The organism is Enterobacter sp. BIDMC 30, from assembly GCF_000534355.1.
GTDB classification, from domain to species: Bacteria; Pseudomonadota; Gammaproteobacteria; order Enterobacterales; family Enterobacteriaceae; genus Enterobacter; species Enterobacter ludwigii.
In genome coordinates this window covers 3,935,557-4,050,899 of the sequence record NZ_KI973169.1, presented here as the reverse complement: position 1 = coordinate 4,050,899, position 115,343 = coordinate 3,935,557, and the positions used below count along the sequence as shown (strand labels likewise).

Sequence of the window (115,343 nt, the reverse complement as noted above, 5' to 3'; positions counted from 1 at the left end):
ACGTGCTGGTTAGCTGGCTTATCTCATAAAAATGCGTTTTTTTTAGCTCACAGATTTCCACGTCTGTAGCAGCCTGCACGCTATATTGATGCTGGCTGGTGAAGAGTTCTTCTGCACCAAAAATTTGCCCCGGCAGCAGGATCCCCTGAAGAATCTGCTGCGTATCGTAAATTTTAGCCACGCCGCTTCTCAGGGCATAGAGCGCAGTTACCGGGGTGCCGCTTTGATAAATAAAGGCATTTTTCGATATACGTTTACCACGCGCCAGATCGTGGATAAACAGGGGTTCCTGGCGGTCAAAAAGATAGGCCTGACACACGTCAGCAAAACCGCATTCTGAGCAACTGACACACCGGGATGTTTTCTTTTTTGTCGACACAATATCTTCCATGCGATCATCAAACTATCTTTATGACTGGATAACACAATTCATCACGGGCGACAGCGTATTACCGATAGTGATAAAACTGTCGCCATGTTTTTTCATATACATGGAATGCTCGCCGCTTAAAAAGAATACTTTAATAGCCAGAGAGGACAGATTTTCGGGCGTGTTATCATGTGCCAGCTTTTCCTGCTTGAGGATCTTCACCGTATACGCATTGCTGGAGGTATTAAGGTACTTAAACTTTACGTAGCGGGAAAAGGTGTAATTTTTGCCCTGGTAATCTATGTCGCCGTATAAATTAGATTGACCTGTTTTATCCTCGGAAAATTCAAAGGCAACATTTCCTGAAAATGTAAACGGTTGGTCATTTGAACCATCTTTATAGGAGAAATTCGCAAAGCAGCGATCGTTTATATACGTTGATGGACGTACAATAATACCCCAGAGAAGCGTGCCTGTAAGTACAGTTATTATCGTCGCGAATACCAGTGCGTTTTTCATTTCATTTCCCAGTTAAATGCATAATGGTTTTCGCAATAGATCAACGTGTTGTTTTCTGAGTCCATGGGACAAAAAGCGTAAAAAATTCTCCCGCGGCTACCATAAAACACGTTCGGCTGTATATTCACCATCAGTTGAGCTGCATGCAACGCACATTTCTCTTTGAGACTGGGCTGAGCAGAAAGCAACACGTCAATCAAATGCTTTCGCATATCACCAGAAAGATGTTCAAAAGTGTTGACGCTACACTTCCCGAGATGGCCAATCATCGTGAGTTCGTCATATCGCTGATTTGGCTGTTCCTTGCGCCAGACCCAGATATTGGCTATTAGCAGCACAACAATACCGACTGTTGCCCATATATATCGCTGTGGGAATCTTTTCTTTCTGACCCGGCGAGGGCTAATATTCTCGAGTTTAGTGACACCTTCAGTGGTGTCTATAATCTGCACATCAATATCAGAAGAAAAGAAAAAGCCCACTTTGGGAACAACAATAATCGTTTCTTCAATATCTGTCAGGGAGGTCAGGGTCTTACGTAAAATACTCACATACTGATTAAGTGAGGAGCTGGAACTGGTATGTCCTGCGGACTCCCACACCTGTTCCAGCAGATACTGACGTTCAAGAACGGCTCCCGGCGTTGCAATCAGCAACGAGAGAATACGATTCGCCGTGTTTGTCAGTTTTTTGCCTTCAGGTGCCTCAGCGCCTGGAATAGTGAGTTCACCACTTTCCGTATCGTAGACAACTGTATGGGCAATCAAATATTTCATTATTTATTCTTAGGGCGTTAACACTTCGCAACGAGCGGTTTAACAGAATTAATATTATGGCCCAGCAATGTCACAATGTCCCAGTCCAGACGATAATTTGCGGCCTCTTCACGAAGAATACTCATGGCTTTATCGCTGTCCATTCCTCGTCGGTAGGGACGGTTCTCTGTCATTGCGGTAAAAACATCCGCTACGGCCAGAATTCGTGACGGAATATCCAGCGACGCGGCGCCTAGCCGGAAAGGATAACCGCTGCCATCCAGACGTTCATGATGGTTGGCTGCCCAATCCACGATGCTGCCGAGTTCGGTAATAGGGTGTAGCATGACCAGCGTTTTGTAGCTGTGCTGCTTCATACGGGCGTATTCATGATCTTCAAGCTTGCCGTGTTTTTCGAGAATAGCGAGCGGCGTAAAGAGCTTGCCGATGTCATGTAAATAACCTGCAATGCAGATTTTTTCCTGCATATCGCGGTCATAGCCATAAAGTGCAGCCAGACGGGCCGCCACATGGGCCACGCTGGCGCTGTGAGTGCGGGTGAAGCTGCTGTATTTATCGACAATTTTTGAAATCAGCTGGCACACTTCAAGAAAGTCATGATGATCGAGCATGTCGTGTTGCAGAGGGCTAATGGCATTAAGCACCTGGTCTTGTGCCGGGTTACAGAGCCTGAACCAGAAGCCATCCTGGCGACTCGATTCATACAGGGCATTCGAAAGCACATCAGGCCACTGCTCAGGCCGTGCAAAGAAGCGGGCCAGGATATCCTCGCGCTGTGCGACAAAATCGCCTTTAACCTCGCGCAGGAACAGTTCGAACGTATCGGCCATATGCACCAGATGATGTACCAGAGGGAGCGTATTGTTGTCTGATATTGACCATTCGCTGTGATGATTTTCCAGAATGGCGGTCACCGGCTGCAGAAAACGAATGCCCGCCGTCATTGACCCACCCAACTGTTCATGGCCATCCTGAAAGCCATCACTTCCCGGCATGATGTGTGCGCGATCTTTACTGAGTGCACCAATATCATGAAGCATGCCGGCCAGAAAGGCCGTCTTGATTCCGGAGTGATCAAGTCCTGCCTGATGGCTTAAATACCAGGTGATGATTGCCGTGCGTTGCAAATGATTTACCAGGTCAGCAGAGACCGGGTAAATAATTCGATGTAATAAGTTAAGCACGGTTTGAACAGATATATTCATGGAAACCCTGAGCTAAATACTAAAATAATTAATCGTAACCAAACATAATTTGTGCGGTTGCTACCACCGTTCCGGTCGAGAGCGCTGATGCGTTGTAGACTTTGTAATAGGCATGCAAATAAATATATTGTATATCCTGGATGTTATCATCTTTTGCAATGTCTAATATTTGTGTTGCATGTTCCATATTATTGCTGCTGGAGATTTTTATCTCCTCATGTTCGCCAAGGAAATAACGACTGCGAAGCGCAATGCCCACGCCGCCAGCGGTAGTCTCATCATTAACCATGACCTGGTAAGTGCTGTCGGTAGTAACCAGGTCATTACTGGATATCCAGGCCTTGATATTACGGGTGGCAGTTTTAACTCCCGCCAGATTCCCGCACTTAAACGGTATGGTAAAATCGGCACCGTTAGCTTTACCATTTATTTTTAATGTCCTCAGCGAGGCGGGGGGGAGCTTAACCGTCATGTCATGGGTCATGTTGCAGGTGGTTTCTTTCGGTTCAAACTGAATAGTAACTTTCTCGTAAGCGAGAAAATAATCGGTATTCCAGCTTTTGCGCGAGGTGTCGGTCATCATGTTGTCCCACGCGCGGTAGGCATAGGTTTTACTGGATAACAAGGGTGAATCCGCTCCGCTCCCCGTACCGCTCATTACCGCCGGTATAACGCTGAGTGCACCATTAGTGGTCGTCTTGGTGTAGGCTGCGACCCCGGTGGGTGGCGTGTTTAAAAGCTCTGCGCGCAATGTATATTGTGTTGGATAGGCGAGGGAGTGGATGCCCACAATCCCGCTGACAGTCACTTTTGTTGTGCCGGTGATTTGTGCCGTCACTTTAATCCAGTAGCTGTTTTCGCCATCAGCGCTGTTAAAATTGAGGTACACGGGGTTATTATTAAACCCGGTGAAATAATAAAGATGATCCTGTAATACACCACCAATCCCGACATTGCCATAGGTACAGGTCATGCTGCCAGACCAGCTTGTCGTATAGGTTCTTTCTACGACATTGGATGTCAGAAACTCCGATGAGAGATTCAGCGATTTATCCGCTTCTGCCACGTTTTTAAATAAAATGCCGCTATTTCTGCACGTATCGCCAGTAAGGCCTCTGGACTGGGGTTGAGCCAGCGCGGAAAATCCTGGTATAAATATCAGGGCGAATACGGCTATGATGAGATAAAAAGACTTACTCATGATCGTATTAATACTCGTTTTAAATTACCGGCAGATATTGACGGCATGTTCATTGGGCTGTGCAATGACACAGGTTTTTTTTACCTTGCCTTTGCTGATATCGATATGCAGAGAATCAGGCATCGTATCGGATTTAATAAAAATCTGGCTTCCCTGTGCTACATATCCCAATTCGTTATGACCGCTATCTGAAACAAATGCGCCAAACGGTAACTGTTCACCTTTCGTATCCTGAACTTCAAGGGTGAATAATTTCCGCGTATCCGTTTTGTATTTCAAATACGTAATGCTGCCTTCATACGGGGCGATATTCAGCAAATTACCCTGTAAATCAACGTCGCTGCTTTTTGTCCCATCCTGCTCGAGATGAAAATTATTCTGTCGGTAAGGCGTTGCGCTGGTCACCAGTGCGATACCGTGCTGGTTTGTACGGGTCGATGAATCGCCGTTGACCACGGCATTTTCCACGCCGGGTGCCTCAAGGATCACAAAGTTTCGCCCATTATTCGGGGAGGCAATGACCCCTCCACGCCACGCAAGCAGATTGCCGCTCGCACCAAGGCTGGTCTGGCGATATTCACGGGCGACGGTCAGGCCGGTGTTAAGGCTGGTCACACTGTTTTTCCAGTTGGTATAGAGATCCGCCGAACGGGAATCCCCCTCGTTATCATGGGCCAGCATCAGGCTGTAATCGACATCGTGGGAATTACCGCTCAGGCTGACGTCTGAAGACGCATATCGACCTTTCTGCATGCTGGCGTGGGTTGCGATGCTCCCACCGCTGCCGAAGAGGGACATCGGAACGGTGACGGAAAAATAGAGATTGTTCTCAGTGTTTCCACGCGTACGCAACGAAGTGACGACATCACCCTCATAATTTGTTTCATAGTCGTAGTAGGACTGCGTCACTTCGGAACGGCGCAGCGATACGGCGTAATTTACGCTGTGCCAGGCATTGCTCCACGTCAGGTTATACTGGCGGCTGGTTTTTTGCCCGCGCCAGTAGTCACGCCAGTATGCTGAAAGCGAAAGACGGCCGAAATTATCTGACAGGGGTTGAATGATATTGGCGCTGAATGCCTGTTTGCTGTTAACCGTCGAGGAGCCTGTTCCGCCATAATCCTGAATATTGGATCGGGTCAGGACAAAATCGCTGAAGGAGGCATAGTTCTGCGTTCGGTAATAATACGATGCGAGCGTCAGGTTAGTTCGTGTTGGAAAATACTTACTCCATGAAAGGGCGTATTTTTCTCCGCGGCGCCGCTCCTCTCCCGGCAGGCGATACTGTGACTCTTCAAGAGATCCAGACAACGAGCCCGCGTAGGGTAAAGATATGGCACCCCCAAGCAATACAGATTGATAGTCAGCATTCCAGATGCTCCCGGCAGTCGCGGTAACGTAATTATTAATACCGCGTGAATAGCTAAACTGGGCAAAGCGGCTATGGTCGTTGATACCGCGCATGTCCACTTCACCGATATTGAACTGATAATCACTGGTGCCCGGTCGGAGCATGTCTGGTAAAGAGGAAAATGGAACGGCAAAGCGCTCGGTACTTCCGCCATTATTTTTTACTTCCACGGTCAGATCGCCACGTGAACCGGTCGGCATTAAATCCCGAATTGCAAAGGGGCCGGCGGGCACGGATAACTGATGAATAATATGGCCGTCCTGAAACACGCTCACGACCGCGGAACTGGTGGCGATCCCGGTGATGACAGGCATATAAACACGTTCGCTGTCGGGCAACATCTGCCGGCTCTTCGTGAGCGTCAGGCCGCGGAATCTCACGGTATCAAAGTAATCAGAGGCGGTATACGCCCGCCCGACACGCATGAGCGATTCGATAGCCACAATCGGTTTTTCGACATAGCGTGTGGTATTGACCCAATAACTTTTTCCCGGATTGCTGTAACGCATCCAGGTGGAATTATCGAGTAAATGCCAGCCTGAAAAATTCAGCCCGCTGTTCAGTGAAAGATAAAAATTATCGCTATTTGTATACCCTTCACTCAGTCCATGGAAGTTGTAATAGTTAACGTTGTAATTGGTATAAAGACCGTTAATCCCCTGATCCCATTTCTGCGGTGCCACCCAGTTTTGGCTGTCAGTTTTCACAAAGGCTTGCGGAACTTCCAGATCCAGACGCAACTCTCCCGGTACCAGCTTGCTTTTACCTCCGTGGAGTAACGTATTAATGTCAATCATGTCGGAGTGAGCATTCGCGATAGCATCATCCAGTTCCTGAATAGACAGTTGCGTGGCATCTTCTTTATGAATATGTACGGTACCCCGATCGTCATTGGCGACCGTTAAGGTGAATTTTCCACGCCAGACGTTGTTGACGTAAACGTCGAGATCGTAAGTCCCTGGCGTCATGACCAACTGATTATTACTCCAGTCCATATCCGCTGAATTACCGACCAGCAGGCTACTGTTGAATGTCTCACCGTATGCACTAAACGAGCACAAGGCGAGGCTGATGGAATGAACCAGCAGGCTTTTTCGAAACAGCGATCTGTTCTTCATCAAAATTGAACCTGGCATGAGTACTGTCTGCGATCAGTGGAGGGTGCTGAATCTCTTGGCGCCGAAATCATCAAGCCAGGTGATTCGGTACTGATTACCCGCATGGATTTTGTCGGGAACCAGCGCACAACCAAACGGAGGAATAAAGGCGGTATCGTTCAGTAAATTATCTTTTCTGGCCTGTTTTAACTGCCCACCTTGCCAGGTCACGATTTGCGGAATGGTCAGGTAATAAGGGGAGTTGTTTTTAAGGCACACACGATCGCCAGAGGTGGAAAGGGTGACTTTTTCAATAACCGAGCTGTCCAGTTCTTCCAGAGACATTGGACGATAAAAAACTTTGATGCGGTTGCGAATAGCGACCTGGAGATAATTATCAGCTCCACCTTCCGGTACCGGAGGCACGTCCAGAACGTTCAGCCAGAATACGCTTTCCCGATCCGTTGGCAGTGACTGGGTATTCATTGCGGCGACCTTCAGGGTTTGCCCACTGTGCGCCTCCATTTTTACGACAGGCGGCATAAGGGAGAAGGGCACTTTGACCTTTTCAGGCGCAGCGGAAGCATCGCCCTCATCCAGCCAGGATTGCACCAGATGCGTTTTATCACTGTCATTAACCAGCTGTACGGAAACGAATTTCGCCGCTGCCGGATAAATGACGCGAGTCTGATTAATCACGACACTGGCAAAAGCCATCTGCGAGGCGACAGCCCCGATGAGAAAGATTATTAATTTTTTCATGATGTTTAAAACCGGGGATTGCTCCCCGGTGGAGGTATTAATCGTAGCTAAAAGAGTAAGTTGCGTCGGTAACGACTTTACCGGTGGTGACAGAAGCACCGCCAAAGTTGTAGTAGTTCGCATGCATGGTCAGCGTAATACCGTCGGTGCTGGAAACATCATCCGACGTGAGGCCGGTATTGAAGGCGGTATCAAACGGTACGGCAGTCTTGCCATCGGATGTCAGGGTGATACCCACACCTTCTGCGCCGCCTTCGCTGTAGTTTTTCAGGTATTTACCGTCGTCAGACAGGTTGCTGCTGGTGAAGGTGATTTTGAGGGTTTTGGTGCCTTCGTCTGCCGCTGTGCAGTTTTTCAGGCTCATGGTGAAGTCTTTTTCGTTAGCCGTCACGATGCCCGCGGTTTTCCCCATATCGGTAAGCGTAATCGGAGACAGATTGACGGTGAAATCAGAACCATTGTTGGTCGTCACATCACAGGTTGTATCTGATACTGAACCGTTAAAGGTAATTGTGCCACCTGCGACACCCGTGCTTTCTGCCGCCATTGCTGCACCAGAAAACATGATAGCCGCTGCGATTAATGTCTTATTGAACATGTTTTATATCCCGTTTTTTCATTTTCGATGTACCTGGTACTTCCAGGGTGGGGAAACAGCGTTTCGGAACACTGTTTTACCCACTCTTTTGGTCGGGATATAAAACCATTTAATGCGCATTTTGGTAAACGCAAATATCGTTTAAATTGATTTTTTAAATTTAAATGACTGCTTTTTAATTTTTATATAGATTTATGTTCTTTTGGTTGAGGGGCTGGAGGGGAGGTAGAGAAACGATTTCCTGTTTAAAGACGTGCTCAAAATCGTCATATGACGATCTTTGCAAGGATCCTGGACAGGCATAAAAACATTACTCTGCACAGTGAGTTACAATATTGAAACGAAATTAACATTACCAAAACAAGTACGGCAATGAAGCACGCTGTTTCAGGGAAGACAAAGAAGGGGAAAAGACACTGCCAGGAGGGATGACAGTCTCTTTTTTTAACTATTCAACTTCGAGCGTACTAAAACTGACGATACGAGAACGCCCTAATTCTTTCGCACGGTATAAGGCAACATCTGCCGCGCGTAACAGGTTGTCGCTTTCGGCATGCTGAGGGTAGCTGGCGATTCCGATAGAGACATCAACTGGACCGATTTCGGTCAGTCCACTGCGCACCGTTAACGCGTGAACGGCGTCAAAAATCTCGTTTGCGAAGGTAAAGGCAACCTCTTCATTTACCCCTGGCAGGAGTATCAAAAACTCCTCTCCGCCAAAGCGAAACGCCAGGCCATTCTCACGGACCGCCCGTTTCACAATGCTGGATATGCTTTTAATAACCTGATCACCCGCTTCATGGCCAAACCGGTCATTAATGCTCTTGAAGTGATCGATATCGATCATCATGCAACTCAGCGGTTCGCCGTTACGAATGGCCTGTGTCATTTGGGTATGAAGCGTATCTTCCAGATGATGGCGATTACGCAAGCCGGTCAGCGGGTCGAACAATGCTTTTTCCAGCAACGCATCGCGTAGCCGCTGGTTTGCCAGCGCCAGACCGAGCGCTTCGGCCATCAGTTCGAGATAAGCACGGGCAGGGGCATTTTCCGCGGTGATATTCTGGAATGAGAGCAGACCAATGGCCTCGCCCTGGGCAATGAGCGGCACGCACAGCGAACGATACGCCAGTGATTCCGGCAGATGATAGCAGGCGATATCCGGCTTACCGCTGAACGGGGGATGGCTCTGACCACGCCTTACTGCCCAGCATTCGTCAGGATGAAACGTCATCTCCTCTCCCGTGGGGGAGAGCCACTGGGCAACGCAGCGCATCTGCCAGGGATCGCGGTCAAGGACATAGAGCCGGCCAGGTACCCCCGGGGCGATATTGGGGGCAAACAGCTCCGCCACGTTGATAACATCGGTAAAGTTCTCACACCCTTGCAGCCGCTGCGTCATGCGGGCCAGCAGTTCGCGGACAGCCCAGTCGGCGTCGCGCTCTTTTTCCAGCCGTTGCCGGGCAAGGCCGTTTTCACGAAAAATACGGATCGCCTGCGCCATATCGCCAATCTCATCAATCTGATTAAAATTCGGCGTTTCGACGGCGTAATCCTGCGACGCCAGACGGTGTACCACGTCGCTCAGACGCACCACGGGGCGCAGCACGCGGCGTTTCAGGATAAAGCCCAGGACAAACAGAAACAGCAGGGCGGTCAGGCCAACCATCAGTTCAGAGGCCGTACGCAGCGCTTTCGATTTTTTGGTGGCATCCTGCACGGACGCAATCACCCGCTTGTCGAGGATCTGGCGAAAGTGATCAATCTGGTTTTGTGCGCGTTCCAGTGCCTGCTCATAGGGCGCACCATAAAGCAGGGCAATGGCCTGGGCATCTTCTCCCCGTTCTGTACTGGTCAGGGCCGTCTGCTGTTCATCCTGTAGCTCATCGATAATCTTGAGACCTTCCCGCAGCAGGGCCAGCTCCTCATCGGACGCGCCGTTATCGCGCAGTTTATCCAGCCTCAGCTCGACATTTTTCAGGTTGTTCTCTGACTGGCTGTATTGTCTGAGGGTTTGCGGATCTTTTTTTATTACGTACAGGCGGGCTAAATCGGACTGCGCCCAGGCGTCGGTTTCAATATCCTCTGTCAGCTCATCAAAGCGCTGCCGCTGTTCAACGGCGTGACGTTCCACGGTGTCGGCATTGGATGCCATCAGCATGATGATGCCTGAGACAAGGGTCAGGCAGACCGTGGCACCATAGGCCCAGTTAGTTATCGTTGCGATTCGCACCTGTGGATCCTTTTACGACATGAGAAGGATGGCGTTCTTTCAAATTATAGAAAACGTTTGATTTAAGGCGAAAAAAAAGGCGGCACAGTGCCGCCTGGTGTGGTCTTTATCGTCATATCATCACAAATCTGGAGGGTTTTTTCCTTCCTCGATGAAATCCGCATCCAGCTCTTCGGCGTTACCCGCGTGATCGCGACCGGAGAACAGGTTCCAGCAGGCGATGAACAGCGCGGCGATCAGCGGCCCAATCACAAAGCCATTAATGCCGTACAGCTCCATCCCGCCAAGGGTTGAGATGAGGATCAGGTAGTCCGGCATTTTGGTGTCTTTCCCCACCAGCAATGGACGCAGGATATTGTCCACCAGCCCGACAATGATGACGAAGAAGCCAACGATAAAGAGACCCTGCCAGAGCTGATGCGTGGCGAACAGGAAGATGGCGGCCGGCACCCAGACAATGGCCGAGCCGACGGCCGGAACCAGCGAAAGGAACGCCATCAGCGCGCCCCAGAGTACGCTACCGTCAATACCAGCGATGGCAAATGCAATCCCGCCGAGCGTGCCCTGAACCACCGCCACTACCGCCGTACCTTTTACCGTTGCCCGCGAGACGCCGACGAATTTGGCGAACAGATGCTGTTTGGCAAAATCAGACAGAGGAAGCGAATCAAGGATCTGGCGTACCAGATACGGGCCATCTTTTAGCAGGAAGAACAGCAGATAAAGCATGATGCCGAAGCTGATCGCAAAGCCAAACGTCCCTTTACCAATCAGAAACGCGCTGCCGGCCAGATACTGTCCGCCCTGCAGTGCTACATCGGAGAGTTTTTTCTGGATTTGCGCCGCGTTCGTCAGGTTGTGGTCCGCAAGGAAGCCGCTGGCCCAGCCTGGCAGGTGGTTAAAGATGCTCGCCACCACTTCCGGGAATTGGGTATTGTTCGCTTGCAGCTTGGTGTACACCACGTTCAGTTCAATGGCGAGCGATGAAAAGATCACCATCAACGGGATAAAGACGATGAGGCAGATAATGCCGATGGTTAACAGCGAAGCCAGTCCGTTGCGATCGCCCATCGCCGCGCGCAGCTTGTTTTTTACCGGGTTAAAGATAACGGTAAGAATGGCGGCCCATAAAATCGCGGAGAAGTAGGGGGAGAGCACGTCGAAGAAAGCCCAGGTGACAAGGGCGAGTATGAAGATAAAGAAACCTTTGGTCAGTCCGTTAAAGCGCATCAGTTGATCCTGTAACGATGAAACTGTGTCGACTATAGAACTGATTGAGGGATTTACCAAGAATTGCGCTGCTGTAAAACCCCGCGTATGAACCCGCTCGTTACGGATACCACTTTCGACTGACCGAAGAACGCCAGGGTCCGCGCCATGCTGTAAGTATCTGCTTGCGGAGGTGCTTATGGCCTGGCGTCCGTTCCTGTATGTGATCCTCACAACCCACCCCAGACTCAGCGCGCGGCGCGCTCGATTACGTCTGGTCGTCTAGCTTTTTCTTAACAATCGCGGTATAACACACCTTCTTTGGATGTTTAGATGTCCATACGTATAGAAGGTAATATGCAAACACAACAAGAAAATGGGCAGCTTAAGCGCACCATGAAAACACGCCACCTGATTATGCTCTCGCTGGGTGGGGTCATTGGGACAGGGCTATTCTTCAATACTGGTTATATCATTTCAACGACCGGGGCCGCGGGAACGCTGCTGGCGTACCTGATTGGCGCGCTGGTGGTCTGGCTGGTGATGCAGTGTCTGGGCGAACTTTCCGTTGCGATGCCGGAAACCGGCGCGTTTCACGTCTATGCCGCCCGCTATCTTGGCCCGGCTACAGGCTATACCGTGGCGTGGCTTTACTGGCTTACCTGGACGGTGGCGCTCGGGTCGAGCTTTACCGCCGCCGGGTTCTGTATGCAGTACTGGTTCCCGCAGGTGCCCGTCTGGACGTGGTGCGTGGTGTTCTGCGTGGTGATCTTCGGCCTTAACGTCATCTCCACGCGCTTCTTTGCCGAAGGCGAGTTCTGGTTCTCGCTGGTGAAAGTCATCACCATTATTGCCTTTATTATTCTTGGCGGTGCTGCGGTGTTTGGCTTTATCCCGATGCAGGACGGTTCTCCCGCGCCGGGCTTAACCAACCTTACCGCCGAAGGCTGGTTCCCGCACGGCGGCCTGCCAATCCTGATGACCATGGTCGCGGTGAACTTCGCCTTCTCCGGGACAGAGCTTATCGGTATCGCGGCGGGTGAGACGGAAAACCCGCACAAGGTGATTCCGGTTGCCATTCGTACCACCATTGCCCGGCTGATCATCTTCTTTATTGGTACCGTGTTTGTGCTGGCCGCGCTGATCCCGATGCATCAGGCGGGCGTGGAAAAAAGTCCGTTTGTACTGGTGTTCGAAAAGGTCGGTATTCCGTACGCGGCTGATATTTTTAACTTCGTGATCCTGACGGCCATCCTGTCGGCGGCGAACTCGGGCCTGTACGCTTCTGGCCGCATGCTCTGGTCACTCTCGAATGAAAAAACGCTGCCGCGTTGCTTTGCGCGCGTTAATAAAAACGGCGTACCCATGACGGCGATTTCTGTTTCAATGCTTGGCGGCGTACTGGCGCTGTTCTCAAGCGTGGTGGCACCGGACACGGTGTTTGTCGCACTGTCCGCCATCTCAGGCTTTGCTGTGGTGGCGGTCTGGATCAGCATCTGCGCGTCGCATTTTGTCTTCCGTCGTCGCCATCTTCAGTCTGGTCAGCCGCTTTCCGCTCTGCAGTATCGCGCGCCGTGGTATCCGCTGGTGCCGGTGCTTGGCTTTATCCTCTGCGTGGTGGCCTGTGTTGGTCTGGCATTTGACCCGAGTCAGCGTATTGCCCTTTATTGCGGGCTTCCGTTTGTTGCCCTGTGTTATGGTGCCTACTACCTGACCCGAAACATGACATCGCAGGAGCCTGAACATGTCGCAGAATAATCCGCTTACCGCCATCCTTGAAAAACAGCCATTTGTGGTGCTGGATGGCGCGATGGCGACGGAACTGGAAGCGCGCGGTTGTAATCTTGCAGACAGCCTGTGGTCTGCCAAAGTGCTGGTTGAAAACCCGGATCTTATCCGCGACGTTCATCTGGACTACTACCGGGCGGGGGCGCAGGTGGCGATCACCGCCAGCTATCAGGCCACGCCTGCGGGGTTTGCCGCACGAGGCCTGGATGAGGCGCAATCCCGTGCGCTGATTGGCAAAAGCGTTGAGCTGGCGCGTAAGGCGCGCGAAGCGTATCTCGCGGAAAACCCTCGTGCAGGCACGCTGCTGGTCGCGGGATCGGTTGGGCCGTATGGTGCATACCTGGCGGATGGATCTGAGTATCGCGGTGACTACGTGCGAAGCGCAGAAGCGTTTACCGATTTCCATCGCCCGCGCGTGGAAGCGCTGCTGGATGCCGGGGCAGATCTGCTGGCCTGCGAAACGCTGCCATCCTTTGCTGAAATCAAGGCGCTGGCGGCGCTTCTGGCCGAGTATCCCCGGGCCCGGGGATGGTTCTCGTTTACCCTGCGTGACAGCGAGCACCTCAGCGACGGCACGCCGCTGCGCGAGGTGATTTCTGCGCTGGAACGCTATCCGCAAATTGTGGCGCTGGGGATCAACTGTATCGCGCTGGAAAATACCACCGCGGCACTGAAACATCTTCACAGCCTCACCGCACTGCCGCTGGTGGTCTACCCGAATTCGGGGGAGCATTATGACGCCGTGACCAAAACCTGGCATCACCATGGCGAAGCCTGCGAAACGCTGGCGGGCTATTTATCCCAGTGGCTGGCGGCCGGGGCGAAGTTGATTGGAGGATGTTGCCGGACCACGCCGAAAGACATTGCAGAGCTAAAGGCGCAGCGCTGATGCCGTGTGTCGTCTGATGCATTCACCTCATCCCTCTCCCGTCGGGAGAGGGAGCCAGAATAAACCCCACAAAATTCACTATCCTTTGCCACTTTTTTTCTAAAAACGAATCGGAATTAACGATTCTTTTTTATTCCTTTATCAAAATTCCTGCGCCGGAAATACTGCCCTCATAACAACAAGGGGAGCAGTCACAATGGCAATTTCATCGCGAATTACACTTCTCGGCGCGCTGGCGCTGTGGGCATTTCAGGCACAGGCGGTAGACGTTACCGTCGCGTATCAAACCTCTGCGGAACCGGCAAAAGTTGCGCAGGCGGATAACACTTTCGCCAAAGAAAGCGGCGCGAAGGTGGACTGGCGTAAATTCGACAGCGGGGCGGCCGTCGTGCGCGCATTAGCGTCCGGCGATGTGCAGATTGGCAATATCGGTTCCAGTCCGCTGGCGGTGGCTGCCAGCCAGCAGGTGCCTGTTGAGGTTTTCCTGCTGGCGTCACAGCTCGGGAACTCTGAAGCCCTGGTCGTGAAGAAAAACATCACCCGGCCGGAAGATCTGATTGGCAAGCGCATCGCCGTGCCGTTTATCTCCACCACCCATTACAGCCTGCTGGCGGCACTCAAACACTGGGGCATCAAGCCGGGCCAGGTGCAGATCATCAACCTGCAGCCACCCGCAATTATTGCCGCCTGGCAGCGTGGGGATATCGACGGCGCTTACGTCTGGGCACCTGCCGTGAATGAGCTGGAAAAAGACGGCACCGTGCTGACCGATTCCGAACAGGTGGGGCAGTGGGGCGCGCCGACGCTTGACGTGTGGGTCGTGCGTAAAGACTTCGCGGAGAAACACCCTGACGTTGTGAAGGCGTTTGCTAAAAGCGCCATTGACGCCCAACAGCCTTATCTCAGCAACCCCGATGCGTGGCTGAAAGAGACGGGCAATCTGGAAAAACTGTCGCGCCTGAGCGGCGTTCCGGAAGCGGACGTGCCGGGGCTGGTGAAAGGCAATACCTATCTCACGCCTGCACAACAGGTCCAGCAGCTCAATGGGCCGGTCAATAAAGCGATTGTCGATACCGCTACGTTTCTGAAAGAGCAGGGCAAAGTGTCTGCGGTGGCGACAGATTACAGCCAGTACGTGACCGATCGCTTTGTGAAATAAGGGGGAAGCGATGCTGAATATTACAAATCTGTCTGCTGATTACGGCGGTAAACCCGTGCTGGAGGAGATCAACCTGACGCTGGACAGCGGTGAATTGCTGGTCGTGCTGGGGCCGTCCGGGTGCGGCAAAACCACGCTGCTGAATCTGATCGCCGGGTTTGTACCGTATCAGCATGGTTCCATCCAGCTGGAAGGGAAACGGGTCGAGGGTCCGGGTGCAGAGCGCGGCGTGGTCTTTCAGAGTGAAGGGCTGCTTCCGTGGCGCAACGTGCAGGAAAACGTCGCCTTCGGCCTGCAGCTTGCCGGGTTTCACCGTGAACAACGGCTGGCGACCGCGCGTGAGATGCTAAAAAAGGTGGGGCTGGAGGGCGCTGAAAAACGTTTTATCTGGCAGCTTTCCGGTGGCCAGCGTCAACGGGTCGGGATTGCCCGCGCGCTGGCGGCAAACCCACAGCTGTTGCTGCTGGATGAGCCGTTTGGTGCGCTGGACGCCTTTACCCGTGAGCAGATGCAAACGCTGCTTTTGCGCCTGTGGCACGAAACGGGCAAGCAGGTACTGCTGATTACCCACGATATCGAAGAGGCGGTGTTTATGGCGACCGAACTGGTGTTGCTTTCGCCGGGGCCGGGTCGTGTGCTGGAGCGGTTGCCGCTCAGCTTTGCCCGTCGCTATGTGGCCGGTGAACCGGTCCGCAGTATCAAATCCGATCCGCTGTTTATTGAACAGCGCGAATATGTTTTAAGCCGCGTATTTGAACAACGGGAGGCATTCTCATGAGCATTGTCTTCAGTGAGAAAACGCGCCGCCCTCGTCTCGCGTTACGCTGGCCGTTCTCTCGCCAGATCACGCTGAGTGCGGGCACGTTGCTGGTATTGCTCGCAGTCTGGTGGGCGGTGGCAGCGCAACAGTGGGTAAGCCCGTTGTTCCTTCCGCCACCGGGACAGGTGCTGGCGAAACTCATCACTATCGCCGGGCCGCAGGGTTTTATGGATGCCACGCTCTGGCAGCATTTAGGTGCCAGTCTGGCGCGTATTCTGGTGGCGCTGCTGGCGGCGGTAGTGATTGGCATCCCGGTGGGCATCGCGATGGGGCTGAGCCCTACGGTGCGCGGCATTCTCGACCCGCTGATTGAGCTTTACCGTCCGGTCCCACCGCTGGCCTATCTGCCGCTGATGGTGATCTGGTTTGGCATCGGGGAAACCTCGAAAATCTTGCTGATTTATCTGGCGATTTTTGCCCCGGTTGCTATGTCGGCATTGGCTGGGGTGAAGAGTGCACAGCAGGTGCGTATCCGCGCGGCGCAGTCGCTGGGTGCCAGCCGTCTTCAGGTGCTGCTGTTTGTGATTTTACCGGGCGCGCTGCCGGAGATTTTAACCGGGTTGCGCATTGGCCTCGGGGTGGGCTGGTCAACGCTGGTGGCGGCTGAGCTGATCGCCGCCACGCGCGGATTAGGGTTTATGGTGCAGTCGGCGGGAGAGTTTCTGGCGACTGACGTCGTGCTGGCAGGGATCGCGGTGATCGCCGTGATCGCCTTTGGATTAGAACTGGGGTTGCGCGCGCTACAGCGACGTCTGACGCCCTGGCATGGAGAAATACAATGAGTGAACGTCTGACCATCACCCCGCTGGGGCCATATATTGGTGCGCAGGTCTCCGGCCTGGACGTGACCCGTCCACTGAGCGATAACCAGTTCGAGCAGTTGTACCACGCGGTGCTGCGCCATCAGGTGGTGTTCCTGCGCGAACAGGCGATCACCCCGCAGCAGCAGCGTGCGCTGGCCCTGCGCTTCGGCGATCTGCATATTCACCCGGTCTATCCCCATGCGGAAGGCGTGGAGGAGATCATCGTGCTGGATACCCATAACGATAATCCGCCGGACAACGACAACTGGCACACCGACGTGACGTTTATCGAAACGCCACCTGCCGGGGCGATACTGGCGGCGAAGCTGTTGCCGGACACCGGTGGAGATACGCTGTGGGCCAGCGGTATCGCCGCCTTCGAGGCGCTGTCCGTGCCGTTCCGGACGCTGCTGAGCGGGTTGCGGGCCGAACATGACTTCAAAAAATCCTTCCAGGAGTACAAGTACCGGAAAAGCGAAGAGGAACATCTGCGCTGGCAGGACGCGGTCGCGAAACATCCGCCGCTGCTGCATCCGGTGGTGCGTACGCACCCGGTGACCGGTAAGCAGGCGTTATTTGTAAACGAAGGCTTTACGACGCGGATCGTAGACGTGACGGAAAAAGAGAGCGATGCGCTGCTAAGCTTCCTGTTTGCCCATATCACCAGGCCGGAATTTCAGGTGCGCTGGCGCTGGCAGGAGAACGATCTGGCGATCTGGGACAATCGCGTGACGCAACACTATGCGAACGCGGATTATCTGCCGCAGCGTCGGATTATGCAGCGGGCGACGATTTTAGGGGATAAACCGTTTTACCGTGCGGGCTGATGCCTTCACCTGACCCTCTCCCGACGGGAGAGGGGAAAGCAGGGTTACAAATGCGCCTCAATATAGCGCTGATAGCGGTTCGCCTTCAGATAACACAAATCCACCAGCACCAGGCCGTCAACGCAGTTGTTGAATGCCGGGTCGCTTCCGAAATCAATAAACTGTACGCCACCCGGTTCGCACAGCTCGGAATACTGCTTGTAGAGCGGCGGAATGCCGCAGCCCAGATTGCCGAGCAGGGATTTCAGCTTCGTCAGATCGTCGACATAATCCACGCCGCCAAACTGCGCCAGCACGTCCGGAAGCGATGCCGGGTAGGGCTGGCGTGACGCCGCGAGCGGATGGCTTGCCGGGAACCAGAGGCGGTAAAACGCCACCAGCAGATCCCGCGCGGCAGGCGGTAAGCCGCCGGATATCGAGACCGGACCAAACAGATAGCGGTAGTGGGGATAACGCGCCAGATAGGCACCAATGCCTGACCACAGATAGTCCAGACCTCGGCGTCCCCAGTAGCGCGGCTGAATAAAGCTGCGCCCGAGCTCAATGCCGTGCTCCAGCACATCCTGCATTTTGTCGTCGTAGTGGAACAGGCTGTAGCTGTACAGTCCTTCCGGCCCCCGACGCTCCACTTGTCTGGCGGTGGGCATAAAGCGATACGCGCCGACAATCTCCAGATCCTCATCGTCCCATAAGATCAGATGCAGATAATCATCATCGTAGCTGTCAGTGTCCCGGCGTTTACCGCTCCCTTCTTCCACCGCGCGAAAAGCAATTTCACGCAGGCGGCCCAGTTCGCGTAGCAGTGGCGCCTCTTCCTGGCCGTTACGCTGCCAGAGATAGATGGATTTTCCATCGCCGGTTTTGCCCAGACATTCAGCCTGCGCCAGCTCGCGTTTTAGCGTAGCCCGGTCTTCCGGACGGGCAATGGCGCACTGGGTTTTAAAGACGCCAGGCACTCCCTTGCCAAGACGTATCACGTGCTGTCGGCACTTTTCGGCCATCTCACGCGACGAAAGGGTGGCGCTATACCAGTCACTCCAGGCAATCTGCTGACCGATTGTAATCGGCAGCTGGCTATGGCGACGGCGGAACATCTGCTGCATCAGCAGCAGCATGGATAACGTCGGCGACACCAGCGTGCTGGCATAAAAGAGGAGGCTGTTGTGCGCCTGAATATGTACCGGCAGCAGCGGGGCGCGCAGTTTGGTGGCGAGTTTGATAAATCCCGAGTGCCATTTTTTATCGCGAATGCCTTTTCGCGTCGGCCGGGAAACTTCACCCGCCGGGAAGAAGATCAGCACGCCCGCGTTTTGCAGATGTTGTTCCATCTGTACCAGCGACGTTTTTGCCGTTCTGCCGCCCATATTATCGACCGGGATAAACAGCGAGCTTAGCGGCTCCAGGTGGGTCAGCATCCGGTTGGTCACGACTTTGACATCGCGTCGTACGCGTGAGACGGCGTACATCAGCGCCAGCCCGTCCAGAGTACCTGTCGGGTGGTTGGCAATGATAACCAGAGGGCCATGTTCGGGGATTTGTTCGAGATCGCGGGCGGAAACGGTGCAGAGAATATCAAGGTGCTCCAGAACTTGCTCCACCATATCCAGTCCTTTCAGGTGGCGGTGTGCTGCGGCAAATTGCTGGAATTCTTCTTCGTAAAACAGCCTTTTTAACAGACTTTTTTGCCAGGGTGCCGGCCTCGCCTGAGGCCAAAGGTCATCGAGAACGCTATCGAGACTAAACATGATCACTCCTCCTGCCGTCTTGCGATGACAGTAGAAGGGGGAGATGTCGGTTGTATTGCAGTTTGGTGAAGTTTCGTGAGGCAGGGAGAGCAGGCCGGGTCAGGCGAAACCGCCCCCCGGCACCGTTGCGCCTTAGCGCAGAATTTTCTTCTCAGCCAGATCCAGCGCAAAGTAGCTGAAGATCAGATCCGCACCCGCGCGTTTGATCGCACCCAGGCTTTCCAGGATCACTTTCTCTTCATCGATCGCACCCGCCATGGCGGCGAATTTGATCATCGCATACTCGCCGCTGACCTGGTACGCGCCCAGCGGCAGCGAGGTGCGTTCGCGAATATCACGCAGGATGTCGAGATAGGCTCCCGCCGGTTTCACCATCAGGGCGTCTGCGCCCTGGGCTTCATCGAGCAGGGATTCACGGATAGCTTCCCGACGGTTGAGCGGGTTCATCTGATACGTTTTACGATCGCCTTTCAGCGCCGTACCGGCTGCTTCACGGAACGGGCCGTAGAAAGAGGAGGCGAATTTGGTGGAGTAGGACATGATGGCCGTGTCGGTAAAACCGGCAGCATCCAGCGCCTGGCGGATAGCCTGCACCTGCCCGTCCATCGCAGCCGATGGCGCGATGAAATCAGCACCCGCAGCGGCAGCAACCACCGCCTGCTTACCAAGATTCAGCAGGGTAGCATCGTTATCCACACCGTGATCGCACAGCACGCCGCAGTGGCCGTGAGAGGTGTATTCGCAGAAACAGGTGTCGGACATCACGACCATTTCCGGCACGGTCTCTTTGCAAATGCGCGACATACGGGCGACCAGACCGTCCTCTTTCCAGGCATCGCTGCCGGTGGCGTCGGTATGATGGGAGATGCCGAAGGTCATCACCGAGCGGATCCCTGCATTGGCGATACGTTCAATTTCACGCGCCAGATGTTTTTCAGGAATGCGCATCACGCCAGGCATGGCTTCGATGGCCTTGTAGTCGTCAATCTCTTCTTCGACAAAAATCGGTAACACCAGATCGTTTAAGGTCAGTGTTGTCTCTTCAAACATAGCGCGTAGTGCGGGTGACTTGCGCAGGCGACGGGGACGAGCAATTAAATCGGTCATGGTATGCCTGAGGTTTGTGGAACAAAGAGGGTTAGTGTACCTCAAAGTGAAAGAAGGTGTTTTACCAAAGTGGGCATTTTGTCGAGGGGGAAATCCCGATGCCAACGCGTCACGCGATCAATAATATACGCCTTTCCACTGGCGTTAATTGTTCACGAAATATTGGTTTTATTTCTATGATGAAATAAATATATCATTGAAAATGATCTATTTATTTTTATTATATTTTTTATCTTTATAAGAGGGTGTTTTAACTGCCTGTTTTATAATGATTGTTGATGGCATTGCATCGCTACTGCATTATTTTCATGTTGTTTGTCTGAATGCGGACTTAATGGAATGATTCATTGAACCTTTTCAGATTGAAAATGCATAATTCCCTCCGCAATTAAGTATTGCAAAATCGTTAGATGGACAAACTTGCTTACGTCCCTGAGGAGGGATGACCCAATGCAAACATGGAAAAAGAAACTGGTTGTATCACAACTTGCATTAGCCTGCACCCTGGCTATCGCTTCTCAGGCCAATGCGAAGGATATTTCTGGTACGACATATAATACCTTCGGATATGATAATACGGCAGCTGCACCCTGGTATTATGGTTACGCTGACTGGGATTACTCTGATGCGACGCACGATGGTGATATTTATCCGGTGATTAATAAATCCACCGTGAATGGTGTTATATCAACCTATTATTTGGATGATGGTATCAATGGTCGGGCGAATGCGCTGAGCATTTCCAACAGCACCATTAATGGCATGATCACTTCAGAATGCATGACCGCGTCATGTGCTGATGGCGTGGATACGGACGGCACAACCCATTCTCAATACGACCGTTTTAGCCTGACCGTCGATAACTCCACGATCAATGATACTTACGAGCATTATGCGTATGACGTTGTGAACGGGGAAAATACGGAAACGCACTATCTGGACACCTATGCGCTGGGTAATGCAATTACCCTGGATGTGGAATCGGATATTGTTATTCAGAATAACTCTCACATCGCCGGCATTACCCTGACTCAGGGGTATCAGGAACGGGATAATACCCCGTATGACGGGGTGGAAGGTGTGGCGAACAGCAGCAATGTCTTTACCGACACGCTGCTGGTGAAAGACTCGGTGCTGACCTCTGGCGCATACAGTGACCTGGGCACCAGCGGGTTCTATGGTCAAACCGCGAAGCCGAGTGATTACGGTGAAACCAATGCCACTGCGGCTGACGACGCGGCGCTGATTGTTGCTGCCAGCGCGTCTGACAACGCGATGCAGACCACCGCCACGTTCGATCACTCCACGATCACCGGCGATATCCTGTTCTCCAGTACCTTCGATAACAACTTCTACCCGAACGGCGATCCGGCAACCGATACGACGGCTGACGGTATATACAACCCAACCACCAACGGCTGGGATGACACCGATAAGCTGGACGTCACGCTGACCAATGGCAGCAAATGGGTCGGCGCAGCGCAGTCCAGCGTTGAGGCCATCGGCACCGCGCAGATGTATGGCCTGGGCTACAGTGACGTTGACTGGCGCACCCTCTCTCCAGATAGCATCTGGCCGGATTCCACGTTCGACAATAGTGGACATGTCGCGGGTGAAGCGGTCTATCAGAGCGGTCTGTTCAACGTCACGCTGGATAACGGCTCTGAGTGGGATACCCGTAAGCTCTCTAACATCGACACGCTGACGGTGAATAATCATTCGCAGGTCAATGTTGAAAACTCGGGCCTGCTGGCTGATTCCATCACCCTGTCCAATGCTTCATCTCTGAACATCGGTGACAAGGGTGCCGTAGCAACTGACAGCCTCTATCTGGACAGCGACAGCCGTGCGGCCCTGACAGAGGAAACCGCGGAGCTGTATGCCAATACCATTACCGTGGACAACGGTGCGGAGCTGTCTCTCGGCCTCGGCCAGGTGGATACGCACAATATGGTGTTAACGGATGGCGGCGTGCTGAACGTGGCCAGCCGTGATTACGTGTTGAACAGCGATCTGAACAACGCCCGCTATATCACCAACGATATGAGCAAAGCCGATTACGACTACGGCGTTGTGGCACTCAACGCTGACGGCCATCTGGCCGTGAATGGTGACGTGGCAGGGAATTACGCCGTGCGTATCGACAACGCCTCCGGCGCCGGCTCTGTTGCTGACTATAAAGGCCAGGAGATTATCCGTGTTTATGACAACAACACGGAGACCCGCGCCAGCTTCACTGCGGCAAATAAAGCCGATTTAGGGGCATATACTTATCAGGCGCAGCAGAAAGGCGACACTGTTGTTCTGCAACAGCAAGCGCTGACCGATTATGCCAACATGGCGCTGAGCATCCCGTCTGCCAACACCAACATCTGGAATCTGCAGCAGGATGCAGTTAGTGCGCGTCTGACCAACAGCCGTCATGGCCTGGCGGATAACGGCGGGGCATGGGTAAGCTACGTTGGCGGCAACTTCGACGGCGATAATGGCGTTATCAGCTACGATCAGGACGTGAGCGGTATCATGGTTGGTCTGGATACCCTGATTGACGGTAATAATGCGAAGTGGATCGTCGGTGGTGCGGCAGGTTTCGCCAAAGGCGATATCAGCGATCGCACCGGTCAGGTGGATCAGGACAGCCAGACGGCAATGATGTACGCGTCCGCGAAGTTTGCGAACGATCTGTTCATCGACAGTTCCCTGAGCTACACCCGATTCAACAACGATCTCTCCGCGACCATGAGCAATGGTCAGTATGTTGACGGTAACACCACCACCGACGCCGTTGGTTTTGGGTTGAAACTGGGCTATGACTGGAAACCAAACCTCTCTGGTTATGTGACGCCATACGCGGCCGTGTCGGGTCTGTTCCAGTCCGGTGATGACTATCGCCTCAGCAACGACATGCGCATGGATAGTCAATCCTATGACAGCCTGCGTTACGAAGCGGGTGTGGATGCCGGTTACACCTTTAACTACGGCGGTGACCAGGCGCTTACGCCTTACTTCAAACTCGCTTATGTCTATGACGACGCTGGTAACGATGCCGATGTTAACGGTGACAGCATTGATAATGGCGTGAAAGGCTCCGCAGTGCGGGTTGGTCTGGGTACCCAGTTTAGCTTTACGAAGAACTTCAGTGCTTACACTGATGCCACTTATCTGGGCGGCGGTGACGTTGACCAGAACTGGGGCGCAAATCTGGGTGTGAAATATACCTGGTAATAAATAAAAGCGGGGGATAAGCCCCCGCTTTTTTATAGATGACAATAAAAAATAATAGTGAACCGACAAATACGGATGTCTTGAGGTCTGCATGAACGTTAATGCGAAACCACTTTCTGAATTAAGCCGGCTCGAAGCATGTTTGATAGCAGCCAGTACCCCGTTTAAATCTGCTCCACAGCAATTAATTACCTCGGGCAAGGGGAGTGAGCCTTGTACCTACGTATTCCAGACCGGCGTTATTGAAGTTTATCGTCATTCAGACGATCTGCTGGTTGGCATTGCGTCAGCCCCTTTTATTTTTGGCCTGTCTGCCGTAGTGATCAATCACAGTCAGGAATACAGAGTCACTGCCAAAACGGCCTGTACCGGTTTTTATTTGCCCGCGGCGACCACCCGTCAACTCATTCAACAGCATTCGCTCTGGAAAGACGCGTTTTGCTGGTTATCCTGGATAAATTACATTCTGGGCAAACGCGACAGGCAACTGGTGGGAAATAACTCCTATCACCAGATCCGCGCAATGCTGCTGAATATGGCCGAGTGGGATGAAACGCTGCGTTCAAAAATTGGTGTGATGAATCATATACAGCAAAGCACGCGTATTTCACGCTCTGTCGTTGCCGAAGTGCTCGCTGCTTTGCGACAAGGCAACTACATCAATATGAGCCGGGGCAAACTGGTCAGCATCAACCGTTTGCCCACGGAATATTAAGGCTGGATGGAGGCGGTGAGCACCTGGGCTTTATTGGCGCTCAGCTCAGCCACCAGGTTATTGATGCCATCGCTCATATTGACGAAACGCGTATTTGGAGAGCGGGTGACGACCACAAACGCGCCCACGTTGGACTGCGGGATCATCGCCATATAGGTGATGAATCCACCGCCGCCACCGGTTTTCTGAATAATGCCCGGTCGGCCATTTTTGGGTGCCATATAGACCCAGCCCATGCCCAGCGCGTCGGCTTTACCCGGTACGTCCATGCCGATCACGCGGTGCAACTGGCTACGCTGGTAAATCAGGGTCTGCATGCGATCGGCCTGGTGACTGCGCGCATAGAAATCTGATGAGAGGAACTGCTGCATCCAGCGCATCATGTCGCCTGGCGTTGAATAGACCCCGCCACTGCCGATGGCTGCCAGGGTGTTATTACACGGACTAGCGCCTTTCTCTGCCACCATCAGGCGTCGGCACTGATCCGGAGAAGGGGTAAAGGTGGTGTCCTTCATGCCGAGCGGTCGCGTTATCTGCTCTTCAAAGAGCTGCGGGTAAGGTTTGCCTGCTGCCGTCGAGAGCGCATCTGCCAGCAGGTCAAACGCCAGGTTTGAGTAAGATGCCTGGGAACCCGGGGCCGATTTCAGCGTGGCGGTGCTCAGGTAGTTCCAGCGCTGTTCGCGCGTTGGCCAGACAAACACGTCACGGTGCGCCGCGCCGCCGGGTTGTTCGCGAGGCAGCGCGCTGGTATGGGTGGCAAGGTTTACCAGCGTGATGGGCGTGCCCTGATAGGTTGGAACGCGTGCGCCTGGCGGCGCATATTTGCTGAGCGGATCGTCGAGCTTGACCACGCCCTGATCGAGTAATTTCACCAGCATTTCGCTGGTCATCAGCTTGGTTAAGGACGCAATGCGGATCACGGAATCCAGCTGCGGGTGAACGTTATTTCCCGGTCGCGTTTCGCCAAAGCTGCGAAATACGCGCTGGTTGCCGTCGATGACCACCATCGCCATCCCGGTCGCGCCACTGCCGTAATAGATAAGGTTCGCGTAGCGATCGGCAATATCTGAAGCCAAAACGGGGGCCGTCAGCGGCTGAGCTGCCTGGGCGGTGGAGAAGCTCACCGCACACAGCGCGGCAAAAGAGAGCAGACAACGTTTCAACGAAAAGCATCCATGAATTGAATGAGAAAAGTAATGGGTATTTATACTACTAAAGCGCACGGTGCAATGCCCCGAATTGCATAACGATAGCGAGAAAAACGTAACCATGGGTAAATAAGCATAATTTCCTGGCGACCAGTCTCCCATTTTGTGACATCGGCCGTATGATAGAGGCCAGTGTCACTCAATCTTGCGGAGAACGATATGTCAGTGAAGCGTGTGGTTATGGTTGTCGATATGCAGCAAGGGGTGTTTGCAACGCCGCGTTACCAGCGCGAGAAATGTGTTTCGCTTATCAATCAGCTCACGCAGGCCGCCGAACGGGTGATTTTTATTCAGCATACCGGTGAAGGCGGTCTGGAAGAGGGGAGCGAAGGGTTTGCGCTGCTGCCTGAACTCCATCAGCCCGCTGACGCGCTTTACGTCACCAAGACTGCCTGCGATGCATTTTATAACACCGCACTTGAAGCGGTGTTACGCGAGCAAGGTATTCGCGAGTTTGTCATCTGCGGCTGTGCCACCGATTACTGTGTCGATGCGACCATCAAGAACGGGGTCAGCCGTGGCTATCACATTACCGTGGCGGAAGATGCCCATACCACGGCTAATCGTCCGGCAGCCGACGCGCCCATTCTGATTAATCATTACAACGACGTCTGGCGTGACTTTATTGCGCCGGCCAATCCTCTCGCGGTGAAACGCACCGAAACAATTCTCGAAAACTGGAAAGCGAACTAATAATTAACCCTCGGGTCTGACCTTTTTGCCTGCGCCGTCTGGCTCAGGCGAGATTTTCGTGTGGTGATGTGTTGAGCACAGCAACAGCCATAACAACAAGAAGGAAGCATTATGTTTAAGTCTTTTTTCCCAAAGCCGGGGCCTTTTTTCCTGTCGGCATTTATTTGGGCACTGATCGCTGTCATTTTCTGGCAGGCTGGCGGCGGGGCGTGGCTGGCCCGCATTACGGGCGCAACGGGTGACGTCCCGATCAGCGCCGCTCGCTTCTGGTCGCTTAGCTATCTGCTGTTTTACGCCTACTACATGGTATGCGTTGGCCTGTTCGCCCTGTTCTGGTTTGTCTATGCGCCGCACCGCTGGCAATACTGGTCGATTCTGGGAACCTCGCTGATTATCTTTGTGACCTGGTTCCTGGTGGAAGTGGGGGTGGCAGTAAACGCCTGGTATGCCCCGTTCTACGACCTTATCCAGACCGCGCTGAGTTCGCCGCATAAGGTAACCATTAATCAGTTTTACCATGAGGTGGGCATTTTCCTCGGTATCGCGTTGATTGCGGTGGTGATCGGGGTGATGAACAACTTCTTCGTCAGCCACTACGTTTTCCGCTGGCGTACCGCGATGAACGAACACTATATGGCGCACTGGCAACACCTGCGTCATATTGAAGGTGCAGCACAGCGTGTGCAGGAAGACACCATGCGTTTTGCCTCCACCCTTGAAGACATGGGCGTCAGCTTTATCAACGCCATCATGACGCTGATTGCCTTCCTGCCGGTGCTGGTGACGCTCTCGGCTCACGTGCCGGATCTGCCTCTTGTCGGTCATCTGCCGTATGGGCTGGTGATTGCGGCGATTGTCTGGTCTCTGATGGGGACAGGGCTGCTGGCGGTGGTCGGGATTAAGCTGCCGGGGCTGGAGTTTAAAAATCAACGCGTGGAAGCGGCTTATCGTAAAGAGCTGGTCTACGGTGAAGATGATGCTAATCGTGCCTCGCCACCAACCGTACGTGAGCTGTTTGGTGCCGTGCGTCGCAACTACTTCCGTCTCTACTTCCACTATATGTATTTCAATATTGCGCGCATTTTGTATCTGCAGGTCGATAACGTTTTCGGTTTGTTCCTGCTGTTCCCGTCCATCGTTGCGGGTACGATTACGCTCGGTCTGATGACCCAGATAACAAACGTTTTTGGTCAGGTGCGTGGCTCATTCCAGTATCTGATCAGCTCCTGGACCACGCTGGTGGAACTGATGTCCATCTATAAACGTTTACGCAGCTTTGAGCGTGAGCTGGACGGCCAGGAACTGCAGGAAGTCACCAATACATTTAGCTAATACAGGGAGTTGCTATGACCTTTGCCGTACCGCGTGCGTTACCGTTGTCCTTACTGGCCGCTCTGGTGCTGGTAGGGTGTGCCGAAAAAGGGGCTGCCCCGCTTAAAGAAGGGGAGAAGCCTGTTGATGTGGCAAGCGTTGTGCGGCAAAAAATGCCCGCCAGCGTGAAAGATCGCAATGCATGGGCGGATGCGCTGGCAAAAACCTTTGAAAGCCAGAAGATTGCTCCTACCGAGGAGAACATCTGCTCGGTACTGGCGGTGGCGCAGCAGGAATCAATGTACCAGTCAGACCCGGTCGTGCCGGGTCTGAACAAAATAGCCTGGAAAGAGATCGACCGCCGTGCGGAATCGATGCATATCCCGGTATTTCTCGTGCATACCGCGTTTAAGATCACCTCGCCAAATGGAAAAAGCTACAGCGAACGGCTGGACACGGTAAAAACCGAGAAACAGCTCAGCGCCATCTTTGATGATTTCATCAGCATGGTGCCGATGGGGCAGACACTGTTTGGTTCACTTAACCCGGTACACACCGGCGGGCCGATGCAGGTCAGCATTGCCTTTGCGGAAAAGCATACCGACGGCTACCCGTGGAAAATCGACGGTACGGTGCGTCAGGAGGTCTTCTCCCTGCGTGGCGGCCTGTGGTTCGGCACTTATCATCTGCTGAACTATCCGGCGAATTACAGTGAGCCGCTGTACCGCTTTGCGGACTTTAACGCGGGCTGGTATGCCAGTCGTAACGCGGCATTTCAGAATGCGGTCAGCCGCGCGAGCGGCGTGAAGCTGGCACTGGATGGCGATCTTATTGCCTATGGCAGCAGCGAGGCTGGCACCACGGAGCGGGCGGTGCGGAAATTATCGAACAGACTTGGCATGAGTGACAGCGACATTCGCCATCAGCTTGAGAAAGGCGATAGTCTGGCGTTTGAGAAAACCGATCTCTACAAGAAAGTCTTTACGCTTGCAGAACAGAAAAGTGGGAAAACGTTACCGAAGGCAATCCTGCCGGGTATTCAGCTGGAAAGCCCGAAGATCACGCGTAACCTGACAACCGCCTGGTTCGCAAAACGCGTGGATGACCGCCGGGCTCGCTGTATGGGGCTTTAAAAGCGACGGCGAAAACGCAGTACTAATGCCACAACGCCTAAAATCATACACCCTGCGAGGAAAGGAATGAGGCCAAACAGGGTGCTTACGCCAAAACCAATTTCCACTCGCGGGCGTCCGTTATCCTGCACCTGCATCAGGTGTTCATAGACTCCTGGTGCATGAACCAGCATATTGAGTAGCTGCGAACCCGCCCAGAAACAGAACAAGACAAACAGGGCATAAGCGATATTACCCGCCGTGGAGGTTTTTGGTTGTTTACCGCCAAAAATCGGTTTCGACAATGTAAAGTCAGCCATCACGACCTCCCGATAAATCACGCTGTTTTATATGCGTCTTACAAGGTGAGTTTGACAGGTCATAGCATTTGTCAATATCAGAATCGTGTTAATTTACCCTAAGGAATTCTCCTGGATTGTCGAATTCTGCAGCGCATCACAATTTCTTAACTTAATTGAAACAACAGCATGTTTCAGAATTTCCGCATCAGCCACAGACCTCGTCATAAATCTGTGAGAGGATATCTTTTTTTCCTGCCGGAGTTTGTCATGAAGCTCACTTCCAAACTACGCCGTGACTGGCATTACTACGCCTTTGCTATCGGGCTGATCTTTATTCTTAACGGTGTCGTGGGGCTGTTGGGATTTGAAGCAAAAGGGTGGCAAACGTATGCCGTGGGTCTGGTGACCTGGGTTATCAGCTTCTGGCTGGCGGGGATGATTATCCGCCGTCGTCCTGAAGAGACGACAGCGGATGAGACGGAAACGGCGAAAACTCCCGATTAACCGTTTACGGAGCTTTTCACGGCGCTGTCCGCAGCATGACGCTCCAGCGCCAGTTCAATCAGGCGGGTGATGAGTGCTGAGTAGCTAAGCCCGCTGGCCTGCCACAGCTTGGGATACATGCTGATGTTGGTGAAGCCCGGCAGAGTGTTGATTTCATTAATCACCACCTCGTTTTCAGGCGTCAGGAACACATCCACGCGCGCCATGCCGCTGCAGCCGAGCGTCTGATAAGCGTTAATCGCGATCGCGCGGATCTTATCGTTGATTGCCGGATCGATATTCGCAGGCACAACAACCTGGGCGCCTTTATCATCAATGTATTTGGTGTCGTAAGAGTAGAAATCACTGTTTAACACCACTTCACCGCAGGTGCTTGCCTGTGGGAAATCGTTGCCCAGCACGGCGCACTCAATTTCGCGGCCTTTGATGCCCTGCTCAACCACCACTTTATGGTCAAACTCAAACGCCAGGCTGACCGCTTGCGTGAACTGCGCTTCGCTTGTCACCTTGCTGACCCCGACGGAAGAACCCTGGTTTGCGGGTTTCACAAACAGCGGCAGGCCCAGTTGACCGGAAATCTGAGCGAAGCTGTGTTGGTCACGGTTGGCGCGGGTGAGGGTGACAAACGGCGCAATATTCAGCCCCGCATCACGCAGCAGGCGCTTGGTGACGTCTTTATCCATGCAGGCAGCGGAACCCAGCACATCAGAACCGACAAACGGCAGGTTGGCCATGCGCAGCATCCCCTGCAGCGAACCATCTTCGCCAAGGGTGCCATGAACGATAGGGAAGACCACGTCAATCTGGGCAAGAGACTGCGCATTACCGGCGTCGATGAGTTGCCCTTGCACCACGCCGGGTACGGTCGCGACGCTGATTGCAGAAGGATTGAGGGCGATATGCGCCGGATCGTCAGCATTTAACAGATACTGGCTGGCATCGTTGACATGCCACTGCCCCTGTTTATCTATGCCCAGCAGCACCACGTCGAAACGGCTTTTATCGATTGCATCGACGATATTTTTGGCCGATTGCAATGAAACCTCGTGCTCCGCTGATTTTCCCCCAAAGACAATACCTACGCGCTGCTTTGCCATCTCACTCTCTTCCAGTCTGACGAAAAACCAATAACATACCACGATGCCCAGCGGGTTTCGCGGCCTTCTGCCATAATGTTTTGGGGAATGTTAAGGGGGGAGCGTGAAAGGAAAAACTCTGCTGACCGTTTTCATTATTGCGGCTGTCGCAACGGTGGGGTATCGCTGGTTGCCGTCTTACTACAACCCTTTCACGCCGCTACATCTCGACGACCCGCCAGGCCGCATTACCCAGTATAAGCTTCGGAACTTAACGCCCCAGGCGTGCACGAGCCTGTTATCACAGGCCAATCAACGCGCGCTTATCCGCACACAACCGGTCGCAGACAGCGGTGGGGAGTGTCCACTCCGTAACGTCGTCCGGGTACGTAACTTCGGTCCGGTCAGCCTGAACAGCAGTTTCCTTGCGAGCTGCCCGCTGGCGCTCAGTTCTGCCTTGTTTATCAGCCAGCAGGCCCGGCCACTCACCAGAAGCTATACGGGAAGTGAGCTGACGCGTATTGAGCATCTCGGCAGCTTTGCCTGCCGCAACATTTACCATCGCCCCGACGCGCGACGCAGTGAACATGCCACGGCAGAGGCACTGGATATCACGGCGTTTGGGCTGGCGAACGGTGAGAAGGTCACGGTACAAAACGGCTGGAAGGCGACCAAAACGCAGCCATGGCTGAAAGGCATGCTGGCGGCGAGCTGCAGCTATTACGGCAACAGCCTGGGGCCAGAGTATAACGCTGCCCATGCCAGCCACTTTCACCTGGGGATGCGCGGTTTTGGTCTCTGCCGCTGAAGCATAATATTCCGTCAGAAAATGGATGGTTTGTGACTTATTTCACAAATATGATGACTGGGAAGATAAAACACCAAAGTCGGCAAGGGCGCATCTCTGGTGCGACGTCATAACGCGTAACTTGCTAATCTGTCGGCGAATTCGCCTAAAAATGAAGACTATTTCTTTTATGGAATCCTGGAAAGTTAATCTCATCTCGGTCTGGTTCGGGTGCTTCTTTACCGGGCTGGCCATCAGCCAGATATTGCCCTTCCTGCCGCTGTACGTGTCGCAGCTGGGCGTTACCTCCCATGAAGCGCTCTCCATGTGGTCAGGTCTGACGTTCAGCGTCACGTTTCTGGTCTCTGCCATCGTCTCGCCGATGTGGGGCAGTCTGGCCGACCGCAAAGGGCGCAAGCTGATGCTGCTGCGCGCATCGCTGGGGATGGCGATAGCCATTCTGCTGCAGGCCTTTGCCACTAACGTATGGCAGCTCTTTTTCCTGCGAGCGGTGATGGGGCTGACGTCCGGGTATATTCCGAATGCCATGGCGCTGGTGGCGTCGCAGGTGCCCCGTGAACGCAGCGGCTGGGCGCTGAGTACGCTCTCTACTGCTCAGATAAGCGGGGTCATTGGCGGCCCGCTGCTAGGGGGCTTCCTCGCCGATCATGTGGGGTTGCGCGCGGTGTTTATCATTACGGCCATCCTGCTGGTGGTCAGTTTTCTGGTCACGCTCTTCCTCATTAAAGAGGGAGGACGCCCCGTCATCAGCAAAGCTGAACGCCTGAGCGGCAAGGCCGTCTTCGCCTCGCTGCCCTATCCGGGCCTGATGATCAGCCTGTTTGTGACCACCATGGTGATCCAGCTTTGCAACGGTTCGGTCGGCCCGATTCTGGCGCTGTTTATTAAGTCGATGGAGCCAGACAGCAATAATATTGCTTTCCTCAGCGGGATGATTGCCGCCGTCCCGGGCGTATCAGCCCTCATTTCGGCGCCACGCCTTGGAAAACTGGGCGACAGGATCGGCACGGCGCGTATCCTGATGGCCACGCTGATTTTTGCGGTGGTGCTCTTTTTCGCAATGTCGTTTGTCACTTCTCCGTTTCAGCTTGGCGTGCTGCGGTTTCTGCTGGGCTTTGCAGATGGTGCGATGTTACCCGCGGTGCAAACATTGCTGGTGAAATATTCCAGTGACCAGGTAACGGGCCGTATTTTTGGCTATAACCAGTCGTTTATGTATTTAGGTAACGTTGCCGGTCCGCTTATGGGAGCCGCTGTTTCGGCAATGGCCGGTTTCCGTTGGGTATTTGCTGCTACCGCTATTGTGGTGCTGATAAATATAATTCAACTGGCTATTGCACTGCGTCGCCGCAGACAAATGGCAGAGGCGAAGTCGGCGCGATAGTCGTTTCGTGGATGTATTATATATTCTTATGGTCGCCGCATTTTTATATAACTAAATGCGGCGTTTTTTATAGAAAAACGTTTCGCTGAAAACCGCGAGGAATCTATTTTTCCTGCCGCATCACTTTTGCATAACATAATAAATTTCTTCTCTTTGCATAATGGATTCAGAATGCTAAGTTCAGACAAAACGGATAAGGAAATAGCACCATGAAAAATCTCATTGCTGAGTTGTTGGTCAAGCTTGCACAAAAGGAAGAAGAGTCAAAAGAGTTGGTCGCCCAGGTCGAAGCGCTGGAAATTGTGGTCACCGCGCTGCTGCGACAAATGGCGAAAAACGAACAACAGACGTTGATTGAGAACGTTGAAGGCGCGCTGGAAAGCGTCAGACCCGATTCCCAGGTGCCGGTTGAGGATGCTGAAATGCTCCGCCAGTACGTAAAAAAGCTGTTAAGGCATCCTCGCAACTAAACCATAACGGAACCTGACGGCGTGTCATAGAATTGTCATGCAGGATGCCTATAGTCGCTCTGTTTTATTTTTTATGTATTTGTACATGGAGAAAATAAATTGAAACAGAGCGCACTTTTCATCGCATTACTTCCCCTGTTAATGTCACCCGCTATTTATGCCGACAATCACAATACCAGCGTGCTGGATAATCGTGCGGCCAAAGGGGATATCACCCAGACTGGCGGCGCGCGCCGGTTGACTGAAGATCAAACCGCCGCCATTCGCGCTTCGCTGAATGAGAAACCCGCTAAAAACATTATTCTGCTGATTGGCGACGGGATGGGCGATTCCGAAATAACGGCAGCACGAAATTATGCCGAAGGCGCGGGCGGCTTTTTTAAAGGTATCGACGCACTGCCTCTCACCGGACAATATACCCATTACGCGCTGGATAAAAAAACCGGTAAACCCGATTACGTGACGGATTCTGCTGCCTCTGCCACGGCGTGGTCCACCGGTGTGAAAACCTATAATGGTGCGCTGGGTGTAGATATTCACGAAAAAGATCACCAGACCATTCTGGAGATGGCTAAAGCGGCGGGACTGGCTACCGGCAACGTCTCTACGGCTGAACTTCAGGATGCAACGCCAGCGGCGCTGGTGGCGCATGTCACCTCGCGTAAATGCTACGGCCCGTCGGTGACCAGCGAAAAATGCCCGACTAACGCGCTGGAAAAGGGCGGCAAAGGCTCGATTACGGAACAACTGTTGAACGCACGTCCTGACGTGACGCTGGGCGGCGGGGCGAAAACCTTCGCGGAAACCGCCACGGCGGGCGAATGGCAAGGCAAAACGCTGCGTGAGCAGGCGCAGGCTCGCGGCTATCAGCTGGTGAGCGATGCATCTTCTCTGGCGGCGATTACCGAAGCAAGCCAGGATAAACCGCTGCTGGGTCTTTTCTCCGATGGCAATATGCCGGTGCGCTGGGAAGGGCCAAAAGCGTCCTACCACGGCAACATTGATAAGCCTGCCGTAACCTGTACGCCAAACCCAAAACGTACCGACAGCATCCCGACGCTGGCGGCGATGACCGATAAAGCGATCTCACTGCTGAGCAAGAGTGAAAAGGGCTTCTTCCTGCAGGTGGAAGGCGCGTCGATCGATAAACAGGATCATGCGGCTAACCCGTGCGGTCAGATTGGGGAGACGGTCGATCTGGACGAAGCAGTGCAGAAGGCACTTGAGTTTGCGAAGAAAGACGGCAACACCCTGGTGGTCGTTACCGCAGACCATGCGCACGCCAGCCAGATCATCCCTGCGGATACCAAAGCACCGGGCCTGACGCAGGCGCTGAACACCAAAGACGGCGCGGTGATGGTGTTGAGCTATGGCAACTCTGAAGAAGAGTCCATGGAGCATACCGGAACCCAGCTGCGCATCGCAGCATACGGTCCGCATGCGGCAAACGTGGTAGGGCTGACCGATCAAACGGATCTGTTCTACACCATGAAAGCGGCTTTGGGGCTGAAATAATAAAAGCCCGGCGGAAATCACATCTGCCGGGTGGTTTTTTTCCTGTCACGAACCAGACTTACAGTGAATGTTCACAAAAGGATGGTGCAATGAAAACAACATTACTGGTTACTCTGCTCTCGGGTCTGTTTCTGATCTCATCGGCGAACGCGGAAGAGAAAACATTAACGCCGCAGCAGCAACGCATGACCACCTGTAATCAACAGGCGACCGCGCAGAGCCTGAAGGGTGATGCCCGTAAGACCTACATGAGCGGTTGCCTCAAAAACGGTGCCGCGAAACCGGGTGAGAAAAGCCTGACGCCGCAGCAGCAAAAAATGCGCGAGTGTAATGCGAAAGCGACCGAACAGTCCCTGAAAGGCGACGATCGCAGCAAGTTCATGAGTGCCTGTCTGAAGAAAAACGTGTAGTCCTATCGGGTGAGTGGCCCCGGCGGCTCACCCGAAATTTCATACTTTCCCCGTAAGCCCCCTCTCTATAATTTGGGAAATATTTCAGAATATTCCCAAAAATGATGAATGATGAATCTTATTACAATATAAAGCGCATTCGGGAAGAGTGGAATATGACCCTTTCTCAGGATGACCCCCACCGTACCGGGATCCCGTTTGCCCGGCGAGCTCGGCTGGCGCGTGTTGTCGGACTGGCAGCGATGTTCTTCCCCCTCTCTGGCGTGCTGGTCACCTTTTCTGTATCCGGCGTCTGGTGGTTGTTCCTGGTGGGGTGGGCATTTGTCTGGCCCCATTTCGCCTGGCAGTGGTCCTGCCGTGCTGCTTCTCCTCATCAGCAGGAACGCTTTAATCTGAAGATTGATGCCATTATTGCCGGGCTTTGGATCGGCATGATGGGGATCAATGCGCTACCTACGGCAGCGCTGCTGATGATGGTGGGAATGAACATGATGGGGTCCGGCGGCTGTCGGCTGTTTTTTACCGGCATCATGTTAACCCTTCTGTCTTCCCTGGTGACGCTCCCCGTCGTGGGCCGGGTGGCTGTCTTTAACCCGGAGCCTCTGGCATGGGGCTTAACGCTTCCCGTGCTGGTGTTGTATCCGATGCTTTTTGCCTGGCTCAGCCATCGTACTGCCATCAGGCTTGCAGAGCATAAACGGCGGCTGGAGCTGATGAGTACCCGCGACGGCATGACCGGCGTCTTTAATCGCCGGCACTGGGAAGTGCTGCTGAGAAATGAATTTGAACACTGTCGCCGCAACCACTGCACCGCCACGATTTTGCTTATCGATATCGATCATTTTAAGAATATCAATGACACCTGGGGCCACGATGTGGGTGATGAAGCGATCATTGCCCTGACGCGGCAACTGCAGCTAACGGTGCGTTCCGGGGATGCGATAGGCCGTTTTGGCGGGGATGAGTTTGCGGTGATCATGTCCCGGACGGCGGCTGACAGTGCCATCGCCGTGATGTCACGCGTGCATGAGAGGCTGGAAACGCTGTCGTTACCGTGTGCGCCCAAGGAATCTCTGCGTATTAGCGTCGGTGTCGCGCCCTGGGGACCGCAGTTCGGGCACTATCGGGAGTGGTTAAAAGCGGCCGATGTGGCGCTGTATAAGGCCAAAAATGCCGGACGCGGCCGCACCGAGGTGGCCGCCTGACGTCCGGCTCAGATAATCAGGATTTACTCAGTTTCTCTGATTTTTCCATGCATTTTGTCATCGCTTCAATAACGGCCGAACGGAAGCCGCGCTCTTCCAGCACCCGCACCGCCTCAATAGTGGTTCCGCCAGGCGAGCAGACCATATCTTTCAGTTCACCCGGATGCTTACCGGTCTCCAGCACCATTTTGGCAGAGCCCATCACGGCCTGTGCAGCGAATTTATACGCCTGCGCTCGTGGCATACCGCCAAGCACCGCGGCGTCGGCCATCGCTTCTAAAAACATAAAGACATACGCAGGCGCTGAACCGCTCACTCCCACTACCGGATGGATCATGGATTCGGCAATGACTTCCGCTTCACCGAAGCAGCGGAAGATGTTCAGGACATCCGCCACGTCTTCCGACGTCACCAGCGCGTTAGGCGTGACGGAGGTCATGCCGGCGTTGACCAGTGACGGGGTATTCGGCATAGCGCGTACGATTTTACGGTCATGACCCAGCGCGCGCGCCAGCTGATCGAGCGTGACGCCCGCGGCAATCGATACGACCAGCGTCTCTTTATTCAGGCTGGTGGTGATGTCGCTCAGCACTTTGATCATGATGTTCGGCTTGACGGCGCCAAAGACAATATCGGCTACCTGAGCCACTTCCTGGGCGCTTTCGGCTGCGTTGATCCCGTACCGATCGCGTAACGCGGCGACGTTGTCCGGTGATGGGGTGTAGACCCAAATCTGACCCGGTAGCACCTGTCCGCTGGCGATCAGGCCACCCAGGATGGCTTTGCCCATGTTACCGCAGCCGATAAACCCGATTTTCTTATCCATCACGATTCTCCGTCATTATGCGTTGTTTTCTCTGATTGATAGCTTAACAACGAAATGCAGGCGACAATAGTCGGCAGAATCATTATGGGGAGACAATATGGCGATTTGGGTTGATGCGGACGCGTGTCCGAATGTGATTAAAGAGATTTTATTCCGCGCGGCCGAGCGCGTGCAGATGCCGCTTACGCTGGTGGCGAACCAGAATATTCGCGTACCGCCTTCCCGATTTATTCGCGCATTGCGGGTTCCGGCTGGTTTTGACGTGGCGGATAACGAGATTGTGCGTCTGTGTAGCCCCGAGGATCTGGTGATCACGGCGGATATCCCGCTGGCCGCGGAAGTGATTGAAAAGGGAGCGGCGGCGCTGAACCCGAGAGGGGAGCGTTATTCGCCGGCGACCATTCGTGAAAGACTCACCATGCGTGATTTTATGGATACGCTTCGCGCCAGCGGCGTGCAGACCGGCGGGCCAGACAGCCTGTCCCAGCGCGATCGCCAGCAGTTCGCCGCAGAGCTTGATAAGTGGCTGCTCGAAGTCAAGCGTCGCACTGCGTAATGATAACCATTGTCACTTTGTGGTACAGTATGGCCTCCGCAGGGTTGTCATCCCGTACCGCTTTGCAGTAAAGTAAACGCAACATCTTCTGCAATTATTTCTTTACGCTCTTCGGCCATCCGGCATCAAGGGGAACACCTGGTTATGACCCAACCCATCTTTTTAGTTGGCCCCCGCGGCTGTGGGAAAACCACCGTTGGCCTGGAACTGGCACGCGCGTGCGATCGTCAGTTTGTTGATACCGACCACTGGCTGCAAACCGAAGCCGGGAAAAGCATCGCGGAAATCGTTGAGCAAGAGGGGTGGGAGAGCTTTCGCGCCCGTGAAACGGCCGCGTTGAAGGCGGTCACCACGCCGTCTGCTGTTATCGCAACCGGTGGCGGCATTGTTCTCGCCGAGTGTAACCGTCGCTTTATGCGCGAGAAAGGGATTGTCATCTACCTTAGTGCACCCGTTTCGGCCCTGGTAGGGCGGCTGGAAGCATTTCCGGAAGAGGGACAACGTCCTGCGCTGACCTCCCGGCCGCTCAGCGAAGAGGTGAGCGAAGTGCTGGCCGAACGCGATGCGTTATACCGCGAAGCGGCACACCACGTTGTGGATGCTTCCGCTTCACCCGAGGACGTGGTAATTCAGATTATTACCGCCCTGCGTTTGGCTTGTGCCAGCTAAGCGGCGTCTATACTTATAGCTCAGACATAAAAAAAGGATGAGCTATGCCAACCAGACCTCCCTATCCACGTGAAGCACGCATCGTTACCGTTGAAAAAGGTAATGGCGATCAAACCGTCACCTGGTATCAGCTGCGTGCCGATCACCCCAAACCAGACTCTCTGATCAGTGAACATGAAACTGAACAGGAAGCGCTGGATGCCAAACGGCGCTACGAAGATCCTGATAAGTCGTGAATGAATTCCTAAAGGGCTAAATACCGTGCCTGAATCACACTTTTTACTCATCGCAAATGTTAAGCAGGGGTTAATATTTAGTTATTACAGGTAACTCCGTAACGGGCAGGCGATCTTTACATTTCGCGATGGGGATCACCTGCTACGCTTGGTGCTGTTTTGTTGAAAAAACGAACTGTGCAGCGTAGTGAGCCTGTACCTGTGTGAAAGATTTAGCGGTAATGGAAGGCGATGAAGATGAAGGCGACGTTGGCGATCCTCACTATTGGTGTGGTCCCTGTAAGCGAAGTGTTACCGCTCTTAACCGAGCATGTATCTGAACAACAGATAACGCATCTAAGCCTGCTGGGGAAGATGAGTCGGGAAGAGGTCATGGAAGACTACGCTGTAGAGGCGGGGGAGGATCCCCTGGCGACGTTATTAAGTGACGGTAAACTGGCGCATGTTTCGCGTCAGAAAATCGAGCGCTCGCTGCAGAGCGTAATAGAAGTGCTCGATAATCAAGGCTATGACGTTATTTTACTGATGAGTACTGCACCTGTTAAGGGACTCATCGCGCGTAATGCGATTTTGCTGGAGCCGATGCGGATCATTCCGCCGCTGGTGGCCTCCATTGTTGACGGGCATCAGGTGGGGGTCATTGTTCCCATTGAAGAGCTCATGGACAACCAGACGGCAAAATGGCACGTACTCGAAAAAATGCCTTTGTATGCGCTGGCCAATCCCTTCTGGGACAGCGAGGCCGCGCTGATTGAGGCAGGACGGGAACTGCTGGAGAGAGGGGCCGATGTGTTGATTCTGGACTGCCTTGGATTCCACCAGCACCACCGTGACTTACTGCAAAAGGCGCTGGATGTCCCGGTGCTGTTGTCCAATGTTCTGATGGCCCGGCTGGCCGCAGAGCTGTTGATCTAATGATTTTGCGTGACAGGTGATGATCATGGCCCCTATAGTGAATTTTTATCTAAAAATATAAGGGCCAGTTCATGCTTCAAAGTAACGAATACTTTTCCGGTAAAGTGAAATCCATTGGTTTTACCAGCAGCAGCACTGGCCGCGCCAGTGTCGGCGTTATGGCTGAAGGGGAATACACCTTTGGTACAGCCGAAGCTGAAGAGATGACGGTGATCAGCGGTGCGCTCAACGTCTTACTGCCGGGGGAAACAGAATGGAAAGTTTACTCTGCCGGACAAGCGTTCAACGTCCCTGGCCACAGCGAATTCCATCTGCAGGTTGCTGAACCGACCTCTTATCTGTGCCGCTACCTGAAATAAAACGTTTTATTCCCTCTCCCTGCCGGGAGAGGGTCACTGCAGGTATTACCGCTGCGCTTCGCCGCCGAGGCCTTCTACCAGATTCTGAATTAACGCTGCCAGCTCTCCGGTCATCAGGATAAAGTCCGCGTCAAAGCGCTGGGCGTAATCTTCACGATCGATATCTTCGTTCTGATCGCGCAGCTCATCGCAGAATTTCAGACGCTTCACCGAGCCGTCATCGCACATCACAAACTGAATACGCTGCTGCCAGTCGAGTGCCAGTTTGGTCACCACTTTGCCCGCTTCAATGTGAACGGCGATCTCGTCGCTCACCAGATCCTGCTTTTTCGCGCGGATCACGCCGCCATCTTCGAGCAGGGCTTTGAGCTCGGCTTCATCAAGGATCTGGAAGCCCTGGGCCGCTGTACCGCTGCGCACCCATTCGGTCAGGGTCAGTTCAATCGGCGTTTCCAGCGCCAGCGGAACGACCGGTAACGATCCGATGCTTTTGCGCAGCAGGGCCAGCGTATCTTCCGCTTTTTTGGCGCTGGCGCAGTCCACCATGATCAGCCCGTTAACGGTATCGATCCACATCATTGTCTGGCTGAAACGGCTAAAGGCGCGCGGCAGCAGAGAGTGAAGAACTTCGTCTTTCAGCGAATCTTTTTCGGTTTTTTTCAGCTTGCGACCCTGTTCGGCTTCAAGCTTGAAAATTTTCGCTTCGAGCGCCTGCTTGACCACCGGCGTGGGCAGAATTTTTTCTTCTTTGCGGGCGCAGACGATGATTTGACCCGTGCTGCTGGCGTGGGTCAATGCATCGCTTTGTGAACCCATTGGAGGAACCCAACCGGTTTTGGCCATATCCTGGCTACCGCAAGGGGAAAAGCTATAAGCGGCTAACTGTTTTTCCATCTCTTCTGCACGCAGCGAAACGTCGCGGCTGAGACGGTAAACCATCAAATTTTTGAACCACAGCATGATAATTTCCACGGCCTTGTCGTTAAATCAGCGGGCATGATAACGAATTGTCGCATCGCTTGCATTGCTAATCGGGAAGCGGGCTTCTACTCTGTTGATAATCAAAATAATGAGGAGTGTCTTGTGCGTATTGGGATTGATTTGGGCGGCACCAAAACAGAAGTCATCGCACTGAGCGAGCAGGGGGAGCAACTGTTCCGCCACCGTCTGCCTACGCCGCGCGATGATTATCACCAGACTATCGAGACGATTGCCCGGCTGGTCGACATGGCTGAGCAGGCGACAGGGCAGACCGGCACCGTTGGGATGGGGATCCCGGGCTCAATCTCGCCCTATACCGGGGTGGTTAAAAATGCCAACTCCACCTGGCTCAACGGTCAGCCTTTTGATAAAGATTTAAGTCAGCGCCTGAACCGGGAAGTGCGTCTGGCAAATGACGCCAACTGTCTGGCCGTCTCCGAAGCCATTGACGGTGCCGCCGCAGGGGCCCAGACCGTTTTTGCGGTCATTATCGGGACCGGCTGTGGCGCAGGCGTGGCCCTGGGCGGGCGTGCCCATATTGGCGGCAACGGTACGGCGGGCGAGTGGGGACATAACCCCCTGCCGTGGATGGATGACGATGAACTTAAATACCGCGCCGAGGTGCCGTGCTATTGCGGCAAGCAGGGCTGTATTGAGACGTTTATCTCCGGCACCGGTTTTGCCACCGATTATCACCGCCTGAGTGGCCAGCCACTCAAGGGGAACGAGATTATGCGCCGGGTCGGGGAACACGATCCGGTGGCTGAGCTGGCTCTCAGCCGCTATGAAATGCGGCTGGCGAAATCCCTGGCGCACGTGGTGAATATCCTTGACCCTGACGTGATTGTGCTCGGCGGCGGGATGAGCAACGTCGACCGTTTATATGCCACGGTGCCGAATCTGGTGAAGCAGTGGGTCTTCGGGGGTGAGTGTGAAACCCCGATCCGCAAAGCGGTGCACGGGGACTCCAGCGGCGTGCGCGGCGCCGCGTGGCTCTGGCCGCTATAGCCATTCTCCCTCTCCCTACGTGAGAGGGGCAGGATGAGGGGCCCTCATGCAGGGCACCCTCACTCCACCGCAAACACCTTATCCAGCTTGCTATACCCCAGCCCGTTAATCTTCTTCACTTTGATCTGCACCGGGATTCGCTCTTTCATCGCCTCGACGTGGCTAATCACGCCAATGGTTTTCCCGGTGGCGTTCAGCGCGTCGAGCGCATCCAGGGCGGTATCCAGCGTTTCGCTGTCGAGCGTGCCGAAGCCTTCATCCAGGAACAGCGAATCGATGCGTGTCTTGTGACTCACCAGATCGGAAAGCGCCAGCGCCAGTGCCAGGCTAACAAGGAAGCTTTCGCCGCCGGAGAGGGTACGGGTATCGCGCACCGCGTCCGCCTGCCAGGTATCCACTACTTCGAGTTCCAGCGCATCGCTGACCTTGCGCTGCAGCAAATAGCGCCCGTGCAGGCGATTTAGCTGCTGGTTGGCAAGCCAGACCAGATTATCCAGCGTGAGCCCCTGGGCAAACTTACGGAACTTGTCGCCGGTGCTGGAACCTATCAGCGAATTCAGATAGCTCCAGTCATCGGCCAGCCGCGCGGCCTCTTCAATATGCTGCATGAGCGCCAACTGGTGCTGACGGTTATCGCTGTCCTGTTTAAGCTGCTGGCGGATTTCACCCTGATGAGTGGTGTTCTCCCGAAGCTGTTGCCCGAGTTGCTGTAGCTGCAACTGCAGGGTTGGCGCGTCGAGTTCCAGCCCTTCCGGTCGCTGCGTCTGATGAGCCTGCAGCTGCTGGTTTGCCTGTGCGAACAGCGCGGTTGCCTGCTGAAGCTGGTTTTCCAGGGTCTGCTTACGGTGTTCAAGACGGCGGATAGTCTCTTCATCAAGCAGTGCAGCCAGAAAGGCCTCCCGATCGGCGAAGCAGCTTGCGGTCAGTGCGGCGGTAAAATGCGTCGTGGCGTGCTGCAGTCGCTCGCTTTCGAGGCTTTCCTGCTGTTGCAATGTAGCAAGCTGGCTCTGAAGAGAAACGCATTCGTCGTGCGTTTCGCGCCAGTTATCAGGAATGGCCGGTTCGGTTTCTGTGTCGTTTGTGGCGGGCAGGGTGTCGAGCAGCGGCATCAGAGCCGTCATGCGCTCCTGCATGACGCCATGCTGAGTCTGTTTTTCCTGCCACTGTGCGAACTCGGTTTCTCGTTCGTTCAGCCAGGCAGCCTCTGTGCCTTCTTCCGGGACGTTGAGTGACAGCGTCAGCAGGGTCGTTTCCAGCGCCTGGCGCGTGGCCGTCAGCTGCTGTTGATACTGACGCGCCTGCGCGTCCTGTTCATTCAGCTGTTGCTGCAGCGTCAGACGCTGGCTCAGCTGGTAAAGCTGACGCTCATACTGCTCTTGTTCGTTCATCCACGGGGCAATATCTTCCCGAATATTCAGAGTGATATTCAGGGACGCGCAAACCGATTGCCACTCTTTAGTGAGCGCTTGCTCCTCCTGAGAGAGCGTCTGAGCGTCGTCTGTCTCACGCTGGATCTGCCGGGTCAGGGCATTCACCTGACCGAGAACTAACAATCCTTCCTCTTTAAGTGCAGCGACCTCTTTGGCTAACTGGTCGCGACGCTGCTGGTTGGCACTGAGCTCCAGCGCCTGATAGGCAGTGACCGCCGGGTGCGAGGTTGAGCCGCACAGCGGGCAGGGCTGTCCCGCCTGCAGCTGCGCACGCTCTGCCTCCAGACTTTTAATCTTCTCTTCCTGTCTGCAGAGCGTTTCAAGATCCAGGTAATGTTGGTTTTTCTCTTTGTACTGCTGGCGACGCAGCGTCAGCGTTTCATTGAGTTTTACCTGCTCTGCCTGGGCTTTCTGCAGGCTTTCACCGTTCTGGCGCAGACGCTGTTGCAGCGGCAGATAACGGGCCTGAAGCGACATCAGCCGCTGGCGGAAAGTCCGTGACTGAGCCTGTTGCTCCATCGCCACGCTGACTTCGTCAGCCGTGAGCGTCAGGGCGTTTTCCGGCATCTCTGCCAGCTTCTGGCGTAATTCAGCAATGCGCGTGGAAAGCGTGGCGATCTGATTTTTATCGCGATTCAGCTGTGCAAAATGGGCGCGCCAGCCTGCTATCTCCTGGCCCCACTGACGATACCGCTCGTGCTCTGCCAGCCATTGTGCCAGCGCCGTAAGGTCGGTCTGCAGTTGTGCATGGCTACGCTGGGCCGTATTACGGATACGCGAGCGCAGCGCGGTTTTTGCTTGTAAGCGAGCATTTACTTCAACAATGCGTTGCTTCGTTTGCCCCAGCCGGGTGGTTTGCTCTTGCTGGCTGTCCCACAGTGGTCGCAGCTGGGCGGCGGGGTGAGCAAGCTGGAGCGTTGCCAGCTCGGGCGCAGCCTCGGTCAGTGCCTGTTGCGCCTGTTGCTGCAAGGTGGCAACGCGTTGCTGCTCACGTATAAGCTCGTCATTGCGCGTAAGCCACTGAAAATCTTTCTGTTGATTCTGCTGTTGCGCCAGCAGCGTTTTTTCTTCGTCAGTAAGTGCCTGCAAACTTTGCTGTAACTGCTGCTGTTGCTCTTCACTCAACAATACGACGCCTGCAGCCTGTGCTTCATACACCTCAAGGGCGTTACGCGCGGCTTTGTGTTTCTCAAACACCATGGCGGAAATCTGCCCGTAGATCTCGGTTCCGGTCAGTTCTTCCAGCAGTTCGGCGCGGTCGGAAGGTCTGGCATTGAGGAAGGCGGCAAATTGCCCCTGAGAGAGCAGCATTGAGCGGGTAAAACGGCCATAATCCAGCCCGGTGAGGGCGGCCGTTTGTTCCAGTTTATCCGACACTTTGTCGGCCAGAATTTTACCGTCCTCACAGCGTGCCAGCTCGACGCGTGGGGCCTGAAGATTACCGTCGGGCTGATTTCGCGCGCGGTTCTGACTCCAGAAAGCGCGATAGGCAATACCTTTGACTTCAAACTCAACTTCGGCAAGGCATTCGGCCGTGTCGCGCGTCATCAAATCGTTTTGTGCCTGGGAGACTTTCTGCAGACGCGGCGTTTCGTGATACAGCGCCAGACAAATGGCGTCGAGCAGGGTCGTTTTCCCTGCGCCGGTAGCCCCGGTAATCGCAAACAGTCCGTTGCTGGCAAACGGCTCCGCGGTAAAATCGATTTTCCACTCACCCTTCAGTGAGTTGAGATTTTTCAGACGCAGGCTGAGGATTTTCATGCGTTTTCTTCCTCATCGTTCAGGGCATGCAGGGTGTGCGTAAACAGCTCGTTCAGCCGTGCGCGTTTCGCGTCGTCAATCTCCTCGTGGGAGAGCCGGCGTTCAAAAACCTCTTCCACCCTGAGTTCGCTGAGCGTTTCGCGCTGAGCGCCGAGCAGAATTTTCTCGCGCTGCTCGCGGCTGCGGCGCACCAGCAGCACCTCTACCGGCAGGTCTTCCGTGAGTACCTGAATTTTACGCTGCACATCATGCAGGTAGTCGCCGCTGGCGATCTCAATATCCAGCCAGACCGGCGGGTTTTGTTCCACGCCGCGCCACTGTTCAAGCTGGGCGGTGATGGCGTCCAGATCGCCTTTCAGCACCGCCAGCGGTTGGGTGACGGGCACTTCCAGCGTGTCGACGGCGCTGAGCTTGCCGTCGCTAAAGCTCACCAGATGGACACTTTTGGCTTTGCCGGTCTCATCAAAACTCAGCGAGATGGGCGAGCCGCAGTAGCGAATGTGCTCGCAGCCGCCGATAACCTGCGCCCGGTGGATATGCCCGAGGGCAATATAATCCGCGGGCGGGAAGTTTTGTGCCGGGAAAGCATCCAGCGTGCCAATATAAATGTCACGCACCGCGTCGCTTTTGCTGGCCCCAACGGTGGTGAGGTGCCCGGTGGCAATCACCGGAATCGCCTGGTCACCGCGAAGGGCACAGGCCTGGGCATGCTGCTGGTGGTAATAGTCGGTGATGGCCTGCAGCAAATGCTGCTGTTTTTCTGCGCCGGAAAGCCCCGCCTGGCTTTGGACAATATCGCGCGGGCGTAAAAATGGGATCGGACACAGTACCGCACCCGGCGTCCCGTCGCGCTTTTTCAGGATCTGCGGCGCATGTCCTGCGCTGGCCACCACGGTAGTATTGAGAAACGCCAGAATATCGCGGGATTCATTTAACGTTGCGACGGAATCATGGTTGCCGGCAACAATCACCAGATGACAGCCCGTTTGCTGCAGATTGACGACAAAACGGTTATATAACTCGCGCGCATAGCTGGGGGGCGAGCCGGTATCGAAGATGTCACCCGCCACAATAATGGCGTCCACCTCATGAGAGCGGGCCGTATCCAGCAGCCAGTTCAGGAACGCTTCGTGTTCAGCCGCCCGGCTTTTGCTGTAAAAATTTTGACCCAGATGCCAGTCAGAGGTGTGTAGTATGCGCATTGCTGATCCGTGGCGAAAAAAAGAAAGCAGGATTATAAACTGTCAGGGAACAGAAAATAACCGCTGTAATAAAACAACAGTTTGCCCTTTATAGTGGTACTGTTTTTCATAAATCTGTCATAAATCTGACGCATAATGACGCCGCATTACAAACTTGTAACTTAAATAAGATAAAACAGGGCAAAGTATGGCGAGACGTATTCTGGTCGTAGAAGATGAAGCTCCGATTCGTGAAATGGTGTGCTTCGTGCTCGAGCAAAATGGCTTCCAGCCGGTTGAGGCGGAAGATTATGACAGCGCGGTGAACCAGCTGAATGAACCCTGGCCCGATCTGATTCTGCTCGACTGGATGTTGCCTGGCGGCTCCGGGCTGCAGTTTATCAAACACCTGAAACGTGAAGCGCTTACCCGCGACATACCGGTTGTGATGCTCACGGCGCGCGGTGAAGAAGAGGATCGCGTACGCGGTCTGGAAACGGGGGCGGACGATTACATTACCAAACCGTTCTCACCGAAAGAGCTGGTTGCCCGCATTAAAGCCGTGATGCGCCGCATTTCACCGATGGCGGTGGAAGAGGTGATTGAGATGCAGGGACTGAGCCTTGACCCTACCTCACACCGCGTCATGACCGGTGAAAATCCCCTCGATATGGGGCCTACCGAATTTAAACTTCTGCATTTCTTTATGACTCACCCGGAGCGCGTATACAGCCGCGAACAGTTGCTGAATAACGTCTGGGGAACTAACGTGTATGTCGAAGACCGGACGGTTGACGTACATATCCGCCGCCTGCGAAAAGCGCTGGAACTGAGCGGCCACGATCGCATGGTGCAGACGGTCCGCGGCACGGGTTATCGTTTTTCAACCCGTTTCTGAACAATGACAGGAGTGTGACGCGTGCTGGAACGTCTGTCATGGAAAAGGCTCGTCTTTGAACTGATCTTATGCTGTATTCCGGCCTTCATTCTGGGGGCCTTTCTTGGATATTTGCCGTGGTTTCTGCTGGCGTCGGTTACCGGGCTTCTGATTTGGCATTTCTGGAACCTGCTGCGCCTCTCGTGGTGGCTATGGGTTGACCGAAGTATGACGCCTCCGCCGGGAAGCGGAAGCTGGGAGCCGCTGCTGTACGGTCTGCACCAGATGCAGATGCGTAACAAAAAGCGGCGTCGGGAGCTGGGAAGCCTGATCAAACGCTTCCGTAGCGGCGCTGAGTCGCTGCCGGATGCTGTCATTCTGACGACCGAAGAAGGGACGATCTTCTGGTGTAACGGCCTCGCGCAACAGCTGCTGGGCCTGCGCTGGCCGGACGATAATGGCCAGAACATCCTCAACCTTCTGCGTTATCCCGAGTTCACGCTGTACCTGAAAAAGCGTGATTTTACCCGCCCCCACAACCTGAAGCTCAATAATGGGCGCCATCTGGAAATCCGTGTGATGCCTTACAGCGACCAGCAGTGGCTGATGGTTGCCCGTGATGTCACCCAGATGCACCAGCTGGAAGGGGCGCGACGCAACTTCTTTGCCAACGTCAGCCACGAATTACGCACTCCGCTGACGGTGCTTCAGGGGTACCTGGAGATGATGCAGGAGCAAACGCTGGAAGGCGCGCCGCGCGAGAAAGCGTTGCATACGATGCGTGAACAAACGCACCGTATGGAAGGGCTGGTGAAACAGCTGCTGACGCTCTCGAAAATTGAGGCCGCCCCCTCGCTGGCATTGAATGACACCATTGATGTGCCGATGATGCTGCGGGTGGTGGAGCGCGAAGCGCAGACGTTAAGCCATAAAATGCATCAGCTGACCTTCGAGGTCGACAACACGCTCAAGGTGCTTGGCAGCGAAGATGAGCTGCGCAGCGCCATTTCTAATCTGGTGTATAACGCGGTGAATCATACGCCAGCGGGGACGGATATCGTGGTGCGCTGGCAGCACACGCCAACGGGCGCTGAGTTCAGCGTAGAGGATAACGGGCCGGGGATCGCACCTGAACACATCCCGCGTCTGACCGAGCGCTTCTACCGGGTGGATAAAGCGCGCTCACGGCAGACCGGCGGCAGCGGTCTGGGGCTGGCTATTGTGAAACACGCGGTGAATCATCATGAAAGCCGTCTCGATATTCAAAGCACGCTGGGTAAGGGAACCCGCTTCAGTTTCGTTATCCCGGAACGATTAATTGCCAAAAAGATCGCCTGACGACAGGCGTGTCAGTTTACCTTTCCACGGGCCAGCGTTTGCTGGCCCGTTTGCTTTGCAGTCAAGCGAAACGCGGCTGAATATTATACGGCTGGCTGTTTTTTGTTCGCATGATTAGCCATGGGTTTTTCTTATAATTAGCGTATTGTGCTGGTCTGATTTTTGATGCTGGCATATTGTTCTGGTTTCACGATCCCATCTTGCCTTTAAACGTTATAAGCGTTTAAATTGCGCCCCAGATACTGTCATACCGACTGTATTTGCGTGGTAAATCGAAAAACTATTCTTCTCCACGCCAGGACGGGAGCATATCCCGCTGAAATTGAGCAAATTTTCCGCTGTATCGTCCCGTCAGGGATAGCGAAAATCTCAATGTTTTCAACACCACATCCACAGGCAGTAAGGTTTTATGACCCATCACTTAAAATCGCGTGACATCATCGCGCTGGGCTTTATGACATTTGCGCTGTTCGTTGGCGCAGGCAACATCATTTTCCCCCCAATGGTTGGCTTACAGGCGGGTGAACACGTCTGGACCGCTGCGTTTGGTTTCCTGATTACTGCTGTGGGTCTGCCGGTACTGACCGTCGTCGCGCTGGCGAAAGTCGGTGGTGGCGTTGATAGCCTCAGCACCCCGATTGGCAAAGTGGCCGGCATTCTGCTGGCGACCGTCTGCTATCTGGCCGTTGGCCCGCTGTTTGCGACCCCGCGTACCGCGACCGTATCCTTCGAAGTGGGGATTGCCCCGCTCACTGGCGATGGCGCGATGCCGCTGTTTATCTACAGCCTGATCTACTTCGCGATTGTCATTCTGGTTTCCCTTTATCCGGGCAAGCTGCTGGATACCGTGGGTAACTTCCTGGCTCCGCTGAAAATCGTGGCGCTGATTGTGCTGGCGGTTGCGGCCATCGTCTGGCCCGCAGGCCCGATTAGCGATGCGATGGACGCCTATAAAAACGCCGCGTTCTCCAACGGCTTTGTGAACGGCTACCTGACGATGGATACGCTGGGCGCAATGGTGTTTGGTATTGTTATCGTGAATGCCGCACGTTCCCGCGGCGTGACGGAAGCGCGTCTGCTGACTCGCTACACCATCTGGGCTGGCCTGATGGCCGGTGTAGGGCTGACGCTGCTGTACCTGGCGCTGTTCCGCCTGGGCTCAGATAGCGCCATACTGGTCGATCAAAATGCCAACGGCGCGGCGATCCTCCATGCTTACGTACAGCACACCTTTGGTGGTGCGGGTAGCCTGCTGCTGGCGGTACTGATTTTCCTGGCGTGCCTTGTCACCGCCGTGGGGCTGACCTGCGCCTGCGCTGAGTTCTTTGCTCAGTATCTGCCGCTCTCTTACCGCACGCTGGTCTTTATCCTGGGCATCTTCTCCATGGCGGTGTCAAACCTCGGTCTGAGCCACCTGATTCAGGTCTCTATCCCGGTGCTGACGGCCATCTATCCGCCATGTATCGTGCTGGTGGTGCTGAGCTTCACCCGCCCGTGGTGGAACAACTCGTCGCGAATTATTGCGCCAGCCATGTTTATCAGCCTGATTTTTGGTATCCTTGACGGGATTAAAGCATCCGCCTTTGCGCAAATACTGCCAGCCTGGACACAGCGTCTGCCGCTGTCCGAGCAAGGCCTGGCCTGGTTGATGCCTACCGTTGTTGCACTGGTTCTGGCCATTATCTGGGATCGTGCTGCAGGGCGTCAGGTCGCATCGAACGCCCATTAATCAACGGCAACAAACTGTTTAACCACGGGGCTTAAGGCCCCGTGGTTTTTTGTTTTTTTCGAGTTGAATGGCAAGATTTAAATGGAAAGCACTAACAAACTCAAACGTGGACTCAGCACCCGCCACATTCGCTTTATGGCGCTGGGATCCGCTATCGGTACCGGTCTTTTTTATGGCTCGGCAGATGCCATTAAAATGGCCGGTCCCAGCGTTCTGCTGGCCTACATCATCGGTGGCGTGGCCGCGTATATCATCATGCGCGCCCTCGGGGAGATGTCGGTTCACAATCCGTCTGCCAGTTCGTTCTCGCGCTATGCGCAGGAAAACTTAGGCCCGCTGGCGGGCTTCATCACCGGCTGGACCTACTGCTTCGAAATTCTGATTGTGGCTATTGCCGACGTTACCGCCTTTGGCATCTACATGGGCGTCTGGTTCCCCGCGGTTCCGCACTGGATATGGGTGCTGAGCGTGGTGCTGATCATCTGTGCCGTCAACCTGATGAGCGTGAAGGTGTTTGGTGAACTGGAGTTCTGGTTCTCCTTCTTCAAAGTTGCCACCATTATCATCATGATTATCGCGGGCTTCGGGATCATCATCTGGGGTATCGGCAACGGCGGTCAGCCAACGGGGATCCATAACCTCTGGAGCAACGGCGGCTTCTTCAGCAACGGCTGGCTCGGTATGGTGATGTCGCTGCAGATGGTCATGTTTGCCTACGGCGGGATCGAGATTATCGGCATTACCGCCGGGGAAGCGAAAGACCCGGAGAAATCCATTCCGCGCGCCATCAACTCAGTGCCAATGCGTATTCTGGTGTTCTATGTGGGGACGCTGTTCGTCATTATGTCCATCTACCCGTGGAACCAGGTGGGCACTAACGGCAGCCCGTTTGTGCTGACCTTCCAGCATATGGGCATCGCGTTTGCCGCCAGCATCCTGAACTTTGTGGTGCTGACCGCCTCGCTTTCGGCAATCAACAGTGACGTCTTTGGCGTGGGCCGCATGCTGCACGGAATGGCGGAGCAGGGCAGTGCGCCTAAGGTGTTTGCCAAAACCTCTCGTCGCGGCACGCCGTGGGTGACGGTAATGGTAATGACCGTAGCCCTGCTGCTGTCGGTCTACCTGAACTACATCATGCCGGAGAATGTGTTCCTGGTGATTGCGTCGCTGGCGACCTTCGCGACCGTGTGGGTGTGGATCATGATCCTGTTGTCGCAGATTGCGTTCCGTCGCCGTCTGTCACCGGAAGAGGCGAAAGCGCTGAAGTTCAAAGTGCCGGGTGGGGTGGTGACAACCGCTGTCGGCCTGGTCTTCCTGGTCTTTATCATCGCCCTGATTGGCTATCATCCGGATACCCGTATCTCCCTTTATGTGGGCTGCGCGTGGATCGTCCTGCTGCTGCTGGGCTGGATGTTTAAATGCCGCCGCGACCGTCAGCTGGCGCAGGCACAGTAATCGTCCCTCTCCCCGCAGAGGGACTGGAAGGAGGCATCCGCTCACGCTGATGCCTCCTCCCCCGTCCTCCTCCCTCAATAAACCTCGTCATGATGAGCTAACCTTAACCACCCTGTGGCAAGGTGACGTCACTTTCATCAAAGGGGATTCGTGATGTTAAACGCCTGGCACCTTCCGGTTGCCCCATTTGTTAAGCAAAACAAAGACAACCTTGTGATTACGCTCTGGCTGGCGGGGGAAAATCAGCCTGAACGCGTGACGCTACGCGCCGAAATTGATAACGAAGAGACCGCGCTGAAAATGCATAAGCAGCGCAGCCAGCCGCAGCCCGGGATCACGGCGTGGCGGGCAAACATCGATTTAACCCGTGGACAGCCGCGTCGTCGCTACAGTTTTAAACTGCTGTGGAATAACCGCCAGCTGTGGTTTACCCCGCAGGGGTTTAGCCGTTTTCCGCCGGCCCGGCTGGAGCAATTTGCCGTCGATTACCCGGACAATGGCCCGCAATGGGTTAACGATCAGGTGTTTTACCAGATTTTCCCGGACCGCTTTGCCCGCAGCGAAAAGCGCACTGCAGACCAGGATAAGGTTTATTACCACCACGCAGCAGGTCACGACATTATCCTCAAAGCATGGGATGAACCGCTGACCGCGCAGGCGGGTGGCTCGACGTTTTACGGCGGCGATCTCGACGGAATCAGCGAAAAACTCCCGTACCTGAAAAAACTGGGCGTGACGGCGCTGTACCTTAACCCGGTGTTTAAAGCGCCGAGCGTGCATAAATACGACACCGAAGATTATCGTCATGTTGATGAGCAGTTTGGCGGCGATGCCGCGCTGCTGCGCCTGCGACAGAACACTAAAAACGAAGGGATGCGCCTGATTCTGGACGGCGTGTTCAACCACAGCGGGGATTCGCACGCGTGGTTTGACCGTCATAACCAGTCGATGAGCGGGGCATGCCATAACCCGGATTCGCCGCAGCGTGACTGGTACAGCTTTAATGAAGAGGGCTACGCGCTGGACTGGCTGGGCTACCCAAGCCTGCCGAAGCTGGATTTCCAGTCGCCTTCTCTGGTCAACGAAATCTACGGCGGTGAAGACAGCGTTGTCCGCCACTGGCTTAAGGCACCATGGAACATGGACGGCTGGCGTCTTGACGTGGTGCATATGCTGGGTGAAGCGGGCGGAGCGCGGAATAACCTTCAGCACGTTGCAGGAATCACCCGCTCAGCGAAAGCCGCGCAGCCGGAGGCCTTTGTCTTTGGCGAGCATTTTGGCGATGCACGCCAGTGGCTGCAAGCCGATGCAGAAGATTCGGCCATGAACTACCGCGGTTTTACCTTCCCGCTATGGGGATTTCTGGCGAACACCGATATCTCCTACGATCCGCAGCATATCGACGCCGAAACCTGTATGGCATGGATGGATAACTACCGCGCCAGCCTGTCGCATCAGCAGCAGTTGCGGATGTTTAACCAGCTGGACAGCCACGATACCGCACGTTTTAAATCCCTGCTTGGCAAGGATGTGGCGCGCCTGCCGCTGGCCGTTACCTGGCTCTTCACCTGGCCTGGCGTGCCGTGCATTTACTACGGTGATGAGGTGGGGCTGGAGGGGAACAACGATCCCTTCTGCCGCAAAACCTTCCCCTGGGATCCGGCGAAGCAGGACAAGGCGCTGCTCAGCCTGTACCAGCGTCTGGCTAAGCTTCGTAAACAGAACCAGGCGCTGCGTTACGGTGGCTGTCAGGTGGTGTATGCCCACGATAACGTGGTGGTGTTTGCCCGCGTCTACAACCAGCAACGCGTGCTGGTCGCCATCAACCGCGGAGAAGCCTGTGAAGTGGTGTTGGATGACTCTCCGTTGCTGCACGTGAAGGCGTGGCAACGCAAAGAGGGTAAAGGCACGATTCAGGAAGGCATTCTCTCCTTACCGGCCATTTCCGCCTCCGTCTGGTTCGGAAATTAATCGTCATCAGCAACCGGTTTATTTCCCGGTTGCTGAAAATTCCCCTAAGTTGTTCGGTTAATTTCAACAGAGGGGACAAATATCTTTACTATCCGCTCAATCAATTCTCGCTATACTCAAATTGCTTTATCAGTCAGGGCCCTTTCTCATATAGCACACCAAAACGTTGGCTTTTAACACATTGATTAAAAGGTACTTTTATGTCTATTCGTGAACTGATTGACCCGTCCAATTCCGTACTGATTTTTATCGATCACCAACCGCAAATGTCTTTTGGCGTGGCAAATATTGACCGTCAGTTATTAAAGAATAATACGGTGGCTCTGGCAAAAGCAGGCAAAATTTTTGATGTTCCGGTTATCTACACCTCTGTCGAAACAAAAAGCTTTAGCGGATACATCTGGCCAGAATTGCTGGCGGTTCACCCGGAGGTTAAACCGATTGAACGTACCTCTATGAACTCCTGGGAAGACGATGCGTTTGTTGCGGCAGTGAAAGCAACGGGCCGCAAGAAACTTATCATCTCAGCCCTGTGGACCGAAGTTTGCCTGACCTTCCCGGCGCTGATGGCTCTGGATGAAGGGTTTGAAGTTTATGTAGTGACCGATACTTCCGGCGGTACCTCCGTAGATGCCCATGAACGTGCGATTGACCGTATGGTTCAAGCGGGCGCGGTTCCTGTGACCTGGCAGCAGGTGCTGCTTGAGTATCAGCGCGACTGGTCTCGCAAAGGCACTTACGACGCGGTCATGGACCTGGTCCGTGAGCACAGCGGTGCTTATGGCATGGGCGTTGACTATGCCTACACCCTCGTTCACGGCGCGCCAGAACGCAAAGCGTAAACCTTTCAGGGCGGGGTTCTCCCGCCCATTAATGACCAGGAAACTATTATGGCGCACACATCGCACGTCACGCTGGTGATCACCCACACCTTGCTGCCGGGTCAGGCTGAGCGATACGAACAGTGGCTGGGTAAGATCATGCCCATCGCGGCGGAATTTCCGGGGCATCTTGGCGCGAACGTCATCCGCCCGACCGACGGACAACATCTGTGGACGGTGATAATCCGTTTCGACACCCTCGAACACCTTTCTGCATGGACCCAGTCCGATACCCGTAATGCGCTGGTAAAAGAGATTGAACCGCTGCTGGCGGAAGGCGATAAAACCGAAGTGCGTACCGAGGCGGCGTTCTGGTTTACTCCACCGGAGCCTCATGTGCGTAAGCCTAAACAGTGGAAACAGTTTCTCATTACCCTGCTGGTTATCTTCCCCAGTACCAACCTGGTGCCGCTGGTGACCGGTGCGTTGCTTCCTGGCCTGAAAGGTACGTTGTTGCTGCATCTGATTAACGATGCCTGTGTGGTCGCGCTGGTGGTCTGGCTGTGGATGCCCATCGTGACCCGTCTGTTTGCCGGATGGCTCAAAAAAGCCTGATTCGGCTGAAAGGAGTACGTTATGTCTCAAACTGCCACACTGATCTTAACCAAAGGTAAGATCCATACCCTCGATCGCGAAAACCCGCTCACGGAAGCGGTGGCTATTGCTAACGGCAAGATCCTGGCGACGGGCAACCACGATCGCATTATGAGCTATGCGACGCAGGGAACGCAGATTGTCGATCTGAAGGGAAGTACGGTGATCCCCGGGCTTAACGATTCGCACCTGCACCTGATCCGCGGCGGGCTGAACTACAACCTCGAGCTGCGCTGGGAAGGCGTACCGTCGCTGGCGGATGCGCTAAGGATGTTGAAAGATCAGGCCGATCGTACACCTTCACCTCAGTGGGTTCGGGTGGTGGGCGGCTGGAGCGAGTTTCAGTTCGCCGAACGCCGGATGCCGACCATCGAAGAGCTTAACGAGGCGGCACCGGATACGCCAGTGTTTGTCCTGCACCTCTACGATCGTGCCCTGCTTAACCGCGCCGCGTTGAAAGCTGTCGGCTACACCAAAGAGACGCCAAACCCGCCGGGCGGGGAGATTGTGCGTGATAACCACGGCAACCCGACCGGGCTGCTGATCGCTAAACCTAACGCGATGATCCTCTACGCCACGCTGGCAAAAGGACCGAAACTCCCCATTGAGCAGCAGGTTAACTCCACGCGCCAGTTTATGCGTGAGCTTAACCGTCTGGGGCTGACCAGCGCCATTGATGCCGGCGGCGGCTTCCAGAACTACCCGGAAGATTACGAGGTGATTGCCGAACTGCACGCCAAAGAGCAGATGACGGTGCGTATTGCCTACAACCTCTTCACCCAGCGCCCTAAACAGGAGCTGGAGGATTTTGAGCGCTGGACCGATATGCTCAAACCGGGGCAGGGCACAGACTTTTATCGTGCGAACGGGGCAGGAGAGATGCTGGTCTTCTCGGCGGCGGATTTTGAAGATTTCCTCCAGCCGCGCCCGGATCTGCCGCAAGGGATGGAAGACGAGCTGGAACGCGTGGTGCGCCACCTGGTGGAAAACCGCTGGCCGTTCCGGCTGCATGCCACCTATGACGAATCCATCAGCCGGATGCTGGATGTCTTTGAGAAGGTGAACCGTGAGATTCCGTTTAACGGCCTGCACTGGTTCTTTGACCATGCGGAGACCATTACCGAACGTAATATCGAGCGCGTCAAAGCGTTGGGGGGCGGTATTGCGGTGCAACACCGTATGGCGTTCCAGGGCGAATATTTCGTCGACCGCTACGGCAAAGAGGCGGTGAAACACACGCCGCCGGTGGCGAAAATGCTGGAACTGGACGTGCCGGTTGGGCTAGGTACCGACGCAACCCGTGTGGCGAGCTATAACCCGTGGACGGCGCTCTACTGGCTGGTCTCCGGGCGAACCGTCGGCGGCCTGGCGATGTATGACGACAATAACCGCCTGCCGCGTGAGGTAGCGCTGGAGCTGTGGACCGCAGGCAGCGCGTGGTTTTCCAGCGAGCAGGGTAAAAAAGGCCGTCTGGTTGAAGGGCAGCTTGCGGATCTGGTGGTGCTGTCGAAAGATTACTTCAGCGTGACGGAAGAGGAGATCAAGGGCATTGAATCGGTGCTGACCGTTGTGGATGGCAAGATCGTGTATGCCGCCGGTCATTTCAGTCCGCTGTCACCGCCGCCGATCCCGGTTGTGCCGTCGTGGTCACCGGTCGTGAAAGTCCCGGGGCATTACCGCTCTGCGCCGCCAGCAGCCAGTAAAGTGGGGGCGGTGGTACAGATGCACCAGTGCATTGGTAGCTGCGGAGTGCATGGCCATGCGCACGGCATTGCGCGGCAATCGGATATCCCGGTATCTGATGACCAGGCATTCTGGGGCGTGCTGGGGTGCTCGTGCTTCGCGTTTTAACGTGTGAAAGTGAGATCGTACAAAACAAAAAGGCCCGCTAATGCGGGCCTTTTCCGTAAACCGTGCCGATTACAGGCTGGATACGTTCTCAGACAGGTATTTAGCAACGCCGTCCGGAGACGCGTTCATACCTTCTTTACCTTTTTCCCACTGAGCCGGGCACACTTCACCGTGCTCTTCGTGGAACTGCAGCGCGTCAACCATGCGCAGCATTTCGTCGATGTTACGACCCAGTGGCAGATCGTTAACAACCTGGTGACGAACGATGCCGTTTGCGTCGATCAGGAAAGAACCGCGCAGTGCAACGCCAGCGTCCGGATGTTCGATACCGTAAGCCTGCTGGATTTCGCGTTTGATGTCCGCAACCATTGCGTATTTCACCGCACCGATGCCGCCTTTGTCGACAGGGGTGTTACGCCATGCGTTGTGTACAAATTCAGAGTCGAAGGAGACGCCTACAACTTCTACGCCACGCTTCTGGAATTCTTCGTAACGTTTGTCGAATGCGATCAGCTCAGACGGGCAAACGAAAGTGAAGTCCATTGGCCAGAAGAACAGAACGGTCGCTTTACCGTTGGTGTGCTGTTTGAAGTTGAAGTTTTCAACGATTTCACCGTTGCCCAGAACTGCTGCAGCTGTAAAATCCGGAGCCGGACGAGTTACCAGAACCATGTGATTCTCCTGTAGATACTAAGGTTATTTGGAACGCAACGCCGCCCAGTATAGAGAGTGTTCATTGATAAGACAAAGAGGCGCTAACAATCGTTCAGCAAGCTTTCACCTATCAATGGCATTTCTGTTATAGCTGTTTGTTTTTCGCCTGGGTCATCATACGCGGATAGAACTGCCAGAATCGTGTCTCCAGCGCCTCGTAGTGGGCGTCCAGGTCATGCCAGGAGTCGCGCAGCGCGTCGAGTCGCGGTCGACGACTCGCCATCCCGTTTAACACATTCTGTATAAAGTCCATCTCGCGATAGCGCTCAAGCCAGCGTTCTGACCAGAGATAGTTATTCAGATTCACAAAGCGCGGCGGCGAATCCGGCAAAATAATGGACACCTGCTGGTGGGCATAGCGCACGAACGCGTTTAGGGGCATCTCAGGAGAGAGTGTTTCCCAGTGCCGCGAGAGGAAATGGTCCCACATCACATCGAGCGTGATCGGTGCGACGCGCCGCGTTTCAGGGCGGAACCACGCTTTGGCTTCCTGGACTTCCGGCAGGTTATCGGTCAGTACGTCGATACGGCGATGCATAAAAATCCCGTCGACAACCTCTGCGGAGTACGCGTCGGCGGGATTACCGCGCACGAAATCGGCCAGCAGATTGCCGGAAAGAGAGCTGTCAGCGAGATGAGCAAGATGCAGGTGAGCGAGAAAATTCATGCGTTTTATTTGTCCAGGGGCGGCTAGTTGTTGCAGCAAAAGGGTGTGAGCACTAGACTATGCCGCCTGTTTTTAAGTCACGAGTATACGTCATGCGCGTCGCCGATTTCTCCTTTGAACTACCTGAATCCCTGATTGCTCACTACCCAATGCCTGAGCGCAGTAGCTGTCGTTTGCTGTCACTGGATGGGCCGACGGGCGAGCTGACGCACGGTACTTTCACCGATTTGCTCGACAAGCTCAACCCTGGCGATCTGCTGGTCTTTAACAATACCCGCGTGATCCCGGCGCGTCTGTTTGGCCGTAAAGCCAGCGGCGGCAAGATTGAAGTGCTGGTCGAACGTATGCTTGATGATAAACGTATTCTGGCACATATTCGCGCCTCTAAAGCGCCGAAGCCGGGTGCAGAGCTGCTGCTTGGCGATGATGAGAGCATCCGTGCAACCATGACCGCGCGTCACGATGCGCTGTTTGAGGTGGCGTTCAATGACGAGCGCACGGTGCTCGACATTCTGAATGCGATCGGCCATATGCCGCTGCCCCCTTACATCGAGCGCCCGGACGAAGAGGCTGACCGCGAGCTGTACCAGACCGTCTACAGCCAGAAGCCTGGCGCGGTCGCCGCGCCGACGGCGGGCCTGCATTTTGATGAACCGCTGCTGGAAAAATTGCGCGCGAAAGGCATCGAGATGGCCTTCGTGACCCTGCATGTCGGTGCGGGTACGTTCCAGCCGGTGCGCGTGGACAGCATCGAAGACCACATCATGCACTCCGAATATGCCGAAGTGCCGCAAGAGGTGGTGGATGCCGTTCTGGCCGCCAAAGCACGCGGTAACCGCGTTGTGGCAGTGGGCACCACGTCGGTACGCTCCCTTGAGAGCGCCGCGCAGGCCGCCAAAAATGACCTGATTGAGCCTTTCTTTGGCGATACGCAGATCTTTATCTACCCGGGCTATCAGTACAACGTGATTGATGCCCTGGTAACCAACTTCCATCTGCCTGAATCAACGCTGATTATGCTGGTGTCCGCTTTTGCGGGTTATCAGCACACCATGGCGGCGTACAAGTCTGCGGTAGAACAAAAATATCGCTTTTTTAGCTACGGGGACGCGATGTTTATCACGTACAATCCGCAGGCTTTGAATGAGCGTGTCGGGGAATAAGTCCGCGGCACCGTTTTACAACGTTGGACTGTTTTTCTGACGTCGGAGAAAAAATGAAATTTGAACTCGATACCACCGATGGTCGCGCACGTCGCGGCCGCCTGGTGTTTGATCGCGGCGTGGTGGAAACCCCCGCGTTTATGCCTGTGGGCACCTACGGCACCGTAAAAGGGATGACGCCGGAAGAAGTGGAAGCCACTGGCGCACAGATTATCCTCGGCAATACCTTCCACCTGTGGCTGCGTCCTGGTCAGGAGATCATGAAGCTGCACGGCGATTTGCATGACTTCATGCAATGGAAAGGCCCGATCCTGACCGACTCCGGTGGTTTCCAGGTCTTCAGCCTGGGCGACATCCGTAAGATCACCGAGCAGGGCGTACACTTCCGTAACCCGATCAACGGCGATCCGATTTTCCTCGATCCTGAAAAGTCTATGGAGATTCAGTACGATCTCGGCTCTGATATCGTGATGATCTTCGACGAATGTACGCCATACCCGGCCGACTGGGATTACGCGAAACGCTCCATGGAGATGTCGTTGCGCTGGGCGAAGCGTAGCCGTGACCGCTTTGACTCCCTGCAGAACAAAAATGCGCTGTTCGGTATTATCCAGGGCAGCGTTTACGAAGATTTACGCGATATCTCTGTTAAAGGTCTGGTAGAGATAGGTTTTGATGGCTACGCTGTCGGCGGTTTGGCTGTGGGTGAACCGAAGGAAGACATGCATCGCATTCTGGAGCATGTCTGCCCGCAAATCCCGGCAGATAAACCCCGTTACCTGATGGGTGTGGGTAAACCTGAGGACCTGGTTGAAGGTGTGCGCCGCGGCATTGATATGTTCGACTGCGTTATGCCAACCCGCAACGCGCGTAACGGTCATCTGTTTGTGACCGATGGCGTGGTGAAAATCCGTAACGCGAAGCATAAGAGTGACACCAGCCCGCTCGATTCCGAGTGCGATTGCTACACCTGTCGCAATTATTCTCGCGCGTACCTGCATCATCTTGATCGTTGCAATGAGATTTTGGGCGCGCGTCTCAATACCATTCATAATCTTCGTTATTATCAGCGCTTAATGGCTGGTTTACGCAAGGCTATTGAAGAGGGTAAATTAGAGAGCTTCGTGACCGATTTTTACCAACGTCAGGGTCGAACCGTTCCACCTTTGAACGTTGATTAATTTTAATAATGAGGGAATTTGAATGAGCTTTTTTATTTCTGATGCGGTAGCGGCAACAGGTGCTCCGGCGCAGGGCAGCCCGATGTCTCTGATTCTGATGCTGGTTGTGTTCGGTCTGATCTTCTACTTCATGATCCTGCGCCCACAGCAGAAGCGTACCAAAGAGCACAAAAAGCTGATGGACTCCATTGCCAAAGGTGATGAAGTGCTGACCAACGGTGGTCTGGTCGGTCGCGTAACCAAAGTGGCTGAAAGTGGCTACATTGCTATTGCCCTGAACGACACCACTGAAGTGGTTATCAAACGTGACTTCGTAGCTGCCGTTCTGCCGAAAGGCACCATGAAGGCGCTGTAATCCCAACTTTTCCCAAAGGGAACTGCCGTGTTAAACCGTTATCCTTTGTGGAAGTACATCATGCTGGTCGCCGTGATTCTCGTCGGCCTGCTGTACGCGCTTCCCAACCTGTATGGTGAGGATCCGGCTGTTCAAATCACTGGCGCGCGCGGTGTCGCCGCCAGTGAGCAAACGCTGATCCAGGTCCAGAAATCGTTACAAGAAGAAAAAATTACCGCTAAGTCTGTGGCTCTGGAAGAGGGCGCAATTCTTGCTCGCTTCGACACCACCGACACGCAGCTCCGCGCTCGCGAAGTGCTGATGGGCGTGCTGGGTGATAAATACGTCGTGGCGCTTAACCTTGCTCCTGCAACCCCGCGTTGGCTGGCTGCGTTGAATGCAGAGCCAATGAAACTCGGTCTTGACCTGCGTGGCGGTGTTCACTTCCTGATGGAAGTGGATATGGATACCGCGCTCGGCAAACTGCAGGAACAAAACATCGACAGCCTGCGCAGCGATCTGCGCGAAAAAGGTATTGCTTACACTACCGTTCGTAAAGAAGATAACTACGGTATGAGCATCACGTTCCGCGACAGCGCGGCGCGCGATCAGGCTGTAGATTACCTGACTCAACGTCACCGTGACCTCGTGATCACCTCTCAGGGCAGCAACCAGCTGCGCGCGGTGATGACCGATGCTCGCCTGAAAGAAGCCCGTGAATACGCCGTTCAGCAGAACATCAATATTCTGCGTAACCGTGTAAACCAGCTGGGGGTTGCTGAGCCACTGGTACAGCGTCAGGGTGCTGACCGTATCGTGGTGGAACTCCCGGGTATTCAGGACACGGCACGTGCGAAAGAGATTCTGGGGGCAACTGCTACGCTGGAATTCCGTCTGGTTAACTCCAACGTCGATCGGTCCGCTGCCGCCGCTGGCCGTATTCCGGGCGATTCGGAAGTGAAACAGACCCGCGAAGGTCAGCCAGTTGTGCTGTACAAACGCGTGATCCTGACCGGTGACCACATCACCGACTCCACATCCAGCCAGGACGAATACAACCAGCCGCAGGTTAACATCTCGCTGGATAGCGCGGGTGGTAACATCATGTCTAACTTCACCAAGGACAACATCGGTAAACCGATGGCGACCCTGTTTGTGGAGTACAAAGACAGCGGTAAGAAAGACGCAAACGGCCGCGCAGTGCTGGTGAAAGAGGAAGAGGTGATTAACATCGCCAACATCCAGTCTCGTCTGGGTAACAGCTTCCGCATCACCGGTATCAACAACCCGAACGAAGCGCGTCAGCTTTCGCTGCTGCTGCGTGCCGGTGCGCTGATTGCACCGATTCAGATTGTTGAAGAACGTACCATTGGTCCAACTCTGGGGATGCAAAACATCAAGCAGGGTCTGGAAGCGTGTCTGGCCGGTCTTGTGGTCTCCATCCTCTTCATGATCTTCTTCTATAAGAAGTTTGGTCTGATTGCGACAAGCGCACTGGTTGCGAACCTGGTGCTGATTATCGGCATCATGTCTCTGCTGCCGGGGGCGACGCTGACCATGCCGGGGATTGCCGGTATCGTCTTAACCCTTGCGGTGGCGGTCGACGCCAACGTACTGATAAACGAACGTATCAAAGAAGAGTTAAGCAACGGTCGCTCTGTTCAGCAGGCGATTGACGAAGGCTACAAAGGGGCATTCAGCTCCATCTTCGATGCGAACGTAACAACACTGATTAAGGTTCTTATCCTGTATGCAGTGGGGACTGGCGCTATCAAAGGCTTTGCGATCACCACCGGTATCGGTGTTGCAACGTCAATGTTTACCGCTATTGTCGGCACCCGTGCCATCGTGAACCTGCTGTATGGCGGCAAGCGCGTCAAAAAGCTGTCTATCTGAGGAGTGCGTTGTGGCACAGGAATATACTGTTGAACAATTGAACCACGGCCGTAAAGTCTGGGACTTTATGCGCTGGGACTACTGGGCTTTCGGCATTTCAGGTTTACTGCTGATCCTCTCCCTTATCGTGATGGGCGTGAAAGGCTTTAACTGGGGTCTTGATTTTACCGGTGGTACGGTAATTGAGATCTCCCTGGAAAAACCGGTCGATATGGACCAGATGCGCCAGTCTCTGCAGAAAGCGGGCTTTGAAGAGCCGTTGCTGCAGAACTTCGGCAGCAGCCGTGACATCATGGTGCGTATGCCGCCGGTGCACGATGCGAACGGCAGCCAGGAGCTGGGCAGCAAGGTTGTTAACGTGGTTAACGAAACAACCAACCAGCATGCGACGGTTAAGCGTATCGAGTTCGTCGGGCCAAGCGTAGGTGCTGACCTGGCGCAAACCGGTGCGATGGCGCTGCTGGTGGCTCTGATCTCCATTCTGGTGTACGTCGGTTTCCGCTTTGAGTGGCGACTGGCGGCGGGTGTGGTTATCGCCCTGGCGCACGACGTGGTGATCACCATGGGCATACTGTCTCTGTTCCACATTGAGATTGACCTGACAATCGTGGCATCCCTGATGTCCGTTATCGGTTACTCACTGAACGACAGTATCGTGGTATCTGACCGTATTCGTGAAAACTTCCGTAAGATCCGTCGCGGTACGCCGTACGAAATCTTTAACGTGTCGTTGACCCAGACGCTGCACCGTACGTTGATCACATCCGGAACCACCTTGATGGTGATCCTGATGCTGTTCCTCTTCGGTGGCCCGGTACTGGAAGGCTTCTCGCTGACCATGCTGATCGGTGTCTCTATCGGTACGGCTTCGTCTATCTACGTCGCCTCCGCACTGGCACTGAAACTTGGCATGAAGCGCGAGCACCTGCTCCAGCAGAAAGTCGAGAAAGAAGGGGCGGATCAGCCGTCTATTCTGCCGTAAGACGACGTGTCGTTCGTTCCTTAAATCCCGGTCTGTTGACCGGGATTTTTTTTATCTACTCCTGTCAAACACTCCTGACAGTATGCTGTCAGGAGCCCTGTCGTAGACTCTTTTCGAACCCAAACAACAGGCAGGAGGATGTATGAAAAGTGTGATTAACTGGTTTGAAATTCCGGTCGCCGATATGGATCGCGCTATCAAATTTTATGAGCCCGTGATGCAGGTACAGCTGAGACGAGAGAAAATGGATGTGGCTGAGTTAGCCGTTTTCCCGCATGACGATCCGGCCACCGGCGGCGCGCTGGCAAAATTTGAGGGCATTACACCGTCCGTACAGGGCGCTATTATTTACCTGCATACTGACAACCTGGCGGCAACGCTCGATCGCATCGCGTCTGCGGGGGGCGAGTGCGTGTTTGGCCCGCTGGAATTGCCGCGTGGCATTGGCACCATAGCCTTGTTTACCGACAGCGAAGGTAATCGCGTCGGCCTCCATCAACCTGCCTGAGAGCTGAATACGATATGACCCGACGCGCTGACCGTTTGTTTCAGATTGTGCAGATCCTGAGAGGCAGGCGTCTGACAACGGCAGCGCATCTGGCGGACAGGTTGAGCGTATCGGAGCGGACCGTATACCGTGATATCCGCGACCTGTCGCTTTCCGGCGTGCCGGTGGAAGGGGAGGCGGGAAGCGGCTATCGGCTGATGTCGGGTTTTGACTTACCTCCGCTGATGCTGACGAACAAAGAATCTGAAGCGTTGATGGTCGCCATCCGTCTGCTGAAAACCTGGGGGGGCGACTCGCTCTCGCGTGAGCTTGAGTCGGCGCAGGAGAAGGTACTGGCGATCCTGCCCGAGGAGAGCCGACGTAAGGCGGAGCAGACGCGGATATATGCGCCGGATATTGCGCTTCAGCCGCATTCGCGCAGCGACTTTGATGTTATTCATCAGGCTATTTCTGCCCAGTGCGTACTGGCGCTGCATTATCGTGATGAAGCCGGGCATCTGACATGGCGTGACATTCAGCCGCTGGGGCTGTTCTTCTGGGGAGAACACTGGCTGCTGGCCGCGTGGTGTGAACGGCGTGATGACTACCGCTGCTTCCGGCTCGACAGGTGTCTGAATATTACGCTCACGCAGAGGCGTTTTAGCGAAAGCGCGGAGCGATCGCTGGCGGATTTTCTGCGTAAGGTGAAGCAATAAAAAAGCCAGCATATCAGCTGGCTTTGTCCGTTTTTGCCTTCTTTCACATCAGAAGTTGTAACCGACAACCAGGTAACCACCCCAGCCGGTAGAACGTACGCTGAAGTCGCCATTGCCGAAGTTCAGGCTTGCGTCATCGTTCCACTGACCGCCGTTATGCCAGTAACGCGCAACAACGGAGTAGTGCCAGTGATCGTAGTTCAGCGCCAGGATGTGGCTGGAGGCGATGGAGTCGTTGGTACGCGCTTTCTTACCGTTCAGGTCACGGAAGTCGTTGTCGCCCAGGTCTGAACCCCAGTCAAAGTTGGTGAAACCGATATAGCTCAGGTTACCGCCCCACAGCTGGGTAATTGGCACAAAGTATTTCACTTTGAAACGGTAGCCATCCCACTCGTTTTCGTTCGCGGCACCGTAGTTCTGCCACTGGTATTTCGCATAGACGTTCAGGGACAGGCTCATTGGCAGACCGGTATCGATGTCGGTACCCAGACCCATATACCAGGTGCTCTGACGACCGGACGCGTTACGGCCCATGTCGTAGATGTAGTTGTTCGCGAAGTACCACTCTTTGAATGGACCAAACGCCAGGCTGGTGCCCGTCAGCTTATCAATGGAGAAGCGGGGTTCGATCTCCATGAACAGGGGGGAACCGTGGTTCCAGATACCTTTCGCATCGGTGTTACCACCGAAGAAGACCGGTGCATCCATATAGCCGTAGAAATCGAACCAGTCTTTCTTGGCGAAGGCTTCGTACTCCAGGTAGGTATCGTTGCGGATCTGTGGTCCGAAACGGGTGTGATAGCTGCCGACCACGTTAACGCTCTGGTGCCACCAGTCGGAGAGGTATTGTGGTTTATCGTTTTCCGCTGCGTTAACAGTGAAAGTGGAGGAGAGTGCCAGCACGGCGCCAGCCGCGAGTAATGTTTTTTTCATAATCATGCCACTGATTGAAATTCCCTTCCGGGAGTGAAAAATGCGCGAATTGCGTTTCTAAATATTTCGTGTTTCTGCGGAGCCTATTATAGGAATCCTTGCTCACAAAAATATGTGTTGTTTCACATATCTCTCACACGCGTAATCGATTGCGTTCACGTTTGCGTACTTTAAACGGCGGGGATTGTAGCGGCAATGATTTCTGTTGCCAATCTTTGCGGATTGTAAATGTTAGCGGAGTGACATTGCACTCCGCTGAAAGGGGATTACTGCGCGGCGGGCTGGATATCGTGAATGCGGATGAAACCTAACTGATCCGGCGTAAGTCCGTTCAGCTGGATCGGAATGTCAACATCGCTCGGGGCCAGCACGCTGGCGGGTGCAGTGAACAGCTGGCTCTTCACGTTCACTTCCTGATAGTTCTCGGTGGTGCCCTGGATCTGCCCCCACTCGACGGTGCCGCTAAAGGCTGGCAGAGGATCGTTGGATTCCCCCAGAATGCGTAATGTTGCGCGAGTACCATCCGCATTGGCCGCCACGTTAACCAGCGACATTTTCAGCGTGCCAATCTGGCTGTTAAGGCGCGCCGGGGTGTTAGACCCGGGCAGCAGATAAACCCCGCTGCTGGATTTGGCATTCAGCGCGTTTTGCTGGGTGATCTTCACGGTTTCTTTGTTCAGTTTGTCCATCGCGGTATTGAGCGTATTCACGCTTTGTTTCATTTGACGGACTTCGGTTTGCTGTGCACAGGCGCTAAGGGTAAACAGACTCCCCACCAGCAATATTTTCAGGTAACGTCTTGTCATTGCGTTTATTTCCTTGAAATAACGGATCTCCGTAATGGTAGCCAGCATCGCATCAACAGGCATAGATCCTTTGTCTCAAAAAGCTCTTCCTTTGTTGTCAGGCCAGATCAGGGTAAAATGAAAATCAGTTAACCACATAACAGGGATACCGTATGCATTGCCCATTCTGCTCCGCTGTGGATACCAAAGTTATCGACTCTCGCCTTGTGGGCGAAGGGTCTTCCGTACGCCGCCGCCGGCAATGTCTGGTGTGCAACGAGCGTTTCACGACCTTTGAGGTTGCAGAGCTGGTAATGCCGCGCGTGGTAAAAAGTAACGACGTGCGTGAGCCGTTTAACGAAGAGAAACTGCGCAGCGGGATGCTCAAGGCGCTGGAAAAACGGCCTGTCAGTGCAGATGACGTCGAAATGGCGTTAAACCACATAAAATCTTACCTTCGTGGTTTGGGTGAGCGCGAGGTGCCAAGCAAGATGATTGGCAACCTGGTGATGGAGCAACTGAAAAAGCTCGATAAGGTCGCCTATATCCGCTTCGCCTCTGTGTACCGCAGTTTCGAAGATATCAAAGAGTTTGGCGAAGAGATCGCCCGCTTACAGGATTAAGCTCATGCAGGATGAGATTTACATGGCGCGAGCCATGAAGCTGGCGCAGCGCGGTCGTTTTACCACCCATCCCAACCCTAACGTCGGGTGCGTCATTGTCAACGATGGCGAGATTGTGGGCGAAGGGTTTCACTACCGTGCCGGTGAGCCCCATGCCGAAGTTCATGCCCTGCGCATGGCCGGCGAAAAGGCGCGCGGTGCAACGGCCTACGTGACGCTGGAACCCTGCAGCCACCACGGCCGTACCCCGCCGTGCTGCGAAGCACTGATTGCGGCGGGTGTCGCGCGCGTTGTCGCGGCGATGCAGGATCCCAATCCGCAGGTTGCCGGACGTGGCATGTATCGACTGCAGCAGGAAGGAGTTGATGTCAGTCACGGCCTGATGATGCAGGATGCTGAGGCGATCAACAAAGGCTTCCTGAAGCGTATGCGCACCGGGTTCCCGTACATTCAGCTTAAGCTCGGGGCCTCACTGGATGGTCGCACGGCGATGGCGAACGGCGAGAGCCAGTGGATCACCTCTGCGCAGGCAAGGCGCGATGTGCAACGTCTGCGCGCGCAAAGCCATGCTATCCTCACCAGCAGTGAAACGGTTCTGGCTGATAATCCTGCCATGACCGTGCGCTGGGATGAACTGAATGCCGATACCCAGGCGTGCTACCCGCAGGAAAACCTGCGTCAGCCGCTGCGTATTGTCATCGATAGCCAGAATCGCATCACGCCTGCGCACCGCATCGTGCAACAGCCGGGCGAAACCTGGATTGCACGCACGCAGGACGATGCGCGTGAATGGCCGCAAGGCGTACGCAGCGTCATGGTGCCAGAGCATAACGGGCACCTCGACTTAGTGGTGCTGATGATGCTGCTTGGTAAGCAACAGGTGAACAGTATCTGGGTAGAAGCGGGGCCGACGCTGGCCGGCGCGCTGCTGCAGGCCGGGCTGGTGGATGAGCTGATTGTCTACGTAGCACCTAAACTGTTGGGTAACGATGCGCGTGGTCTGTTTGTGCTGCCGGGTCTTGAAAAACTTGGCGATGCACCACAACTCAAATTTAGCGAGATTCGTCCGGTGGGCCCGGATGTCTGCCTCCATTTAACGCCAGCGTAATTGCTCCTGAAATAGGGAAGCAGTGCACAAAGTATTATGATAAAATCCGCCCCCCTGCGGGGCCAAATGAACCCGTAAAGGAAGAGTATGAACATTATTGAAGCTGCTGTAGCTACCCCGGACGCTCGCGTCGCCATCACCATTGCGCGTTTCAACAACTTCATCAACGACAGCCTGCTGGAAGGTGCCATTGACGCCCTGAAACGTATCGGCCAGGTTAAAGATGACAACATTACCGTTGTTTGGGTTCCAGGTGCTTATGAACTGCCACTGGCAGCGGGCGCGCTGGCGAAAACCGGTAAATACGACGCGGTGATTGCGCTGGGTACCGTTATTCGTGGCGGCACTGCACACTTCGAATACGTTGCAGGCGGTGCAAGCAATGGTCTGGCACACGTTGCGCAGGATGCAGAAATTCCTGTCGCGTTTGGCGTGCTGACTACCGAAAGTATTGAACAAGCCATTGAGCGCGCTGGTACCAAAGCCGGTAACAAAGGTGCAGAAGCTGCACTGACCGCGCTTGAAATGATCAATGTGTTGAAAGCCATTAAGGCCTGATTTTTTTGTAAGGGGAATTCCGTGAAACCTGCTGCTCGTCGCCGCGCCCGTGAATGTGCCGTCCAGGCACTTTACTCCTGGCAGTTGTCCCAGAACGACATCGCTGATGTTGAATACCAGTTCCTGTCAGAACAGGACGTGAAAGACGTTGACGTTCTGTACTTCCGTGAACTGCTGTCGGGAGTGGCGACTAATAGCGCGTATCTCGATGGTCTGATGAAGCCATACCTGTCCCGTCTGCTCGAAGAGCTGGGTCAGGTTGAGAAAGCAGTGTTGCGTATCGCGCTGTTTGAGTTGTCTAAACGTGATGATGTGCCGTACAAAGTGGCCATCAACGAAGCGATCGAACTGGCGAAAACCTTCGGCGCTGAAGACAGCCATAAATTTGTAAACGGCGTGCTGGATAAAGCCGCACCTGCGATCCGTCCCCACAAAAAGTGATCCGCAAACCGGAGTTTTGCATTGCCTGCCGGGCAGTGCGGCTCCGGTTTTTTTATTTAATTTGCTGAGGCATAACGTATGGCATGCGGCGAATTCTCCCTGATTGCCCGTTATTTCGACCGTGTCAGAACCTCTCGTCTTGATGTTGAAACCGGCATTGGCGATGACTGCGCACTTCTCAATATTCCCGAAAAACAGACGCTGGCAATCAGCACCGACACCTTAGTGTGCGGACGTCATTTTTTACCTGATATCGATCCCGCCGATCTGGCGTATAAAGCGCTGGCGGTCAACGTAAGCGATTTAGCGGCCATGGGCGCCGATCCCGCGTGGCTGACGCTGGCGTTGACGTTGCCCGAGGTGGACGAAGACTGGCTTGAAGCCTTTAGCGATGCGCTGTTTGATCAGCTCAACTACTACGATATGCAGCTGATTGGCGGTGACACCACTGCCGGGCCGCTGTCGATGACGCTTGCGATCCACGGCTATGTCCCGCTGGGCCGGGCGCTGAAACGCTCGGGCGCAAAGCCGGGTGACTGGATCTACGTGACCGGCACGCCGGGCGACAGCGCCGCAGGGCTGGCAATCCTCCAGGACCGCTTACGCGTCAAGGATGCCGACGATGCGGCATATCTGGTGAAACGCCATCTGCGCCCAACGCCGCGTATTTTGCACGGCCAGGCGCTGCGCGAGCGGGCAAGCTCGGCTATCGATCTCTCTGACGGGCTTATCTCCGATCTCGGCCATATTCTGAAGGCCAGCGGTGTGGGCGCGCGCGTAGATCTGGATCTGTTCCCGCTGTCAGAGCCATTGCTTCGGCATGTGGAACCCGATCAGGCTCTGCGCTGGGCGCTCTCCGGCGGCGAAGATTATGAGCTGTGCTTTACCGTACCGGAGCTGAACCGGGGAACGCTGGACGTGGCGCTAGCTCACCTTGGGGCGAAGTTTACCTGTATCGGACAGATTATGCCGGAAAGCGAAGGGCTGAAATTTGTGCGTGATGGCGCGCCGGTTACGCTTGACTGGACGGGTTACGACCACTTTGCGTGATTCGTCTGCCGGGTAGCGCTGCGCTTACCCGGCCGAGGGATTTTGTTCCCTCTCCTTTTGGGAGAGGGGCAGGGCGAGGGCTTACTTAAACCCTACCACCGGATGCTGCTGGTACGGCGTTTCCAGCTCGGCGACTTGCTCAGGCGTCAGCGTTAAATCAACGGCACTCAACAACTCATCCAGCTGTTCTTCCCGCGATGTACCGATAATCGGTGCCGCGACTCCGCGTTTGCTCAGCAACCACGCCAGCGCTACCTGCGCACGCGTGGCACCGGTATCATCGGCAATCCCCGTTAAACGCTCGGCGATCAACGCATCGCTGGCTTCTGTACCTTCGTATAAGGTTTTACCGAACGCATCCGACACCGAGCGGGCAGTTGTTTCTCCCCATGGTCGGGTGAGGCGTCCGCGTGCCAGGGGGCTCCATGGGATCACCGCTACGCCTTCCTGATAGCAGAGCGGCAGCATCTCGCGCTCTTCTTCGCGATAGATAAGGTTGTAGTGATCCTGCATGGTGACAAACCGTGCCCAGCCGTGCTGCGCCTGAAGATCAAGCGCTGAGGCAAACTGCGAAGCGTGCATAGACGATGCACCGATGTAACGTGCCTTCCCGGCCTTAACCACATCGTTAAGGGCTTCCAGCGTCTCTTCAATCGGCGTGTTGTAATCCCAGCGGTGGATTTGTAGCAGGTCGACATAATCCATATTCAGGCGCCGGAGGCTGTCATCAATGGATCGCAGGATTTGCGCACGGGAAAGACCTTCAGGCAAATCACCCACCTGGTGATATACCTTGGTGGCGACGACCACATCGTCACGGCGGGCAAAATCGCGCAGGGCGCGGCCGACAATATCTTCACTGCTGCCGTCGGAGTAACTGTTGGCAGTATCAAAAAAGTTAATCCCGCCGTCGAGTGCGCGTTTGATGATAAGGCGGCTGCTCTCTTCCGGCAGCGTCCAGGCGTGATTTCCCCGGTCTGGCTCGCCAAAGGTCATGCATCCCAGGCAAAGTCGGGAAACCTGAAGGTCTGTTTTTCCTAATGTCGTGTATTGCATGGTTCCGCTCCTGCTTTTTTAAACAATACGTTTAAGCATAGCAGGAGCGGAAAAGGGGAGGGATCAGGCAAGCCAGGAACGGATTTTCGACTCAATGCCGGCCGCATCCAGGCCAATCGCCGCACGGGCTTCGTCCTGGGTGCCTTGTGGAATGAAATGATCCGGCAGACCAAGGTTCAGTACCGGCACGGCTTTACGGTTAGCCATCAGCACTTCGTTTACGCCGCTGCCCGCACCGCCCATGATGGCGTTTTCTTCCAGCGTGACCAGCACGTCATGAGATTCCGCCATGCTCAGGATCAGGGTCTCGTCGAGCGGCTTCACAAAGCGCATATCCACGAGGGTCGCATTCAGCGCTTCAGCCACTTTCGCGGCCTCCGGCATCAGCGTACCAAAGTTCAGGATCGCCACTTTCTCACCGCGACGCTTCACCAGACCTTTACCTATCGGCAGTTTTTCCAGCGGCTGCAGTTCAACGCCGACGGCATTGCCGCGCGGGTAGCGCACCGCACTAGGGCCATCCTGATAGTGGTAGCCGGTAAACAGCATCTGACGACATTCGTTCTCATCGCTTGGCGTCATGATGACCATATCCGGGACGCAGCGCAGGAACGACAGATCAAATGCCCCCTGGTGCGTCTGGCCGTCAGCACCCACAATGCCTGCGCGGTCGATAGCAAACAGGACCGGCAGCTTCTGGATGGCAACGTCATGGATCACCTGGTCGTAGGCGCGTTGCAGGAAGGTGGAATAAATGGCGACAACCGGGTTATAACCGCCAATCGCCAGGCCTGCCGCAAAGGTCACCGCGTGCTGCTCGGCAATGGCAACGTCAAAATACTGGTCCGGGTATTTTTTGGAGAACTCCACCATGCCAGAACCTTCACGCATGGCCGGGGTGATCGCCATGAGCTTATTGTCTTTAGCGGCGGTTTCACACAGCCAGTCGCCAAAGATTTTTGAATAGCTCGGCATGCCGCCGCTGCTTTTGGGCAGGCAACCGCTGCTCGGGTCGAATTTCGGTACCGCGTGGAAGGTGATGGGATCTTTTTCCGCCGGTTCGTATCCACGGCCTTTTTTGGTCATGATATGCAGGAACTGCGGGCCTTTCAGGTCACGCATGTTTTTCAGCGTGGTGACAAGCCCCAGAACGTCATGCCCGTCCACCGGACCAATATAATTAAAGCCCAGCTCTTCAAACAGCGTACCCGGTACGACCATGCCTTTGATGTGTTCTTCGGTGCGTTTAAGCAGTTCTTTGATTGGCGGTACGCCGGAGAAGACTTTTTTGCCGCCTTCGCGCAGCGAGGAGTAAAGCTTGCCGGAGAGCAGCTGCGCCAGATGGTTGTTCAGCGCGCCCACGTTTTCGGAAATCGACATTTCGTTATCATTAAGGATAACCAGCATGTCTGGCTTGATATCGCCCGCATGGTTCATGGCCTCAAAGGCCATACCGGCAGTGATCGCCCCGTCGCCAATGACGCAGACGGTACGACGCTGTTTATTCTCTTTTTCGGCTGCCACCGCAATACCGATACCCGCAGAGATCGAGGTGGAGGAGTGCCCAACGCTTAATACGTCGTACTCGCTCTCGCCACGCCATGGGAACGGGTGCAGGCCGCCTTTCTGACGAATGGTGCCAATTTTATCGCGACGTCCGGTCAGAATTTTATGCGGATAGGCCTGGTGGCCGACATCCCAGATGAGCTGATCGAACGGCGTGTTATAGACATAGTGCAGCGCCACGGTCAGCTCTACCGTGCCAAGCCCGGAGGCGAAATGGCCGCTGGAGCGGCTTACGCTGTCGAGCAGGTAGCGACGCAGCTCATCGCACAGCTTCGGCAGGCTCTCTTTCGGCAACAGGCGTAACTCCTGGGTGGAGTCAACTAACGCCAGTGTCGGGTATTTGGCAATATCAAAACTCATCAAAGGCTCATCGAGATAGTGTGTTTATTTATCACGCTGGATTATATAGTCCGCTAGCGCTTCCAGTGCCGAAGTATCCAGTGATTGCGCGGCCAGTTGATTCAGCGACTGGCGGGCATCCTCTATCAGATCCCGGGCTTTACGTTGGGCTTGCTCAAGACCCAGCAGGGCGGGGTAGGTACTTTTGCCAAGCTGCTGATCCGCACCCTGACGTTTACCCAATGTTGCAGTATCGCCCACCACATCCAGAATGTCATCCTGAACCTGGAATGCCAGACCGATACTTTCTGCGTATCTGTCCAGTATCGGCAGGGCTTTGCGCCCCTGTTCACCCGCGCTCAGGGCGCCCAGACGAACGGCTGCACGAATCAATGCGCCCGTTTTATGGCGATGAATACGCTCCAGCTGTTCCAGATTAACCTGACGTCCTTCCGCTTCCAGATCCAGTGCCTGACCGCCACACATACCGGCGACGCCGCTGGCCATTGCCAGTTCAGAGATCATCGACAGACGGTCACGGTCGGCCACTTCGGCCATCGGCGCATCGCTCAGAATCGAGAACGCCAGGGTTTGTAGGGCATCCCCCGCCAGAATGGCATTCGCTTCGCCAAACTTGATGTGGCAGGTAGGCTGGCCACGACGCAGATCGTCGTCGTCCATGGCCGGCAAATCATCATGGATCAGCGAGTAGGCATGGATGCACTCAACGGCGGCGGCCGGGGCATCCAGCGTGTTAGCGCTGATACCAAACATATTGCCCGTGGCGTAGACCAGAAACGGACGCAGGCGCTTTCCACCCAAGAGTGCGCCATAGTGCATGGCTTCAACCAGTGGAGTGTTCTGAAAAGGCTGTGGCTCAATAAAACGGCGCAGCGCATCGTTGGCACGCGCGACGCATGCCTGAAGCTCGTTGGCGAAATCCATTTACTCGGCGTCCGGTGTGAATGGCGTAGTTTTAGCGTCTTCGCTGTCGGAAAGCAGGATCTGCACGCGCTGCTCGGCCTGCTGCAGTTTGACCTGCCCCTGGCGCGCCAGCTGCACGCCGCGCTCGAATTCATTGAGCGCCTCTTCCAGCGGTAAATCGCCGCTCTCAAGGCGGGTGACAATCTGCTCCAGCTCACTCAGCGCAGTTTCAAAACTGGCCGGTGCGTCGTTCTTCTTCGGCATAGTGAATTGACTCTTATATTCTCAGCCCCGACATGGTAACGGACTCGGGGCAATTATCAAATAACGCGCAATGTGCACAGGAGCGGCGTGAAGATGATATACTTGCGCGCCTGGATGCAGCCACGGGTGTGGGCTGCTATACACGTCATCCTTCAGGTTGTCTCTGTTTGGGCTACGTTTGCGCCTTTCCGTTACTTACTCGCGTAAGCTTGCGGGGGGCTGTAACTCGCCGCGTTGATGCCACCTGAATGATTTTGTGTATATTTCATTTTCCATTACAAGCCTTAAGCTTGCCTAAGAAACATTGCCGCCATGAAGTTTATCATTAAATTGTTCCCTGAAATCACCATCAAAAGCCAATCTGTGCGTTTGCGCTTTATTAAAATTCTCACCGGGAACATTCGTAACGTATTAAAACACTACGACGAAACGCTCGCCGTGGTGCGTCACTGGGACCACGTTGAGGTTCGCGCGAAAGATGAAAACAAACGTCAGGATATTCGCGACGCGCTGACCCGTATTCCGGGCATTCACCATATTCTGGAAGTGGAAGACGTTCCTTACACCTCCCTGCATGACATTTTTGAAAAAGCGCTGGTGCAGTATCGCGATCAGATTGAAGGCAAAACCTTCTGCGTGCGCGTGAAGCGTCGTGGTAAGCATGAGTTTAGCTCCATTGAAGTGGAGCGCTATGTGGGTGGCGGCCTCAATCAGCACGTTGAGAGCGCGCGCGTGCGCCTGACTAACCCGGACGTGACCGTTAATCTGGAGATCGAAAACGATCGCCTGCTGCTGGTGAAAGGCCGTTATGAAGGTATCGGCGGTTTCCCAATCGGCACGCAGGAAGATGTCCTGTCGCTGATCTCCGGCGGTTTCGACTCCGGTGTTTCCAGCTATATGCTGATGCGCCGCGGCTGCCGCGTACACTACTGCTTCTTTAACCTGGGCGGTGCGGCGCATGAAATCGGCGTACGTCAGGTTGCGCACTATCTGTGGAACCGCTTCGGCAGCTCCCACCGCGTGCGTTTTGTGGCAATCAACTTTGAGCCAGTGGTCGGCGAAATCCTTGAAAAAGTGGACGACGGTCAGATGGGCGTGGTGCTGAAGCGCATGATGGTGCGTGCAGCGTCCAAAGTGGCAGAGCGCTACGGCGTGCAGGCGTTGGTCACCGGTGAAGCGCTGGGCCAGGTCTCCAGCCAGACTCTGACCAACCTGCGTCTTATCGACAACGTATCGGATACCCTGATCCTGCGTCCGCTGATCTCCTACGATAAAGAGCACATCATCGATCTGGCGCGCAAAATCGGTACCGAAGATTTTGCCCGCACCATGCCGGAATACTGCGGTGTGATCTCAAAAAGCCCGACCGTCAAAGCGGTGAAGGCGAAAATCGAAGCCGAAGAAGAGAACTTCGATTTCGGCATTCTGGAGAAGGTGGTGGCGGAAGCGACCAACATCGATATCCGCGAGATCGCCCAGCAGACCGAGCAGGAAGTGGTTGAAGTTGAAACCGTCAGCGGTTTCGGTGCCAACGACGCGATTCTGGATATCCGTTCCATTGATGAACAGGATGACAAACCGCTGCAGGTTGAAGGCGTGGACGTGGTTTCCCTGCCGTTCTACAAGCTGAGCACCAAATTCGGCGATCTCGACCAGAGCAAAACGTATCTGCTGTGGTGCGAGCGCGGGGTGATGAGCCGTTTGCAGGCGCTGTATCTGCGCGAGCAGGGCTTTGCAAATGTGAAGGTCTATCGTCCTTAACCGTTTGCCGGGTGGCGGCTTCGCTTACCCGGCTTTCTTTACACGCTACGCTTCGTAAAAATTATAAATCCCCGCCGCCATCACTAACGACGACGCCACCTCGTAGGCTTTCTCACGCCCGACCAGCAGGTCGATAATCTTCAGTGCAAAATCGATCGCGGTACCCGGCCCCTGGCTGGTGAGCAGATTGACGCGCGGATCCCAGACCACACGTTTATCCACCCATTGCTCTTCAGGAATGGTATCTTTCAGTCCCGGGAAACCGGTCATATTCCCGATCGGGAAAATGTTATGCGGCACCAGAACCGTGCCGGCTGCGGCACAAATTGCCGCAACGATGCGCCCCGACAGATGGAATTGCCTGACGGTTTCGACCAGGAGCGGGCTGTCGCGAAAATACTCCGCGCCCTTCAGGCCGCCCGGCAGTACGATGATGTCGTAATCCCCGTCGGCCACCTGCACAAGCGGTGCATCGGCGAGGATTTTTACGCCGCGTGAACAGGTGATGGTCAGATTACCGTCGCTGGCGACGCTGGCGGTGGTCACGTTAATGCCGCCGCGCACCATCAAATCAATGGTGGTGACGGCTTCTGTCTCTTCGCTACCAGGGGCGAGGCAGATCAGTGCTGACGCGCTCATATTCACTCTCCTTACGTTTAACCAGGTCATACAGACGGGCATTTTCCGGCACGGCAATGCCGTGGGCGCGGGCGCGTTTAAGCAAATAGCCCGTGATGTAATCAATCTCTGTGTGGCGTAACGCCCGAATGTCCTGCAACATCGAGGAGATATTTTCTGCAGTACTTTCAATTACCTGCTCAACATAATAGCGTAAATCCTCCGCCGAGGTATGCAGGCCTTCACGTTCGATAACCGAGGCGACCTCCGCGCACAGGGTGGCAATTTCCTGCGGATGATTTTTCAGTTCCCCGTTCGGGCAGTTCCACAGCGCCGTCAGCGGATTGATCACGCAGTTAACCGCCAGCTTGCGCCACAGCTGCGGGCGGATAGTGTCATGCCAGGCCACGTCCGGCAGGACCTTCTGCAGAACATCCGCCAGATAGCTGTAGTCGCCATCCTGCGTACGGGCGGGGCCCATGTGCGTTACGCCGCTGGCGACATGCACGATAATGTTGCCATCGCGGCGTGCAGCGTGCGTGGTGGTCGCCATCAACAAGGGATGCGGGATGCTTTTCAGCTCATCAATGGTTCCCATGCCGTTATGCAGCAGCAGGATAGGGGAGTCTGGGGGAAGTTGCGCGGCCAGCGTCTTTACCGCATCTGAAACCTGCCATGCTTTGAGCGTGACCAGCAGCAGATCGCTTTGCGCCAGAAAATCCGGATCGTTCGCGGTGAGTGATTCGTTGAATATACTTCCGTCTTCGTCGATCAGGTTCACACTGCAATAGGGCTGGGGCACGCGCAGCCAGCCCTGTACCTCATGTCCGTGCTTGCAAAGCGCGGTCAGCCATAGCTGTCCAAGGGCTCCGCATCCGAGCACTGTAATTTTCATTGTTCCTCCTCACCTGCAACTGCGCCAGGTGTTACGGCCTAAGTATAGCGCCGTCAGCTAAGCTTCTGTTGAGTAAACCCTCTGACATCTGTGCGGTGTTTCCTCACGTGAGCGGCCAGGGATAGCTGCAACTCGAATTATTTGGGGTATCTGCCTTGTAGCGGGTATTATGCAACGCAACAAAAATGAAGGGAGAAGAAAAGATGCCATCTTTCGATATTGTTTCCGAAGTTGATATCCAGGAAGTCCGCAACGGCGTTGAAAACGCAAGCCGTGAAGTTGAGTCACGTTTCGACTTTCGTGGCGTTGAGGCAACTTTCGAGCTGAACGATGCGAATAAGACCATTAAGGTCCTGAGCGAATCTGATTTCCAGGTTAACCAGCTGCTGGATATTCTGCGCGCCAAGCTGCTTAAACGCGGCATTGAAGGCACCTCACTGGATGTACCAGACGAGTTTGTGCATAGCGGTAAAAACTGGTTTGTCGAAGCCAAACTGAAGCAGGGTATTGAGAGCGCGGTTCAGAAGAAGATCGTTAAGCTCATCAAGGACAGCAAGCTGAAGGTTCAGGCGCAAATCCAGGGTGAAGAAATTCGTGTGACCGGTAAATCCCGCGATGACCTGCAGGCCGTTATGGCGCTGGTACGTGGCGGCGATCTGGGGCAGCCGTTCCAGTTCAAGAACTTCCGCGATTAAGACAAAAATGCCCGGTTTTACCGGGCATTTTTTCAGGCTTTGAGAGCCTGCTCGATTTCGAAGCGGTTAGTCACTTTACTGTCTATTTTGACGTAAGCGCTGCGCTCTTGTGGGGCAATAAGCACTTCACTTACCCCCTCTGTTGCTTCAAGACGCTGTTTTAGCGCGTCGGTAATCTCAACATCCTCAGGAATTTCGACCCGCAGACTGCTGACGTAGCGCGGCTCTTTCATGCTGCTGGCGACCAGCAGCCAGACCATCGCCAGCAGTGCGCCCGCGAGGAACACGGTTTGCGAATCAAACAGGCCGTCCACCCAGCCGCCGAGCGAGCCCCCGATAGCCACGCCGATAAACTGGCTGGTGGAGTAGATCCCCATTGCTGTGCCTTTATAGCCGGCCGGGGACTCCTTGCTAATCAGCGACGGCAGCAGGGCTTCCATCAGGTTAAAGGCCAGGAAGAAGAGCTGCACGCCGGCCACCAGTTCCCAGAAGTGCGGGCCGGATCCCCAGAGCACAATCTCGGCAATCAGCAGCACCGCCACGCAGCCAATGAAGACGCGCTTCATCTTGCGTTTCACTTCGGCGTAGATGATGAACGGCACGACCGAGACGAACGAAATCAGCATGGTCACCAGATAGATTTTCCAGTGCTCCGCGGCAGGGAAGCCCGCGGCGGCAAGCTGACCGGGAAGGGCGACAAAGGTCGACATCAGCAGGATGTGCAGACACATAATGCCGAAGTTAAGTTTAAGCAGGCGCGGTTCCACCAGCACTTTGCTGAAGCAGCCTTTCACCATCCCGGATTCACGGTTAAGGACGTGGTTTTTGCTGTCCGGCACCACCCAAAGGGTCAGCGCAATACCGACGGTCGCCAGCACGGCAATCATCCAGAACAGGGCATGCAGACCGAGTTTATGGGTGATGATAGGCCCGAGCACCATCGCAATCGCGAAAGTGACGCCAAAGCTCACGCCGATAAACGCCATCGCTTTGGTGCGATTCTGCTCACGCGTTAAGTCTGACAGCAGCGCCATCACGGCGGCGGCAATCGCGCCAGAGCCCTGCAGGGCGCGACCAAGAATGATTCCCCAGATGGAGTGGGAGAGGGCGGCTATCACGCTGCCGAGCACAAAAATAAGCAGGCCGCCGACAATCAGCGGTTTACGACCAACCCGATCCGAGAGCAGGCCAAATGGGATCTGAAATACCGCCTGAGCCAGACCGTAGATGCCAATCGCCAGGCCAATCAGCGCTTCGCTGGCACCCTGTAGCGCCATGCCGTACGTGGTCAGAACAGGCAGGACCATAAACATGCCAAGCATCCGTAGCGAGAAAACAGTCCCTAAACCCCAGGTCGCGCGCAATTCGCCTGGCGTCATTTTATAATCGTTCATTACCACCTCAATTCAAAAGCAGGCCATAGTGTAGTGCGGGGAAGGGGCGGGGTAAATAAAGGGTTATTTAACAAATATTACATGCGTTATTAATGGATTTGATGAATAAAAAAGGGTGCCGAAGCACCCTTTTATTCACCTGGTGTGACTTACCAGACGTAAGTCAGCAGGTTGTGTGAATCAGGCACCATGAAATCCACGGACATCATCACCGACAGCGAAGTGATAGCGACAATGGAGAACACGAACAGCTTACGTGCCCAGACCTTGTCATCTTCCACTTTGTAGCCGCGCAGGGCCATGCCGAGCCACCAGACGCTCACCGCAGCCGCTACCGCCAGGTATTTGTACCCGGCGTAACCGCCCAGAGAGAGCATCAGCGTTGCCACGGCAAAGGCGATGATGTACAGCGTGATGTGGTTTTTAGCCACGGAAATGCCCTTCACGACCGGCAGAACCGGGATGTTCGCTGCCTGATAATCCTTAAAGCGGAAAATCGCGATGGCATAGGAGTGCGGCATCTGCCACAGGCTAAAGATAGCCAGCAGGATCAGCGCACCGCTGTCGAACTCGTTCGTGACGGCGCAGTAGCCAATCACCGGCGGCGCAGCGCCGGAGAGAGAACCAATCAGCGTTCCGTAGACGGAGTGGCGTTTCATATACAGGCTGTAAACGCCCACATAGACGACGAACCCCATCACCCCCAGCCAACAGGCCAGAGGATTAGCGCCAAACCACAGCAGCATAAAGCCAGCAATACCCAGCAAGGTGGCGTACACCAGCGAGACGGAAGGGGCGATCAGGCCTTTAACCAGCACCCGATTTTTAGTCCTTTCCATCTTCTTGTCGATATCCATGTCGATGTAGTTGTTAAATACACAACCGGATGCAACAACCAGCGACACACCGACCAGCGTAGCGATAAAGAGGGTGTAATCGATGCTGCCTTTAGAGGCCAGCAGGAACCCCCCAATTACGGAGATCAGGTTGCCAAAGATGATGCCTGGTTTCGTGACTTGCAGGTATTGCTTAAACATACTCGCCGCTCTTAGTGAACCATCATGTTGTAGTTAAGGTTCCACATAATCCAGATGGAACCGACTACCAGGATAGCGATGATAATCACGGTAAAGATGAAAGCCGTCATGTTCCAGCCTTCATCGGACTTGGTGTTCATGTGCAGGAAGCAAACCAGATGCACCAGAATCTGAATCACCGCGGTTACCAGGATTGCACCCAGAATAACCGGCTTAGACGCAGAACCGCTCATCACCATCCAGAACGGGATCACCGTCAGAATGATCGACAGGATGAAACCTGTCATATAGGTTTTTACGCTACCGTGGGAAGCGCCATGATCGTTTGAATGACTCATTACATCGCCCCCATCAGATATACAACAGAGAACACACAGATCCACACAACGTCCAGGAAGTGCCAGAACAGGCTCAGGCACAGGATACGCGTGCGGTTAGTGCTGGTCAGGCCACGACGGGAGATCTGGAACATCAGTACTGCCATCCAGATCAGACCAGACGTTACGTGCAGACCATGGGTCCCTACCAGTGCGAAGAACGCAGACAGGAAGCCACTACGATCCGGCCCGAAGCCTTCCATAATCAGGTGATGGAATTCATAGATTTCCATCCCGATAAAGCCAGCACCAAACAGCCAGGTCAACGCCAGCCAGGAGACAACCTGGCTCTTGTTGTTTTTGTACATGGCGATAGCCGCCATGCCGTAGGTGATGGAGCTGAACAGCAGCAGCGCGGTTTCTACCAGAACGAACGGCAGTTCAAAGATGTCCTTGCCAGCCGGGCCGCCCGCAGTGCCGTTCACCAGAACGGCATACGTTGCGAACAGACAGCAGAACAGAATGCAGTCGCTCATCAGGTAGATCCAGAAACCGAAGACTTTCGTCGGTCCTGTATCGTGGTGCGCATGTTCATGCGCGTGGGCAGTAGAGTGCGCCAAAGTATCAGTTGCCATTTTTCAGCCCCGCTTTAGAAATCTCATCGAAATGCTGGTTTTCCAGTTTTTCGACTTCACGGACTGGTACGTAGTAGTCTACGTCCTCGTCAAAGCTCTTCACAATCCAGCTGATTACGATGCCGGCGAAGCCAACAATCGCCATCCACCAGATGTGCCAGATCATTGCGAAGCCAAATACCGTTGCGAAGGCGGCAATAACAATGCCCGCACCGCTGTTTTTCGGCATGTGGATCTCTTCGTAATGAGCAGGTTGCTTGTACGCTTCACCTTTTTCTTTCATTTCCCAGAATGCGTCGCGTTCATGGACCTGCGGCACAATGGCGAAGTTATAGAACGGTGGTGGAGAAGAGGTTGCCCACTCCAGCGTACGGCCACCCCATGGGTCACCGGTCAGGTCACGGTTCTGATCGCGGTCGCGGATAGAAACGTAGAACTGAATCAGCTGAGACGCGATACCACAAGCAATCAGCACTGCACCGCCCGCTGCAACCATCAGCATTGGGTGGAACTGTGGATCAATCTGCTGGCTCAGACGACGGGTCATACCCATGAAGCCCAGCACGTACAGCGGCATAAATGCAACGAAGAAGCCGATGATCCAGAACCAGAATGCGCGTTTACCCCATTTTTCGTTCAGGGTGAAACCGAACGCTTTTGGCCACCAGTAGGTTACGCCAGCGAAGCAGCCGAAGACCACACCACCGATGATAACGTTATGGAAGTGCGCAATCAGGAACAGACTGTTGTGCAGAACGAAGTCAGCACCCGGTACCGCCAGCAGTACACCGGTCATCCCACCCACGGAGAAGGTGACGATGAAGCCGATAGTCCACAGCATTGCTGAGTGGAACACGATACGGCCCTGGTACATGGTGAACAGCCAGTTGAAGATCTTAACCCCGGTAGGGATTGCGATAATCATGGTTGTAATACCGAAGAAGGCGTTTACGTTCGCGCCAGCACCCATGGTGAAGAAGTGGTGCAGCCAAACGATGAACGACAGAACGGTAATACACACGGTTGCCCACACCAGAGAGGTGTAACCAAACAGACGTTTACGCGAGAAGGTTGCTGCGATTTCGGAGAACACACCGAAGACCGGCAGAACCAGGATGTACACTTCCGGGTGACCCCAGGCCCAAATCAGGTTGATGTACATCATCATGTTGCCACCCATATCGTTGGTAAAGAAATGGGTGCCCAGGTAGCGGTCCAGGGTCAGCAGCGCGATGGTGACGGTCAGAATTGGGAATGATGCAATAATCAGGATGTTGGCGCACAGAGATGCCCAGGTAAATACCGGCATCTTGAACATGGTCATGCCAGGGGCACGCATCTTGATAATGGTCACGAAGAAGTTGATACCGGTCAGGGTTGTACCGACACCGGAGAGCTGAAGTGCCCAAATCCAGTAATCGACGCCAACGCCCGGACTGTACTCAATTCCCGAAAGCGGCGGGTAAGCCAGCCAGCCGGTCTGAGCAAATTCGCCCACACCCAGTGACAGGTTAACCAGGATAACGCCGACAACCGTGAACCAGAAGCTCAGGTTGTTCAGGAACGGGAACGCTACGTCGCGCGCGCCGATTTGCAGCGGAACGACAACGTTCATCAGACCGATAACCAGCGGCATCGCCACGAAGAAGATCATGATAACGCCGTGGGCGGTAAAGATCTGGTCGTAGTGATGCGGCGGCAGGAAGCCGGCTTCACCCGCAGACGCGAGTGCCTGCTGGCTACGCATCATGATCGCATCCGCAAAGCCACGAATTAACATGACGATACCGACGATGCAGTACATGATACCCAGTTTTTTGTGGTCAACCGAAGTTAGCCACTCGTTCCACAGGTAGCTCCACTTACCGAAGTAAGTGATCAAGGCCAGTAAGGCTGCGCCACCGATGATAATTGCAGCAACCGTAACCACGATAATGGGTTCATGGTAGGGCACTGCATCCAGTGTCAATTTTCCGAACATTTTCTTCCTCGGCCCCTTAGTGAGCGGTTTCCGCGTGGCTCATGTCCATGCCTTCCATACCTTCGTGTGCGCTATGCTCACCTTCAGGCTGGGTCATGTCCATGCTCTTGCCGTGATCCATAAATTTGCCAATAACGTCTTTGAACAAATCTGGTTTCACGTTAGAGAAGTACTCCACCTTGTTATATTCGCTAGGTGCTGCCACTTTTTCGAACGCCGCCATGTCAGACATGGTGTTTGGAGACTGCTTCGCTTTTTCAACCCACTGGTCGAAAGCGGCACGGTCTGGCGTCGCGATAGCTTTGAACTTCATACCTGAGAAGCCCGGGCCGCTATAGCTGGCGGAGATACCATCGTAGGTGCCTGCTTCATTCGCGATCAGGTGCAGGTTAGTTTGCATACCGGCCATCGCGTAAATCTGGCTACCCAGACGTGGGATGAAGAAGGAGTTCATTACGGAGTTGGAGGTCACTTTGAACTGAACCGGAGTGTTCGCCGGGAAGGCGATTTCATTCACGGTGGCAATGCCCTGTTCCGGATAGATGAAGAACCATTTCCAGTCCATGGAGACCACTTCAATGGTAATCGGTTTTTCATCGTGAACCAGCGGCTTGCTTGGCTCAAGTGCGTGAGTGGTTTTCCATGTCAGTACGGCAAGGAACAGGATGATCAGGATAGGTACCGTCCAGACCACAGCTTCCACTTTATTGGAGTGTGACCAGTTAGGGCTATACTTCGCATCTTTATTGCTCGCACGATACTTCCAGGCGAAACCAACAGCCATCAAAATGGCTGGAATAACCACAATCAACATCAGGCCAAAAGCCGTCAATATCAGTGAACGTTGTTCCAGTCCAATCTGTCCTTTGGGGTCAAGTAGTGCAGAATCGCAGCCACTGAGTAATACAGTGCCTGCGAATAATGACAACCATCCCAAACTTTTATTGTATTTCCTGAGTCTCATTTAACGACCTCAATTCCACGGGAGTCTGGTGGCGTTTAAAGTGTGGGGGCATTTTACGGGAAGGTTACATTACTGTAAACATCATTAGACCTGTGTCAGGAAGGTGTTACCGGGTTCTGCCGCACATGTCACAAGTGTTGCAAATTATGTCGCTTTTTAAGACGTAAGCCGCATGGCATGGGCTTTATAACGAAAGGACCCCCAAGCATACCCTAAAAGGGGCAATTGGTATAACCATTGTGAAAAATAAACAAAAAATTAACAATTAATTATCAATAAAAAGACAACTAAAAAACGAAAAATCAAACTCTCTGATGCTGAATCGTTTAATGAAAAATAGCGTTCTGCAATTGACTCCAATAATTTCCGAATCCTATCCCGCACAAAACAACAAATATTTTTTTTAGCGGCTGGCGGCTATTTCACCGTTATAATTTCGGTTCGTGATTACAACGGGAAATAACCTTTCGGATTTTACTTCAGGTTAACTGCGTTTTACGCAGCGCCATGAAATCGAGCAGCCCGCCAGTCAGGATCCCGGCAACCGCCAGCAGCGCGCCGGCATCCAGCAGAAGCGCTTCGAGAGGCAGTGCCAGAGAGGTGGTGGCATTAATAATGAGCACCACAAGCCACAGCACCAGGGCAAAGCAACCCGCCATTAACAGTCGTAACGCAAAACGGTAAGCGCGATGATATTCCGTGCGTGGCATAAAGTGTTCTGTTCGCTGGGTATATTCCAGCGTCTGGCGACAGACCAGTAACAATAAGAGTCCAGGCACTGCCGCTACCACGGAGAAGAGATAGAACGTTGGCCAGCCATGGGCTTCAACAAACCAGCCGGCAATCGGCCCGACATACACGCGACCAACGGCGGAAAGCGCCGAGAGCAGAGCGAACTGCGTCGCGGAAAACGATTTGTTGCACAGGGTCATCAGCAGGGCAACAAACGCCGCTGTCCCCATACCGCCGCACAGGTTTTCAAAAAACACCGCGGCGCCCATGCTGATCATATGCTTATCCGTCACCGACAGCAGCCAGTAACCGGCGTTCGATGCCCCCTGCAGGATGCCGAAGATCAGCAGTGCGCGAAAGAGCGTCAGACGCTGCATTAATACGCCGCCATACAGGGCCCCGACAATAGTCGCAAACAACCCGAGCGTTTTGTTCACTACGCCGACTTCGCCGGCATCAAACCCGACCCCGCGAATAAGGAAGGTGGTGGTCAGGCTCATCGCGAAGGCATCGCCGAGCTTATAAAGGACGATTAACAGCAGGATAAGCCAGGCGTTGTTGCGGCCAAAGAAGTCACGAAGAGGTTCGGCAACGGCCTGCTCCAGAGAACGTGGAACCGGGATCACATCGCTCGGTTCGGGGGCGAGCAGGGTGGCAATAATACAGGGGATCAACAGGGCGGCCATCAGGCAGTACATGCCCTGCCAGCCGAGATAACGGTCGGCCACCCACAGCGCCAGACCACCGGATACCAGCATCCCCAGACGATAGCCCAGCACGCTAATGGCTGCGCCGGCTCCCCGCTCTTCTGCAGGCAACACGTCCGTCTTCCAGGCATCAAAAACGATATCCTGCGAGGCAGAACAGAAGGCGATTACCACCGCAAGGGCGGCCATCCAGCGAAGCTGCGTCGTGGGTTCAAGAAAGCCCATCGCCGCGATTGCGAGCAGCAACAGGACCTGGGTCATCACTAACCAGCCGCGACGACGGCCCAGGAACGGCGGGGTATAACGGTCCATCACCGGCGACCACAGGAACTTAAAGACGTAAGCCTGGCCGACGAGGGAGAAGAAACCAATGGTTTTGAGATCGATATTCTCGACGGTCATCCAGGCCTGCAGCGTGCCGGAGGTGAGGGCGAGAGGTAAACCGGAGGCGAAACCAAGGATCAGCAGGATGGCTGATTTAGGTTGCTGGAAAATGCGTAAGTAATGACTCGACATGTTCATATAAAGCTGACCCGGTGAAACACCGGGTCAGGAAGCGGGATTAACGCGCGTTTTGCTTGATGAAGTCGTGGATGCTGGTGTCCTGCGCCATATCGGAAATGGTGTCAGTCAGCACGCTGTTAACCGCGTTAGCAATATTTTTGTTGGACGCCTGGAACGCGCCTTCAACAGAGTAGCTCGCACGGTAGTTTTTGGTCATCTTGTTGCCGTTCTTCGCGGTCGCGATGATGGCGATATCCGCTTTGGTGGAGATGTTGTAGCGAACGTTACCCTGGGACACGTCAGCGTACAGGTTGTTCACGATGATCTGCAGATCAACCGCACCGCTTGGGCCAATCATATAGCCGCGGGAAGTCATCTGTTTCTCAAGCACTTCCTGCAGCAGGAAGCGCAGGTCGCGTGAGGCGGTCAATGTTACCTGCTGGTTGTCGCGGGTCACTTTAGCCAGGGCTTGATCCTGACGCTGATCGGCACCGTTAATGCTCACGGTTACGCCCATCAGGCTAGGATCCTGCTGAGGCAGGGTAATCTTAGGGGAGACATCAATGGTTGTAGGCGGGGTAGCGCAGCCTGCCAGCATAAAAAGTGCTACCAACGGAAAGAAGAGTTTTTTTAACATTTTCAGGTTCTCAACGAATCGTAAGCATTACAGAGAAAAATTGCCGCCATCATAACATCGCTAACGGCCAGGGGAAGTGGTCAACGCATGTAAATTCATCGCCTTGTCCGAAAACTGACCAGCCCCGCCTTTTTCTCCACGCGCGAAGGTCAAAAGGTATGAGTCTCACAGTGAACTTCATTCGTCTGAATGAGAAAATAAGACGAAAGCTAAATATTTGTTGTCTTGTTGTAATGGAAACGGTAAAAGCGGCTAATATTTAAAGGGATGGGTGACATCCTGGCGTTGTCGGAGGAGTGATTTCATGATGATACGTGAACAGATAGAAGATAAATTAAGGGCAGCGTTCAACCCTGTGTTCCTCGAAGTCGTCGACGAAAGCTATCGTCATAACGTGCCGGCAGGTTCTGAAAGCCACTTTAAAGTGGTTCTGGTCAGCGATCGCTTCACGGGAGAACGTTTCCTGAACCGACATCGCTTGATCTACAGCACCTTGACGGAAGAACTCTCCACAACCGTACATGCGCTGGCATTGCACACCTATACCATTAAGGAATGGGAAGGCTTGCAGGATACGGTATTTGCATCGCCGCCGTGTCGCGGCGCAGGCACCATCGCCTGATAAATCGGATTTGCAACGGCTGGAGCTTTTCCAGTATGTTGCATACAGATTTCCTCAAAACGGCCTCCGGGCCGTTTTGTTTTGTCTGAGTTTTGAGCGGATGGAGCGTTTTTAAGGCTAAAAATAGCCTTAAAGTGTGAAAAAAGCCGCAGCAACATGCCCCAACCGTTCTCGACTCACCTAAGTGATGCCGCTATAATGCCGCGTCTTAATGAATGTCTTCGGGATGATTCTGGCGACAGGGAATGTGAATCTGCACTAAGAGAGCATCCCGGTATAACAGACAGATTCAGAGTTGACCGAGCACTGTGATTTTTTTGAGGTAACAAGATGCAAGTTTCAGTTGAAACCACTCAAGGCCTTGGCCGCCGTGTAACGATTACTATCGCTGCTGACAGCATCGAAACTGCTGTGAAAAGCGAGCTGGTCAACGTAGCAAAAAAAGTACGTATTGACGGCTTCCGTAAGGGCAAAGTACCGATGAATGTTGTTGCTCAGCGTTATGGCGCTTCCGTGCGTCAGGATGTGCTGGGTGAACTGATGAGCCGCAACTTTATTGATGCAATCATCAAAGAAAAAATTAATCCGGCCGGTGCGCCGAATTACGTTCCAGGCGAATACAAACAGGGCGAAGACTTCACCTACTCCGTAGAGTTCGAAGTGTACCCGGAAGTTGAGCTGAAAGGTCTGGAATCTATCGAAGTTGAAAAACCTGTTGTTTCCGTGACTGACGAAGACGTTGACGGCATGCTGGACACTCTGCGTAAGCAGCAGGCGAACTGGAAAGAGAAAGAAGGTGCTGTTGACGCGGAAGACCGTGTGACCATCGACTTCACCGGTTCTGTAGACGGCGAAGAGTTCGAAGGCGGCAAAGCGTCTGACTTCGTACTGGCAATGGGCCAGGGTCGTATGATCCCAGGCTTCGAAGACGGTATCAAAGGTCACAAAGCGGGCGAAGAGTTCACCATCGACGTGACCTTCCCGGAAGAGTACCACGCTGAAAACCTGAAAGGTAAAGCAGCGAAGTTCGTTATCAACCTGAAGAAAGTTGAAGAGCGCGAACTGCCTGAACTGACTGAAGAATTCATCAAGCGTTTCGGCGTGGAAGATGGTTCTGTAGCCGGTCTGCGTACCGAAGTGCGTAAAAACATGGAACGTGAGCTGAACGGCGCTGTACGTAACCGTGTGAAATCTCAGGCGATTGACGGTCTGGTAAAAGCGAACGAAATCGACGTTCCGGCTGCCCTGATTGACAGCGAAATCGACGTTCTGCGCCGTCAGGCTGCACAGCGTTTCGGTGGCAACCAGCAGCAAGCGATGGAACTGCCACGCGAGCTGTTCGAAGAGCAAGCTAAACGCCGCGTTGTTGTTGGCCTGCTGCTGGGCGAAGTGATTCGTACCCACGAGCTGAAAGCTGACGAAGAGCGTGTGAAAGGCCTGATCGAAGAGATGGCTTCTGCATACGAAGATCCATCAGAAGTGATCGAGTTCTACGGTAAGAACAAAGAGCTGATGGACAACATGCGCAATGTTGCACTGGAAGAGCAGGCTGTTGAAGCGGTACTGGCGAAAGCGAAAGTGACCGAAAAAGCGACCTCTTTCAACGAACTGATGAACCAGCAGGCGTAATTTCGCCCCCAGGGTTTAAAGTTTGAACAAAAAACCCGTTGCCTTCCGGCGACGGGTTTTTTTTATCACGGCTTTACCCCAGGAAGAGTGCTAAAACGCCCTTTCAGTGTTAGCGTAACAACAAAAGGTTGTTATGCTTGAAATAGGGCAGTATGAACCCCATAAGTGTGTAATCACGATGATTGAGACTGGCTGATAATCCGTCCGTAAGGTTACAATCAGTACAGCAGGTGTTTTCAATTTTGATCCAGGAGACGGAAATGTCATACAGTGGCGAACGAGATAACTTTGCACCCCATATGGCTCTGGTGCCAATGGTTATTGAACAGACCTCACGTGGTGAGCGTTCTTTTGATATCTATTCCCGTCTGCTCAAGGAGCGCGTTATCTTTTTGACCGGCCAGGTGGAAGACCACATGGCTAACCTGATCGTGGCGCAGATGCTGTTTCTGGAAGCGGAAAACCCGGAAAAAGACATTTACCTGTACATTAACTCCCCGGGCGGCGTGATCACGGCAGGTATGTCCATTTATGACACCATGCAATTCATCAAGCCAGATGTCAGCACTATCTGTATGGGTCAGGCTGCATCTATGGGTGCGTTCCTGTTAACCGCAGGGGCTAAAGGTAAGCGTTTCTGCCTGCCAAATTCCCGCGTGATGATTCACCAGCCGCTGGGGGGTTATCAGGGGCAGGCGACGGATATTGAAATCCACGCCCGCGAAATTCTGAAAGTAAAAGCGCGCATGAATGAACTTATGGCGCAGCATACGGGTCAATCTCTTGAGCAGATCGAGCGCGATACCGAGCGCGATCGTTTCCTCTCTGCCTCTGAGGCTGTTGAGTACGGCTTAGTCGACTCCGTTTTGACCCATCGTAATTGATGCCCGTGACGCGAGTGTGCCGCTATACTCAGGTAGGGCGGCATGTTGCTAAAAGCAGCTTGCGTCTGAAAATGGCATTTGCGTCGTCATGTGCGGCACAAAGAACTTAAAAAGAGGTTTGGACTCATGACAGATAAACGCAAAGATGGTTCGGGCAAACTGCTGTACTGCTCTTTTTGCGGCAAAAGCCAGCATGAAGTGCGTAAACTGATTGCCGGGCCGTCCGTGTATATCTGCGACGAATGTGTTGACTTATGTAACGACATTATTCGCGAAGAGATTAAAGAAGTAGCACCTCACCGCGAGCGCAGCGCGCTGCCAACGCCGCATGAAATTCGTCATCATCTTGACGACTATGTCATCGGTCAGGAGCAGGCGAAAAAAGTGCTCGCCGTGGCGGTATACAACCACTACAAACGCCTGCGTAACGGTGATACCAGCAATGGCGTAGAACTGGGTAAAAGTAATATTCTGCTGATCGGCCCAACCGGTTCCGGTAAAACGCTGCTGGCTGAAACGCTGGCGCGTCTGCTGGATGTTCCGTTCACAATGGCCGATGCCACCACCCTGACCGAAGCCGGTTATGTGGGTGAGGACGTAGAAAACATCATCCAGAAACTGCTGCAGAAATGCGATTACGATGTACAGAAAGCGCAGCGCGGGATTGTTTACATCGATGAGATCGACAAGATCTCCCGTAAATCTGACAACCCGTCCATCACCCGTGACGTATCGGGTGAGGGCGTGCAGCAGGCGCTGCTGAAGCTGATCGAAGGTACGGTTGCAGCCGTTCCACCGCAGGGTGGCCGTAAACATCCTCAGCAGGAGTTCCTGCAGGTTGATACGTCCAAGATCCTGTTCATCTGTGGTGGTGCGTTTGCCGGTCTGGATAAAGTGATCTCTCACCGTGTTGAAACCGGCTCCGGCATTGGTTTTGGCGCGACGGTGAAAGCCTCATCCGAAAAGCCGAACGAAGGCGAGCTGCTGTCACAGGTTGAGCCAGAAGACTTGATCAAGTTTGGTCTGATTCCTGAGTTCATTGGCCGTCTGCCTGTTGTGGCAACGCTGAACGAACTGAGTGAAGACGCGCTGATCCAGATCCTGAAAGAGCCGAAAAATGCGCTGACCAAGCAGTATCAGGCGCTGTTCAATCTGGAAGGCGTTGAGCTGGAATTCCGTGACGAAGCGCTGGACGCGATTGCCAAGAAAGCGATGATCCGTAAAACCGGTGCGCGTGGCCTGCGTTCTATCGTGGAAGCGGCGCTGCTTGACACCATGTACGATCTGCCGTCGATGGAAGATGTTGAGAAAGTGGTGATTGATGAGTCGGTCATTAGCGGCCAGACCAAGCCATTGCTGATTTATGGCAAGCCGGAAGCGCAACAGGCATCTGGCGAATAATTCACCAAATCATACAAGCAGTTAATCAAAAAGGGGGGATTTTATCTCCCCTTTTATTTTTCCGTATACGCGGCGTTGAATGTGTGGGAAACATCCCCATATACTGGATACATGTTAATGGTTATGTGAAGCACAGTGACATGACCAGTTTACCTGGCGGACACTAAACTAAGAGAGAGCTCTATGAATCCTGAGCGTTCTGAACGCATTGAAATCCCCGTATTGCCGTTGCGCGATGTGGTGGTTTATCCGCACATGGTCATACCCTTATTTGTAGGGCGGGAAAAATCTATCCGTTGCCTCGAAGCCGCCATGGATCATGATAAAAAAATCATGCTGGTGGCGCAGAAAGAAGCATCAACGGATGAGCCGGGTGTAAACGATCTTTTCACCGTCGGGACCGTGGCCTCTATTTTGCAGATGCTGAAGCTGCCTGACGGCACCGTTAAGGTGCTGGTAGAAGGCTTGCAGCGTGCGCGTATTACCACCCTGTCTGACGATGGCGAGCATTTCTCTGCCAAGGCAGAGTACCTTGAATCTCCTCAGCTGGATGAGCGCGAGCAGGAAGTGCTGGTGCGCACCGCGATTAGCCAGTTCGAAGGCTATATCAAGCTGAACAAGAAAATCCCACCAGAAGTGCTGACGTCGCTGAACAGCATCGACGATCCTGCGCGTCTGGCGGACACCATCGCTGCACACATGCCGCTGAAGCTGGCTGACAAACAGTCCGTTCTGGAGATGTCCGACGTTAACGAACGTCTGGAATATCTGATGGCGATGATGGAGTCTGAAATCGATCTGCTGCAGGTTGAGAAGCGTATTCGTAACCGCGTTAAAAAGCAGATGGAGAAATCTCAGCGTGAGTACTATCTGAATGAGCAAATGAAAGCCATTCAGAAAGAGCTCGGCGAGATGGATGACGCGCCGGACGAAAACGAAGCGCTGAAGCGTAAGATCGACGCGGCGAAAATGCCGAAAGAGGCCAAAGAGAAAACCGAAGCAGAACTGCAGAAGCTGAAAATGATGTCTCCAATGTCGGCTGAAGCGACCGTCGTGCGTGGCTATATCGAATGGATGGTTCAGGTTCCCTGGAATGCCCGCAGCAAGGTCAAAAAAGACCTGCGTCAGGCGCAGGAGATCCTGGATACCGACCACTACGGCCTTGAGCGCGTGAAAGACCGCATTCTTGAGTACCTCGCAGTCCAAAGCCGTGTGAACAAAATCAAAGGCCCGATTCTGTGCCTGGTGGGACCACCGGGGGTAGGGAAAACCTCTCTGGGTCAGTCCATCGCCAAAGCGACCGGCCGTAAGTATATCCGTATGGCGCTGGGTGGCGTACGCGATGAAGCGGAGATCCGAGGTCACCGTCGTACCTACATCGGTTCTATGCCGGGTAAACTGATCCAGAAGATGGCGAAAGTGGGCGTTAAAAACCCGCTGTTCCTGCTCGATGAGATCGACAAAATGTCTTCGGACATGCGTGGCGATCCGGCGTCTGCTTTGCTGGAAGTTCTTGATCCAGAACAGAACGTGGCGTTCAGCGATCACTACCTCGAAGTGGATTACGACCTGAGCGATGTCATGTTTGTCGCGACCTCGAACTCCATGAACATTCCGGCGCCGCTGCTGGACCGTATGGAAGTGATTCGTCTCTCCGGTTATACCGAAGACGAAAAACTGAACATTGCGAAACGGCACCTGCTGCCGAAGCAGATTGAGCGTAACGCGCTGAAAGCCAACGAGCTGACCGTTGAGGACAGCGCGATTATTGGCATCATCCGCTACTACACCCGTGAAGCGGGCGTGCGTAGCCTTGAGCGCGAAATCTCTAAACTGTGCCGTAAGGCGGTTAAACAGCTGCTGCTGGATAAGAGCCTGAAACACATCGTGATCAATGGCGACAACCTGCATGCCTATCTGGGCGTTCAGCGCTTTGACTATGGTCGCGCGGACAATGAAAACCGCGTGGGCCAGGTCACCGGTCTGGCATGGACGGAAGTGGGTGGCGATCTGCTGACCATTGAAACCGCCTGTGTCCCGGGTAAAGGCAAGCTGACCTACACCGGCTCTCTGGGTGAAGTGATGCAGGAGTCGATTCAGGCCGCGCTGACCGTGGTACGCGCGCGTGCGGAGAAATTGGGCATCAACCCTGATTTCTACGAGAAACGCGATATCCACGTGCACGTGCCTGAAGGGGCAACGCCGAAAGATGGCCCAAGCGCAGGTATTGCCATGTGTACCGCACTGGTTTCCTGCCTTACCGGCAACCCGGTGCGTGCCGATGTGGCAATGACCGGTGAGATCACGTTGCGTGGCCAGGTGCTGCCAATCGGTGGGTTAAAAGAAAAACTGCTGGCGGCACACCGTGGTGGGATCAAAACCGTATTGATCCCTTACGAAAATAAACGCGATCTGGAAGAGATTCCGGACAACGTGATTGCCGATCTGCAGATTCATCCTGTGAAGCGAATTGAGGAAGTTCTGACTCTCGCCCTGCAGAATGAACCTTCCGGAATGCAGGTTGTAACCGCAAAATAGTGACCTCGCGCAAAGAGCGTCAATAAAAGTAAGGCTGGTAAGTCATTTCGCACTTGCCAGCCTTTTTTTGTATAGCTAATTTAGATTGCTGATTAGGCCAGCCATCAACAACGGGTGTTGTAAGGTCATGGCAGGCCTGATATAACTGCTGCGCGGTCGCGTTGTGAAGGATTCAGGCGCGATATAAATTATAAAGAGAGGAAGAGAACAGTGAATAAATCTCAACTGATTGACAAAATTGCTGCTGGTGCTGATATTTCTAAAGCTGCAGCTGGACGTGCGTTAGATGCATTAATTGCTTCTGTTACTGAATCTCTGCAGGCTGGGGACGACGTTGCACTGGTAGGCTTCGGTACTTTTGCTGTTAAAGAGCGTGCTGCCCGTACTGGCCGCAACCCTCAGACCGGTAAAGAGATCACCATTGCTGCCGCTAAAGTGCCGGGTTTCCGTGCAGGTAAAGCGCTGAAAGACGCAGTAAACTGATTGCTTTCCCATCTCAGGGAAGCCGAATAGTACAAGGGCGCATCATTTGATGTGCCTTTTTTGTTTGTCCAGGCCTGATTTGTGCGAGTTTATGCGAGTTGTGGGCTGACAATCGCACCGTTTTCTTGTCACAATACGCCTTTACGCGCGACGGGCAGGATTTTCCGTTAGCGTCAGGTAACCAGTCACCTACAGCGGAGTGTTGTTACACCATGATGGACAGCTTACGCACGGCTGCTAACAGTCTCGTGCTCAAGATTATTTTCGGTATCATTATCGTGTCGTTCATATTGACCGGCGTGAGCAGTTACCTTATCGGCGGTGGCGCGAACTATGCCGCAAAAGTGAATGGCCAGGAGATCAGCCGCGGTCAGTTCGAGAATGCTTTTGCCGGTGAACGTAACCGTATGCAGCAACAGCTGGGCGACCAATTCTCTGAACTCGCGGCAAACGAAGGGTATATGAAATCCCTGCGCCAACAGACCCTGAACCGTCTGATCGACGAAGCGCTGCTGGATCAATACGCGAAAAAACTGGGCCTCGGCATCAGCGATGAGCAGGTTAAAAAAGCCATCTTATCGACTCAGGCATTCCAGTCTAACGGCAAATTCGACAATGCGCGTTACAACGGCATCATTAATCAGATGGGCATGACTGCCGATCAATACGCTCAGGCTCTGCGTAATCAACTGACAACCCAACAGCTTATCAATGCCGTTGTTGGCACTGATTTCATGCTCAAAGGTGAGACGGAAGAGCTGGCAGCCCTGGTTGCACAGCAGCGCGTGGTACGTGAAGCGACCATCGATGTGAATGCTCTGGCGGCGAAGCAGCAGGTTAGCGACGCGGACATTAACGCCTATTACGAGCAGAACAAGAATAACTTCGTTGCTCCAGAACAGTTCCGTGTGAGCTACATCAAGCTGGATGCTGCCGCGCTGCAGGAAACAGCCTCTGACGCGGAAATTCAGTCTTATTACGATCAGCATCAGGATCAATTCACTCAGCCGCAGCGTAACCGCTACAGCGTGATCCAGACCAAAACTGAGGCAGACGCCAAAGCCGTGCTGGATGAGCTGAATAAGGGTGCTGATTTCGCCTCCCTCGCGAAAGCGAAATCCACCGATATTATCTCTGCTAAAAACGGCGGTGATATGGGCTGGCTGGAAGAGAGCACCACGCCTGACGAACTGAAAAATGCCGGTCTGAAAGACAAAGGCCAGCTTTCGGGTGTCATTAAATCTTCCGTTGGTTTCCTGGTGGCGCGTCTGGATGACATCGAGGCCGCGAAAACCAAGCCGCTGGCTGACGTTCGCGATGATATCACAGCGAAAGTGAAGCAGGAAAAAGCGCTGGATGCATACTACGCGCTGCAACAGAAAGTCAGTGATGCTGCCAGCAACGACAACGAATCTCTGGCGGGTGCTGAGCAGGCTGCAGGGGTGAAAGCGGTTGAGACCGGCTGGTTCGGTCGTAACAACCTGCCGGAAGAGCTGAATTTCAAACCGGTTGCTGATGCCATCTTCAACGGTGGTCTGGTTGGCGAGAACGGCACGCCGGGCAGCAACTCTGACATCATTACCGTCGACGGCGATCGTGCGTTTGTTCTTCGCGTCAGCGAGCACAAACCAGAAGCGATTAAACCGCTGGCAGAAGTGAAAGATCAGGTGGTTGCTCAGGTTAAGCACAACAAAGCGGAACAGCAGGCAAAACTGGATGCTGAGAAGATTCTGGTTGACCTGAAAGCGGGTAAACAGGATGCGCTGAAAGCGGCAGGTCTGAGCTTCGGTGAGCCAAAAACGCTGAGCCGTACCGGTCAGGATCCTGTCAGTCAGGCAGCGTTCGGTCTGAGCCTGCCTGCGAAGGACAAACCAAGCTTCGGTACCACTACCGATATGCAGGGTAACGTCGTTCTGCTCGCGCTGGACGATGTGAAAGCAGGCACGATGCCTGAAGAGCAGAAGAAAGCGATGGTGCAGGGTATTACCCAGAACAATGCCCAGATTGCTTTCGAAGCGATGATGAGCAACCTGCGCACAGAAGCCAAAATCAAGCTCGGTGACGTGATGACTCAGCAGCAATAATTACGTATTTGCTCGCATATTTTCGTAACGCTCTGCAATAACTAAAGGCCGCTTTCGCGGCCTTTTCCATTTCTGCAATCTGCCGTTTGTGCCGGGTTATAACGCTGGATATTGTGGCCTGGCTGTCAACAAACAAGGAGATAACAGCATGAAATGTGGAATCAAGGCTCTGTTCATTACTCTGGCGATTGCCACCACCGGGATGAGCGCAGGTGCGCTGGCGACGACACCCGCGGCGAAAACACCGGCGGTGCAAACCAGGCCTGACGCAGCGGCACCCGCAGCTGGCCAGACGAAAGCCACGGATGCCGGAAAAAGCGCGGATGATGACGGTACGCGAGTCAGTATCAATTCGGCATCGGCAGAGGATCTCGCCCGGGTGATGAATGGCGTAGGGCTAAAAAAAGCGCAGGCGATAGTCAGCTATCGCGAAGAGTACGGTCCTTTCAAAACGGTTGACGATCTTAAGCAAGTACCCGGTATGGGCGGAGCGCTGGTTGAGCGCAACCTCTCACACCTGACGTTGTAATCACATAATTACTTGCACGGCGGCAAAATTTTGCCAGGATAAAGAGGTCATACCAGTCATGACCTCTTATCCTATAACAACAGTAAAGGCTATTGCGCTATGCAGACAAAAATCAAAGTACGCGGCTACCACATCGATGTTTACCAGCACGTCAACAACGCCCGTTATCTTGAGTTTCTTGAAGAAGCGCGCTGGGACGGTCTGGAAAGCAGCGAAAGCTTTCAGTGGATGACCGCGCACAACATCGCGTTCGTGGTCGTCAACATCAATATCAACTACCGTCGTCCGGCCGTGCTGGGAGATGTGCTGACCATCACCAGCCAGCTTCAACAGTTAAACGGCAAGAGCGGTGTGTTAACCCAGGCGGTGACGCTGGATCCTGAAGGCCAGGCCGTTGCCGACGCGCTGATCACCTTTGTCTGTATTGATCTGAAAACCCAGAAAGCGTTGCCGCTGGAAGGGGAGTTGCGGGAAAAACTGCAGTTGATGATCGTCTAGACGCGTTGTGTTCATGACCCGTGCTGTCGATATTCTGTTCGCCAGCACGGTCAAAAGAGGCTCATTTGAGCCCGGTTTTTTTCTTCATCGCCGACATCACGCCCGCTTTATCGGCCAGATAGTGATTCAGCCCGTTTGCGCGCAGATTACAGGCCGCACACTGGCCACAACCATCACCTTTAATGCCGTTGTAGCAGGTAAGGGTTTCGCTGCGAACCATGTCCAGTTTGCCCCAGTAGTCTGCCAGCGCCCAGGTTTCCGCTTTATCAAGCCACATCAGTGGCGTTTCAAAGCGCGTCTCTTTTGCCATCCCCAGATTTACGGCGTGGTTGAGAGCCTTCACGAACTCGTCACGGCAGTCAGGGTACCCGGAGAAGTCGGTTTCACACACACCCGTGATCACCGCTTCGGCTTTCACCTGGTAGGCGTAGATCGCCGTCAGCGTCAGGAAGAGAATGTTGCGGCCTGGCACAAAGGTGTTCGGAATGCCGCTGGCATCAGGTTCATAGTCAGGAACGGGAATACTGTCGCGGGTGAGGCTACTGACGGCCAGTTCATTTAACAGCGTAACGTCCAGCACCTTATGCGCGCGCGCGCCCAGTTTCAGCGCCAGTTCACGGGCGACGTCGATTTCAGCGCGATGTCGCTGACCATAATCGAAAGTGACACAGTGAACCTCATCGTACTGATGAAGCGCCTGAACCAGGCAGGTAGTGGAATCTTGTCCTCCGCTGAACACGACGACGGCACGTTTCATAAATCATCTCGACAGTTACGGTAAAAACATCATGTTACCGTCTGACTACGGCGACGACCAGCTTCTTCACGATTTGGGGGCCGGGAGCCAGGCTTCGGTGAAATCGAACCAGCCGCGGGTGTTAAGCCGTATGCCATTGACTCCCGGGGGCGCGCTGATTTGGTACTGGTAGTTAAACAACGGCGTCAGCACCGCGCTCTCCATGAGTTGGGTAAAAATAGCTTTCAGCCCGCGATGCCGGGCATGCTCGTCAGCCTGAGTCTGAACGGCATCCAGTGTCGCCTGCAGATGGGCATGTTGCGGCGCGCTCAGCAGGTGCGGCCATAGCGCATCGCAGCGAAGCCACTGCTCAAGGGTGTATTCCGGTGCTTCGCCAATCAGCCTGTCTCCCATCATGAGGTCCGCGTCGGCAAGATGCTGACATCCGTCCCACGTTTTGGCATCGTGAAAGATGACCGTTAACGCGCAGCCCTGGCGGGAAAGATACGCTTTTAGCTGACTCGCCATGGTATGTAACTCGACGGGCAGATGGTAAATCAGGGTCAGCGTCTCAGGCAAAGGGACATCCGTGAGATCCGGCCACTCAGGAATACGCCAGCCCGGCAGCAACTCCTGCGTTGGGGTGATAAGCCCCTCATCCAGAGGAAGAGTATGCAGAAGCGTTGAGAGATGAATGATGTTGATAAGGCGTCTTGCCTGCATTTCGCTAAGACGCGGGCTGCGCTTCAGCGTGAGGTAGCAAAACCCCAGGCTGATGCTGTTACTCACCAGCCGCAAACGGGTCAGTTCGTCAGGCTCCCCGATGGCGATTTGTACCGGATGCCGGCAGCTGGTTCCAAGACCCTGATCAAATAGCTGAGGGGTGATCCAGAACTCGATTGCCTTCAGTAGCGGGTGGTTAAGGTGATACTGCTCATGGCTTTCCAGACGAACCAGATCCGGCTTATACGCGGTGAGCCTGAAAGGTCCGCTGCCTGTCATCGGTTGTGCCGGGTGCGCCACACGGCTGCAATAGGTTGCCAGCCGATGCGCCAGCCAGTAGTCGGGCTTGTGTAAAATAAACGTCAGACACTGCGGATGGGTAACTTCAATGCGCAGCACGCTCTGAAAAAGCCTGTGCATGGCCGGGAGCGTCAACATCGCATTCAGACTCTCCTGTAACTGGGCCGTTTCGACTTTATCACCGTTATGCCAGTGAAGCGTGGAGCGAATATAAAAATGCCAGCGCAGTCCGTCCTCCGACACGTCCCAGTGATGGGCAAGATCGCCCGTCGGTTCGCTGCTGTTACCGTGAAAACGCGTCAGCCCGGAAAAGACCTGTCCTGCCAGATGCTGTTCCGCCCGACCGGGTAAAAAGCCGGGATGCAGTGGATCCAGCGAGCGGTAATAGGGAATGCGCAGCGTCGGCGTATCGTTTTGCCACTGGCCGCCTAAAAACGGATGAAGCAGTGACCGCAGCTCCTCCGGTGCCAGCTGGGCCAGCTCAAGCGCGTTATGCTGCTGCCCACGCTTCAGTGCCTCTTCCATCATCGCATTGCGCAGTGACTCCGGGGTGACGTGGAAAGTCAGCTCCCCACGCTTACCGCGGCCAGACTGCGCTCGCCAGCTAAGCCAGCCCGCCTCCTGCGCCTGACGCAGTAACGTACGGACATGCCGTTCGCTGCAAAAGCAGCGGGCGGCCAGCTCGCTGATGGTGGCCTGCTGCGTCGCGCCAGCGGAAGGCTGCCACAAACGGTGGTACTGGTTGAGTCGGTTAAGCTGGCGCATGAGAAACCCTGAACAATAATTATCATCTATTCACTATTACTTCCGTATATCTCACGCAATACTGATGCACAAGTTAACCGCATCACATTTCAGGAGTAATCATGGCTCGTCTCGCTGCGTTTGATATGGACGGTACGTTGTTAATGCCGGATCACCGTCTGGGTGAGAAAACCCTGAGTACCCTGAAGCGCCTGCACGAACGTGATGTCACCCTGACGTTTGCCACCGGCCGTCATGTGCTGGAGATGCGCCATTTGCTGGGGGCGTTTTCCCTGGATGCTTTTCTTATTACCGGCAATGGGACGCGCATTCACTCTGTCGAAGGCGATGTTCTCCACCGTCAGGATCTCAACCCGGAAGTGGCAGATATCGTATTGCACAGCACCTGGGACACCCGGGCCAGCGTTCATGTCTTTAACGATAACGGCTGGTTTACCGGGCATGACATTCCGGCATTGCTGCACGCCCATGTCTACAGTGGTTTCCGCTATCAGCTTATCGATCTGCGCCGTATTCCGGCTCACGCGGTGACGAAGATCTGTTTCTGCGGCGATCATGACGATCTTTGTCGCTTACGCATTCAGCTGAATGACGCGTTAGGCGACCGGGCGCACCTGACCTTTTCAGCGGTGGACTGTCTCGAGGTTTTGCCGGTTGGGTGTAATAAAGGATCGGCGCTGGCGGTACTGAGCGATCACTTGGGCTTAACGATGCAGGAATGTATGGCGTTTGGCGACGCCATGAACGACCGCGAAATGCTGGGCAGCGTTGGTCGCGGTCTGATCATGGGAAATGCGATGCCGCAGCTGAAGGCAGAGCTTCCCCATCTACCGGTTATCGGACACTGCGGTAACGAAGCAGTGTCTCATTTTTTGACGCATTGGCTGGACAACAACAACCTCCCATATTCCCCCGAATAGTGAGACCCTTCCAGCAAGCCAGACCCCGGTCTGGCTTTTTTTTATTTCACCAGCTGCGTAATCTGCGCTTTCCATGGCTCAATATCGCCGATGTTTGCCTGAACCCACTGCGCATTGTAATAGGTCTCAAGATAGCGCTCGCCGCTGTCGCAGAGCAGGGTGACGATAGAGCCGGTGCGCCCCTCTTCACGCATGCGAGCCGCAAGCTGCAGGGCTCCCCACATGTTGGTGCCGGTAGATGCACCGACTTTACGGCCAATCTGTGTCTCCAGCCAGTGCGCGGTTGCCACGCTGGCGGCATCCGCCACGCGGAGCATTTCATCCACCACGTCCGGAATGAATGAAGGCTCCACGCGCGGGCGGCCAATTCCTTCAATCTTACTGCCCACCGGGCTGCGCAGATCCGCATTGCGGCTTTGCCAGTAGTCCAGGAACACCGAGTTCTGCGGATCAACCACCATCAGCTGCGTATCATAGCCCTGACAGCGGATGTAACGCCCTAGGGTGGCTGAGGTGCCGCCAGTACCGGCGCTCATCACGATGTACGACGGAACAGGGTGAGGTTCGTGGGTCATCTGGCGGAAAATACTGTCGGCGATGTTGTTATTGCCGCGCCAGTCTGTGGCTCGCTCCGCAAAGGTGAACTGGTCCATATAGTGGCCATTCAGCTCACGGGCCAGCATTTCAGACGCGGCGTAAATTTCGCAGGCGCTTTCCACAAAGTGGCAGCGTCCACCGTAAAATTCGATCTGCTCAATTTTTCGTTTCGCGGTGCAGGAGGGCATCACGGCGATAAACGGCAGGCCCAGCAGGCGGGCAAAGTAGGCTTCGGATACGGCGGTTGAACCGGAGGAGGATTCAATAATCGTGGTTCCCTCCTTAATCCAGCCGTTACACAAACCGTATAAAAAGAGCGAACGCGCCAGGCGATGCTTCAGGCTACCGGTGGGATGGGTGCTTTCATCTTTCAGGTACAGCTGGATGCCAGCAAAACCCGGCAGAGCCAGGCGAATGAGATGGGTGTCCGCCGAGCGCTGATAGTCGGCATTGATTTCGCTGATGGCATGTTTAACCCAGGCGCTATTCATCGTATTTATCCGTTTGTCATTTTGTGCCCAGCATAGCGAAAAGCACAGAAAAAATTGTTGCTATATGCCCTTTGAAATAGAATGAAAGGAGAAAATTTTTCTCTGTGAGGTGGGTATGCTAGATAAAATAGACCGTAAGCTGCTTTCTTTACTGCAAAGTGACTGTACCCTCTCTTTGCAGGCACTGGCAGATGCCGTTAATCTGACCACCACGCCGTGCTGGAAGCGCCTCAAGAAGCTTGAAGATGACGGCATCCTTCTGGGGCGAGTCGCACTTGTAGATCCCGAAAAACTGGGGCTTGGGTTGACGGCATTTGTCCTGATAAAAACCCAACATCACAGCAGCGAGTGGTACAGCCGCTTCGTAACACAGGTCTCCGAGATGCCGGAGGTGCTCGGTTTCTGGCGCATGGCGGGAGAGTATGACTATCTGATGCGCGTCCAGGTGGCAGACATGAAGCGTTATGATGATTTTTACAAGCGGCTGGTGAACAGCGTACCGGGCTTGTCGGACGTCACCTCGAGCTTCGCCATGGAACAGATTAAATACACCACAGCACTACCCATTGATTAATTGAATAACTTCCCGGCGTAGCCGGATCCATACCTTCAGGAACAAACCGCGTGCGATTATTTGCCCAATTAAGCTGGTACTTTCGTCGGGAGTGGCAACGCTACCTCGGCGCTGTGGCCCTGCTTATTATCATTGCCATCCTGCAGTTAATTCCACCGAAAGTGGTGGGATACGTAGTGGATGGCGTTACAGAACAGCATTACACCACCGCACGGGTGTTAATGTGGGTCGGCACGCTGGTGCTGACGGCCATCATTGTCTATCTGCTGCGCTACGTCTGGCGGGTACTGCTGTTTGGCGCGTCCTATCAGCTGGCCGTCGAACTGCGTGAAGATTTTTATCGTCAGCTGAGCCGCCAGCATCCCGAGTTCTACCTGCGTCATCGCACCGGGGATCTTATCGCTCGCGCCACCAATGACGTTGACCGCGTCGTGTTTGCCGCCGGGGAAGGGGTGTTAACGCTGGTGGACTCTCTGGTGATGGGCTGTGCGGTTCTGATTGTGATGTCCACCCAGATAAGCTGGCAGCTCACGCTGCTGGCGTTGCTGCCTATGCCGCTGATGGCGCTGGCGATCAACCGCTATGGCGAACAGCTTCATGAGCGCTTCAAGCTGGCGCAGGCGGCGTTTTCCTCGCTGAATGACCGTACGCAGGAGAGCATGACCAGCATCCGCATGATCAAAGCGTTTGGCCTGGAAGATCGACAATCCGCGCTGTTTGCAGCCGATGCCGCCGACACGGGGGCGAAGAACATGCGCGTTGCGCGTATCGATGCGCGGTTTGACCCGACAATCTATGTCGCGATTGGCATGGCAAACCTGCTGGCCATTGGTGGCGGGAGCTGGATGGTGGTGCAGGGCTCGCTAACCCTCGGGCAATTGACCAGCTTTGCCATGTACCTGGGGCTGATGATATGGCCGATGCTGGCACTGGCCTGGATGTTTAACATCGTAGAGCGCGGCAGCGCCGCCTACAGCCGTATTCGCGCGATGCTTGCCGAAGCGCCAGTGGTGAATGACGGTAGCGAATCGGTACCGGAAGGGCGCGGCGTGATGAATGTCGACGTCCGTAAGTTTGTGTATCCGCAAACGGAACATACGGTACTGGAGAACGTCAGCTTTACGCTCAAACCGGGTCAGATGCTCGGTATCTGCGGTCCGACAGGCGCCGGGAAAAGTACCGTACTCTCCCTGATTCAACGTCACTTTGACGTCACGCAGGGCGATATTCGCTTCCATGATATTCCGTTGACGAACCTGCTGCTCGATGACTGGCGCGGTCGTCTGGCGGTGGTCAGCCAGACGCCGTTTCTCTTTTCTGACACCGTGGCGAATAATATTGCCCTCGGACGCCCGGCGGCGACTCAGGAAGAGATTGAGCACGTCGCGCGCCTGGCCAGCGTCCATGACGATATTCTGCGTCTGCCACAGGGCTATGAAACGGAAGTGGGTGAGCGTGGCGTTATGCTTTCCGGCGGGCAAAAACAGCGTCTCTCGATTGCCCGCGCGCTGCTGCTGAATGCCGAAATCCTGATCCTTGATGATGCGCTCTCCGCCGTCGATGGCCGCACCGAGCACCAGATCCTGCATAACCTGCGACAGTGGGGGGATGGAAGGACGGTGATCATCAGTGCACACCGGTTGTCGGCGCTGACGGAAGCCAATGAAATTCTGGTATTACAGCACGGGCACATTGCCCAGCGCGGACAGCATGAACAGCTTGCGGAGCAACCGGGCTGGTATCGCGATATGTATCGTTATCAGCAGCTTGAAGCGGCGCTGGACGACGCCCCGGAACAGGATGAGGAGAACGCTAATGCGTAAGACCGTGACGCAGTGGCCGACGCTAAAACGCCTGCTGGCCTATGGTTCTCCGTGGCGAAAACCGCTTTCACTTGCCGTGCTGTTGCTGTGGATTGCCGCGATTGCAGAAGTGAGCGGTCCGCTGCTCATCAGCTACTTTATCGACAATATGGTGGCGAAAAGCTATTTGCCGCTGGGGCTCGTCGCGGGGTTAGGTGTGGCCTACGTTGGGCTACAGCTGACTGCGGCGTCACTGCATTACGCCCAGTCTCTGCTCTTTAACCGGGCGGCCGTGGGCGTGGTGCAGAAGCTACGTACGGATGTGATGGATGCGGCGCTGCGCCAGCCGTTGAGCGAGTTTGATACCCAGCCGGTTGGGCAGGTGATATCCCGGGTGACCAACGATACCGAGGTGATCCGCGATCTGTATGTCACCGTCGTGGCAACCGTGCTGCGCAGCGCGGCGCTGATTGGCGCCATGCTGGTGGCGATGTTCAGCCTCAACTGGCGTATGGCTTTGGTGGCGATCACCATCTTCCCGGCCGTATTGATTGTAATGGTCATCTATCAACGCTACAGCACGCCGATTGTGCGTCGGGTGCGCGCCTATCTGGCCGATATCAACGATGGCTTCAACGAAGTGATCAACGGCATGAGCGTCATTCAGCAGTTCCGCCAGCAGGCTCGCTTTGGTGAACGCATGGGGGAAGCCAGCCGGTCGCACTATATGGCGCGTATGCAAACGCTGCGACTGGACGGTTTCCTGCTACGTCCACTGCTGAGCCTCTTCTCGGCGCTGGTTCTCTGTGGCCTGCTGATGCTTTTCGGGATGAGCGCGAACGGAACAATTGAAGTTGGGGTTCTGTACGCTTTTATCAGCTATCTGGGACGCCTTAATGAGCCGTTGATAGAACTCACCACCCAGCAGTCTATGTTGCAACAGGCCGTGGTGGCGGGGGAGCGCGTGTTCGAACTGATGGACCGGCCACGTCAGACCTACGGTGATGATGAGCGTCCTTTGCAAAGCGGAGAGATTACGTTTGATAAGGTCTCGTTTGCTTATCGTGAAGACCGTCTGGTGTTGCAGGACATCTCTCTTGATGTGCCGTCGCGCGGCTTTGTGGCGCTGGTGGGGCATACCGGCAGCGGCAAAAGTACACTCGCCAGCCTGTTGATGGGCTATTACCCGGTCAGTCAGGGTGAAATCCGCATTGATGGTCGTCCGCTCGCATCACTGAGCCACAATGTGTTGCGCAAAGGCGTTGCAATGGTGCAGCAAGACCCGGTAGTCATGGCCGATACCTTTTACGCCAACGTCACTCTCGGTCGGGACTATACCCAGCAACAGGTGTGGGATGTGCTGGAAACCGTGCAGCTGGCAGAGCTGGCGCGCGGCTTTAGCGATGGGATCAATACCCGGCTTGGTGAGCAGGGGAATAACCTCTCGGTGGGACAAAAGCAGCTTCTGGCCCTGGCGCGGGTGCTGATTGAAACGCCGCAGGTGCTGATACTCGACGAAGCGACCGCCAGCATCGACTCTGGTACTGAGCAGGCTATCCAGCTGGCGCTGGCCGCGGTGCGTGACCACACGACGCTGGTGGTTATCGCACACCGTCTTTCAACGATTGTCGACGCAGACACCATCCTGGTGCTGCATCGCGGTCAGGCCGTCGAACGCGGTACGCACCGGGAGCTGCTCGAAGCAAAAGGGCGCTACTGGCAGATGTATCAGCTGCAGCTGGCCGGTGAAGAGCTGGCCGCCAGCGTGCGTGAGGACGAATCCCTCAGCGCCTGATGCACCAAAACAAGGCAGTGCGCTAACAGTCATTACTGTTGGTGCAAAACTGAAACGCACCGTGCACTGTCATGGTGCGTTTTTTTTCACCGGTTCGTTAAACATGCTCGTGTAATGCTCATTGCAGCGCGTTTCCCTCAGGTTTTCATTTCTGGCACACCCCTTGCAATGTCTTCTGCGTATTAGCGGCGGCCATTACCGAATTCTGACTGGAGGGGATCTATGAAGCTGGTTACGGTTGTAATCAAACCATTCAAACTCGAAGACGTGCGTGAAGCATTGTCTTCCATGGGTATTCAGGGACTGACTGTCACCGAAGTGAAAGGCTTTGGTCGTCAGAAGGGTCATGCCGAGCTTTACCGCGGGGCAGAATACAGCGTTAACTTCCTGCCAAAAGTAAAAATTGATGTCGCGATTGCTGATGACCAGCTTGATGAAGTTATTGATGTCATTAGCAAAGCGGCCTACACCGGCAAAATTGGCGACGGCAAAATTTTCGTTGCCGAATTGCAGCGCGTCATTCGCATCCGTACCGGCGAATCTGACGAAGCGGCACTGTAAGTAACTCCTGGCACACAGTGATAGGGATCGAGAAAATGAAGATAGCAACAATCAAAACGGGTCTGGGTTCGCTGGCACTGCTGCCGGGCCTGGCACTGGCTGCCCCTGCGGTGGCAGACAAAGCCGATAACGCCTTTATGATGATCAGCACCGCGCTGGTGCTGTTCATGTCCATTCCGGGCATTGCGCTGTTCTACGGCGGCCTGATCCGTGGCAAAAACGTTCTCTCCATGCTGACGCAGGTTGCCGTCACGTTCGCGCTGGTTTGCGTGTTGTGGGTGGTCTACGGTTACTCTCTGGCCTTCGGCACGGGCAATGCGTTCTTCGGAAACTTTGACTGGGTCATGCTGAAAAACATTGAACTGACCGCGCTGATGGGCAGTTTCTATCAATATATTCACGTTGCCTTCCAGGGCTCGTTCGCCTGTATCACCGTTGGGCTGATCGTCGGTGCGCTGGCTGAGCGTATTCGCTTCTCCGCCGTACTGATCTTCGTGGTGGTCTGGCTGACGCTCTCCTATGTGCCGATTGCGCACATGGTCTGGGGTGGCGGTCTGCTGGCGAGTCATGGCGCGCTGGACTTCGCAGGCGGTACCGTTGTACACATCAACGCCGCGGTGGCGGGCCTGGTAGGGGCATACCTGATTGGCAAACGCGTTGGCTTCGGTAAAGAAGCGTTCAAACCGCACAACCTGCCGATGGTCTTTACCGGTACAGCGATCCTTTACTTTGGCTGGTTCGGCTTCAACGCCGGTTCAGCAAGCGCAGCAAACGAAATCGCCGCGCTGGCCTTCGTGAACACGGTTGTGGCAACGGCGGGTGCGATCCTCTCATGGGTGTTTGGTGAGTGGGCGGTACGCGGTAAGCCTTCGCTGCTGGGTGCCTGTTCAGGTGCAATTGCCGGCCTAGTTGGTATCACGCCAGCTTGTGGCTACGTCGGTGTTGGCGGCGCGCTGCTTGTCGGGCTGGTGGCCGGTCTGGCGGGTCTGTGGGGTGTGACGGCGCTGAAACGTGTTCTGCGCGTCGATGACCCGTGCGATGTCTTCGGTGTACACGGCGTTTGCGGTATTGTCGGTTGTATCATGACCGGTATCTTCGCGGCGAAATCGCTGGGTGGCGTGGGTTACGCAGAAGGCGTCACCATGGTTCACCAGGTGCTGGTGCAGCTGGAAAGTATTGCCATCACCGTCGTGTGGTCTGCCGTTGTGGCCTTCATCGGCTATAAGCTGGCGGATATGACCGTCGGTCTGCGTGTTCCGGAAGAGCAGGAACGCGAAGGTCTGGACGTCAACAGCCACGGCGAGAATGCGTACAACGCCTGATAAGCAAAACGGCAACCCAGGGTTGCCGTTTTCGTTTTGTTCCCTCTCCCGTCGGGAGAGGGCCGCAGTACAACCTCACCCGCGGTTACGCATTACCCCTTCCTGCACCGTCGACGCGACCAGCACGCCATCCTGAGTGTAAAACTCACCGCGCACAAAGCCGCGCGCGCTTGACGCTGAGGTACTCTCCACGCTGTAGAGCAGCCACTCGTTCATGTCGAACGGTCGATGAAACCACATGGAGTGATCGATGGTGGCCACCTGCATCCCTTTTTCAAGGAAGCCCACGCCGTGCGGCTGCAGCGCTACCGGCAGGAAGTTGAAATCTGAGGCATAACCCAGCAGATACTGATGAACGCGGAAATCCGCGGGCACGGTACCGTTAGCGCGGATCCAGACCTGGCGCTTCGGCTCGGCCGTGTGGCCTTTCATCGGGTTATGGAATTCGACAGGACGGATCTCAAGCGGTTTATCGCAGAGAAACTTCTCCTTTACCTGCGGTGGAAGCAGATGCGCCAGCGCACGGGCGATATCGGTCTCGGATTTGAGATCGTCTGGCGACGGCGCGGGTGGCATCGTTTTCTGATGCTCATAACCCGGTTCCGGCGCCTGGAACGAGGCGGTCATGTAAAAGATAGGCTTGCCATTCTGAACCGCCGCGACACGACGCGCGCTAAAGCTGTTGCCATCCCGCAATACCTCAACGTCATACACGATGGGTTTTGCGCTATCACCAGGGCGTAAGAAGTAGCTGTGAAATGAGTGCACCAGACGGTCTGCAGGGACGGTCTCCTTTGCTGCGTAGAGCGCTTGTCCTACGACTTGCCCGCCGAAGACCTGGCGTAAGCCGAGATCTTCGCTCTGTCCGCGAAAGAGTCCTTCCTCAATTTTTTCCAGATTCAGTAATGTCAGCAGATTGTTCAGTGCCTGACTCATAGTTGTCCTCAATAAACGCCGTAGCGAAAGATAGGCAGAGTATAACGCAGAAATGAAAGTGGTCCGATGGGTAGAATAATCTGAATATCTGGACGATTTTAGGCATAAATCAGTGATCTGTGCCAAACTTACCTGTGTTATGTGATTGAAACGACATCGGATGGGATCGATCCCGCTGGTGCATTGATGATAAGGAGACTTCAATGAAACTCGTGCCCATGCTAAGTGGTGTAGCAATTGCGGTGGCGTTGTCCGCCTGTGCAGGAAAGAGCGCCCAGGTGCCGGTGCCAGCAGCAGATCCAAACGGGATTAATACACTCTCACAGCAGTCCATTCAGCAGCCTAACGTTTCCGGGACTATCTGGATTAAACAGAAAGTCGCGTTACCGCCAGATGCGGTATTAACGGTAACCCTGTCTGATGCTTCCCTGGCAGACGCGCCGTCTAAAGTATTGGCCCAGCGTGCTGTACGTACGGAAGGTAAGCAGGCACCGTTTAGCTTCGTGTTGCCGTATAACCCATCAGACGTGCAGCCTAATGCCCGTATCCTCCTGAGCGCAGCAGTAACGATCAACGATAAACTGGTGTTTATCACCGATACGGTGCAGGAAGCGATTAACCACGGCGGGACAAAAGTTGACCTGAACCTGGTTCCGGTACAGCAAACCGAAGTGCCGGTTGCGCCACAGACTAACCAACCGTCTCTGCCAACCCCTCCGACCCAGATGTAACGCTTTAAACCCTCTCCTTCGGGAGAGGGTTTAATACACCCAGCGGTACTTTTGCAAATCAATCTGTCCTGACCCCGACACCTGCACCCCTTCTGACAGTAACGCCTGACGCTGGCGCTGCAGATCCGGCCCGGTCAACGAGATCGCCCCATGACGATTTACCACCCGATGCCAGGGCAGGGTACTTCCTTCCGGCAACCTTTTCAGTACGCCACCGACCTGCCGCGCCGCACGCGGAGAACCGGCCAGACGTGCTACGTCGCCATAGGTGGTGACATAACCTTCCGGCACAGAGGCCACAATTTGCCATACGCGTTGTGGAAAGGAGTCATGTTCGTCCATACGTCTACCTGTGGGGAATGTCTGGACAGTCATGTTAAACGAAGATAAACCCAATTGCTGCGCCAGTTTGCGCAAGAAACCAGCATCCAGTTGCGGGTCGCTTGCAATTGGCGGTAAGCACAGGGATAATGCGCCAGCGCGTTGGTTATCAACGCTCTCAATGGGGGCTCTGTTGGTTCTCCCGCAACGCTACTCTGTTCACCAGGTCAGGTCCGGAAGGAAGCAGCCAGGGCAGACGACGTGTGTGCCGGGATGTAGCTGGCAGGGCCCCCACCCATTTCTGCTCTCATCAACACTCTCCCTGTTTCTCTTCGCTTTGAATAGCCTTTAATCCACAACGTTATTAGGACTTTACTGACTGTATGTAATATATATTTCATTGCATTGAAATATTACTGTCATAAACCTGTAATAATAGACTGTCATTTTAATATCGGATGTCTTTTTTCTGTCATAACTTAAAAATATATATCTGGATAACATTGGTAAGTTCGTGTATTAAATAAAGTACTTATTCCGAAGGGAAGTGACAAACATGGCTACTGCGGTGTTAAACGTTAAGATTGATCAAGCGCTAAAAGAAAGACTTCGCCACTATGCTGAAGTTAATAACGAGAATTTAAGCGTGACGACAGAGAAACTGCTGCTGCTGGCATTCGAAGCGGTAGAAGAGGCGGGAGTATCGGAAGAGGATATTGATAACCAGCATACGGAAGAAGAGAGTGTTTCTCCATTTACTCCTAAAGAAATCAAGGCTCTACGTAAAATTCTTAAGAAGAGAAAATGAAACAACAACTGTCAACTGCCAGTGACTACAACGAGGCCTGCGATCTGTTGCGTTCAGGCTACGTGAAGCATGTACGTCTTGGCTGGAATGTAGGAAGTGATGAGTTCTTTCGTATTGCGTCTGACTGGTGTGATACCGGCGCAAAAATAAAGAAAGACGGTGAAAATTTCGTTATTTCACTGAAAGGTTTTCCTATTCCTCCTCAGCACTAAATCCTGAATGGTGAAAACTGCTGACTGTATCTGTGACAGTCAGCAGTTTTTATTTTATGATCCACTTCAAATTTTTTATATCAAACCAGACTTCTTTTTATTGATGGTACGTTTTTATTCAGGGCGAGCCACAAGGGTTTAATTCTCAGTAATGCCTGTTCAAGCTCAGCCGGATCGAGTGAAAAGGGCATACGTAAATACCGATCAAACGCACCCGATAAACCAAACCGCGTGCCGGTCCCCAGGTTGATTCCCAGTATCTCTGCGCGTGCAGCAAGCTGTGTTGCCAGCATCCCCGGCAGTTCAATCCAGTAGGAAAGCCCGCCTTCCGCTTCATGGAATGTCCATTCAGGGAAGTGCTCGCGCAACAGCGCGCCGCATTGATCTCGCCGTTCTGCCAGCATCTTCCGGCGAGCGGGCAAAAACGTTTCGCTGTTATTGATAAGCCACAGCGTCGCCAGCTGTTCGAGCATGGGCGATCCTAAATCCAGGGTATCCCGCGTCTGGGCAAGCGTAGCGATGGTGCGCGAGGAGGCACGGATCCAGCCAAGACGAAGGCCGCCCCAGAAACTTTTTCCGGCAGAGCCTAACGTTATCACGGTGGCCTGCGGGTTGAATGACGCCAGCGGCGGCGGCGGGGGCGAGTCAAACCACAGATCCACCATCGTTTCATCTACTACCAGCGTCGTGCGGGTTTGCGCGGCAATCTCGGTGATTGCCTGACGGGTGGGAATATCCATGCATCGCCCGGTCGGGTTATGAAAATCGGGCATCAGGTATGCCAGGCGCGGCGCTGTCTGGGCAAGCGTTGCGGCAAACCCATGGGTATCCCAGCCCGTTTCCGGCAGCGACACGCCCACTGGACGGCACTGCGCTCCCTGAATGGCGGCGATCGCCAGCGGGTAAGTGGGATGATCGACCACGACGCGATCCCCCGGGCCGGTCATCATCCGCAGGACCAGCGCAAAACCGCTGACCGCGCCATTGACCACCATTACCTCGTCTGTCCGGGTTGGAAGCCCCCGCGCGGTATAGCGTGCGGCGATGGCTTCCCGCAGCGCCGGCAACCCAAGCTGATCGTAACCCGTAAGCGAGAGATGTTGCGTAATGGCCGTGAGCGCATGGGTATAGGCCTGGTGGATCTCAGGCCCGGCATTGAGCGCCGCGGTGGAGAGATCCAGCGCGGCACTGGCTGCTGAAAGGGTTGGCACGGCGCGTGTGTCGGGCAGGATCACGCGTGAACCGCTGCCGTGGCGGCTTTCAAGATAACCTTCCTCACGCAGATGGGCGAGCGCGCTGCTGATGGTGGTACGGCTCACATCCAGCGCAGTGGCCAGCTCCCGCTCGCCGGGTAGACGGGTGTTAAGCGCCAGCCGGCCATCAAGAATTAACAGGCGTAACGCATCCGCCAGCTGACGCCAGAGCGGGGTTCGGGACGAGGTTTGTTGCCAGTGGCCTAACAGGCGTACCAATGACTGGCTTCCGAAGCGGCGAGATGACATGTGCAGTCCACTATTTGAAAACTGGACATTAATCATAATGCCATTTTCGCTCAAGATGAAAGCCTGGTTCACTGGAGAAGATAAAAAATGGTACGTCGTCTGCTACAACTGTATGTCGGTTTAGGGCTGTATGGGCTTTCAACCACGATGTTTATTCGATCGGATCTGGGGCTCGATCCGTGGGACGTCTTCCACCTGGGCGTGGCGATCCAGCTGGGGTTGAGCATTGGGATGGTGATTATTTTAACCGGTGCGGCGGTACTCCTGCTGTGGATCCCGCTGCGTCAGATGCCTGGTCTGGGAACCCTCAGTAACGTGATTATTATTGGCCTGGCGGCAGATGCCTCCATGGCCCTGATCCCCGAGGTGACCTCGCTGCCCCTGCGTATCGCGCTGCTGGTGGCCGGAATTGTCGTGAACGCGATAGCCACCGGTATGTATATCGGTGCCGGTTTCGGGGCGGGCCCGCGCGACGGTCTCATGACCGGGATCCATGCCCGTATGGGATGGTCCATCCGCAGCGTGCGTACCTCGATTGAAGTGTCCGTGCTGCTGATTGGGTGCATGCTGGGCGGAACGTTCGGGATAGGCACCGTCGCGTATGCGCTGACCATTGGCCCGCTTATCCAGATCTGCTTGCCTCTGTTCCGTTATAAGCCGCGCGTTGAGAAGGCCCCCCAGCCGGAGCGGGTTGTTTAATTCTGCGAAGCGCTCACATGTTTTCATGGCGACGCTGTGTCAGAATAGTGGCCTTCGAATGACGCGATGCCAGAATGCATGAAAGCAATCACTCTTTATGATGTTGCCCTCCTTGCGGGGGTTTCTTATCAGACCGTTTCCCGTGTGATTAACGACGCGGAGCATGTCTCTGCCCGCACGCGGGAAAAGGTGCAGCAGGCGATGGCGGAACTGCACTACGTCCCCAATCTCAGGGCACAACAGCTGGCGGGTAAACGTACCCGTACGCTTGGTCTTATTACTACCGATCTGGCGCTGCACGCCCCTTCGCAAATTGTTTCGGCGGTAAAATCCCGGGCGGTTGAACAGGGGGCGAGCGTGCTTATCTCAATGGTGGAACATCCACAGCAGTGCCAGTCTGCCCTTCAGGCGCTGCTGGCGCAGCGTGTGGAAGCTCTGCTGGTGAATGTGCCGCTGGAGAATTCTCATGCTGAAGCGCTAAAAGCCCTCGCATCGCCCATTCCTGTGCTGTTTCTTGATGTCTCGCCCTCGGCTCAGGTAAACAGTCTTGTGTTTAATGCAGAGCAGGGTGCTCGTCTCGGGATTGAGCATCTGCTTTCGCTGGGGCATGAGCGTATAGCGCTGTTGAGCGGACCGGAGAGCTCTGTCTCCGCCCGGGCACGTCTCGCAGGCTGGAACGCCACGCTGGCACAGGCCGGGCTTGAGGCTGTCGCGGTGGCGCACGGCGACTGGAGTGCGGCAAGCGGCTATGAGAAAGGACATTTGCTGTTATCTGCCGCGCAACTCCCGGATGCGATAGTGGTCGCGAACGACCAAATGGCGCTGGGGGTGATGCGCGCCTGTGCGGAAAAAGGGACCGCGATCCCGGGCCAGATGTCGGTTGTCGGGTTCGACGATACGGCAGACAGCGCCTGGTTTTCTCCCCCACTGACCACCATTCGCCAGGCTTTTCGCGAGGCCGGCGAGCGAAGTGTGGAGTGGCTGCTGGCGCCAGTTGAGGATGACGCATGCTGGCAGGTTCAGCTTCCGGTGACGCTGGTGACCCGCCATTCTACCGCTCGCCACGATCCGCAGCAGATCGAACGCGAGGATCTGGCACAGCAGCTCAGGAGCCTGGCGCTAGTGGCTGAGCAACTTGCCC

General features: G+C 54.5%; 109 protein-coding genes and 1 other RNA gene (2 of these 110 only partly in view). 67 read left to right on the top strand and 43 right to left on the bottom strand.

Annotated features, from left to right (window positions below; all coding sequences use genetic code 11):
- The 10 genes from L466_RS03360 to L466_RS03405 form a co-directional block, all read right to left on the bottom strand.
- A protein-coding gene (locus tag L466_RS03360; RefSeq protein WP_255344425.1) for a Crp/Fnr family transcriptional regulator crosses the window boundary here: on the bottom strand, positions 1–379 show its 5' portion. 296 nt of this gene lie to the left of the window's left edge; 379 of the gene's 675 nt are visible here — the first part of the coding sequence; its start codon is at positions 377–379; its stop codon lies off the left edge, out of view.
- A gap of 30 nt (positions 380–409) precedes the next feature.
- Positions 410–889 carry a hypothetical protein gene (locus L466_RS03365; protein WP_014168789.1) on the bottom strand — a complete coding sequence of 160 codons (480 nt, stop codon included), beginning with the start codon at positions 887–889 and terminating at the stop codon, positions 410–412.
- Entirely contained in the window at positions 886–1,665 is a 780-nt protein-coding gene (locus L466_RS03370) for a winged helix-turn-helix domain-containing protein (RefSeq protein ID WP_014168790.1), read from the bottom strand. The genes L466_RS03365 and L466_RS03370 overlap by 4 nt, the downstream gene beginning before the upstream one ends.
- Positions 1,666–1,682: 17 nt before the next feature.
- Positions 1,683–2,870 (bottom strand): HD domain-containing phosphohydrolase, encoded by a 1,188-nt coding sequence (locus L466_RS03375; protein WP_032681593.1) that lies wholly within the window; start codon positions 2,868–2,870, stop codon positions 1,683–1,685.
- 28 nt (positions 2,871–2,898) lie between these two features.
- Positions 2,899–4,071, bottom strand: coding sequence for a fimbrial protein (locus L466_RS03380; protein ID WP_025205027.1), 1,173 nt, complete (start codon positions 4,069–4,071; stop codon positions 2,899–2,901).
- A gap of 24 nt (positions 4,072–4,095) precedes the next feature.
- Positions 4,096–6,600: a fimbria/pilus outer membrane usher protein gene (locus tag L466_RS03385; protein WP_255344424.1), complete on the bottom strand. Its 2,505-nt coding sequence runs from the start codon at positions 6,598–6,600 to the stop codon at positions 4,096–4,098.
- A 33-nt stretch (positions 6,601–6,633) separates the two neighbouring features.
- Positions 6,634–7,341: a fimbrial biogenesis chaperone gene (locus L466_RS03390; RefSeq protein ID WP_032681589.1), complete on the bottom strand. Its 708-nt coding sequence runs from the start codon at positions 7,339–7,341 to the stop codon at positions 6,634–6,636.
- Between the two features lie 37 nt (positions 7,342–7,378).
- Positions 7,379–7,939 (bottom strand): fimbrial protein, encoded by a 561-nt coding sequence (locus L466_RS03395; RefSeq protein ID WP_014168795.1) that lies wholly within the window; start codon positions 7,937–7,939, stop codon positions 7,379–7,381.
- Between the two features lie 448 nt (positions 7,940–8,387).
- On the bottom strand, positions 8,388–10,172 hold the full coding sequence (locus L466_RS03400) for a diguanylate cyclase (protein WP_032681588.1): 1,785 nt from the start codon (positions 10,170–10,172) through the stop codon (positions 8,388–8,390).
- Between the two features lie 120 nt (positions 10,173–10,292).
- Positions 10,293–11,402 (bottom strand): AI-2E family transporter, encoded by a 1,110-nt coding sequence (locus L466_RS03405; RefSeq protein WP_020885256.1) that lies wholly within the window; start codon positions 11,400–11,402, stop codon positions 10,293–10,295.
- 336 nt (positions 11,403–11,738) lie between these two features.
- Here L466_RS03405 and mmuP point away from each other — a divergent pair, with 336 nt between their 5' ends.
- The 6 genes from mmuP to tauD all read left to right on the top strand — a co-directional run bounded on the left by mmuP (position 11,739) and on the right by tauD (position 17,667).
- A complete protein-coding gene (gene mmuP / locus L466_RS03410; RefSeq protein ID WP_025205021.1) occupies positions 11,739–13,139 on the top strand; it encodes an S-methylmethionine permease in 1,401 nt (466 codons plus the stop codon).
- The gene (gene mmuM / locus L466_RS03415; protein ID WP_032681586.1) at positions 13,126–14,058 is read left to right on the top strand and encodes a homocysteine S-methyltransferase; all 933 of its coding nucleotides are present in this window, start codon (positions 13,126–13,128) and stop codon (positions 14,056–14,058) included. Before mmuP ends, mmuM begins: the two co-directional genes overlap by 14 nt.
- 196 nt (positions 14,059–14,254) lie before the next feature.
- Positions 14,255–15,217: a taurine ABC transporter substrate-binding protein gene (tauA, locus tag L466_RS03420; RefSeq protein ID WP_032681585.1), complete on the top strand. Its 963-nt coding sequence runs from the start codon at positions 14,255–14,257 to the stop codon at positions 15,215–15,217.
- A gap of 10 nt (positions 15,218–15,227) precedes the next feature.
- Positions 15,228–15,995, top strand: a complete 768-nt coding sequence (gene tauB, locus L466_RS03425) for a taurine ABC transporter ATP-binding subunit (RefSeq protein WP_032681584.1) — start codon at positions 15,228–15,230, stop codon at positions 15,993–15,995.
- Entirely contained in the window at positions 15,992–16,819 is an 828-nt protein-coding gene (gene tauC, locus L466_RS03430; protein ID WP_014168802.1) for a taurine ABC transporter permease TauC, read from the top strand. The genes tauB and tauC overlap by 4 nt, the downstream gene beginning before the upstream one ends.
- Positions 16,816–17,667, top strand: coding sequence for a taurine dioxygenase (gene tauD / locus L466_RS03435; RefSeq protein WP_014168804.1), 852 nt, complete (start codon positions 16,816–16,818; stop codon positions 17,665–17,667). Before tauC ends, tauD begins: the two co-directional genes overlap by 4 nt.
- A 44-nt stretch (positions 17,668–17,711) precedes the next feature.
- On the opposite strand, the gene L466_RS03440 is transcribed toward tauD, so the two are convergent.
- Together L466_RS03440 and hemB are read right to left on the bottom strand one after the other, a co-directional pair.
- Complete coding sequence (locus tag L466_RS03440) at positions 17,712–19,412, bottom strand: bifunctional ornithine lipid synthase OlsF (protein WP_020885252.1); 1,701 nt, start codon at positions 19,410–19,412, stop codon at positions 17,712–17,714.
- A 132-nt stretch (positions 19,413–19,544) separates the two neighbouring features.
- On the bottom strand, positions 19,545–20,519 hold the full coding sequence (gene hemB, locus L466_RS03445) for a porphobilinogen synthase (protein WP_020885251.1): 975 nt from the start codon (positions 20,517–20,519) through the stop codon (positions 19,545–19,547).
- A 450-nt stretch (positions 20,520–20,969) separates the two neighbouring features.
- Here hemB and L466_RS03450 point away from each other — a divergent pair, with 450 nt between their 5' ends.
- Positions 20,970–23,744, top strand: a complete 2,775-nt coding sequence (locus L466_RS03450) for an autotransporter outer membrane beta-barrel domain-containing protein (protein WP_032681582.1) — start codon at positions 20,970–20,972, stop codon at positions 23,742–23,744.
- Positions 23,745–23,835: 91 nt separating this feature from the next.
- A complete protein-coding gene (locus L466_RS03455; protein WP_014168808.1) occupies positions 23,836–24,459 on the top strand; it encodes a helix-turn-helix domain-containing protein in 624 nt (207 codons plus the stop codon).
- On the opposite strand, the gene ampH is transcribed toward L466_RS03455, so the two are convergent.
- Positions 24,456–25,622, bottom strand: a complete 1,167-nt coding sequence (gene ampH, locus L466_RS03460; RefSeq protein WP_020885249.1) for a D-alanyl-D-alanine-carboxypeptidase/endopeptidase AmpH — start codon at positions 25,620–25,622, stop codon at positions 24,456–24,458. The two genes, L466_RS03455 and ampH, sit on opposite strands and share 4 nt — an antisense overlap.
- Positions 25,623–25,826: 204 nt before the next feature.
- Here ampH and L466_RS03465 point away from each other — a divergent pair, with 204 nt between their 5' ends.
- The 3 genes from L466_RS03465 (at position 25,827) to L466_RS03475 (ending at position 28,804) form a co-directional block, all read left to right on the top strand.
- Positions 25,827–26,360 carry an isochorismatase family protein gene (locus L466_RS03465; RefSeq protein ID WP_025205011.1) on the top strand — a complete coding sequence of 178 codons (534 nt, stop codon included), beginning with the start codon at positions 25,827–25,829 and terminating at the stop codon, positions 26,358–26,360.
- A gap of 111 nt (positions 26,361–26,471) precedes the next feature.
- Positions 26,472–27,692 carry a peptide antibiotic transporter SbmA gene (gene sbmA, locus L466_RS03470; protein WP_014168811.1) on the top strand — a complete coding sequence of 407 codons (1,221 nt, stop codon included), beginning with the start codon at positions 26,472–26,474 and terminating at the stop codon, positions 27,690–27,692.
- Between the two features lie 14 nt (positions 27,693–27,706).
- A complete protein-coding gene (locus tag L466_RS03475; RefSeq protein ID WP_032681581.1) occupies positions 27,707–28,804 on the top strand; it encodes a DUF1615 domain-containing protein in 1,098 nt (365 codons plus the stop codon).
- Here L466_RS03475 and L466_RS03480 read toward each other — a convergent pair.
- Positions 28,801–29,103 (bottom strand): DUF2755 family protein, encoded by a 303-nt coding sequence (locus L466_RS03480; protein WP_020885246.1) that lies wholly within the window; start codon positions 29,101–29,103, stop codon positions 28,801–28,803. The genes L466_RS03475 and L466_RS03480 overlap by 4 nt on opposite strands.
- A 249-nt stretch (positions 29,104–29,352) precedes the next feature.
- Here L466_RS03480 and L466_RS03485 point away from each other — a divergent pair, with 249 nt between their 5' ends.
- Complete coding sequence (locus L466_RS03485; RefSeq protein WP_025205000.1) at positions 29,353–29,589, top strand: DUF2754 family protein; 237 nt, start codon at positions 29,353–29,355, stop codon at positions 29,587–29,589.
- On the opposite strand, the gene ddlA is transcribed toward L466_RS03485, so the two are convergent.
- Complete coding sequence (gene ddlA / locus L466_RS03490) at positions 29,586–30,686, bottom strand: D-alanine--D-alanine ligase (protein ID WP_032681580.1); 1,101 nt, start codon at positions 30,684–30,686, stop codon at positions 29,586–29,588. The two genes, L466_RS03485 and ddlA, sit on opposite strands and share 4 nt — an antisense overlap.
- Positions 30,687–30,789: 103 nt before the next feature.
- On the opposite strand from ddlA, the gene L466_RS03495 reads away from it, so the two are divergent.
- The 6 genes from L466_RS03495 to adrA all read left to right on the top strand — a co-directional run bounded on the left by L466_RS03495 (position 30,790) and on the right by adrA (position 36,457).
- The gene (locus L466_RS03495) at positions 30,790–31,473 is read left to right on the top strand and encodes an extensin-like domain-containing protein (protein ID WP_032681579.1); all 684 of its coding nucleotides are present in this window, start codon (positions 30,790–30,792) and stop codon (positions 31,471–31,473) included.
- A gap of 169 nt (positions 31,474–31,642) precedes the next feature.
- The gene (locus tag L466_RS03500) at positions 31,643–32,857 is read left to right on the top strand and encodes a multidrug efflux MFS transporter (protein ID WP_020885242.1); all 1,215 of its coding nucleotides are present in this window, start codon (positions 31,643–31,645) and stop codon (positions 32,855–32,857) included.
- 209 nt (positions 32,858–33,066) lie between these two features.
- Complete coding sequence (gene iraP, locus L466_RS03505; protein ID WP_014168818.1) at positions 33,067–33,327, top strand: anti-adapter protein IraP; 261 nt, start codon at positions 33,067–33,069, stop codon at positions 33,325–33,327.
- 99 nt (positions 33,328–33,426) lie between these two features.
- Positions 33,427–34,842, top strand: a complete 1,416-nt coding sequence (gene phoA, locus L466_RS03510) for an alkaline phosphatase (RefSeq protein ID WP_032681577.1) — start codon at positions 33,427–33,429, stop codon at positions 34,840–34,842.
- Between the two features lie 89 nt (positions 34,843–34,931).
- Positions 34,932–35,252 (top strand): phosphate starvation-inducible protein PsiF, encoded by a 321-nt coding sequence (gene psiF, locus L466_RS03515; RefSeq protein ID WP_014168820.1) that lies wholly within the window; start codon positions 34,932–34,934, stop codon positions 35,250–35,252.
- A gap of 101 nt (positions 35,253–35,353) precedes the next feature.
- On the top strand, positions 35,354–36,457 hold the full coding sequence (adrA, locus tag L466_RS03520; RefSeq protein ID WP_032681575.1) for a diguanylate cyclase AdrA: 1,104 nt from the start codon (positions 35,354–35,356) through the stop codon (positions 36,455–36,457).
- A gap of 16 nt (positions 36,458–36,473) precedes the next feature.
- Here adrA and proC read toward each other — a convergent pair whose 3' ends face one another.
- Positions 36,474–37,283: a pyrroline-5-carboxylate reductase gene (proC, locus tag L466_RS03525; RefSeq protein WP_020885239.1), complete on the bottom strand. Its 810-nt coding sequence runs from the start codon at positions 37,281–37,283 to the stop codon at positions 36,474–36,476.
- Between the two features lie 97 nt (positions 37,284–37,380).
- On the opposite strand from proC, the gene L466_RS03530 reads away from it, so the two are divergent.
- The 5 genes from L466_RS03530 to ppnP all read left to right on the top strand — a co-directional run bounded on the left by L466_RS03530 (position 37,381) and on the right by ppnP (position 40,018).
- Positions 37,381–37,839, top strand: coding sequence for a YaiI/YqxD family protein (locus tag L466_RS03530; protein WP_014168823.1), 459 nt, complete (start codon positions 37,381–37,383; stop codon positions 37,837–37,839).
- Between the two features lie 144 nt (positions 37,840–37,983).
- Complete coding sequence (gene aroL / locus L466_RS03535; RefSeq protein ID WP_020885238.1) at positions 37,984–38,508, top strand: shikimate kinase AroL; 525 nt, start codon at positions 37,984–37,986, stop codon at positions 38,506–38,508.
- Between the two features lie 44 nt (positions 38,509–38,552).
- Complete coding sequence (gene yaiA, locus L466_RS03540) at positions 38,553–38,744, top strand: protein YaiA (RefSeq protein WP_013095817.1); 192 nt, start codon at positions 38,553–38,555, stop codon at positions 38,742–38,744.
- A gap of 237 nt (positions 38,745–38,981) precedes the next feature.
- A complete protein-coding gene (locus tag L466_RS03545) occupies positions 38,982–39,659 on the top strand; it encodes an AroM family protein (protein ID WP_025204994.1) in 678 nt (225 codons plus the stop codon).
- Between the two features lie 71 nt (positions 39,660–39,730).
- Positions 39,731–40,018, top strand: a complete 288-nt coding sequence (ppnP, locus tag L466_RS03550) for a pyrimidine/purine nucleoside phosphorylase (RefSeq protein WP_014168827.1) — start codon at positions 39,731–39,733, stop codon at positions 40,016–40,018.
- Positions 40,019–40,063: 45 nt separating this feature from the next.
- Here the strand turns inward: ppnP and rdgC are convergent, their stop codons facing one another.
- Positions 40,064–40,978 (bottom strand): recombination-associated protein RdgC, encoded by a 915-nt coding sequence (rdgC, locus tag L466_RS03555; protein WP_014882739.1) that lies wholly within the window; start codon positions 40,976–40,978, stop codon positions 40,064–40,066.
- A gap of 123 nt (positions 40,979–41,101) precedes the next feature.
- Between rdgC and mak the strand changes: the two genes are divergently transcribed.
- The gene (gene mak / locus L466_RS03560; protein ID WP_025204991.1) at positions 41,102–42,007 is read left to right on the top strand and encodes a fructokinase; all 906 of its coding nucleotides are present in this window, start codon (positions 41,102–41,104) and stop codon (positions 42,005–42,007) included.
- Between the two features lie 59 nt (positions 42,008–42,066).
- Here mak and sbcC read toward each other — a convergent pair whose 3' ends face one another.
- Both sbcC and sbcD read right to left on the bottom strand, forming a co-directional pair.
- Positions 42,067–45,198, bottom strand: coding sequence for an exonuclease subunit SbcC (sbcC, locus tag L466_RS03565; protein ID WP_032681574.1), 3,132 nt, complete (start codon positions 45,196–45,198; stop codon positions 42,067–42,069).
- The gene (gene sbcD, locus L466_RS03570) at positions 45,195–46,400 is read right to left on the bottom strand and encodes an exonuclease subunit SbcD (protein ID WP_032681573.1); all 1,206 of its coding nucleotides are present in this window, start codon (positions 46,398–46,400) and stop codon (positions 45,195–45,197) included. The genes sbcC and sbcD overlap by 4 nt, the downstream gene beginning before the upstream one ends.
- A 187-nt stretch (positions 46,401–46,587) precedes the next feature.
- On the opposite strand from sbcD, the gene phoB reads away from it, so the two are divergent.
- From phoB to L466_RS03610, 8 genes are all read left to right on the top strand, one after another.
- On the top strand, positions 46,588–47,277 hold the full coding sequence (gene phoB, locus L466_RS03575) for a phosphate response regulator transcription factor PhoB (RefSeq protein WP_008503265.1): 690 nt from the start codon (positions 46,588–46,590) through the stop codon (positions 47,275–47,277).
- A 21-nt stretch (positions 47,278–47,298) separates the two neighbouring features.
- Positions 47,299–48,594: a phosphate regulon sensor histidine kinase PhoR gene (gene phoR, locus L466_RS03580; protein WP_014168833.1), complete on the top strand. Its 1,296-nt coding sequence runs from the start codon at positions 47,299–47,301 to the stop codon at positions 48,592–48,594.
- 409 nt (positions 48,595–49,003) lie between these two features.
- Positions 49,004–50,323, top strand: coding sequence for a branched-chain amino acid transporter carrier protein BrnQ (brnQ, locus tag L466_RS03585; RefSeq protein WP_014168834.1), 1,320 nt, complete (start codon positions 49,004–49,006; stop codon positions 50,321–50,323).
- A gap of 81 nt (positions 50,324–50,404) precedes the next feature.
- Positions 50,405–51,778 carry a proline-specific permease ProY gene (gene proY / locus L466_RS03590; RefSeq protein ID WP_014168835.1) on the top strand — a complete coding sequence of 458 codons (1,374 nt, stop codon included), beginning with the start codon at positions 50,405–50,407 and terminating at the stop codon, positions 51,776–51,778.
- A 153-nt stretch (positions 51,779–51,931) separates the two neighbouring features.
- The gene (gene malZ / locus L466_RS03595) at positions 51,932–53,749 is read left to right on the top strand and encodes a maltodextrin glucosidase (RefSeq protein ID WP_032681572.1); all 1,818 of its coding nucleotides are present in this window, start codon (positions 51,932–51,934) and stop codon (positions 53,747–53,749) included.
- A gap of 200 nt (positions 53,750–53,949) precedes the next feature.
- Positions 53,950–54,591: a hydrolase gene (locus tag L466_RS03600; RefSeq protein ID WP_020885231.1), complete on the top strand. Its 642-nt coding sequence runs from the start codon at positions 53,950–53,952 to the stop codon at positions 54,589–54,591.
- A 48-nt stretch (positions 54,592–54,639) separates the two neighbouring features.
- Positions 54,640–55,185: an antibiotic biosynthesis monooxygenase gene (locus L466_RS03605; RefSeq protein ID WP_014168838.1), complete on the top strand. Its 546-nt coding sequence runs from the start codon at positions 54,640–54,642 to the stop codon at positions 55,183–55,185.
- Between the two features lie 21 nt (positions 55,186–55,206).
- Positions 55,207–57,075 (top strand): amidohydrolase, encoded by a 1,869-nt coding sequence (locus L466_RS03610; protein ID WP_032681570.1) that lies wholly within the window; start codon positions 55,207–55,209, stop codon positions 57,073–57,075.
- 69 nt (positions 57,076–57,144) lie between these two features.
- Here L466_RS03610 and L466_RS03615 read toward each other — a convergent pair whose 3' ends face one another.
- Together L466_RS03615 and acpH are read right to left on the bottom strand one after the other, a co-directional pair.
- On the bottom strand, positions 57,145–57,747 hold the full coding sequence (locus L466_RS03615; RefSeq protein ID WP_014168840.1) for a peroxiredoxin: 603 nt from the start codon (positions 57,745–57,747) through the stop codon (positions 57,145–57,147).
- Between the two features lie 127 nt (positions 57,748–57,874).
- On the bottom strand, positions 57,875–58,456 hold the full coding sequence (gene acpH / locus L466_RS03620) for an ACP phosphodiesterase (RefSeq protein ID WP_025204983.1): 582 nt from the start codon (positions 58,454–58,456) through the stop codon (positions 57,875–57,877).
- A 92-nt stretch (positions 58,457–58,548) separates the two neighbouring features.
- On the opposite strand from acpH, the gene queA reads away from it, so the two are divergent.
- The 7 genes from queA (at position 58,549) to L466_RS03655 (ending at position 65,215) form a co-directional block, all read left to right on the top strand.
- Positions 58,549–59,619 carry a tRNA preQ1(34) S-adenosylmethionine ribosyltransferase-isomerase QueA gene (gene queA, locus L466_RS03625; RefSeq protein ID WP_032677507.1) on the top strand — a complete coding sequence of 357 codons (1,071 nt, stop codon included), beginning with the start codon at positions 58,549–58,551 and terminating at the stop codon, positions 59,617–59,619.
- 53 nt (positions 59,620–59,672) lie between these two features.
- Positions 59,673–60,800, top strand: a complete 1,128-nt coding sequence (gene tgt / locus L466_RS03630; protein WP_020885227.1) for a tRNA guanosine(34) transglycosylase Tgt — start codon at positions 59,673–59,675, stop codon at positions 60,798–60,800.
- A 22-nt stretch (positions 60,801–60,822) separates the two neighbouring features.
- A complete protein-coding gene (gene yajC, locus L466_RS03635) occupies positions 60,823–61,155 on the top strand; it encodes a preprotein translocase subunit YajC (RefSeq protein ID WP_000007630.1) in 333 nt (110 codons plus the stop codon).
- Between the two features lie 27 nt (positions 61,156–61,182).
- Positions 61,183–63,030, top strand: coding sequence for a protein translocase subunit SecD (gene secD, locus L466_RS03640; RefSeq protein WP_071993113.1), 1,848 nt, complete (start codon positions 61,183–61,185; stop codon positions 63,028–63,030).
- 10 nt (positions 63,031–63,040) lie between these two features.
- Entirely contained in the window at positions 63,041–64,012 is a 972-nt protein-coding gene (secF, locus tag L466_RS03645; protein ID WP_020885225.1) for a protein translocase subunit SecF, read from the top strand.
- Between the two features lie 142 nt (positions 64,013–64,154).
- The gene (locus L466_RS03650) at positions 64,155–64,520 is read left to right on the top strand and encodes a VOC family protein (RefSeq protein ID WP_020885224.1); all 366 of its coding nucleotides are present in this window, start codon (positions 64,155–64,157) and stop codon (positions 64,518–64,520) included.
- A 14-nt stretch (positions 64,521–64,534) separates the two neighbouring features.
- Complete coding sequence (locus L466_RS03655) at positions 64,535–65,215, top strand: helix-turn-helix transcriptional regulator (RefSeq protein ID WP_014168847.1); 681 nt, start codon at positions 64,535–64,537, stop codon at positions 65,213–65,215.
- 48 nt (positions 65,216–65,263) lie between these two features.
- On the opposite strand, the gene L466_RS03660 is transcribed toward L466_RS03655, so the two are convergent.
- Positions 65,264–66,148 carry a nucleoside-specific channel-forming protein Tsx gene (locus L466_RS03660; RefSeq protein WP_025204975.1) on the bottom strand — a complete coding sequence of 295 codons (885 nt, stop codon included), beginning with the start codon at positions 66,146–66,148 and terminating at the stop codon, positions 65,264–65,266.
- Positions 66,149–66,414: 266 nt separating this feature from the next.
- Positions 66,415–66,954, bottom strand: a complete 540-nt coding sequence (locus L466_RS03665) for a SadB/YajI family lipoprotein (protein ID WP_032682049.1) — start codon at positions 66,952–66,954, stop codon at positions 66,415–66,417.
- A 152-nt stretch (positions 66,955–67,106) separates the two neighbouring features.
- On the opposite strand from L466_RS03665, the gene nrdR reads away from it, so the two are divergent.
- From nrdR to thiL, 5 genes are all read left to right on the top strand, one after another.
- Complete coding sequence (nrdR, locus tag L466_RS03670) at positions 67,107–67,556, top strand: transcriptional regulator NrdR (RefSeq protein ID WP_008503337.1); 450 nt, start codon at positions 67,107–67,109, stop codon at positions 67,554–67,556.
- Positions 67,557–67,560: 4 nt separating this feature from the next.
- Positions 67,561–68,664, top strand: a complete 1,104-nt coding sequence (ribD, locus tag L466_RS03675) for a bifunctional diaminohydroxyphosphoribosylaminopyrimidine deaminase/5-amino-6-(5-phosphoribosylamino)uracil reductase RibD (RefSeq protein ID WP_032681566.1) — start codon at positions 67,561–67,563, stop codon at positions 68,662–68,664.
- 87 nt (positions 68,665–68,751) lie between these two features.
- Positions 68,752–69,222 (top strand): 6,7-dimethyl-8-ribityllumazine synthase, encoded by a 471-nt coding sequence (gene ribE, locus L466_RS23755; protein WP_006176874.1) that lies wholly within the window; start codon positions 68,752–68,754, stop codon positions 69,220–69,222.
- 21 nt (positions 69,223–69,243) lie between these two features.
- Entirely contained in the window at positions 69,244–69,663 is a 420-nt protein-coding gene (nusB, locus tag L466_RS03685) for a transcription antitermination factor NusB (protein WP_006809908.1), read from the top strand.
- Between the two features lie 78 nt (positions 69,664–69,741).
- On the top strand, positions 69,742–70,713 hold the full coding sequence (gene thiL, locus L466_RS03690) for a thiamine-phosphate kinase (protein ID WP_032681565.1): 972 nt from the start codon (positions 69,742–69,744) through the stop codon (positions 70,711–70,713).
- 81 nt (positions 70,714–70,794) lie between these two features.
- Here the strand turns inward: thiL and L466_RS03695 are convergent, their stop codons facing one another.
- From L466_RS03695 to xseB, 4 genes are all read right to left on the bottom strand, one after another.
- A complete protein-coding gene (locus L466_RS03695; RefSeq protein WP_032681564.1) occupies positions 70,795–71,769 on the bottom strand; it encodes an aldo/keto reductase in 975 nt (324 codons plus the stop codon).
- A gap of 63 nt (positions 71,770–71,832) precedes the next feature.
- Entirely contained in the window at positions 71,833–73,695 is a 1,863-nt protein-coding gene (gene dxs, locus L466_RS03700) for a 1-deoxy-D-xylulose-5-phosphate synthase (RefSeq protein WP_032677513.1), read from the bottom strand.
- Between the two features lie 24 nt (positions 73,696–73,719).
- Positions 73,720–74,619: a (2E,6E)-farnesyl diphosphate synthase gene (gene ispA / locus L466_RS03705; RefSeq protein ID WP_014168855.1), complete on the bottom strand. Its 900-nt coding sequence runs from the start codon at positions 74,617–74,619 to the stop codon at positions 73,720–73,722.
- A complete protein-coding gene (xseB, locus tag L466_RS03710; RefSeq protein ID WP_008503331.1) occupies positions 74,620–74,862 on the bottom strand; it encodes an exodeoxyribonuclease VII small subunit in 243 nt (80 codons plus the stop codon).
- 312 nt (positions 74,863–75,174) lie between these two features.
- On the opposite strand from xseB, the gene thiI reads away from it, so the two are divergent.
- Complete coding sequence (gene thiI / locus L466_RS03715; RefSeq protein WP_014168857.1) at positions 75,175–76,623, top strand: tRNA uracil 4-sulfurtransferase ThiI; 1,449 nt, start codon at positions 75,175–75,177, stop codon at positions 76,621–76,623.
- 45 nt (positions 76,624–76,668) lie between these two features.
- Here the strand turns inward: thiI and yajL are convergent, their stop codons facing one another.
- Positions 76,669–77,262, bottom strand: a complete 594-nt coding sequence (gene yajL, locus L466_RS03720) for a protein deglycase YajL (RefSeq protein ID WP_032681563.1) — start codon at positions 77,260–77,262, stop codon at positions 76,669–76,671.
- Positions 77,225–78,136 carry a 2-dehydropantoate 2-reductase gene (gene panE, locus L466_RS03725; protein ID WP_014168859.1) on the bottom strand — a complete coding sequence of 304 codons (912 nt, stop codon included), beginning with the start codon at positions 78,134–78,136 and terminating at the stop codon, positions 77,225–77,227. The genes yajL and panE overlap by 38 nt, the downstream gene beginning before the upstream one ends.
- 203 nt (positions 78,137–78,339) lie before the next feature.
- Between panE and L466_RS03730 the strand changes: the two genes are divergently transcribed.
- On the top strand, positions 78,340–78,831 hold the full coding sequence (locus L466_RS03730; RefSeq protein ID WP_020885215.1) for a YajQ family cyclic di-GMP-binding protein: 492 nt from the start codon (positions 78,340–78,342) through the stop codon (positions 78,829–78,831).
- 32 nt (positions 78,832–78,863) lie between these two features.
- Here the strand turns inward: L466_RS03730 and L466_RS03735 are convergent, their stop codons facing one another.
- The 8 genes from L466_RS03735 to L466_RS03770 all read right to left on the bottom strand — a co-directional run bounded on the left by L466_RS03735 (position 78,864) and on the right by L466_RS03770 (position 87,739).
- On the bottom strand, positions 78,864–80,225 hold the full coding sequence (locus L466_RS03735) for an MFS transporter (protein ID WP_032681561.1): 1,362 nt from the start codon (positions 80,223–80,225) through the stop codon (positions 78,864–78,866).
- Positions 80,226–80,374: 149 nt separating this feature from the next.
- Complete coding sequence (gene cyoE, locus L466_RS03740; RefSeq protein ID WP_014168862.1) at positions 80,375–81,262, bottom strand: heme o synthase; 888 nt, start codon at positions 81,260–81,262, stop codon at positions 80,375–80,377.
- Between the two features lie 11 nt (positions 81,263–81,273).
- Entirely contained in the window at positions 81,274–81,600 is a 327-nt protein-coding gene (locus L466_RS03745; RefSeq protein WP_006176899.1) for a cytochrome o ubiquinol oxidase subunit IV, read from the bottom strand.
- On the bottom strand, positions 81,600–82,214 hold the full coding sequence (locus L466_RS03750; protein ID WP_014168863.1) for a cytochrome o ubiquinol oxidase subunit III: 615 nt from the start codon (positions 82,212–82,214) through the stop codon (positions 81,600–81,602). The genes L466_RS03745 and L466_RS03750 overlap by 1 nt, the downstream gene beginning before the upstream one ends.
- Positions 82,204–84,195, bottom strand: coding sequence for a cytochrome o ubiquinol oxidase subunit I (cyoB, locus tag L466_RS03755; protein ID WP_014168864.1), 1,992 nt, complete (start codon positions 84,193–84,195; stop codon positions 82,204–82,206). Before cyoB ends, L466_RS03750 begins: the two co-directional genes overlap by 11 nt.
- 16 nt (positions 84,196–84,211) lie before the next feature.
- Complete coding sequence (gene cyoA, locus L466_RS03760; protein WP_008503322.1) at positions 84,212–85,159, bottom strand: cytochrome o ubiquinol oxidase subunit II; 948 nt, start codon at positions 85,157–85,159, stop codon at positions 84,212–84,214.
- Between the two features lie 479 nt (positions 85,160–85,638).
- Positions 85,639–87,114: a muropeptide MFS transporter AmpG gene (gene ampG, locus L466_RS03765; protein WP_032682048.1), complete on the bottom strand. Its 1,476-nt coding sequence runs from the start codon at positions 87,112–87,114 to the stop codon at positions 85,639–85,641.
- 46 nt (positions 87,115–87,160) lie between these two features.
- Positions 87,161–87,739 (bottom strand): lipoprotein, encoded by a 579-nt coding sequence (locus L466_RS03770; RefSeq protein ID WP_014168866.1) that lies wholly within the window; start codon positions 87,737–87,739, stop codon positions 87,161–87,163.
- 304 nt (positions 87,740–88,043) lie between these two features.
- Here L466_RS03770 and bolA point away from each other — a divergent pair, with 304 nt between their 5' ends.
- From bolA to L466_RS03815, 9 genes are all read left to right on the top strand, one after another.
- Complete coding sequence (bolA, locus tag L466_RS03775; protein ID WP_013095855.1) at positions 88,044–88,361, top strand: transcriptional regulator BolA; 318 nt, start codon at positions 88,044–88,046, stop codon at positions 88,359–88,361.
- 330 nt (positions 88,362–88,691) lie between these two features.
- Positions 88,692–89,990, top strand: coding sequence for a trigger factor (tig, locus tag L466_RS03780; RefSeq protein ID WP_014168868.1), 1,299 nt, complete (start codon positions 88,692–88,694; stop codon positions 89,988–89,990).
- Between the two features lie 260 nt (positions 89,991–90,250).
- Positions 90,251–90,874 (top strand): ATP-dependent Clp endopeptidase proteolytic subunit ClpP, encoded by a 624-nt coding sequence (gene clpP, locus L466_RS03785; protein WP_020885210.1) that lies wholly within the window; start codon positions 90,251–90,253, stop codon positions 90,872–90,874.
- Positions 90,875–91,000: 126 nt separating this feature from the next.
- Positions 91,001–92,275: an ATP-dependent protease ATP-binding subunit ClpX gene (clpX, locus tag L466_RS03790; RefSeq protein ID WP_020885209.1), complete on the top strand. Its 1,275-nt coding sequence runs from the start codon at positions 91,001–91,003 to the stop codon at positions 92,273–92,275.
- 183 nt (positions 92,276–92,458) lie between these two features.
- Positions 92,459–94,813: an endopeptidase La gene (gene lon / locus L466_RS03795; protein ID WP_032681560.1), complete on the top strand. Its 2,355-nt coding sequence runs from the start codon at positions 92,459–92,461 to the stop codon at positions 94,811–94,813.
- Positions 94,814–95,023: 210 nt separating this feature from the next.
- Positions 95,024–95,296 (top strand): nucleoid-associated protein HU-beta, encoded by a 273-nt coding sequence (gene hupB / locus L466_RS03800; protein ID WP_002444653.1) that lies wholly within the window; start codon positions 95,024–95,026, stop codon positions 95,294–95,296.
- Between the two features lie 212 nt (positions 95,297–95,508).
- Entirely contained in the window at positions 95,509–97,380 is a 1,872-nt protein-coding gene (ppiD, locus tag L466_RS03805; RefSeq protein WP_032681559.1) for a peptidylprolyl isomerase, read from the top strand.
- Between the two features lie 148 nt (positions 97,381–97,528).
- Positions 97,529–97,909 carry a helix-hairpin-helix domain-containing protein gene (locus tag L466_RS03810; RefSeq protein WP_032681557.1) on the top strand — a complete coding sequence of 127 codons (381 nt, stop codon included), beginning with the start codon at positions 97,529–97,531 and terminating at the stop codon, positions 97,907–97,909.
- Positions 97,910–98,008: 99 nt separating this feature from the next.
- A complete protein-coding gene (locus tag L466_RS03815) occupies positions 98,009–98,407 on the top strand; it encodes a YbgC/FadM family acyl-CoA thioesterase (protein WP_014168875.1) in 399 nt (132 codons plus the stop codon).
- A gap of 61 nt (positions 98,408–98,468) precedes the next feature.
- On the opposite strand, the gene queC is transcribed toward L466_RS03815, so the two are convergent.
- Together queC and L466_RS03825 are read right to left on the bottom strand one after the other, a co-directional pair.
- A complete protein-coding gene (queC, locus tag L466_RS03820) occupies positions 98,469–99,164 on the bottom strand; it encodes a 7-cyano-7-deazaguanine synthase QueC (RefSeq protein WP_014168876.1) in 696 nt (231 codons plus the stop codon).
- A gap of 66 nt (positions 99,165–99,230) precedes the next feature.
- Entirely contained in the window at positions 99,231–100,931 is a 1,701-nt protein-coding gene (locus tag L466_RS03825) for an SgrR family transcriptional regulator (RefSeq protein ID WP_032681556.1), read from the bottom strand.
- Positions 100,932–101,032: 101 nt separating this feature from the next.
- Between L466_RS03825 and cof the strand changes: the two genes are divergently transcribed.
- Positions 101,033–101,851 (top strand): HMP-PP phosphatase, encoded by an 819-nt coding sequence (cof, locus tag L466_RS03830; protein WP_014168878.1) that lies wholly within the window; start codon positions 101,033–101,035, stop codon positions 101,849–101,851.
- A gap of 41 nt (positions 101,852–101,892) precedes the next feature.
- Here the strand turns inward: cof and L466_RS03835 are convergent, their stop codons facing one another.
- Positions 101,893–102,939 (bottom strand): PLP-dependent cysteine synthase family protein, encoded by a 1,047-nt coding sequence (locus L466_RS03835; protein WP_032681555.1) that lies wholly within the window; start codon positions 102,937–102,939, stop codon positions 101,893–101,895.
- A 115-nt stretch (positions 102,940–103,054) separates the two neighbouring features.
- Here L466_RS03835 and L466_RS03840 point away from each other — a divergent pair, with 115 nt between their 5' ends.
- The 5 genes from L466_RS03840 to amtB all read left to right on the top strand — a co-directional run bounded on the left by L466_RS03840 (position 103,055) and on the right by amtB (position 108,993).
- The gene (locus tag L466_RS03840; RefSeq protein ID WP_032681554.1) at positions 103,055–103,513 is read left to right on the top strand and encodes an Lrp/AsnC family transcriptional regulator; all 459 of its coding nucleotides are present in this window, start codon (positions 103,055–103,057) and stop codon (positions 103,511–103,513) included.
- A gap of 50 nt (positions 103,514–103,563) precedes the next feature.
- The gene (locus L466_RS03845) at positions 103,564–105,336 is read left to right on the top strand and encodes a SmdA family multidrug ABC transporter permease/ATP-binding protein (protein WP_032681552.1); all 1,773 of its coding nucleotides are present in this window, start codon (positions 103,564–103,566) and stop codon (positions 105,334–105,336) included.
- Positions 105,329–107,110 (top strand): SmdB family multidrug efflux ABC transporter permease/ATP-binding protein, encoded by a 1,782-nt coding sequence (locus L466_RS03850; RefSeq protein WP_020885202.1) that lies wholly within the window; start codon positions 105,329–105,331, stop codon positions 107,108–107,110. The genes L466_RS03845 and L466_RS03850 overlap by 8 nt, the downstream gene beginning before the upstream one ends.
- Positions 107,111–107,332: 222 nt before the next feature.
- Positions 107,333–107,671: a P-II family nitrogen regulator gene (glnK, locus tag L466_RS03855; RefSeq protein ID WP_008503304.1), complete on the top strand. Its 339-nt coding sequence runs from the start codon at positions 107,333–107,335 to the stop codon at positions 107,669–107,671.
- Between the two features lie 35 nt (positions 107,672–107,706).
- On the top strand, positions 107,707–108,993 hold the full coding sequence (gene amtB / locus L466_RS03860) for an ammonium transporter AmtB (protein ID WP_020885201.1): 1,287 nt from the start codon (positions 107,707–107,709) through the stop codon (positions 108,991–108,993).
- Between the two features lie 75 nt (positions 108,994–109,068).
- On the opposite strand, the gene tesB is transcribed toward amtB, so the two are convergent.
- A complete protein-coding gene (gene tesB, locus L466_RS03865) occupies positions 109,069–109,929 on the bottom strand; it encodes an acyl-CoA thioesterase II (RefSeq protein ID WP_020885200.1) in 861 nt (286 codons plus the stop codon).
- Between the two features lie 203 nt (positions 109,930–110,132).
- On the opposite strand from tesB, the gene L466_RS03870 reads away from it, so the two are divergent.
- Positions 110,133–110,660, top strand: a complete 528-nt coding sequence (locus L466_RS03870) for a YbaY family lipoprotein (RefSeq protein ID WP_014168885.1) — start codon at positions 110,133–110,135, stop codon at positions 110,658–110,660.
- Positions 110,661–110,690: 30 nt separating this feature from the next.
- On the opposite strand, the gene L466_RS03875 is transcribed toward L466_RS03870, so the two are convergent.
- A complete protein-coding gene (locus L466_RS03875) occupies positions 110,691–111,035 on the bottom strand; it encodes an MGMT family protein (RefSeq protein WP_086532948.1) in 345 nt (114 codons plus the stop codon).
- 137 nt (positions 111,036–111,172) lie between these two features.
- Here L466_RS03875 and ffs point away from each other — a divergent pair.
- From ffs to L466_RS03885, 3 genes are all read left to right on the top strand, one after another.
- Positions 111,173–111,269: signal recognition particle sRNA small type (gene ffs / locus L466_RS23330), an RNA gene on the top strand.
- Positions 111,270–111,537: 268 nt separating this feature from the next.
- Positions 111,538–111,789: a hypothetical protein gene (locus L466_RS03880; RefSeq protein ID WP_020885198.1), complete on the top strand. Its 252-nt coding sequence runs from the start codon at positions 111,538–111,540 to the stop codon at positions 111,787–111,789.
- Positions 111,786–112,001, top strand: a complete 216-nt coding sequence (locus L466_RS03885) for a hypothetical protein (RefSeq protein WP_014168888.1) — start codon at positions 111,786–111,788, stop codon at positions 111,999–112,001. Before L466_RS03880 ends, L466_RS03885 begins: the two co-directional genes overlap by 4 nt.
- 80 nt (positions 112,002–112,081) lie before the next feature.
- Here L466_RS03885 and L466_RS03890 read toward each other — a convergent pair whose 3' ends face one another.
- Positions 112,082–113,503, bottom strand: coding sequence for a MocR-like transcription factor YczR (locus L466_RS03890; RefSeq protein WP_025204848.1), 1,422 nt, complete (start codon positions 113,501–113,503; stop codon positions 112,082–112,084).
- 87 nt (positions 113,504–113,590) lie between these two features.
- Here L466_RS03890 and L466_RS03895 point away from each other — a divergent pair, with 87 nt between their 5' ends.
- Both L466_RS03895 and L466_RS03900 read left to right on the top strand, forming a co-directional pair.
- Positions 113,591–114,202: a membrane protein YczE gene (locus L466_RS03895; protein WP_014168890.1), complete on the top strand. Its 612-nt coding sequence runs from the start codon at positions 113,591–113,593 to the stop codon at positions 114,200–114,202.
- 78 nt (positions 114,203–114,280) lie between these two features.
- Positions 114,281–115,343, top strand: partial view of a LacI family DNA-binding transcriptional regulator gene (locus L466_RS03900; RefSeq protein ID WP_032681551.1) — the 5' portion only. It continues 8 nt past the right edge of the window; the window shows 1,063 of its 1,071 coding nt (coding positions 1–1,063); its start codon is at positions 114,281–114,283; its stop codon lies off the right edge, out of view.

Coding starts and splice junctions, on each gene's coding strand:
- L466_RS03375 (WP_032681593.1), bottom strand. CDS start 2,870: ATGAATATATCTGTTCAAACCGTGCTTAACTTATTACATCGAATTATT.
- L466_RS03810 (WP_032681557.1), top strand. CDS start 97,529: ATGAAATGTGGAATCAAGGCTCTGTTCATTACTCTGGCGATTGCCACC.
- sbcC (WP_032681574.1), bottom strand. CDS start 45,198: ATGAAAATCCTCAGCCTGCGTCTGAAAAATCTCAACTCACTGAAGGGT.
- L466_RS03485 (WP_025205000.1), top strand. CDS start 29,353: ATGAAGCTCACTTCCAAACTACGCCGTGACTGGCATTACTACGCCTTT.
- cyoA (WP_008503322.1), bottom strand. CDS start 85,159: ATGAGACTCAGGAAATACAATAAAAGTTTGGGATGGTTGTCATTATTC.
- ppnP (WP_014168827.1), top strand. CDS start 39,731: ATGCTTCAAAGTAACGAATACTTTTCCGGTAAAGTGAAATCCATTGGT.
- ddlA (WP_032681580.1), bottom strand. CDS start 30,686: ATGGCAAAGCAGCGCGTAGGTATTGTCTTTGGGGGAAAATCAGCGGAG.
- cyoE (WP_014168862.1), bottom strand. CDS start 81,262: ATGTTTAAGCAATACCTGCAAGTCACGAAACCAGGCATCATCTTTGGC.
- yajL (WP_032681563.1), bottom strand. CDS start 77,262: ATGAGCGCGTCAGCACTGATCTGCCTCGCCCCTGGTAGCGAAGAGACA.
- L466_RS03745 (WP_006176899.1), bottom strand. CDS start 81,600: ATGAGTCATTCAAACGATCATGGCGCTTCCCACGGTAGCGTAAAAACC.
- tesB (WP_020885200.1), bottom strand. CDS start 109,929: ATGAGTCAGGCACTGAACAATCTGCTGACATTACTGAATCTGGAAAAA.
- aroL (WP_020885238.1), top strand. CDS start 37,984: ATGACCCAACCCATCTTTTTAGTTGGCCCCCGCGGCTGTGGGAAAACC.
- L466_RS03465 (WP_025205011.1), top strand. CDS start 25,827: ATGTCAGTGAAGCGTGTGGTTATGGTTGTCGATATGCAGCAAGGGGTG.
- mmuM (WP_032681586.1), top strand. CDS start 13,126: ATGTCGCAGAATAATCCGCTTACCGCCATCCTTGAAAAACAGCCATTT.
- glnK (WP_008503304.1), top strand. CDS start 107,333: ATGAAGCTGGTTACGGTTGTAATCAAACCATTCAAACTCGAAGACGTG.
- L466_RS03880 (WP_020885198.1), top strand. CDS start 111,538: ATGGCTACTGCGGTGTTAAACGTTAAGATTGATCAAGCGCTAAAAGAA.
- L466_RS03770 (WP_014168866.1), bottom strand. CDS start 87,739: ATGTTAAAAAAACTCTTCTTTCCGTTGGTAGCACTTTTTATGCTGGCA.
- thiI (WP_014168857.1), top strand. CDS start 75,175: ATGAAGTTTATCATTAAATTGTTCCCTGAAATCACCATCAAAAGCCAA.
- L466_RS03735 (WP_032681561.1), bottom strand. CDS start 80,225: ATGAACGATTATAAAATGACGCCAGGCGAATTGCGCGCGACCTGGGGT.
- L466_RS03850 (WP_020885202.1), top strand. CDS start 105,329: ATGCGTAAGACCGTGACGCAGTGGCCGACGCTAAAACGCCTGCTGGCC.
- L466_RS03390 (WP_032681589.1), bottom strand. CDS start 7,341: ATGAAAAAATTAATAATCTTTCTCATCGGGGCTGTCGCCTCGCAGATG.
- ispA (WP_014168855.1), bottom strand. CDS start 74,619: ATGGATTTCGCCAACGAGCTTCAGGCATGCGTCGCGCGTGCCAACGAT.
- ribD (WP_032681566.1), top strand. CDS start 67,561: ATGCAGGATGAGATTTACATGGCGCGAGCCATGAAGCTGGCGCAGCGC.
- L466_RS03650 (WP_020885224.1), top strand. CDS start 64,155: ATGAAAAGTGTGATTAACTGGTTTGAAATTCCGGTCGCCGATATGGAT.
- tgt (WP_020885227.1), top strand. CDS start 59,673: ATGAAATTTGAACTCGATACCACCGATGGTCGCGCACGTCGCGGCCGC.
- L466_RS03660 (WP_025204975.1), bottom strand. CDS start 66,148: ATGAAAAAAACATTACTCGCGGCTGGCGCCGTGCTGGCACTCTCCTCC.
- L466_RS03365 (WP_014168789.1), bottom strand. CDS start 889: ATGAAAAACGCACTGGTATTCGCGACGATAATAACTGTACTTACAGGC.
- cyoB (WP_014168864.1), bottom strand. CDS start 84,195: ATGTTCGGAAAATTGACACTGGATGCAGTGCCCTACCATGAACCCATT.
- yajC (WP_000007630.1), top strand. CDS start 60,823: ATGAGCTTTTTTATTTCTGATGCGGTAGCGGCAACAGGTGCTCCGGCG.
- L466_RS03655 (WP_014168847.1), top strand. CDS start 64,535: ATGACCCGACGCGCTGACCGTTTGTTTCAGATTGTGCAGATCCTGAGA.
- L466_RS03870 (WP_014168885.1), top strand. CDS start 110,133: ATGAAACTCGTGCCCATGCTAAGTGGTGTAGCAATTGCGGTGGCGTTG.
- iraP (WP_014168818.1), top strand. CDS start 33,067: ATGAAAAATCTCATTGCTGAGTTGTTGGTCAAGCTTGCACAAAAGGAA.
- hemB (WP_020885251.1), bottom strand. CDS start 20,519: ATGACCGATTTAATTGCTCGTCCCCGTCGCCTGCGCAAGTCACCCGCA.
- ribE (WP_006176874.1), top strand. CDS start 68,752: ATGAACATTATTGAAGCTGCTGTAGCTACCCCGGACGCTCGCGTCGCC.
- L466_RS03605 (WP_014168838.1), top strand. CDS start 54,640: ATGGCGCACACATCGCACGTCACGCTGGTGATCACCCACACCTTGCTG.
- dxs (WP_032677513.1), bottom strand. CDS start 73,695: ATGAGTTTTGATATTGCCAAATACCCGACACTGGCGTTAGTTGACTCC.
- L466_RS03480 (WP_020885246.1), bottom strand. CDS start 29,103: ATGGCTGACTTTACATTGTCGAAACCGATTTTTGGCGGTAAACAACCA.
- L466_RS03500 (WP_020885242.1), top strand. CDS start 31,643: ATGGAATCCTGGAAAGTTAATCTCATCTCGGTCTGGTTCGGGTGCTTC.
- tauB (WP_032681584.1), top strand. CDS start 15,228: ATGCTGAATATTACAAATCTGTCTGCTGATTACGGCGGTAAACCCGTG.
- queC (WP_014168876.1), bottom strand. CDS start 99,164: ATGAAACGTGCCGTCGTCGTGTTCAGCGGAGGACAAGATTCCACTACC.
- panE (WP_014168859.1), bottom strand. CDS start 78,136: ATGAAAATTACAGTGCTCGGATGCGGAGCCCTTGGACAGCTATGGCTG.
- L466_RS03895 (WP_014168890.1), top strand. CDS start 113,591: ATGGTACGTCGTCTGCTACAACTGTATGTCGGTTTAGGGCTGTATGGG.
- L466_RS03825 (WP_032681556.1), bottom strand. CDS start 100,931: ATGCGCCAGCTTAACCGACTCAACCAGTACCACCGTTTGTGGCAGCCT.
- phoB (WP_008503265.1), top strand. CDS start 46,588: ATGGCGAGACGTATTCTGGTCGTAGAAGATGAAGCTCCGATTCGTGAA.
- L466_RS03665 (WP_032682049.1), bottom strand. CDS start 66,954: ATGACAAGACGTTACCTGAAAATATTGCTGGTGGGGAGTCTGTTTACC.
- tauD (WP_014168804.1), top strand. CDS start 16,816: ATGAGTGAACGTCTGACCATCACCCCGCTGGGGCCATATATTGGTGCG.
- L466_RS03835 (WP_032681555.1), bottom strand. CDS start 102,939: ATGAATAGCGCCTGGGTTAAACATGCCATCAGCGAAATCAATGCCGAC.
- amtB (WP_020885201.1), top strand. CDS start 107,707: ATGAAGATAGCAACAATCAAAACGGGTCTGGGTTCGCTGGCACTGCTG.
- ampG (WP_032682048.1), bottom strand. CDS start 87,114: ATGTCGAGTCATTACTTACGCATTTTCCAGCAACCTAAATCAGCCATC.
- mmuP (WP_025205021.1), top strand. CDS start 11,739: ATGCAAACACAACAAGAAAATGGGCAGCTTAAGCGCACCATGAAAACA.
- lon (WP_032681560.1), top strand. CDS start 92,459: ATGAATCCTGAGCGTTCTGAACGCATTGAAATCCCCGTATTGCCGTTG.
- L466_RS03815 (WP_014168875.1), top strand. CDS start 98,009: ATGCAGACAAAAATCAAAGTACGCGGCTACCACATCGATGTTTACCAG.
- ppiD (WP_032681559.1), top strand. CDS start 95,509: ATGATGGACAGCTTACGCACGGCTGCTAACAGTCTCGTGCTCAAGATT.
- L466_RS03450 (WP_032681582.1), top strand. CDS start 20,970: ATGCAAACATGGAAAAAGAAACTGGTTGTATCACAACTTGCATTAGCC.
- L466_RS03455 (WP_014168808.1), top strand. CDS start 23,836: ATGAACGTTAATGCGAAACCACTTTCTGAATTAAGCCGGCTCGAAGCA.
- proY (WP_014168835.1), top strand. CDS start 50,405: ATGGAAAGCACTAACAAACTCAAACGTGGACTCAGCACCCGCCACATT.
- clpX (WP_020885209.1), top strand. CDS start 91,001: ATGACAGATAAACGCAAAGATGGTTCGGGCAAACTGCTGTACTGCTCT.
- L466_RS03750 (WP_014168863.1), bottom strand. CDS start 82,214: ATGGCAACTGATACTTTGGCGCACTCTACTGCCCACGCGCATGAACAT.
- acpH (WP_025204983.1), bottom strand. CDS start 58,456: ATGAATTTTCTCGCTCACCTGCATCTTGCTCATCTCGCTGACAGCTCT.
- L466_RS03875 (WP_086532948.1), bottom strand. CDS start 111,035: ATGACTGTCCAGACATTCCCCACAGGTAGACGTATGGACGAACATGAC.
- L466_RS03840 (WP_032681554.1), top strand. CDS start 103,055: ATGCTAGATAAAATAGACCGTAAGCTGCTTTCTTTACTGCAAAGTGAC.
- psiF (WP_014168820.1), top strand. CDS start 34,932: ATGAAAACAACATTACTGGTTACTCTGCTCTCGGGTCTGTTTCTGATC.
- nrdR (WP_008503337.1), top strand. CDS start 67,107: ATGCATTGCCCATTCTGCTCCGCTGTGGATACCAAAGTTATCGACTCT.
- sbcD (WP_032681573.1), bottom strand. CDS start 46,400: ATGCGCATACTACACACCTCTGACTGGCATCTGGGTCAAAATTTTTAC.
- proC (WP_020885239.1), bottom strand. CDS start 37,283: ATGGATAAGAAAATCGGGTTTATCGGCTGCGGTAACATGGGCAAAGCC.
- L466_RS03475 (WP_032681581.1), top strand. CDS start 27,707: ATGACCTTTGCCGTACCGCGTGCGTTACCGTTGTCCTTACTGGCCGCT.
- L466_RS03385 (WP_255344424.1), bottom strand. CDS start 6,600: ATGAAGAACAGATCGCTGTTTCGAAAAAGCCTGCTGGTTCATTCCATC.
- bolA (WP_013095855.1), top strand. CDS start 88,044: ATGATGATACGTGAACAGATAGAAGATAAATTAAGGGCAGCGTTCAAC.
- L466_RS03600 (WP_020885231.1), top strand. CDS start 53,950: ATGTCTATTCGTGAACTGATTGACCCGTCCAATTCCGTACTGATTTTT.
- L466_RS03380 (WP_025205027.1), bottom strand. CDS start 4,071: ATGAGTAAGTCTTTTTATCTCATCATAGCCGTATTCGCCCTGATATTT.
- xseB (WP_008503331.1), bottom strand. CDS start 74,862: ATGCCGAAGAAGAACGACGCACCGGCCAGTTTTGAAACTGCGCTGAGT.
- L466_RS03885 (WP_014168888.1), top strand. CDS start 111,786: ATGAAACAACAACTGTCAACTGCCAGTGACTACAACGAGGCCTGCGAT.
- L466_RS03695 (WP_032681564.1), bottom strand. CDS start 71,769: ATGCAATACACGACATTAGGAAAAACAGACCTTCAGGTTTCCCGACTT.
- queA (WP_032677507.1), top strand. CDS start 58,549: ATGCGCGTCGCCGATTTCTCCTTTGAACTACCTGAATCCCTGATTGCT.
- adrA (WP_032681575.1), top strand. CDS start 35,354: ATGATGAATGATGAATCTTATTACAATATAAAGCGCATTCGGGAAGAG.
- L466_RS03890 (WP_025204848.1), bottom strand. CDS start 113,503: ATGTCATCTCGCCGCTTCGGAAGCCAGTCATTGGTACGCCTGTTAGGC.
- L466_RS03395 (WP_014168795.1), bottom strand. CDS start 7,939: ATGTTCAATAAGACATTAATCGCAGCGGCTATCATGTTTTCTGGTGCA.
- L466_RS03405 (WP_020885256.1), bottom strand. CDS start 11,402: ATGCGCTTTAACGGACTGACCAAAGGTTTCTTTATCTTCATACTCGCC.
- L466_RS03530 (WP_014168823.1), top strand. CDS start 37,381: ATGGCGATTTGGGTTGATGCGGACGCGTGTCCGAATGTGATTAAAGAG.
- thiL (WP_032681565.1), top strand. CDS start 69,742: ATGGCATGCGGCGAATTCTCCCTGATTGCCCGTTATTTCGACCGTGTC.
- L466_RS03615 (WP_014168840.1), bottom strand. CDS start 57,747: ATGGTTCTGGTAACTCGTCCGGCTCCGGATTTTACAGCTGCAGCAGTT.
- tig (WP_014168868.1), top strand. CDS start 88,692: ATGCAAGTTTCAGTTGAAACCACTCAAGGCCTTGGCCGCCGTGTAACG.
- L466_RS03730 (WP_020885215.1), top strand. CDS start 78,340: ATGCCATCTTTCGATATTGTTTCCGAAGTTGATATCCAGGAAGTCCGC.
- L466_RS03545 (WP_025204994.1), top strand. CDS start 38,982: ATGAAGGCGACGTTGGCGATCCTCACTATTGGTGTGGTCCCTGTAAGC.
- clpP (WP_020885210.1), top strand. CDS start 90,251: ATGTCATACAGTGGCGAACGAGATAACTTTGCACCCCATATGGCTCTG.
- malZ (WP_032681572.1), top strand. CDS start 51,932: ATGTTAAACGCCTGGCACCTTCCGGTTGCCCCATTTGTTAAGCAAAAC.
- sbmA (WP_014168811.1), top strand. CDS start 26,472: ATGTTTAAGTCTTTTTTCCCAAAGCCGGGGCCTTTTTTCCTGTCGGCA.
- cof (WP_014168878.1), top strand. CDS start 101,033: ATGGCTCGTCTCGCTGCGTTTGATATGGACGGTACGTTGTTAATGCCG.
- rdgC (WP_014882739.1), bottom strand. CDS start 40,978: ATGCTGTGGTTCAAAAATTTGATGGTTTACCGTCTCAGCCGCGACGTT.
- L466_RS03610 (WP_032681570.1), top strand. CDS start 55,207: ATGTCTCAAACTGCCACACTGATCTTAACCAAAGGTAAGATCCATACC.
- L466_RS03370 (WP_014168790.1), bottom strand. CDS start 1,665: ATGAAATATTTGATTGCCCATACAGTTGTCTACGATACGGAAAGTGGT.
- brnQ (WP_014168834.1), top strand. CDS start 49,004: ATGACCCATCACTTAAAATCGCGTGACATCATCGCGCTGGGCTTTATG.
- tauA (WP_032681585.1), top strand. CDS start 14,255: ATGGCAATTTCATCGCGAATTACACTTCTCGGCGCGCTGGCGCTGTGG.
- tauC (WP_014168802.1), top strand. CDS start 15,992: ATGAGCATTGTCTTCAGTGAGAAAACGCGCCGCCCTCGTCTCGCGTTA.
- yaiA (WP_013095817.1), top strand. CDS start 38,553: ATGCCAACCAGACCTCCCTATCCACGTGAAGCACGCATCGTTACCGTT.
- L466_RS03440 (WP_020885252.1), bottom strand. CDS start 19,412: ATGTTTAGTCTCGATAGCGTTCTCGATGACCTTTGGCCTCAGGCGAGG.